Here is a 113993-nt window from a genome sequence, read left to right as displayed (position 1 = left end):
CAAGCCCCGCGGCAAGGACTTCCCGGCCGGCTACACGAACTACCACACCTACGACGAGGCCACGAAGGAGATCGACGCCCTCGTCGCCAAGCACCCGGACATCCTGAGCAAGCAGGTCATCGGCACCTCCCATGAGGGCCGCAACCTCCTCGCCCTCAAACTCAGCAAGAACGTCACCAAGGACGAGCAGGAGCCCGAGGTCCTCTTCACCGCCCACCAGCACGCCCGGGAACACCTCACGGTCGAGATGGCCCTCTACCTGCTCAACGAGTTCACCTCGAAGTACGGCAGCGACTCCCGCATCACCAAGATGCTCGACTCCCGCGAGATCTGGATCATCCCCGACCTGAACCCGGACGGCGGCGAGTACGACATCGCCTCCGGCTCCTTCCGCAGCTGGCGCAAGAACCGCCAGCCCAACGCGGGTTCCCGTGCGGTCGGCACCGACCTCAACCGCAACTGGGACTTCAAGTGGGGCTGCTGCGGCGGCTCCTCGTCCAGCCCCTCCTCCGAGACCTACCGCGGCGCCTCCGCCGCCTCCGCCCCCGAGGTCCAGGTCGTCTCGAAGTTCGTCCACGACCGCAAGGTGGGCGGCAAACAGCAGATCACGGCCGCCATCGACTTCCACACCTACAGCGAACTGGTCCTGTGGCCCTTCGGCTTCACCAACGACGACACCGGCGACGGCATGACCAAGGACGAACACGACACCTTCGCCACCCTCGGCAAAAACATGGCCGCCACCAACGGCTACACCCCCGAGCAGTCCAGCGACCTGTACATCACCGACGGCGCGATCGACGACTGGCTCTGGGGCGACCAGCGCATCTTCGCCTACACCTTTGAGATGTTCCCGTCCTCGTTCGGGTCCGGCGGCTTCTACCCGAAGGATTCGGTGATCCCGAAGGAGACGTCCCGGAACCGGGAGGCGGTGCTGCGGTTCCTGGAGATCGCCGACTGCCCGTACCGGGCGATCGGCAAGGAAGGGCAGTACTGCAAGGGGAGTTGATCGCCCCGCTCCTGCTCCTTCGAGCCCAAGGGCCTGCCGGGAAGCGCGAGGATGCTTCCCGGCAGGCCTCAGGGCCGGCTGATCGTCCGTGCGGCCGGGGCCCGCACTACTGCCCGTTGCTCGTGGAGGTGCATGCCTCGTCGGTGGTCTGGTCCGTGCACTTCACGAGTTCGGGATAGTAGCCCTCGACTCCGCTGACGGCCTGATTGACCGTGCCGGTGCCCTTCCAGCTCTTTCCGATGTCCGTGGTGATCGTCCAGTCGCCGGTCGTCGCCTTGTAGGGCACCTTCCGCGCCAGCCATCCCTTGTACCCGGGAGGCACCACAACCAGGACGCCGTTACCGGACATCTCAGCCTCGGTGACGCTTCCACCCCAGGTGTGGGAGTAGCCAATGGAGAGCTGGGCCGTCACAGGAGTCTTCTGGGTTCCCGAGAATCCAGCGGTAATGCCGACGTTGAAGGTGTTGGACCAGTTGGTTTCCTTCGAGGTGGTCTGCGTCCAGTTCATGGTGCAGGTCAGGTCGCCACTTCCCGCGGGGCCCGGGTTGCTGCAGTACGGGCCCTGCCCCTTCTCACTGCTGGATTGTGAGACGAGCTCGTTCTTCCAGGTCACCTTCTGGGAGGAATCGGTGATGTCGTAGGTCGCCGACTTGATGACGCCGGACCCGTTGTCGAACTGCCTCAGGGCGTACCGGGTCGCCATGGCGTCGAGCGCGGACGACGGCTTGTCCTGCCCGGGAGTCATTCCCGCGACGTTCCATATCTGGCCGCTGCTTTCGGCAATACAGCCGTAGAGTTCCAGCACGGGTTCCGGGCGATTTTCCGGGGAATACGCGCGCCTGGCATCCAGACACTTGTCGGTGGTCACGCTCCGGATGCGGTAGTTGCCTTGGTCGTCTTCCTTTTGCGCGTAGAACTTCTGCACGTCTGCGCCGGAGCAGTCCGCCAGCTGAGGGAAGTGGAGGCTGATGCTCGAATCGGGTTGCACGGTCTCGACACACTTTCCGGTGCCGTTGTTCACCATCTGGAAGCTTCCGTCGTCGTTACCACGAAAGCTCCAGTTGCCGGCGGCGCTGCCCTTTCGCGCGTAGAGCCCACTGCCGTTGGTTGGTGCGTCATCTTGAAACCCCATGTGCAAGTCCGGGTTCATCGGTGCCGGCGAAAGGTCCAGGCACCCGAGGACAGCCGTCTGGTCGCACTGCGGGTCGGCCGCCTGGGCTGTTCCGGCGAGCGGGAATGCCGCCATACCCAAGCCGGCCAGAGCGGTGGCGAGGAACAGAGCAGTGCCCCGTTGGCGTGATCGGTGGGGAATCGGTTCAGCGGTCATCATGACGCGGGCTCCTTCGGCAGGCTTTCTCAGTCGGGCCGACCTCAGCCGGCCGAACGCTGTCCGAAACGTAGGCTTGCGACAGGAGATAGACATCCGTCACCTGACGTAGGGTTCGGCCAGTTCCTGCTCGATCTGCCTTATGGGTGCCGAAAGTGCACCACGGTCTGCCGGACCCGGAATCCGGTGACTACACCACCAGGCTCACCACAGCCGCCACCGCGAACCCCGCCACCGACAGCACCGATTCCAGCACCGTCCAGGACTTCAGGGTGTCCCGTTCGGAGATGCCGAAGTACTTGCTCACCATCCAGAAGCCGCCGTCGTTGACGTGCGAGGCGAAGATCGAGCCTGCCGAGATGGCCATGATGATCAGGGCGAGGTGGGCCTGGGACATGCCCTGGCCCTCGACGAGGGGGACGACGATGCCGGCCGTGGTGACGATGGCGACCGTGGCGGAGCCCTGGGCGACGCGGAGGGCGAGGGAGAGCAGGTAGGCGAGGACGAGGACCGGCAGGCCGACGTGGTGGAAGGTGTCGGAGAGGGCGGTGGCGACGCCGCTGCCCTTGAGGACGGCGCCGAAGATACCGCCGGCGCCCACGACCAGGATGATGTTGCCGACCGGCTTGAGCGAGGCGGTGGAGACCCGCTCCAGGGACGTGCGGGACCAGCCGCGGCGGATGCCCAGCAGGTAGTACGACAGCAGCAGGGCGAGCGTCAGGGCCACGAAGGGGTGCCCGAAGAACTCGATCACCGAGCGGCCGGGCGAGGGCGCCAGGGCGATGGAGGAGAAGGTCGCCAGGAGGATGAGCAGGAGCGGGGTGCCGATGATGGTGAGGACGGTGGTCAGGGCGACCGGCTTCTCGTGGGCGGGAGCGCCGGCGGCGGGCTTTTCGGCGGCGACGGCGGCCTTGGCCTCGTCGGCCGCGTCCACCATGTCCTGCGGGACGGCGACGAAGAGGCGCTTGCCGATCCAGGCCGCGTAACCCCAGGCGGCGAGCACCGCCGGGAGGCCGCAGACGAGGCCCATCAGGATGACCCAGCCCAGGTCGACCTTGAAGAGGCCGGCGGCGGCGACCGGGCCGGGGTGCGGCGGCAGGAACGCGTGCGTCATGGAGAGGCCCGCGAGGAGTGGCATGCAGTAGAGGAGGATCGACTTGCCGGACCTCTTGGCGGCCGCGTAGACGATCGGGGCCAGGACGAAGATGCCGACGTCGAAGAAGACCGGGATGCCGAAGATCAGGCCGGTCAGGCCCATCGCGAGGGGGGCGCGCCGCTCGCCGAAGAGGTGGCGCAGCCGGGCGCTCAACACCTCGGCGCCGCCGGAGACTTCGAGGATCGCGCCGAGCATGGTGCCCAGGCCGATGATGATCGCGACATGCCCGAGGATGCCGCCCATGCCGGTCTCGATCAGCGAGACGGCGTCGGACTTCTGGACCGTGCCGAAGAGTTCGGTGACCGAGAGCCCGGCGGCCAGACCGACCGCGATGGAGACGGTCAGCAGCGCGACGAACGGCTGGAGCCGGACCTTGATGATCAGTACGAGGAGCAGGGCGATGCCCAGGGCGGCGACCGTCAGCAGGCCCGCGGTGCCCGGTATCAGGGCGAGCAGTCCACCGGTGTGGGGTGGTGGTGGCGGGGTGGCCGGGGCGGCGGTCGTGGCAGCGAGGTACATACGAGAACTCCGGTGGCAGTCAGCGGATTTCCAGGCAGGGCGGACCGCGGCAGGGCGCCCCGTCGGTGCGGGATGCCCTGCCGTGCGGCGGATGGTGCGGGCGTACTAACGGCACAGCGGGTGGCTCAGCTCAGGACGGCGAGGGCGTCGATCTCGATGAGGAGCCCCTTGGGCAGACCGACGTAGACGGTGGTGCGGGCGGCGGGGGCCTCCTTGAGGCCCTGCTCCTCGAAGTAGGCGTTGTAGATCTCGTTCATCTCGGCGAAGTGCGCCACATCGGTGAGGTAGACGCGGATCATCATCGCGTCGTCCCAACTGGCGCCGCCCTCTTGGAGGATGGCCTTGACGTTGGCGAGGGTCTGGAGGGTCTGCTCGCGCAGGGTGGGGCCGGCCGGGGTGGGGGCCTGGCCCTCGACGGCGGGGAGGAAGCCCACCTGGCCCGCGACCTGGAGGATATTGCCCTTCCTGACGCCGTGGGAGAACTTCGCGGGCGGGGCGGTGTGGGTGGCCGGGGTGAGCGCGGTCTTCTCGGTCATGGGGTGCGGGCTTCCTCTGCGGGGTCGGTGGCTGATGAGGGGACGGCGGTTCCGGAGTACTCCCGGCTGATGGCGTCGGCGGTGCGGCGGACCAGCGGGAGCAGTCCGAGGAGCTCCCCGGCGCTGACGACGACATTCGGTGCGGAGACCGACATGGCGGCGACCAGACGGCCGTCGGCGCCGCGGACGGGGGCCGCGACGCAGTTGATGGACTCCTCGTGGCCACCGAGGTCGGTGGCCCAGCCCTGTTCGCGGACCGTGGCCAGTTCGGCGAGGAACGCCGTGGCGTCATGGGTCGAACGGGACGTGTAGCGGGGGTAGTCGAGCTTCTCGGCGAGGGCGCGGCGCTCGGGTTCGGGGAGGTCGGCGAGGAGCAGCTTGGCGACCGCGGCGACCGTGATCGCGACGGGTTTGCCGATCCGGGAGTACATCCGGACGGGGTAGCGGCTCTCCACCTTGTCGATGTAAAGGACCTCGTTCTCCTCGTGGACCGCGAGGTGGACGGTGTGTCCGCACTTCTCGTTGAGTGCGACGAGGTGGGGGTGGGCGATCTCGCGTACGTCGAGGTTCTCGACGGCCTGCTGGGCGAGGACGAAGAGCCGGGCGCCGAGGCGGTAGCGCTGGTCGGACTGGCGGTAGACGAAGCCGTGTTCATGGAGGGTGCGCAGCAGCCGGAGGGCGGTGGACTTGTGGACGCCGAGCCGGTCGGCGACCTGGCCCAGGTCGGCGGGCCCCTCGGCGAGCAGCGGCAGGATGCTCAGCGCCCGGTCGACGGTCTGGCTCATACCGGCACCTCGTTCCGCCGGGCCCGCCGGTCGCCCGGGGCGCACCGCTCGATGGCTCTCGCTCGTGGCTCGTTCAATGCGTGGATACCTCCTCGTCGGCCCTGTGGCCGGATGTGGCGGCGTCGGTCCAGCCGGGAGCGAGGTGCAGTCCCGCCCAGGCCGGGTCGTCGAGGGCGGCCAAACGGTCGGCGTACGGCCGGCTCGGCGGGGTGGCGAGATCGCCGGGGACGGTGAGGGCGGCGGCGGCCCACAGATGGCCGTGCCGGAGGCGGGCGCGGTCCGGGAGGCCGCGGAGGGTGGCGGAGAGGAAGCCGGCGGCGAAGGCGTCTCCGGCGCCGGTGGCCGCCACGAGGTCGACGTCCAGAGCGGGGACGAAGGTGGCGGTGCCGGTGGCGTCGTCGCAGCAGCCGCCCGGCTCCCGCGTCCGCCGGAACACGGTGGCTCCGGCCTTGCCCTGCTTGACGACCAGGGTGTGCGGTTCCGGCAGCGCTTCGCGGATGGCCCGGGGACCGTGCAGGCCCCAGGCGTCCCGGGCCTCGTCATCGCCCACGAAGACGAGGTCGGCGCCGCGCGCGAGGTCGAGCAGTACCCGTGCCCGCGCGGTGTCCTGCCACAGCCCGGGCCGGTAGTTGACGTCGAAGGAGAGGAGCGGGCGCCCGGGGCGGCGGGTGGTCAGCTCCGTCAGCAGGCCGAGGCAGTCCGCGGACAGCGCCGCCGTGATGCCGGACAGATGCAGGATCCGGCCGCCGTACAGGGCGGCCGGGTCCAGGTCGGCCGCCGTCATGGCGGAGGCGGCGGAACCGGCGCGGTAGTAGGCGACTTCGTGGGTGCCGGTGGCGCGGTCGCCGGCCGTGCGGAAGTAGACGCCGGTGGGGCGCAGCGGGTCGCGCCGGACGTGCCGGACGTCGACGCCGCAGTCGGCGATGGCGCCCAGCAGATGGTCGCCGAAGCCGTCGGTGCCGACCCGGGAGATCCAGCGGGTGGTGTGGCCGGTGCGGGCGAGGGTGCAGGCGACATTGGATTCGGCACCGCCGATGGCGCGGTCGAAGGAGGGGACATCGGCGAGCCGCCCGGGCAGGCGGGGCAGGAAGGTGACCATGGACTCGCCGAGGCAGACGACATCGATGTCCGGGACGGGTGCGCCGTCCGGGGCTTGACCGTCGCCGGCGTTCGAGGACCTGGTCATGAGCGGATGTGCTCCTTCGCTGTACGGCTCACCCGGGCGCGGCCGGAGCGGCGGTCCGGGTGTCGTCCGGGGCGGTGCACAGGGCCCGTTCCGGCCCGTTCCCCGCCATGCTTCTCACCATTGACCGTGCGATGGCCCGGATGTTAGACAGCGGTACGCGATATGCGCAATGAGTGTTGCAGAGAGTGCAACAGGAACTTGGAGGAGGCCCCATGGCCGGCGAGCGGCTCGCGCAGGGACTCAAGGGACTCGCGGACGAACGGGTCGATCACCGCTTCAAGGCGCTCCCGCCGGACGCCGAAGGGCTCACCGTCGGGGAACTGGCCGCCGAGCGCCGCAACCTCTTCGACGGTGGCTTCACCACCCCCGTCCTCGCCCTCTCCGCCGAGTCGGTCGAGCACAACCTCGCCCTGATGGAGACCTACGCCGACCGGCACGGCCTCGCCTTCGCCCCGCACGGCAAGACCTGTATGGCCCCGCAGCTCTTCGCCCGGCAGCTGGAGCACGGCGCCTGGGGCATCACCGCCGCCGTCCCCCACCAGGTCCGCGTCTACCGCGCGTTCGGCATCCAGAAGATCTTCCTCGCCAACCAGGTCGTGGACCCGGCCGCGCTGCGCTGGCTCGCCGCCGAACTCGCCGACGACCCCGGCTTCCAGCTCATCTGCTACGTCGACTCGCTGCGCGGTATCGAGCTGATGGACCGCACCTTGCGGGAGGCCGGCGCCACCCGCCCGGTGGATGTGGTCGTCGAACTGTGCGCCGGCGAGGGCGCGCGTACCGGCGTGCGCACCGAGACCGAGTGCCTGGAACTCGCCGACGCCATCGCGGGGGTGGACACCCTGCGCCTGGTGGGCGTGGCCGGTTACGAGGGCGAGGTGCCCGAGGCCACCCCGGAGCGGGTGACCGCCTACCTGCGCCGACTGGTCGCGCTGGCCGAGGCGTTCGACAAGGCGGGCCGGTTCGCCGACCTGGACCAGATCGTGGTCAGCGCGGGCGGCAGCGCCTGGTTCGACGCGGTCGCCGAGGTCTTCGCGGACCTCCCCGCGCTGTCGGCGCCGGTCCTCAAGCTGCTGCGCTCGGGCGCGTATGTCTCGCACGATGACGCCCACTACCGCCGGCTCACCCCCTTCAACCGCGTCCCGGACGAGGGCGCCCTGCACCCCGCCTTCCGGCTGTGGGCCCAGGTCGTCTCCCGCCCCACGACCGAGCAGGCGTTCCTCAACGCGGGCAAGCGCGATGCGGCGTACGACCTGGATCTGCCGCAGGCCCAGGTAGTCCGGTCCGGCCGGGACGGCACCGAACGCCCGGCGGACGGCCTCACCGTCCGCAAGCTGTCCGACCAGCACGCCTGGGTCGACACCGAGCGGGCCGGCGATGTGGAGGTCGGCGACTGGGTCGCCCTCGGGCTGTCGCACCCCTGCACCATCTTCGACAAGTGGCAGCTGATCCCCCTCGTCGAACAGGACGGCACGGTCACGGACTTCATCCGGACCTTCTTCTAGGACCTGCCCGGCAGGGCCGCCATGGCCCGGCCGGCTTCCCGGGCCGGAGCTTCGCTCCCGCCCCCCGGACGCCGGCGGTGCGCGCCGATCCCCCGCGGTGCGCGCCGCCGGCCCCGGACCCCGCGACCGTACGTCCCCCGGTCGCCGACGCTCCGGGGCGCCGAGAGAGGCAGGACCGGCCATGGACACCGTGTTCCGCGACGTACGCGTCCTCGACGGGTCCGGCGGTCCGTCCTACCGCGCCGATGTCGCCCTGTCCGGCGGCCGGATCGCCGCGATCCACCGCGAGTCGGACGGTGGCCCGCGGCCGGGCGCCACCCGCGTGGTGGAGGGCCAGGGCCTCGCCCTCTCCCCCGGCTTCATCGATATGCACGCGCACAGCGACCTGGCACTGCTGCGGGACCCCGGGCACGAGGCGAAGGCCGCCCAGGGGGTCACCCTGGAAGTCCTCGGCCAGGACGGTCTGTCGTACGCGCCGGTCGACGACCGGACCCTCGCCGAGGTCCGTGCCCAGATCACCGGCTGGAACGGCGGTGCTCCCGGGGACACTTCCGTCGACTTCAGCTGGCGCACCGTCGGCGGCTACCTCGACCGCCTCGACCACGGCTTCGACGGCCGGGGCATCGCCGTCAACGCCGCCTATCTCGTCCCGCAGGGCACCGTACGGATGCTCGCCGTCGGCTGGGACGACCGCGCGGCCACCGCCGACGAGCTGGACCGGATGCGGCAGCTGGTCGCCGAGGGCCTGGAACAGGGCGCGGTCGGGATGTCCGCCGGCCTGACCTACACCCCCGGCATGTACGCCTCGGACGCCGAACTGACCGAACTGTGCCGGGTGGTGGCCCGCTACGGCGGCTACTACTGCCCGCACCACCGCTCCTACGGCGCCGGTGCCCTCCAGGCGTACGAGGAGATGGTGGCGCTCACCCGCGAGGCCGGCTGTGCGCTGCATCTGGCGCACGCCACCATGAACTTCGGCGTCAACGAGGGCCGCGCGCCCGAGCTGCTCGCGCTCCTGGACGAGGCGCTGGACGCCGGCGCGGACCTCACCCTGGACACCTATCCGTACACGCCCGGCTGTACGACCCTGGTCGCCATGCTGCCGAGCTGGGCGAGCGAGGGCGGTCCGGAGGCGATTCTGGCCCGCCTCCGCAACGAGACGACGGCCGCCCGGATCCGGCACGTCATGGAGGTGGAGGGCGCCGACGGCTGTCACGGGGTGCCCATCGACTGGGACACCATCGAGATCTCCGGGGTGTCGGACCCCGCGCTGGCGGACCACGTCGGCAAGACCCTGGCCCGCAGCGCCGCCGAGCGCGGTGAGGAGCCGTGGCGGACCGCCCGCCGGCTGCTGATCGAGGACCGCCTGGGCCCGACGATCCTGCAACACGTCGGCCACGAGGACAACGTCCGCCGGATCATGCGGCACCGGGTGCACACCGGCGGCAGCGACGGCATCCTCCAGGGCGCCAAGCCGCACCCGCGGGCGTACGGCACCTTCCCCCAGTACCTCGGCAGATACGTCCGCGAGCTGGGGGTGCTGTCGCTGGAGGAGTGTGTCGCGCATCTGACGGGCCGTCCGGCCGCCCGGCTGCGGCTCCCCGACCGCGGCCTGGTCCGCGAGGGCTACCGCGCCGACCTGGTCCTCTTCGACCCGGACACGGTCGCCGCCGGGGCCACCTTCGACGCCCCGCGCACGCTGCCCACCGGCATTCCGCATGTCCTGATCGACGGCCGGTTCGTGATGGAGGACGGGCGGCGGACGGACGTACTGGCGGGCCGGGCGGTACGGCGGACGGCGCCGGGCCGGGGCTGAGGTCAGCCGGGCGGCGGCAGCTCCCCCGCGGCCGCGCGCAGGACCAGCCGCTCGATCTCGGGTCCGCTGCTCGTCAGATGGGCCCGCAACTGCCGGGTCAGGGTGGTCCGTTCCGGGGTGACCCGGCCCGCGTAGAAGACGACCGGGCCGGTGTAGCGGCCCTCCTGCCGCAGCCGCCCGATGTGCTCCAGGCCCTCCCGCGGATTGCCTCCCCGGTCGATATCGGAAACGATCATCGTCGGCCGCTCGACGGCCAGGGCGGCGTCCGCGGCGGCCGAGTCCTCGGCGATCCGGACCACCGCGCCCGCCGCCCGGAAGGCGTTGACCAGCGACTCGTTGTTCCGCGGATGGTCGTCCACCCACAGGATGTGCACACCGTGCAGCATCGCATCCGCGGTGTGGCGCGCCCCGGCCCCGGGCGCCGCTCCGTACGACCCCGCCGGGGACGCGGTCCGGGGCGGGCGCGCCTGGAGGTACGAGGCGGGCTCCGGCTCCACCGGGGCCGGGAGGGCGGCTCCCTCACGCAGCCGCCGCAGCAGCTCCTCGGAGCGCGGCAGCGCCACCAGACCGTCGATCAGCGAGGTGAAGCCCTGGTCGGTCACCATCTCCGGGAAGCCGCTGGGGAGTTGGCGCTCCAGCCGGCTCAGCGTCTCGGTCCCGGTGGCCATGGTCTGTTCCGGCAGGTCGTGTTCGTGGAGGAAGCGGTTGACGCGGGGCAGCTCGGCGTCGGGGACCGGTCCCGGGGCCCGCAGCAGCCGGCGCACCTGCTGGTAGGTGCGGAACTCGGTGATCACATCGCCGGCGCGGGGCCCCCCGCCGCCGGCCACCATCCGGTAGAAGTCGGCGTAGAAGTACTGGAGCAGCAGCGTCCTGACCACCGCCTCGGGCGGGAAGTCCTCCCACATCGGATTGAGCGTCGCCTCCAGCACGAAGCCGTTCACCAGGCGCTTGATGCGGCGCGGATTACGGGCCGAGCGCTCCGCGAGCAGGGTGGTCAGCCGCTCGTCCAGAAGCCGGTCGATCCCGACGGCGCGGGCACACCGGTCGATGTACTCCCGGACGTCCTGCTGGTCGGCGACCGGGATGCGGTAGCTGGTGTGGAAGATCCGCTCCATGAACGCCGAGGCCGCGGGCGACGGGTCACGTAACAGCCCGTTGGGCGCCAGCGCCGAACGGTCGCAGCCGATGACGAACGCCAGCCCCGGCACGTCCAGATAGACCTTCACCGCCTCGCAGACGGCGAGCACCGTGTCCTCGGAGCAGCGGTCGAGGTCGTCGATGAAGACGACCAGGAGGCGGCGCGGCCGGAACTCGGCGGTCTCCGACCACTCCTGGACCAGCGCGCCGATCGCCTCGCGCATCTCGTTGCGGGCCTGGGCGTTGACGGACAGACCGCGCCACAGCTCGTCGACCAGGCCGGCCACCCCGAGCGGCCCGGCGGCGACCGTGGTCACGGCCCGTACGGCCCGCAGCAGCGCGCGCCGCTCGGAGATCCGCTGGAGTCCGCGCCGCAGCACCCGCCGGTCGAACCGCAGCAGTACGGATTTGATCAGCCCTTCCAGCGCGTCGTCGCCGGTCGAGGTCCAGGCGTTGTACCAGACGGTGTGCACCTCGGGGGCGTCCGCCAGCTCCGCGTCGACCAGCCGCATCAGGCTGCTCTTTCCCATGCCCCAGCCGGCGTCGACGGCGAGGGTGAACGGGGTGGCGGCGCGGGAGGCGACCAGGAGTCCGGCGAGTCGGCGGGCGGCGCGGCCGGCGCCGAGCAGATCCGCGCCGGGATCGGCCACCGGCTCGTCGTTGAGCAGCGCGAACGGGCCGCGGGGCGCGGAGACGGCGGGAGCGGGCGAGGCCGGTGCGGCCAGGGGTAACGGTGCCGAGGCGGACATGTGCCGGAGCGTAGCGGCGCGCGCCCCCGCCCGTGGGGGCCTCCGCGGAATCCGCACCCCCGGAATGGTCACCTGGCGTGAGGAACTCCACACCGTCCGGTGATCAACGTGGGGAAAAACACCGGGCGGCCGCCGATACGCGCCCGTAAGGTGGCGGACATGCAGGTGATCCAGTCAACGAAGCTCGCCAACGTCTGCTACGAGATCCGTGGCCCGGTGCTCGAGGAGGCCATGCGGCTGGAGGCGGCGGGTCACCGCATCCTCAAGCTCAACACCGGCAATCCGGCGGCGTTCGGCTTCGAGTGCCCGCCGGAGATCCTGGAGGACATCCTCCGCACGGTCGGCACGGCGCACGGCTACGGGGACGCCAAGGGCCTGCTCTCCGCCCGCCGCGCGGTGATGCAGCACTACCAGACGCAGGGCATCGACCTCTCCGTCGACGACATCTACCTGGGCAACGGCGTCTCCGAGCTGATCCAGATGTCGATGCAGGCGCTGCTGGACGACGGCGACGAGGTGCTGGTCCCGGCCCCGGACTACCCGCTGTGGACGGCGTCCGTCTCGCTCTCCGGCGGCACGGCCGTGCACTACCGCTGCGATGAGCAGGCGGACTGGATGCCGGACCTGGCCGACATCGAGCGCAAGGTCACCGACCGCACCAAGGCCATCGTCGTCATCAACCCCAACAACCCCACGGGTGCCGTGTACGACGACGAGCTGCTGCGCGGTATCGCGGAGATCGCCCGCCGGCACAACCTGATCGTCTGCGCCGACGAGATCTACGACAAGATCCTCTACGACGGCGTCACCCACACCCCCTTCGCCTCGCTCGCCCCCGACCTGCTGACCCTGACCTTCAACGGGCTGTCCAAGTCGTACCGGGTGGCGGGCTACCGCAGCGGCTGGATGGCGGTCTGCGGCCCGAAGGCGCATGCCGCCTCGTACATCGAGGGGCTGACGATCCTCGCCAATATGCGGCTGTGCGCCAATATGCCGGCCCAGCACGCGGTCGCCACCGCCCTCGGCGGCCGGCAGTCGATCAACGAGCTGGTGCTGCCCGGCGGCCGGCTGCTGGAGCAGCGCGACACCGCGTATGAGCTGCTGACCCAGATCCCCGGCGTCAGCTGCGTCAAGCCGAAGGGCGCGCTGTACGCCTTCCCGCGGCTGGATCCCAAGGTCTACAAGGTCAAGGACGACCGGCAGATGGTGCTGGATCTGCTGCGCGCCGAGAAGATCATGATCGTGCACGGCACCGGCTTCAACTGGCCGGAGCCCGATCACTTCCGCCTGGTCACGCTGCCCAGCACGGACGATCTGGCCGATGCCGTCACCCGGATCGGCTCCTTCCTCGACGGTTACGGACAGTACTGACCCGGGGTAATTTTCTGTACGAGTCACAACTTTAGACTGCGTCTAAGCTAGGCTGGTCTCCTGAACGTTTTCAGGAGGCCGTCCCATGTACGAACCGATCCGCACGAAGTCGGTCCACACCATGGCCGCCGCCCCGGAGATCCCGCACCGCTCGCGCGAGCAGGAGCTGGACATCCGGCTCGCCGGACAGCTGACCGCGCTGCTCACCGTCACCGATGAGCTGCATGCGCTGGCGACGCGGACGAACGGCGGTGCGCCGCAGGACGCCGGGCTGGACGGCGCCGAGCTGGCCACCGCCGCCGAGCGCATCGCCGAGCAGGTCGCCCGGCTGAGCGGCGGCCACTATCCGCTGCGCGCCGAGCCCACCGACGGCGGCACCCCGGCCCGGATCGAGGCCCTCCAGCAGCGCGCCCACACCCTCGCCGGGAACGCCCTGGCGGTCGCCACCACCCGTGACGACGCGGCGGCGCGGGAGCTGGCCGCCGAGCGGATGGCGGCGCACGCCGCGCCGCAACGGAATCTCGCCACGGCCTGAGCCGGGGGCCGGGGCCCTCGTCCCGTCCCGCCTCACCCGACCGGCCCAGCAGGTCCGCGCCACATCAGCTCACCCACAGCTACGAGCCGGGGCCCCGCACGTCCTGTGCGGGGCCCCGGCCGGTGTGCGCTACGGGTGATCAGCCGAGCCGCTGGACCAGTGCGCGGTACTCGTCCCACAGCTCCTTCGGCGTGTGGTCACCGAAGGTGTTGAGGTGCTCGGGGATCAGCGCCGCCTCCTCGCGCCACACGTCCTTGTCGACGGTGAGCAGGAAGTCGAGGTCGGCGTCGTCGAGGTCGAGGCCCGCGGTGTCCAGCGACTCCTTGGTGGGCAGCACGCCGATGGGGGTCTCGACGCCCTCGGCCTTGCCGTCCAGCCGCTCGACGATCCACTTGAGCACCCGGCTGTTCTCGCCGAAGCCCGGCCACACGAAGCGGCCCTTGTCGTCCTTGCGGAACCAGTTGACGTAGTAGATCTTCGGCAGCTTGGCCTGGTCCTTGTCGGCACCGACCTTGACCCAGTGGCCCATGTAGTCGCCCATGTTGTAGCCGCAGAACGGCAGCATGGCGAACGGGTCCCGGCGCAGCTCGCCGACCTTGCCCTCGGCCGCGGCGGTCTTCTCGCTGGCGACGTTGGCGCCGAGGAAGACGCCGTGCTGCCAGGTCAGCGACTCGGTCACCAGCGGCACGGCACTGGCGCGGCGGCCACCGAAGAGGATCGCCGAGATCGGCACGCCCTTGGGGTCCTCCCACTCGGGCGCGATGATCGGGCACTGGCCGGCCGGGACGGTGAAGCGGGCGTTGGGATGGGCGGCCGGTGTCCCGGACTCCGGGGTCCAGTCGTTGCCCTTCCAGTCGGTCAGATGGGCGGGCTTCTCCTCGGTCATGCCCTCCCACCACACATCGCCGTCGTCGGTGAGCGCGACATTGGTGAAGACGGAGTTGCCCCACATCGTCTTCATGGCATTGGCGTTGGTGTGCTCGCCGGTGCCGGGCGCGACACCGAAGAAGCCGGCCTCGGGGTTGATCGCGTAGAGGCGGCCGTCCTCACCGAAGCGCATCCAGGCGATGTCGTCGCCGATGGTCTCGACGGTCCAGCCGGAGATCGTGGGCTCCAGCATCGCGAGGTTGGTCTTGCCGCAGGCGCTCGGGAAGGCGGCGGCCACGTACTTGGACTCGCCCTGCGGCGGGGTGAGTTTGAGGATCAGCATGTGCTCGGCGAGCCAGCCCTCGTCGCGCGCCATGACGGAGGCGATGCGCAGCGCGTAGCACTTCTTGCCGAGCAGGGCGTTGCCGCCGTAGCCGGAGCCGTAGGACCAGATCTCCCGGTCCTCGGGGAAGTGCGAGATGTACTTGGTGGAGTTGCACGGCCACGGCACGTCGGCCTCGCCCTCGGCCAGCGGGGCGCCGAGGGTGTGCACCGCCTTGACGAAGAAGCCGTCCGTACCGAGCTCGTCGAGCACCGGCTGCCCCATGCGGGTCATGGTGCGCATCGAGACCGCGACGTAGGCGGAGTCGGTGATCTCCACGCCGATCGCGGAGAGCGGGGAGCCCAGCGGGCCCATGCAGAACGGGACGACGTACATCGTCCGGCCGCGCATCGAACCGCGGAAGATGCCCTGCTCACCTGCGAAGATCTCCCGCATTTCGGCGGGGTTCTTCCAGTGGTTCGTGGGGCCGGCGTCCTCCTCCTTCTCGGAGCAGATGAAGGTGCGGTCCTCGACCCGCGCCACGTCCGAGGGGTCGGAGGCCGCGTAGTACGAGTTGGGGCGCTTGATCGGGTCGAGCTTCTTGAACGTGCCCTTGTCGACGAGCTCCTCGCACAGACGCTCGTACTCCGCCTCCGAGCCGTCACACCAGACGACCCGGTCGGGCTGGGTGATCGCTGCGATCTCGTCGACCCAGGAGATGAGGTCCTGGTGACGGGTCGGATGGGCAGAGGGAGCCGCGTTGTCGCGCGCCACGATCGCTCCTAGATGAGGGTATGGACAGATTTATGCCCGATTTGACCGGGAAAATCCGCTTCTTTAGATGTCTGCCCCTTGGGGGCCGCGACCCGGATGCTTCGTGACCGCTCATCCGGTGCCGACCGCACTCATTTGATCATCCGACCGTTGTGGTGTTCTGTCCAGAGGGCGACTTCGTGACCGTCACCACTCCGCCACCGATCTGTAACTTACGGTCGCGTAGGTAGCATTGCGCCATGACATCCGCGCCCGACGCCGCCGAGAGCCAGCCCCCCTCCGCGCCGCCCGCGATCGCGGCGGTCGCCGCCGCGACCGCGCCCGTCAAGCCCAAACTCCGCGGCTGGCTGCACGCCGGGATGTTCCCCGCCGCCCTCCTCTCCGGCGTCCTGCTCACCGCCCTCGCCGACAGCCCTCGCGGCCGTCTGGCCTGCGCCATTTACACGCTGACCGCCTGCCTGCTCTTCGGGGTCAGCGCCCTGTACCACCGCGGCAATTGGGGCCCGCGGGCCGATGGCGTCCTGCGCCGGCTCGACCACGCCAATATCTTTCTGATCATCGCGGGCACCTACACGCCGCTGACGATGCTGCTGATGCCCGGCTCCCGCGGAGAAGCCCTGCTCTGGGCGGTCTGGGCGGCCGCCCTGGCCGGAATCCTCTTCCGGGTCTTCTGGGTCGGCGCCCCACGCTGGCTCTACACCCCCTGCTACATCGCCATGGGCTGGGCCGCCGTCTTCTTCCTGCCCGACTTCCTGCGCACCGGCGGCGTCGCCGTCCTCGTCCTGGTCATCGTCGGCGGGCTGCTCTACAGCGCCGGCGGCGTGATCTACGGCCTCAAGCGCCCCAACCCCTCACCCCGGTGGTTCGGCTTCCACGAGGTCTTCCACTCCCTCACCCTGGCGGCCTTCGTCGTCCACTACGTCGGCATCTCCCTGGTGGCTTATACGCACACCTGAGGCCCCCGGCCCGGGCGGCCGACCACCCGATATCCCCGCGCCCCCATGGCCGCGGCCTTCCCGGCCGCGGCCATGCGCCGTATCGAGACCTTTAGCGAGCACGCCCCCACCCCCGTTCATCACTCACAGTAACCATTCCCACGCCTCAGCGCGACACACCCCACTGACAGCGCTGACAGGATTGACGGGGCTGGCAGGGCTGCGAGCACGGGAAGCGTTGAGGGCGCCGCGAGCACGGAGACCGCTGGCGCTGGGGCCGCGGAGAGCCCTGACCGCCCTGACCGCCCTGACCGCCGAAGTCGCGCTCCGCGGCGCCGTCCCCCGCACGGGCCGGGGCGTGGCCTCCCGGGCGCCCGATGCCCGACAATGCTGCGCATGGTTTCCGCACGTACCCCTGCCACCGCGCCGCCCGGAACACCGAAGATCGGGCTGCGGGAGCGGAAGAAGATCCAGACCCGGGAGGCGATCCGGCGGGCCGCCTACCGGCTCTTCGAGGCGCAGGGGTACGAGGCGACCCCCATCGACCAGATCGCCGAGGCCGCCGATGTCTCGCCGAGCACGGTCTTCCGCTACTTCCCGACCAAGGAAGACATCGTGCTCACGGACGAGTACGACACCGTGTGGGAGGCCGGGCTGCGGGCCCGTCCCACGGACGAGCCGATGGTCGAATCGATGCGGCGGGTCGCGGTCGAGGCGCTGCGCGAGCTCACCGCCGCGGACCGCGGCGAACTCGTCCAGCGCATCCAGCTGGTCCGCGACGTACCCGCCATCCGGGGCCGTACGGCGGAGAACATCGCCCGGGACACCGCGTTGATCAGCGCGGTGCTGGCGGAGCGCACCGGCCGCCCGGCCGACGATCTGGAGCTGCGGGTGATCAGCGCCGCGATCCTGGCCGCACTCCAGGAGGCGATGCTGAGCTGGGTCGCGGGCGGTCAGCGCGCCGAACTGGAGGCGCTGGTCCACCGGACGATGGATGTGCTGGCGCGGGGCCTCACACTCTGAGGGCGCGCCCGTCCGGGGCCGGCCCGGTCTCCAGCCGGAAGAGCGGGCCGCTGTCCGCCCCGGCACGTCCCGTGCCACCCGTCTCGGCCGGCTCCGTCACCCCGTCCGCCGGTTCGCCCAGGTGTGCCTCCGGTTCGCCCAGGCGTGCCGCGAGCCGTGCCCGCAGGAGCGACAGCCGCGCGATACGGGCGTCCAGGTCCGCGAGCCGGCGCCGGGCCACCGCCTCCGCGGCCGAACAGGCGCCCGAGCTGGGTGCTTGCGGGAGGAGATCCGGCACCCCGTCGGCCGGCACCGTGCGCAGCAGATGGGCGAAGGCCCGCACATCACCGACCGTCAGCCCCGCGTCCCGCAGTTCGCGCACCACCCGCAACCGGCGGATGTCCTCCTCGTCGTACACCCGGTGCCCGGACGGCGTCCTCCGGGCCGTCACCAGCCCCCGCTGCTCGTAGTAGCGCAGCGCCCGCGGTGTCATCCCGGCGGCCGCCGCGGCGTCCCCGATGCGCATCTCCCCTCCTTCGCCACTCTGCTCAGCCCGCCCGCACCGGGCCCGGCCGGCCGTCCTCGCGCCGTCCGCAGCCTCCGTCCCGGCCGCAGCCTCCGTCCCGGCCGCCGCCGTCGTTCCGGCCGCCGCCGTCGTTCCATCCGCCGCCATAGCGACGTCCGCTGCCGCTGTCCTCAATGCTGCCGCCGTCCCGTGCAACCTTCGCCGGCCACGTCCCCGTTCCCTGCGCCCCCGTTGAGTACGTCCTAGGGGGTGTCTTCAAATGATCTCGGGTGGTGGATCATGGTCGGGTGATACGTCGCCATGAACTGTCTGATGCTGAGTGGGAGTTCGTCCGACCGCTGCTGCCTGAATCGTTGCGGGGGCGGAAGCGGTTGGACGACCGCACCGTGCTCAACGGGATCGTGTGGAAGTTCCGGACCGGCACGGCCTGGCGGGACGTGCCCGAGCGATACGGCCCGTGGGCCACGCTGCACACCCGTTTCCGCCGGTGGGCCCTGGACGGCACCTTCGAGCGGATGCTGCAGGCCGCCCAGGCGAGGGCGGACGAGGCGGGGGACATCGACTGGCTCGTTTCCGTCGATTCCACCGTCGTCCGCGCCCACCAGCACGCCGCCGGGGCCCGAAAAGGGGGCTCCAAAGCTCCGGACTCGGACGCTCCCGAGGCGGTCTGACCAGCAAGATTCACCTCGCCTGTGACGCCGTGGGCCGCCCGCTCGCTTTCACCGTCACCGGCGGAAACAACAACGACTGCACCCAGTTCACCGCTGTGATGGAGGCGATACGGGTGCCCCGCATCGGCCCAGGACGCCCGCGGGTCCGGCCCGCCCACGTACTGGGCGACAAGGGCTACAGCTCCAAGGCCATCCGCACCTGGCTGCGGCGACGGGGCATCGGCCACACCATTCCCGAACGGGCCGACCAGATCCGCAACCGGCTTCGCCGCGGCAGCTACGGCGGACGCCCGCCGGCCTTCGACAAGCAGCTCTACAAGCGGCGCAACGTGGTGGAGCGCTGCTTCAACCGTTTGAAACAGTGGCGCGGCATTGCCACCCGGTACGACAAGACTGCCGAGTCCTACCAAGCCGCCGTCACCCTCGCATCCCTGCTGATGTGGGCGTGACATTTGAAGACAACTCCTAGTGCCGCGCCTCCCCGCTGAGTGCCTGCTCGATTCCTGCCGCCCCATGGAGCAGTTCTTCGTCCGTGCCGGATCCGCCGATGAGTTGGAGTCCGAGCGGCAGCCCGTTGGCGGCGCGGCCGGCGGGCAGGCTGACGGACGGCAGCCCGGCGTTGCTCCACGGCAGGCACATGATCGAGGTGCCGGTGGTGGTGAGATCGGCGGGCGCGGGGCCGGTGGCCGACGGGGCGATCCACAGGTCGACACCGGCCGCGGCGCGGTCCGCCGCGAGCCGCGCGCGGAAGGCGCGCCGCCGTATCCGGGCCGCCTCGTAGGCGGCGTCCCCGATCGTCCGGCCCTCCTGGATGGCCGCCGTGGTCTGCCGGCGATAGCGGTCGCCGAAGCGGGCGAACCAGTCCCGGTGCGCACGGGCGACTTCGTAGCGGTTCATCGTGAACAGCTGCTCGACGATCTGCTCGAAGTCGTCCATCACCGGCACCTCGTGGACGGTGTACCCGGCGGACCGCAGCAGTTCCTGCTGCTCCTCGAAGGCGCGCAGCGCCGCGTCGTCGGCGCGCTCCAGATACGGACCGGCCGGCACGCCCAGTACCGGGCGCGGCCCGGACCCCGCCGCGGCCTCCGGTCGCCATCCGTCGACCAGCACCGACGCCGCCAGGGCGACTCCCGCCACGTCCGTGGCGTAGCAGCCGAGCGTGTCGAAGCTCGCGGCGTTGGGGATCACCCCGTCGACCGGTATCCGCCCGTAGCCCGGCTTGAAGCCGACCACTCCGCAGTACGCGGCGGGCCGGATCATCGAGCCGACGGTCTGTGTCCCGATGGCCAGCGGCACCATCCCGGCGGCGACCGCGGCCGCCGAACCACTGCTCGAACCGCCCGGCGTATGCGCCGGGTGGTGCGGATTGCGCGTCGGGCCCGGGGCGGTGACCGCGAACTCCGCGGTCACGGTCTTGCCCGCGATCAGCGCCCCGGCGGCGCACAGCCGGTCGACGACGGTGGCCTGCGGGCCGCCGAGCACCTCGGGCGGCAGCGCCGAGCCCGCGCGGGTGGGCAGCCCGTCGACCCGCACGATGTCCTTGATGCCCACGGGGACGCCATGGAGGACGGGCCGGCCGGCGGGGTCCCCACCGGCTGCGGCCCGCCGCGCCGCCTCCAGGAGCCGCGTACGCCGCCCCTCCTCCGGCACGAAGGCCCGCACCTCCGGATCGACCGCGTCGATGCGGTCGCAGGTGCGGTGGACCGCGTCGACGGGGTCGTCCGTGCCGGCCCGCAGCGCCGCGGCTTCCTGGACGAGGGATCGCTTCCCGAGCAAGTTCGTCACGCTGCGAGGCTACAACCGGCCTCTGACAGTGGCGGGTTGGCGCGGCTCCGCCACGGCGTCCCGGGGCCGTGTCTCACAACTCCACGAGGACGGCGCCCAGATGGCGCCCTTCGGTGAGCTCGCGCAGGGCCCGCGGCGCCTGTTCGATACCGTGCAGCCGGGTGTGCGGGAAGGTGAGGGTGCCGTCGCGCAGCCCCTCGCCGAACCGCTGGTTCCACTCCGGGATCAGGTCCAGGTGGTCGTACAGGGCGACACCGCGCAGGGTGATGCTGCGGCCGAGCAGCGCGAGGGTGTCGATCTCGACCGTGTGGGCCGCACTGTCTTGGGACAGCTGGCTGGACAGCGCCCCTACGAGGGCGAGCCGGGCACCCCGGTTGGCGACGGCGATGGCGGCCCGCAACTGCTCCCCGCCCACATTGTCGAAGAGCGCGTCGATGCCCTCCGGGGCCGCCGCCCGCAGTTGCTCCTCGATGGGGCCGGCGCCGCGGAGCACCACCGCGTCATAGCCGAATTCCTTGATCAGCCGGTCCGCCTTCTCCTGCGATCCGGTGCTGCCGATGACCCGGGTGGCGCCGCGCAGCCGGGCGATCTGGCCGGCCAGGGAACCCACGCCGCCCGCTGCCCCGGTGACGAAGACGGTGTCCCCGGGGCGCACTTCGGCGCCGTGCACCACGCCCATCCAGGCGGTGGGCCCCTGGGAGAGGTAGGCGGCCGGGTCGGGCATCAGGCCGGGGTCGCGCCGTTGTACCCGGTCGGCGTCCAGCAGGGCGTATTCGCGCCAGCCGAGGTGGTGTTCCACCAGGTCACCGGGCGCGAAGCCGGTCCCCGGGGCGGCCACCACCTCGCCGACGGCGGGTCCGTTCAGCGGCTCGCCGATCCCGAAGGGCGGCATCGGCACGACGCTGGTCTCATCCATCAGCGTGCGCATCACGGCGGCGACGCCCATGACGGTGTTGCGTACCAGCACCTGGCCGGGTCCGGGTTCCGGGACCGGCACCTCCACGAGCTCGAAGAGGTCATCGGTGACCGGCCCCTGGGGGCGGGCGGTCAGGCGGACTTCGCGGTGTGTGCGGTGTGTCATGCGGTGAGGCTAGAACTTGACGCGCACGTCAGGGGCAATTCCGTCGCTGGTCCTAGGACCCGGCGGCGGCCCCCTGGGACGGCCGCTGTGCCGTACGTCCCAGGGGGCCGCCGCCGAAGCGCCGGTGAACCGTGCGCCGGGCCGAGCCGTTCACCGGCGGATGCTCACCCCCGGAGGCGCTCCGTCAGCTCCTCCGGGTCGGTGGTCGGCCGCTCGCAGGTGAAGTGGCGGCAGACGTAGGCGGCCGGTTGGCCGTCCACCAGGGGGCGGTCCTGGAGGAGCGGTACCTCGTCGGCCCCGGGGGCGCCCAGCGCGACGACCGCTCCCGGGGCGGTGCCGAGCAGCGCGGCGCGGTGCAGCGCGACGGTGGCCGGGTCGCCCTGCGGGCCGACGACCGCGACCTCGCGCGGGCCGTCCAGTGCGGCCTCGGCGACGGCCAGGCCCCATCCGATGAAGCGCGGGGCCCGCCCGGCGAGCGCGGTGACGATGCCCAGGGCCCGCTCCGCGGCGTCCCGGTGGAGGCCGCTGCCGGTGAGCGCCGCATACGAGAGCAGCGCCCCGGCCGCCGCGGTCCACCCGGAGGGCGTCGCGTTGTCGGTCGGGTCCTGGGGGCGGCGGATCAGCGCCTCGGCGTCGGCCGCGGTGTCGTAGAGCGAACCGTCCTCGGCGGTGAACTGGAGCAGCACGGTGTCCAGGAAGAACCCGGCGAACTCCACCCAGACGCCCTCCCCGGTGACCGAGGCCAGGGTGAGGAAGCCCTCCGCGACATCGGCGTAGTCCTCCAGGACCCCGGAGTTGGCGCCCGGGGTGCCGTCGCGGGAGGTGCGGTGCAGCCGGGCGTGCCAGTCCATGTGGACGCGAACCAGCAGGTCGGCGGCGTCGGTGGCGGCCTGGATGAGGTCCGGCCGGTCGAAGTAGGCACCGGTTTCGGCGAGCGCGGCGATGGCCAGCCCGTTCCAGGAGGCGACGACCTTGTCGTCACGCCCCGGGCGCGGCCGCTCCTCCCGCGCCGCGAGCAGCCGCCGTTTGACGGAGGCCACCCGTTCGGCGTCCACCAGGCCCTCGGTGTCCGGGAGTTGGAGGACCGAGGCGCCCTCCTCGAAGGTGCCCTCCTCGGTGACCCCGAAGCACGTGGCGGCGAACTCCGCGTCCTCGTCGCCCAGTACGGCGCGCAGCTGCCCGGGCGTCCAGACGTAGTAGGCGCCCTCGACGTGCTTTCCGGTGCCGTCGTCGCTGTCCGCGTCCAGTGCGGAGGCGAACCCGCCCTGGTCGGTACGGAGCTCGCGGACCATGAAGTCGGCCGTCTCGACGGCGATCCGGCGGGCCAGGTCCGAGCCGGTGGCCCGCCACAGATGGGCGTAGGTCCGGCACAGCAGGGCGTTGTCGTAGAGCATCTTCTCGAAGTGCGGCACGGTCCAGGTGGCGTCCACCGCATAGCGCGCGAAACCGCCGCCGAGCTGGTCGTAGATGCCACCACGGGCCATCGCCGCGCCGGTCGCCTGCGCCATTTCCAGGGCCCCGGCGGACCCGGTGCGCGCGTAGTGGCGGAGCAGGAATTCCAGCACCATGGACGGCGGGAACTTGGGCGCACCGCCGAATCCGCCGTTCACCGCGTCGAATTCGCGGGTCAGCCCCATCAGGGCGCCGTGCAGCTCCTCGGGCCCCGGCGGCCGCCGGTCCGCGGGCAGCGCCCCGGTCAGCGAACGTCCGGCGAGATCGGCGACGATCCGGCCGGCGACCTCACCGACCTCGTCACGGCGGTCCGCCCAGGCATTGCGCACCCCGTCGAGAATCTGCCCGAAGGACGGCATGCCGTGACGGGGCTCGGGCGGGAAGTACGTACCGAAGTAGAACGGCTCGGCGTCGGGCGTGAGAAAGACGGTCATGGGCCAGCCACCCTGGCCCGTGGCGGCCTGCACGGCCTCCATATAGACGGCGTCGACATCCGGACGCTCCTCGCGGTCCACCTTGACGGCCACGAAGTGCTCGTTGAGCAGCTCAGCGGTGGCCGCGTCCTCGAAGCTCTCGTGCGCCATCACATGACACCAGTGGCACGAGCTGTACCCCACGCTGAGCAGCACCGGCACACCGCGCCGCCGGGCCTCCTCGAACGCGGCGGCGGACCAGGGCCACCAGTCGACCGGGTTGTCGGCGTGCTGGAGCAGATACGGGGAAGTCTCATGGGCCAGGCGGTTCGGCATGGGTCCATCCTCTCCCAACGGGGGCCGGTGAGCCGGGAGCGGAGGGAGTTGTCCACAGCCCTGCCGGAATCAGCGCGGACGCGGAACACTGTGCGTGCGGCGACGATCACCGCTGGAGACTGCTGGAACTGCTGGAGGGGGATGGCATGCCGGGCTCACTGGCTGTGCTGCGCGACGGCCACCGGGCGGAAGCGGAAGCGCTGTTGACCAGGGCGGTCGAGGAAGAGGTGCGGCGCTCGGGCGGACGGCTCGACGGGGACACGCTGCTCAGCAGGGCACGCTCGGCGCTGGAGGAGCTCGCGGGCAGCGCCACCGAGGAGTACTCCGCATATGTGCGGGCGCTGGACGAGGCGGCCGCCGGTCAGCCCTCGCTGGGCCGGCGGCTCTCCCGCAAGGAGCTGGGGACCCCCGCGGTGGCGACGGCCGCGGCGGCGGTGGCGGCCTGCGGCGCGGACCTCGCGTACGGCACGGGCGCGGGCGCGGCGCTGGGCGTAGGGGCGGTCGTGGTGGTGGCGGGGGCGGCGGCCACGGTCCTGAAGCTGACCGCGGGGCACTGGCCGGCGGCCCACCAGGAGGCCGGGAAGCGTGGCCAGCCGGGCGGCGCCCAGCAGCTGCGGCTCCAGTGGCTGACGGCGCTGGAGGTGCGGGGCATCCGTCCGTTCCTGGACCAGCAGCGGATGCTGACGGCTGCGGCCCGCGGCGGCGGCACGGCGTCCCAGCCGGCCGCCTCGGCGTCCACCCGTGGGCCGCAGTTGCGCGGCGCGGACCGCAGCGCGGCGGCCCGCCAGCGGTCCGTACTGGAGCATTCGTTCGCCCAACTACCGCGTCCGGACGGCCCGTTCGCCGGGCGGCGGGCGGAGCTGACGCAGATCGCCCAGTGGGTGCACGCGGCCCGGGCGAGCACGGAAACCAAGCCGACCGTGGTGGTGCTGCACGGCGAGCCGGGGTCGGGCCGGACGGCGCTGGCGGTGCGGGCCACCCACCAGCTGCGCGATCAGTTCCGTGGTGCGTGTGTGGTGGATCTGCGCAGTGACACCCCCGGTGAGGTGCCGCTGCCCACCCGGGACGCGCTGCTGCATCTGCTCAACCGGCTGGGCGCGCCGCGCGAGCAGCTGCTGTTCCGCGAGCGGCCGTCCCAGGAACAGCAGGTCAAGCGGCTCGCCGAGCTGTATCACCACCATCTGACCGGCCTGCCGGTGACGGTGCTGCTGGATGACGCCGCGGATCCGGAGCAGGTGCGCACGCTGGTGCCGGAGCGGTCCGACAGCCTGGTGCTGGTCACCTCCCGTACGCCGCTGGAGCTGCCCGAGGACCTCCAGGCGTGGGTGCATCAGCTGCCGGTGGGACCGCTGGACACCGCGGGCACGGAGGAGCTGCTGCGGGCCACCGCCGCGGGTGGCGGCGAGGCCCCGGACCCGGCCGGCCCGTACGACTCGCGGGCGATCGAGGAGATCTCCGGCCTGTGCGCCGGACTGCCGCTGGCGCTGCGGGTGGCGGGCTCCTCGCTCGGTACGCGCACCCCCGCCGCGCTGGCCACGGATCTCGCGGCCCATGAGGAGCGGTCGCCGGTGGAGCGGGCCCTGTGGCTGCGCTACTCCGACCAGTCGGAGACGGCCCGGCGGCTGCTGCGCCGGCTGGCGCTGGTGGGCCGGGCGAGCCTGGGGGCGGCGGCCTCGGCGGCGCTGCTGGGCGTCGAACAGGCCGAGGCGGCCCGGCAGCTGACGACGCTGGCCCGCGCGGGGCTGATCGAGCACGTCCGCGGCGAGCGCTACCGCCTGCATGCCCTGGTGCACAGCTTCGCGCACGACCGGCTGGTGGACGAGGAGGAACCGGGCGAGCGCAGCGCGGCCCAGGAGCGGCTGATCCGCGGCTATGCGGAGCTGGCCGACTCGGTCATCCGGCTGGTCGACGGCCGTACGTCCACCCGCGCCGACCGCTTCGGATCGCACGGCTTCACCTCCCTGGACGCAGCCCTCCAGTGGCTGGACGACGAGAGCAGCTTCATCACCTCCGCGCTGCGCCATGCCGATCACGGGGTGGACCAGGCGGCGGTCTCGCATCTGCTGGGCGCGCTGGCCGACTACTGCCTGCTGCGCGGCGATCTCTACCGGCTGGGCGAGCTGAGCGAGCTGACCCGGGCCGTCGGGCAGGGGCTGCTGGTCCGCTCGGTGCAGTGGCGTACAGGTGTGGCGGCCCGGCAGCTCGGCGAGCTGGACACGGCGCGGACGACCCTGTCGTCGGTGGTGGATCTGTATTTCGAGGCGCAGCATCCGGCGGGTGCCGCCCGAGCGCTGCGCGATCTGGGCATCACGCTCCAGCAGCAGGGCCATCTCACCGAGGCCTCGGCCAAGCTCCGTGAGGCGCTGGAGCTCCAGTCCGGCGCGGACATGCACGGCGACCGGGCGTGGACGCTGCACGCCCTGGCCGCGGTGGAGCGGGACCGCGCACAGCTCGCCGACGCCGTCGCCATGCTGCGCGAGGCGCTGGAGCTCCACGAGGAGAGCGAGAGCGTGCACGGCCAGGCCTGGGCGCACTTCCAGCTCGGCCAGGTGCATCTGCGCAGGGGCGATGTACCGGCCGCGGAGCATGCCCTCCAGGCGGCGATGGAGCTCTACGGCCGGACGCACGACGAGCGTGGTGAGGCCTGGGCGATGACGCAGCTGGCGCGCGCCCGGCTGGTGGACGGCGATCCGGGGCCCGCGGTGGACCAGCTGCGGCAGGCGCTGCCGCTGCACCACCAGCACGAGGACGCCCGCGGTGAGGCCTGGACGATGTACTACCTGGGCCAGGCGCTGGAGGAGCGCGGTGAACGCGATGCGGCGCTGCGGCAGCTGGAGCGGTCCCGGACGATGTTCAGCCGGATGCAGGACGGCTACGGACTCGCCTGCGCCCGGCATCATTCGGGCCGGGTCACCCGCGATCTGCGGGCCGAGCAGACCGGTTCGCTGCGCAACAGCGGCTTCGCCCGGCAGCTGCTCCAGGACGCCCGTAAGGACTTCCAGCGGATCGGGGTGCCCCACGGGGAGGCATGGTCCTGCCTGGAGTTGCTGATCATCGACGCCGGCAACGGCCGGGCGGCGCAGGCCCTGGAGCTGGCCGACGAGGCGGCGCGGCTCTTCGCCGGCTACGGCGACCGGCGCGGTGAGGACTGGGCGCGGTTCCTGCGCTGCACGCTGCTGCCGCTCGCCTCACCGGGCGGCTCCGTGGTGGGCACGGCCGTCGCCCAGGAGGAGCTGGCGCAGCTGGTCCGGGAGAAGCATGCGACCCGCGACGCCAAGCTGGAGGACTGCGTGGAGGCGTTCGCGCTGCTGCTGGAGCGCGGGGTGGAGCCGGAGTCGGGCTGGCAGGCCTGGCGGCTGGGCATGGTGCCGCACCGCCATGCGCGCGAGGTCATGGGCGTGCTGATCGCCCCGGCCGGCGCGGAGTGACGGCCGGGCGGGCCGGGAGCGATGCCGGGTGCGGGCGGAACGATGCCGGGCTGGCCGGGTGCGCTGCGGGGTACGCCGGGGCGCGCCGCCGCGGCCGTGCGCGGTGATGCTGCGACGGCGTGCGGGCCCGGCTCGCCGGCCGCTCGGACCGACGAGCCGCCGGGCCGGTCAGCCGACCGTGTCCATCGGCCGGCCGTCGACCGCCACCCGGTCTCTGCGGACCACCGGGCTCCACGGAGCGGCCGGTCCGCACGGAGCGGCCGGCCCGTGGGCCGAGTGGTCCTCGCTGTGGGCGGGCCGGCGGGCCCCGCGCTCAGCTGGTCTTCGGCTCGGCCGCCGGCGCGGCGGTGGTGGTGGTGCCTGCCTCGCCGCCCTCCGGCTGCTCCTCGAAGTCCACCTTCTTCATGTGCTTGTTCATGGACTTCATCAGCAGCCACACGGCGCCGCCGATGACCGCGAAGACGATGAAGCCGAGGACGCCGGGCGTCACCTTGTTCTTGTCGAAGCTGTCGGCAAGGGTGACGAAGTGCGTCAGGGCGAGGGTGCTGGTCGCGCTCATCATGGGGTCAATTGTTGCGGATGCCCGCGAAGAGGTCGCCCTCGGGGAGGGAAGTGTCCACGAGCGACTTCGCGAGCTCGTACTCCTCCGTCGGCCAGACCTCGCGCTGGATGTCCATCGGCACCCGGAACCACCCGCCGTCGGGGTCGATCTGGGTGGCGTGGGCGATCAGCGCCTTGTCACGGATCTCGAAGAACTCATCGCACGGAACATAAGTGGTCAGCGTGCGCTCACGCTGCTCGAACTGCTTCCAGCGCTCCAGCCACTCGCCGTAGGGCGAGTCCATCCCGCGCGCCAGCAGCGCCTCGTGCAGCGCGATCGTGCGCGGCTTGTTGAAGCCCTGGTTGTAGTAGAGCTTCTGGGGCTGCCAGGGCTCACCGGCCTCCGGGTACTTCTCCGGGTCGCCGGCCGCCTCGAAGGCCACCATCGTGATCTTGTGGGTCATGATGTGGTCCGGGTGCGGATAGCCGCCGTTCTCGTCGTAGGTCGTGATGACCTGCGGCTTGAACTTCCGGATCAGCCGGACGAGGGGCTCGGCCGCCTCCTCGACGTCCTGCAAGGCGAAGCAGCCGTCGGGCAGCGGCGGCAGCGGGTCGCCCTCGGGCAGCCCGGAGTCGACAAAGCCCAGCCACTCCTGCTTGACGCCCAGGATCTCCCGGGCCTCGTCCATTTCCTTCTTCCGTACCTCGTGGATGTTCTCCTCGATATACGGATCGCCCTGGAGTTTGGGGTTGAGGATGGATCCTCGCTCACCGCCTGTGCAGGTGGCGACCAGCACGTCCACCCCCTCGGACACGTACTTGGCCATGGTGGCCGCACCCTTGCTCGACTCGTCGTCGGGGTGGGCGTGAACCGCCATCAATCGCAGCTGCTCAGTCAAGACTCGATCCTCAATGAAGGGCCGGAGAAGATGCCTCCTATAGTGACCGAAGCGAGGGGCGCTGTATTCCCAGGGGCGGGGACCCCCCGGGGGTTCACGAGTGAGGTCCCTGCATCCAGGAGGAGTTGATCATGACCGCGGTGCGCGACGGGCTCCCCGGCGGACGCTACGGCCCTTCCGCGGATCAGCGCGCGGACCGCAAGCTCAAGATCATCGGCGCGGTGCTCGGCGCCGCGCTGCTGGGCGTGATCGGCTGGTCCGGTATCTCCTACATCACGGGGCAGGACCTCAGCGGCCGCGTGATCGCCTGGGACGCGGTCTCCGACCACGCCGTCAAGGTCCATCTCGAAGTCGTCAAGGACACCGGCGCCAAGGGTGTGTGCACGCTCCGCTCGCAGGCCGAGGACGGCTCCGAGGTCGGCCGTAAGGACGTCACCGTCGACCAGCGCACGGGCCAGGTGGACACCGAGGTCACCCTGCGGACGACCAAGCGGGCCACCAACGCCGTACTCGTCGGCTGCACGGCGTCCGGTACGGGCTGACCCCACCGCCCGACCCACGCACCCCCATCGCCGACCGCCCGGCCCACCCGCCACACGCCCACCGGCCGGGTCAACCGCACCGCCCGCCCCACCCGTACCACCTGGGCCACGGCCGGCACGGGGCGTGTCGTTACCGCCTCTGAGCAGGGATGATGCGCTGCTGTGCGGTCGCTGTGAATTTCCTCTTCCCCGTTTTGTGCCGGAATTGTTAGGCTCGTGGTTTCGCCCACCTGTGAAGGCGCAAACCTTCCTGGTAGGGCGTTTGATTTATCCCCAGTACCGACGAGGAGCACCTGTGACCCAGACCAGCGAGAACGTCACCTGGCTTACCCAGGAGGCGTATGACCAGCTCAAGGCCGAGCTGGAGCACCTGTCTGGTCCCGCACGCGCCGAGATCACCGAAAAGATCGCGGCCGCCCGCGAGGAAGGTGACCTGAAGGAGAACGCCGGGTACCACGCGGCCAAGGAAGAGCAGGGCAAGCAGGAGCTGCGCGTCCGCCAGCTCACCCAGCTGCTCCAGACCGCGAAGGTCGGCGAGGCGCCTGCCGAGACCGGCGTCGTCGCGCCCGGCATGGTCGTCACCATCGCGTTCGACGGGGACCCGGACGACACGCTGTCGTTCCTTCTGGCCTCCCGGGAGTACGCGAGCTCGGACATCGAGACCTACTCCCCCCAGTCACCGCTGGGCACCGGCGTGAACGGCAAGAAGGTCGGCGCCGAGGCGGAGTACGAGCTCCCCAACGGCAAGAAGGCGACCGTGAAGATCCTCGACGCCAAGCCGTACACGGGCTGAGGCCGAGACACCGCAGACATCGAAGCGGCCCGGAGCGTGATGCTCCGGGCCGCTTCGCCGTTCCGTACGCCGTTCCGTACGCCGCTCGGTCCGATGCCGTACGCCGCCGGGCTCCCCTGCGCCCTGAGCCGCAGGGCCCGCCGGGGGCCGTCCCGCCCGCTCAGGCCGCGGCCGATCGGTATTTGCGGACGGCCAGCGTCCGGAAGACCGCGATGATCACCAGGGACCAGATCACCGAGGCGATCACCGGATGTTCCATCGGCCAGGCTCCGGTCACCGACTTCGGCACCCGGTCGATGGTGTTGCCGAACAGCTCCCGGGCGGCGGCCACCGTCGCACTGAACGGATTCCACTCCGCGACATGCTGGAGAAACGCCGGCATGCCGTTGACCGGCACGAACGCATTCGAGATGAAGGTCAGCGGGAAGAGCCAGATCAGCCCGCCGGAGGTGGCCGCCTCGGGCGTGCGCACCGAGAGGCCGATGAGCGCGCCGATCCACGAGAAGGCGTAGCCGAGCAGGAGCAGCAGCGCGAAGCCGGCCAGCACCTCGGCGAGGCTCTCGTGGGTGCGCCAGCCGATCAGCAGCGCGACGACGGCCAGCACCACCAGCGTCAGCGCGGTCTGCACGAGGTCGGCGAGGGTGCGGCCGGTGAGCACCGCGCCCCGGGACATCGGCAGCGACCGGAACCGGTCGATGAGGCCCTTGTGCATGTCATCGGCGATACCCGCGCCGGCGCCCGCCGTGGCGAAGGTGACCGTCTGCGCGAAGATCCCGGCCATCAGGAACTCGCGATACGCCTGGGCGTTGCCCACGGGGGCGCCGGGGATGTTGATGGAACCGCCGAAGACGTACGTGAACAGCACCACGAACATGATCGGCTGGATCAGCCCGAAGATCACCACTTCGGGAATGCGCAGCATCCGTATCAGATTGCGCCTGGCGACCACCAGGGAGTCGCGTACGGACCGGCTGAAGCCGCCGCGGGGCCGTGGGGGCCGGATGGGGGCGGTGTCGGCCGCTTCGGTCACCGTGGTCACTTCACGCCCTCCTTGTCGGTCGTCACGTCCGCGTCCGGGGTGTCGGCCGCCGCTCCGGCCTTCCCGCGCTTCTTCTGCTTCCCGACGGAGCCCCCGTCGCCCGGACCGGCATCCGCGGCGCCCGCGCCGTTGCCGTCGCCGTCCGCGGTCTCGGCGGCGTGGCCGGTCAGCGAGATGAACACATCGTCGAGGGTCGGGCGGCGCAGCCCGATGTCATCTATCTCCACGCCGCGGAGGTCCAGTTCGCGGATGACCTCGGCGAGCAGCTTGGCGCCGCCCGTCACCGGGATCGTGAGCTTGCGGGTGTGCGGTTCGACGGTGCCCTCGCCCTTGCCGAAGCCGCGCAGGACCTCGTCGGCGACGGTGAGGTGCTCGGGGGCGTGCACGACGACCTCGACGCGCTCGCCGCCGGTGCGGGCCTTGAGCTGGTCGGAGGTGCCGCGGGCGATGACCTTGCCGTGGTCGACGACGCAGATGTCGTGGGCGAGGCGGTCGGCCTCCTCCAGATACTGCGTGGTGAGCAGCAGGGTCGTGCCGCCGGCGACCAGTTCCTGGATGACGTCCCACAGACCCTGGCGGTTACGGGGGTCCAGGCCGGTGGTCGGCTCGTCCATGAACATCACGGGCGGGCTGACGACCAATGCGGCCGCGAGGTCGAGCCGGCGGCGCATACCGCCGGAGTAGGTCTTGGCGGTGCGGTCCGCGGCATCGCCGAGATGGAAGCGTTCCAGCAGTTCAGCGGCTCGCCGCTTCGCGTCGCGCCCGCTCATCTGGTAGAGCTGGCCGACCATGATCAGGTTCTCGCGGCCGGTCAAGTACTCGTCGACGGCGGCGAATTGGCCGGACAGACCTATGGAGCGCCGCACTTTATCGGGGTGGGCCAGCACATCGATCCCGGCGACGACCGCCTTGCCCCGGTCGGGCTGGAGCAGGGTCGTCAGGACCCGTACGGCGGTGGTCTTGCCGGCACCGTTGGGGCCGAGCATTCCGAGGACGGTTCCTTCGGGGACGTCGAGGTCGACGCCGTCCAGTGCCCTCACGTCGCCGAAGGTCTTGACCAGACCTTCGGCGTAAATGGCGCCTGGCATAGGGGTACTCCCATGACTTGGGTCAGTTCCAGGTCGAATATTACGGTTGGCGGTCTATGCCTGCTCCGTGGGCATTTGTCCGCAGCGGAACGCCATGACGCACCGGCACCCCGCAGCCGCGATACTACGGTCAGACGCGATACATCGCGATACAGTTTCCAGATTTTCGCGCGCGGCGGCGGAGGCAAGCGGAGGGAAACAGACGTTCGCCGACGCGTGCGGGGCGCCACCGTATACCCGTGACGCCCCCTGGCCCCATCCCTTTTGGCGCATCCGTCGCAGCGGCCTCACTCCGTGACGAAGTACCCCGCCTCGCGCAGCGCCGCCCGCAGTTCGCCGCAGTGCGCCGGCCCCTTGGTCTCCAGATGCAGCTCCACCTCGACCTCGGTCAGACCGAGCCGCGGATCCGTCCGCACATGGCCCACATCGAGGACGTTCGCATCGGCCACCGACAGCACGCCCAGCAGCGTCGCCAGCGCCCCCGGCCGGTCCGTCAGCCGCAGCCGCAGCGAGAGATAGCGGCCGCCGGCGGCCATCCCGTGCCGCAGGATGCGCTGCATCAGCAGCGGGTCGACATTGCCGCCGGACAGCACCGCGACCACCGGCCCCTCGAAGGACTCCGGGTCGGCGAGCAGCGCCGCCACCGGGCTCGCCCCGGCCGGCTCCACCACCAGCTTGGCCCGCTCCAGACACAGCAGCAGCGCACTGGAGAGCTGGTCCTCGGTGACCGTACGGACCTCGTCCACCAGCTCCTCGACCATCCCGAAGGTCACCTCGCCGGGCCGCCCGACCTTGATGCCGTCGGCCATCGTCGACAGCCCCTCGATCGCCACCGGACGCCCGGCCGCCAGCGACGGCGGATAGCAGGCCGCGCCCGCCGCCTGCACCCCGACGACCCGGACATCCGGCCGCAGCGCCTTCACCGCGAGCGCGATCCCGGCCACCAGCCCGCCGCCGCCGACCCCGACGACGATGGTCCGTACCTCCGGGCACTGTTCGAGGATCTCCAGCCCGACCGTGCCCTGCCCGGCGATGATGTCGTGGTGGTCGAAGGGGTGGATGAAGACCGCACCGGTCGCGCGCGCGTGCTCCTGGGCGGCGGCCAGCGTCTCGTCCACCACATGGCCCTGGAGCCGTACCTCCGCCCCGTATTCACGGGTCGCGGCGACCTTCGGCAACGGGGCGCCGACCGGCATGAACACCGTCGAGCGCACCCCCAGCAGGGACGCCGCCAGCGCCACCCCCTGGGCATGGTTGCCGGCGCTCGCGGCCACCACACCGGCCGCCCGCTCCTGCGCCGAGAGCCCGGCGATCCGTACGTACGCGCCACGGATCTTGAAGGAGCCGGTGCGCTGGAGGTTCTCGCACTTCAGGTGCACGGGCGCGCCGACCAGCCCGGTCAGATAGCGGCTGCCCTCCATCGCGGTGGCGCGGGAGACACCGGAGAGCATCTTGTGCGCCGCCCGGATGTCATCGACCGTGATCGCGGCCGCCCGACCCTCCTCGGGGAGCGCGGCGGCGGCGGTCTCAGGCGGCGTACGCGGCGTGTGGTCGGCCATGTCGCCAGTCTCGCAGTTCGCCCACCGGAGGGCCTTTTCTGCCCGAATGGTGATCAGGCACGCGGCGGGCGGGGGCGGGATGGCGTCCCGTACGCCCCCCCCCCGGGGTTACGGGGCGTTATCGGAAGGGGCAGCACAGGTACGCTCCGCGCGGGGTCCGCGTACGCTGTCCTCCCATCCATACGCACTTCCACCGAAGCGAGCTTCCGGCCATGCCCACCTCTTCGGACATGACGACCCACACCGACCCCGCTCTCCTCGACGCGCTACAGCACCAAGTGGCCGTCTTCGCCCGCCGTGCAGAACAGAGCCGGCTCGGCGGCGTCGGACAGGCGCGCAACTCCATGGACCGCGCCGCGTATCTGCTGCTCAACCGCCTGGACCAGGAAGGCCCGATGGGCGTCAAGGCCCTCGCCGCCGGTATGGGCATCGACTCCTCGACGGTCACCCGCCAGGTCGCCCCGCTGGTCGACTCCGGTCTGGTCAGCCGCGCCACCCACCCCGAGGACGGCCGCGCCGTGGTGCTCCAGCTGTCCGAGCGCGGGCACGCCCGGCTGGAAGAGGTGCGCACCTCGCGCCGTGCGCTGATGGCCCTGGTGACGGAGCAGTGGTCCGAGGAGGAGCGCACCGCCTTCACCACACTCCTGACGCGCTTCAACGCCTCCCTCTGCGACATCACCGCGTCCTTGCCGCCGGCGGGCCCGACGTCCTGACGCCCGCGCGCACCGGCTGACCTGACGCGGCCCCGGATCTCGCGCCGCGGGCCCGTCCCGCCTCTTGACCGGCCGACCGTACTGGCGTGCCATAGGAGCCCAGGAGGTCGTGCGTCCGTCATCCGGGAGGCGCGGTGCGAGAGCGGCGGTCGGAGCAGGAGCGCCGCCACGCCCGGGAGTTCGAGCGGTTCGTGGCGGGCGCGGCGGGCCGGCTGCTGCACACCGCCACCCTGCTGACCGGCGAGCCCGCCGCCCGGCCCGCCCCGGCCGCCGAGGAGTTGCTGCTCCGGGCGCTGTCGCGGACGTACGCCGACTGGGACCGGCTGCGCGGCGACGATCCGTACGCGCACACCCGCCAGGAGCTGGCCGCCCGCTTCGCGCACACCGCCCGGCGCCACCGCCGGCCGCGCGGCGGGCTGCTGGACCGGCTGTCCCCGCAGGAGCGGCTGGTCCTCGTGCTGCGGTTCTACGAGGACGTGGCCGAGGAACAGACCGCGGCCCAACTGGGCCTGCCCGCCGAGCGGGTGCACGCGCTGTGCCTGCACGCCCTCGGGGAGCTGCGCAGCCGCCGCCCCGGACCGGCCCCGTCCCCGGCAGCGGACTCAGCCCCCGCACCGGCAACGGGAACCACACCGGACCCCACGGCCCCATGAGTCCCGCCGACCGCAAGGAGACCGAGGTACGGCGGATGCTGGCCGGGCCGCATCCGCGCGTCCCCACCGATCTGGCCGCGCGCGCCACCGCCCGCGGCCGCCGCCTGATGATCCACCGCAGGCGGGCGCGGCGCCTCGGCCGGCTGCTCGCGCTCCTGGTGCTGGCGGCACTGGTCTGGGCGGCCGCGGCCCAGCCGTGGCTGCCCTCGCCGGCCCACACCACCCCTCGCACGGAGGGGTGGTGAACGGCAGAGCCGGCGGGTGTCCCGTCAGCCCAGCGCCTGCGTGAGGTCGGCCAGCAGGTCGTCGACGGACTCGATGCCGACCGAGAGGCGCACGAGGTCGGCGGGGACCTCCAGGAGCGACCCGGCCGTCGAGGCGTGCGTCATCCGCCCCGGGTGCTCGATCAGCGACTCGACGCCGCCCAGCGACTCACCGAGGGTGAACAGCTTGGCCCGGTTGCAGACCTCCACGGCTTCCTGCTCGCCGCCGGCGACCCGGAACGACACCATGCCGCCGTAGGACCGCATCTGCTTGGTGGCCACATCGTGGCCCGGGTGCTCGGCCAGCCCGGGGTAGTAGACCTGGGTCACCTTGTTGTGGCTGCTCAGCAGCTCCGCGATGCGCTCCGCGTTGGCGCTGTGCCGGTCCATACGGACGGCGAGCGTCTTGATGCCGCGCATCACCAGCCAGGCGTCGAACGGGCCGGAGACCGCGCCCATCGCGTTCTGGTGGTAGGCGAGTTCCTCACCGAAGGTGTCGTCGCCGACGACCAGGGCGCCGCCGACGACGTCCGAGTGCCCGCCCATGTACTTGGTCGTGGAGTAGACCACCACATCGGCGCCGAGGGCGAGCGGCTGCTGGAGGTAGGGGCTCGCGAAGGTGTTGTCGACGACGAGCTTGACCCCGGCGTCCCGGGCGACGGCGGCGAGCGCCGCGATGTCGGTGATGCCCAGCAGCGGGTTGCTGGGCGTCTCCACCCAGATCGCCTTCGTACGGGGCCGCAGGGCGGCGCGCACGGCCTGCGGGTCGGAGGTGTCGGCCACCGACCACTCCACGCCCCAGCGCTCGACGACCTTGGAGATGAGACGGAACGTGCCGCCGTAGGCGTCATTGGGGATGACGACATGGTCGCCGGGGACCAGCAGGGTCCGCAGCAGGCAGTCCTCGGCGGCGAGGCCGGAGGCGAAGGCCAGGCCGCGGCGGCCGCCGTCCAGGGCTGCGAGGTTCTCTTCAAGGGCGGTACGGGTCGGGTTGGCGCTGCGGCTGTACTCGTAGCCGCCGCGGAGCCCGCCCACGCCGTCCTGCTTGTACGTGGATACCTGGTAGATGGGAGGTACTACCGCACCGGTCGCCTCGTCAGGCTCCTGACCTGCGTGGATGGCACGGGTTTCGAAATGCTGGTGGCGCTCTTCGCGCTGATCGCTCATGCCTGCCGAGGGTAGTCGTCCGCGCAACCGAACTTTCCGGAACTTTCTGGTTGGCTGGATAGTGGATACATACGAGGATCCGCACAGCGGTTCCCGTCGTCGCCCGCCGCACACCGCCCTTCGCACCCGCCGCCCACGTCTCCGCCGCACCGCAGCTCCCAGGCAGCCGTGACAAGAATTTCAGGTACAGGACACCCCACATGGACGCTCTGCTGGTTCTCTTCGCCGCGCTCGCGCTCGGCGGCCTCGTCTTCCTGCCCTGGATGCGGCGCCGACGGGCCGTGCAGCACACCCGGCAGGGCCTGGTGGTGGCCTCCGACCCGATGGCGGGCTACGGCTTCGTACCGCTGGAGGAGCTCGACGTCCGCCTGCCCGGCCCGGACCAGGAACTGGCCGACGCGCTCGCCGAGATGCGCCGCACGCACGACTGGCGCCCGGCCGCCGAGCTGCTGAAGTCCACCGGCGACGACTGGGAGCGCCGCTGGCAGCGGGTCCAGACGCTGGCCGGTGCCGCGGCCTTCGAGCTGGCCGCGGAGCAGGCGTCGGAGCAGCAGCTGCGCGGTACGGGCCCGGGGTACGGCGACGGCGGCCGGACCGGCGGGATCTGGCTGCGCACCTGGCGCTCGGAGGCCCCCAAGGACGCCGGCGGCGCCCAGACCCACGCCCAGTTCCTCGTCGTCCAGGCGCTGCGCGACCCGGGCTCCCAGGACTTCCGGATGATTCTGGAGGAGGCCCGTACGGTCTGCCGGGAAGCGGCGCTGCTGGCCCCCGGCAGCCCGATCCCGTACATCACCGAGCTCGCGATCGCCCGCGGCCTGCACGACCGCCCCGCCGACTACGAGGAGCTCTGGTCCAAGGTCGCCCAGCGCGCCCCGCAGCACATGGGCGCCCACCTCGCCGCGCTCCCCTACTGGTCGCAGAAGTGGCACGGCTCCCGCGAACAGGCCGAGTCCTTCGCCGAGCGCGCCGCGGCCGCCGCCCCCAAGGGGACCCTCCTCCCGGCCCTCCCGCTCTTCGCGGTCTACGAGCACCTCCCCGAGGCCAACATGGTCCGCAGCCTCTACCAGAGCGCGGTCGTCGAGCGCGCCATCGAGGGCGCCCACTTCGCCCTCCGCGAGGCCCCCGCCGACCACCCCATGGCCCCGCACGTCCGCCACCTGCTCGTCTGGTTCCTGGTACGCGCCGAGCGCTACGCCGAGGCCATGGAACAGCTCCGCCTCGTCGACGGCCACGTAGGCGCCGTCCCCTGGTCCTACGGCCACAGCCCCGCCGCCGAATACGCCGCCTACCGCGCCCTGGCCATCGCCGGCTGGGAACAGCTCGGCGGCACCTCCGCGGGCTTTCCGCCACCCGGGAGCTGAGTCCGGACACCCGGGAACCGAGTCCGGAGGCCGGAATGCCTACTGCCCTGCGGGCGTTCCTCGGAGTGCGGCCTCACCGCACGCCGTACGCCACGGAACACCGACCGCACAGCGTCCCCGCCCGAGCCCCAGCCCCACCCCACCGCCCGCCAGGTCGTCCCTCCCCTCCCTCGCCTCCCTTCCCTCCCTCACCCTCAGGAGCTGATCCCCGTGCTGTTCTCCCGCTTCAAGAACCAGCTCCCCACCCCGGAGGAGGCGCTGGAAGGCCGCCCCGAGCGGGCCTTCACCGTCCCCGACCGGCACACCGTCCTCGGCAACCCGCTGCTCGGCCCGTACCCGGACGGCTTGGAGATCGCCGACTTCGGGCTGGGCTGCTTCTGGGGCGCCGAGCGGAAGTTCTGGCAGACCGAGGGCGTCTGGACCACCCTCGTCGGCTACCAGGGCGGCCACACCCCGAACCCCACCTACGAAGAGGTCTGTAGCGGCCACACCGGCCACACCGAGGCCGTCCGCGTCGTCTACGACCCCAAGGTCGTCCCGTACACGACCCTCCTGAAGCTCTTCTGGGAGTCCCACGACCCCACCCAGGGCTTCCGCCAGGGCAACGACACAGGCACCCAGTACCGCTCCGCCATCTACACCCACTCCCCCACCCAGCAACAAGCCGCCGAATCCTCCCGCGACGCCTACCGCACCGTCCTCCACAACGCCGGCCACAGCGACATCACCACAGAAATCCTCCCCGCCACCGGCCGCCCGTTCTACCCGGCGGAGGGCTATCACCAGCAGTACCTGGACAAGAACCCGACGGGGTACTGCGGGATCGGGGGGACGGGCGTGAGCTGCCCGGTGGGGGTGGCTCCGGCCGGGGACTAACTCGGGAGCATCAGCCCAGGTACGGGCGCTTCCGACACTCCAGAAAGTGCTGGAGACGGAGCTGCTGCGTGTGGTGCATCGGGAGATCGCTCATCTCGTCGGGGTGGATGAACCGCAGATCCGTGGACTCATCCGAGATGGCAAGCTGCCCCCCGACCACCCGCGCCGTGAAGCACACGTTGAACTGCCGCCGCACCTCCCCGTCCGTGTAGGCGATCACGTGACGGGGATCGGTGTACGTCCCGACCAGTCCCGTGATCTCCACATCAAGCCCCGTCTCCTCCTTGACCTCCCGGACCGCGGCACCGGGAAGGGAGTCGGTCATCTCCATGCCGCCGCCGGGCAGGGCCCAGAGGTCGTTGTCCCGGCGCCGCTGGAGCAGGATGCGGCCCTCGTCGTCGGTCACCACAGCTGAAGCAGCAACAACGAGACTGTTGGGCTCGGGGGCATCGGGATCGTCGTAATACTCGGTACGCGACAGGGTTCACTCCTCGGGTACGGGCTTCGCCGTCGTCCAGACCGCGTCGAAGCTCTGGACGTAGGTGTCGAAGACTCCACCGGCCTCGCAGCGGCGAAGGTGCCATACGGGTGCTGCGTAGGCGTTCACGCCCCAGACATGGGCATTGGCCAGGAGCTGATCGTCCGCCCTATAGATGGAGTTGTACAGCGTGGTTCCGTGAGTTCGGATCTCGATTCCCGGTACGCCGAGGAGCGGCCGATAGTGCATGACGGCGAGACGACAACGCGACTCGATGCCGTGCCCGAACCGTTCTTCCTCCCCGCGCTGCCGCACGTTCTCGCTCTCCGCATCGCCCAGCGCGATGCGTACCGAGCACCCTTCGGCAGCGCGCTCACGAAACAGTTCATTCAGACGGGGAAACCCCTCATGCAGGAAGACCGCCGCGTAGACGAGTACGTCAATGGTCTCGCGGGCCTCCGCCAGCATGTCCGTGTACGTGGACACGGGAACGTCCGCCCGCTGGTCGTACAACGCGACCAGCTCAGAGCTCACAGCGCGGGCAGAGCGTGCTTGCCTGAGCGCCGGCCAAAGTGCATGCACGTCTTCTCCTAACGTCTCAGCCGCCAGCAGGGCCGTCGCCCGGCGAGGGGTCCGGCCCAAGTTGACCCACCGCTCAACGGACTTGGGGTCCACCTGAGCCCTGGCTGCGAGGGTGGCATGGGTCCACCCTCCGGCTGCCATGGCGGCTCGAAGCCTCTCGTTCGGCATCCGCAGTCTCTCCCTGGAAGTTGGGACGTTGCTAGGGACGTTCTACCTCCTCTGGGACGTCCCAAAATGGGTTTTGGGCGAGGTTCCTACGTCCTGGGAATCACCGTGATCCTCCTTGCATGAGCGACAAGAACGCCCCTGCGGTGGGCACTTTGACGCTGGACACCAGGAGCGGCCGGGTCGGCCGGGTCATGGACGTCATGTGGTCGCACGTACAACTGCGTCCACCACAAGGCGGGATCGAATGGGGCGCACGTCCGGAGGATCTACGCGCACTCGGCTCCTGTGACGATCTGAGCTCACGAGTGGCACAACTCAACGCTCACAGCAGGAGTGGGCTGTGACCAGGTCCGTCTTTCGCTACCTCAGATGGACGATGGGACCGGAGTCCGCTCCGGAGGCTCCCGAGATGGTGCACGAGTTGGAGTGCATGTCCTGCGACTCCGCGGCAGACCCCTCGGAAGAATTCGAGACGACACGCAACTGGGCCTTCTCTCACACCGGCCAGCACCCGTCGCACCGCGGGTACCGCGAGACCGTCACACGGTTCTGGCGCATGACACCGACGGACGGTGAGTGCCTGTGAGACAGAGATTATTCAGCGTTCTGATCGTGGTCTTCTGGGCGGCGACAGTCATGCCGCTTGTCGTCATCAGCACCCCTGACAACGGCTGACCCAAGACATGTGAGACCGGACCACCCCTCGCCTGGACAGCATCCGGGGTGGTCCGGCCAGGAGCCCTCGCGGACCCCGGTGCCGAGGGTACTGGGGCCGGTGTCATGCCCGTTGACCGGCGGGTGGACATCCCCAGGCAATCAACTACTGCTCCTGGGAGTGACGTTCTGTGCAGCACGATCCGATGGACCCGAACTTCAACGACGAGGCTCTGGAACCGGACGGCTGGATGTGGGTACGCGGCGTGGACTACGTGGCCGGCTGGCGGAGCGCAGTGGACGCTGCGACTGAGCTGAAGGGAGCCATGGATGAGGCGGGCATCGACACAACCGAGGTCATGTCGACGGCATCGACAACAACGGATGGTTCGGGGGTACTCCGGCTGTCGCTTCCCGTGCAGGCTGCGCTAGCTCTGGCCAACGCAGCGCGAGAAGACGCGCTCAGGTGGCGCAAGGCTGGCGCTTAGGGTTCGCGAAGCTGCTGATGCGGCTGTGCACCGCCTTCACAATCGCTGCTTTGTAAGCCTGGTGGTGATCTGCGCGGTGCATGTGCTGGTCAGTAGGCGGGCGGCTAACACCGGCCTCACTATGGGTGCAGGGGCTGTTCAGCACCCTCGTTGACCACGATTGCCCCTCTGTTCTGGCGCGCATCTGGCACGGCTTGGTTAGCTGCCCGCCTGAACCTCAGCCGACGACAGTCAGCCACGACGGAGGATGTGCCGACCGATCAGGCACGCGTATGCCTCGCTGCACCCCCACCAGCCTCAGCCACGCTACTGACCTTTGGCGTCGGCCAGAGCAGCCTGCCAGCCGAACCGTTACAAGAGCACAGAGCCTCCGTGTGCTGCTGAAGCCCTCAGCTTGCGAAGCTGCGGACGTCTGGAGCGAGTTGGGTGCTGACATGGGTGTGTGGCAGCTCTACAACCCCTTCGGGCTCTGCTGCTCACCGTGATTCTCCGCTGCTCCCCGCTCGATCTAGTGCGGTTGTGGTGCAGGGCCTGCCAGCTTGTAGCTCTGGCCGATAGCGCCGTTACGGCCGCTGTCTCCGGCCCTATCTGTGGCATCCTCACCATTCATGACCATTGCGGGCTTCATCCGGCGCCGGCGGCGGGTACGTGTACGGCGCGCGTCTGACAAACGCATATCGGAACTGCGAACGGCATTGGACCGGCTCGGCTACGACTGGTGGCCCGTGCCGCTTTCCCTACGCGCCGCCATACGTCAGATCAGTGGAACGAGTCTTGGCGCGCTCCTCTATGCAGAGGCATTGGCGCTCGGAGCTGGCACGGCTGCCATTTACCTGTACTGGGGCTTCACCACGGAAGCGCAATACGTTCCCTTGCGGGCGGCCATCGAGTTCATTGCGTGGACGTTACTAATCGCTTCAACGGCTGCCGTGACCAGAGACACACACCTAGCTGCCAACCGATGCCGACTAGTGATGCAGTGCATCGAGACCATCAAAGCGTGCGCGGAGGCATACGGCGCGGGGGGTGAACGTCGCACGGGTCGTTTGCGTGCTCTGTCTGGTTCCCTGAGAAGCCTGGAAAGGATTGTCCTGCGGGCGTACCGCACACGCAGAACAGTTCCGCACCTGTCTCCGCGGCGCGCGGAGCTACGTCGGCATGCTGGTCAGGTAGTGGCCAGACTGCGCGCCGCTGAATCCCGCCTGGACGGAAGTGATCAGGCCCAGGCGCTGGAAGAGCTGGCAGGACTGATTGTCACAATCACAGAGAACTACGTTTCCGGCCATGTTGGTGCGTTGCTTTCGCCAGCCACACTGACGACGTTCGAACCAGTCCGCGACCGCGAGTTGCTGCGGATCGGGACCGCGGTCACTCTTATTGCTGGCTCGGCTGTCGTTGTGTCCCTGTTGGGCCTCCCGGACATGCCTGCGGTTGTGATGGTTGCCGCTGTCGGCATCCTGGCGCTGCTGGTGTTGTTCGGGCGTCACTGGCATCGGTACTTGCCGCTGGCCGAGTTTTTCAAGCCCGGCCCGTAGTTTGGCAATCGCTTGCGACTCGGGTCTGATGCCTTCTGGCGAGGCCCTCATTGTCCAAAAGTAAGTTGGACGGGTGCAGGCATAACCCTTCCAGTGTCGCAGATCAACTCCGGCTGCCCAGGCCAGAGCGGGGTGGGGGGTGGCCACCCGTGGGCGGCGTCTGTCGACGTTGGTCGGCCTCGGACGGCCCAGGGACGGCCCAGGCCGGGCGCTTAGAAGATGCGGGCAAGCCGCGGTGGGGCAGTCCGATGACACTGCATCTGAGCCATTCTGGGTTCCCGAGTGCCGCCGCCGTCCGCGGTCGTTGCCGTCAGCGCTGCCGTCACTGCCGTGGGCGACAGAGCCACGTGAACACCGCAGCACCGAAGGGACCGGCCACAGCGGCTGTCAGGAAAGACCGGAACATGCACCCCAGCTCCGTAACGGCAAGCGCCCCACAATTGACAGTTTCAATTGGCGGCGTCTGGCGACCTAAAACAGGATCGTTCCTGGGGACGCGCCGCTCCGGAGTCTAATTTATGAGCTGCTGCATAGTCTTTTGCATCCTGCCGCTTGACGAGTGATCCAAACCGTATTCATCGGTGAGCCGTTGCGCCGAGCCGGGATCAGGTGTTTGGGACCCCTCGCCTTCTGGGGCGATACTGGCCACTAGGTAGGGGCCATTCCAGGACTTGCTTGGCTCTTCGAGAACCCACCAAACGGACACCTCTCTATTGCTTCGCGTATATTCGAGAACGGCACTGCTGTGGATGATCCTTGACTTGTACCGGAATGCTTCGGTTTTTCCCTTTGCCACCCAGGCTGGTGCCGTAAGATTCTCGGCGTGACTCTTGTCTTTATGCCATGAGCTTCGCCCGGACTGGCGGTATTCGTCACTGGTGAGTACCGCCCTGTCTGCCCGCAGGAACACCACATCACTCGTGGCATCAAGTACATCATAGGAATTGCTGACCGGGAATTGCACAATGGTATCTGACGTAGCCTCTGATCCTGGCTCGAGCTTGCGCCCTTGGCGTACGAACAGGCCTTCTGCCAGGAGGTTATACTTATGACCTTTTTCATTCCCGTATCGAAGTAGAGAAGATTGGCCATCGTTAAGATCCTGGAGCCATTCTTTGTCTGAGCGGGCGACTTGGCTATAGATAGGCCCTCTGGCGGAAACCTGATATAGCGAGCCGAGCACGAATACGCCAACCTGACCGATATTCTTGGTCTTCAGGTGGATTGGCACGGTTACCGTTCCGTCTTTAACTTTTGCTCGCCCCAGATCAATCGTCGTGACCACTAGGGCGGGGGTCGTGTACGGTTGATACACCTGCGTGTATGCGAAGGTGCCAACTCCGATCAAAGTGGTGATAACCGCACCGAGGGTGAATGTTTTATATTTTGGCGTTTTGAGCGCCTCGCTCTTATGTTGGCGGTAAAGCCTGAAAAGGCATGCAGATGCTGCCGCTGTGAGGCCCATCCAAAGCAGGATGAAGCCGGTGAGGCTCGGGATGAATTCAGTGAGGCTAATGCTCTCAATTTGTAGGATGAGTAGCCCCAGGTTGACGATAAAAGAAAGAAATACTCCAATCGCCACCCAGTAGCCAGAGTACTTGTGTTTTCTGGCGTTTAGTGGGTTCTTGTGGTCCAGCAGTGCTAGGGCGGCGACGATTACAACGGCCGCCGACAGGAGCAAGAGAGCGCCATCTAGGCGTCCGGCGTAGCTTAGGGCGCCATTGAAGTCTGCTGATCCTAGCCACGCAAATTCTGCGGCGGCGAGAATCAACACTCCCCAGATCAGCAGTAGCCATCTTCTCGACAATTTGTCATCGGGTTGTGCTTGCCCAATCACAGGCAGGGTCGTCATGTTTCCACGATGGCGCGAAGGAGGCTTCACGCACGTCAGGTTGCGCCTTCAGAGTGACGCCCCTCCCACTCGCGACCATGACCTGGTTTCGGGGCAAGCCTCACGAACGGTCGGCGGAGCGGCTTTGGGCTGGAGCTGCTTTGGGGCGAGTGATCATGGCCCCGTAAGCTTCCGGCGCGTCGGGCAGTCTGTGGACCTGCCTTCGCTCCGCCGGGGTGCCCCCGCGTCCCGTTCGGCATCAGCGTTCCACCAGATCCGTCATGAGCTGTCCGTCGCGCAGCCCTCGCGGCAGGGAGCGGCGACCGGAAATTGATTGCACGAGACGTATCGTCTCGTTTAGTGTGGCGGCATGACGAGCCCGGAACACCCCAAGCATGCTCATATCGCCATGTTCTCCATCGCCGCCCACGGGCACGTGAACCCGAGTCTTGAAGTGATTCGGGAGCTTGTTGCCCGGGGGCACCGGGTTACGTATGCGATTCCGGAGGTTTTTGCGGAGAAGGTTGCCGAGACCGGGGCGGAGCCCGTGCTGTATCGGACGACGTTGCCGTCGCCGGATGACGATCCGTCGGCGTGGGGGAGCACGCTCCTCGACAATGTCGAGCCGTTTCTGGATGACGCGATTCAGGTGCTGCCGCAGCTCATCGAGGCTTATCGCGGGGATGAGCCGGATCTTGTGCTGCATGACATCACCTCGTACCCGGCGCGTGTGCTTGCCCATCGCTGGGGGGTGCCGGCGGTCTCGCTCTCGCCGAACCTCGTGGCGTGGGAGGGGTATGAGGAGGAGGTCGCCGAGCCGATGTGGGCGGAGCCGAGGGAGACCGAGCGGGGGCGTGCGTACTACGAGAAGTTCAGCAACTGGCTTTCGGAGAACGGGATTTCGCAGCATCCCGACCCGTTCGTCGGGCGGCCCGGGCGTTCGATCGTGCTCATCCCGAAGGCGCTACAGCCGCATGCCGAGCGGGTGGATGGGAAGGTCCACTCGTTTGTTGGCGCCTGCCAGGGGGAGCGGGCGGCGCAGGGGGACTGGGAGCGGCCCGTGGGTGCCGAGCGTGTGCTGCTGGTTTCGCTTGGCTCGTCCTTCACCAAGCAGCCCGGTTTTTACCGCGAGTGCGTCAAGGCGTTCGGTGATCTGCCGGGCTGGCATGTCGTGCTTCAGGTGGGCAAGCATGTCGCGGCCGAGGAGCTGGGGGAGGTTCCTGGGAACGTGGAAGTGCGGGAGTGGGTGCCGCAGTTGGCGATCCTGAGGAAGGCCGATGCGTTCATTACGCATGCCGGGGCGGGGGGCAGCCAGGAGGGTCTGGCCACCGGCACGCCCATGGTGGCCGTTCCGCAGGCCGTCGACCAGTTCGGTAACGCGGACATGCTTCAGGGGCTCGGGGTGGCACGCCATGTGCCGATGGATGAGGCGGATGCCGACACCCTGCGCGAGGCGGTGCTCTCGCTCGTCGACGACCCGGAGGTGGCGCGGCGCCTTGCAGCCATCCAGCGGGAGATGGCCGGTGAGGGCGGCACCCAGCGGGCGGCCGACCTCATCGAGGCCGAGCTGCCCGTGGAGTGCGGAAACCCGCCCGTGGAGTGAGTCACCGGCTGGCGGGGCAGGCCGAACGGTCGGCGGCGAAGCGGCATCGGCCAACCGCGTCAGTTGACGGGGCCCGCACGGTGACGTTCCGGGCATGTCGAGGGCGCGCGAAGGCTTAGCATCCCCGGAGACCGCGTGTGGGGAGCATCGTCGTGAACGAGACTGAACTGCGGCACCTGCGCCGCTGTGTGGAGCTGGCAACCGAGGCGCTGGAGGCGGGCGACGAACCGTTCGGCTCCGTGCTCGTCGGCGGGGACGGGAGCGTGCTCGCCGAGGAGCGCAACCGGGTGGCCTCGGGCGACCGGACCCGCCACCCGGAATTCGAGCTGGCGCGCTGGGCCGCGGCGAACATGTCACCCGAGGAACGGGCGGCGGCGACCGTCTACACCTCCGGTGAGCACTGCCCGATGTGCGCCGCCGCGCACGGCTGGGCCGGGCTGGGGCGCATCGTGTACGTGAGCTCCTCCGAGCAACTGACGGCCTGGCGCATTGAGTTGGAGGTTCCGGCTCCTCCCGTGCGCGCCCTCCCGATCCGTGACGTCGTTCCCGGCCTCGTGGTGGAGGGCCCGGTTCCCGGCCTGGCGGAGCAGGTGCGGGAACTGCATCGCCGCTTTCACCGCGCGTCCTGACACGTCACGGTCTCAAGTCCCCGGTAGCGACTGCCCGGGTGCCGTCGCCGCATCCACGTAGACCACCAGTGTCTGGTCCGGTTGTTCGGCCAGGTGGAAGGCGGTGTAGGCGTATGCGACCGGGCCGTGTTGGGGGTGGTGCAGGCGTTTGTGGCCGCTGTGGCGGGGCTGGACCTCGTAGTGGGGCCACCAGGCGCGTGCTTCGGGGCTGTGGGTGGTCAGCTCGTCGATGAGGCGGGGGTAGCGCGGGTCGGCGGGGTGGCGTTCGGACTGGGTGCGGAGGCGGGCGAGCAGGGCGCGGGCTTCCGCTTCCCAGTCGAGCACGATGTCGCGGGCCACCGGTTCGAGGAACGTCCAGCGGAGGAAGTTGGGCGGGCGCTGTGCCGTGTGGTCGATGAGGCGGGGGAAGAGCGCTTCGGCCGCCTGGTTGTGGCTGAGGACGTCGTAGGTGCCGTCGATGAGGTACGCGGGGTGCGGCTGGAGCAGGAGCGGTACGGCCGCGGCCTCGGGGGTGAGTGGTTCGCGGTCGTCGGGTGCGTCCGCGGGAGCGTGGCCGGCCAGCTGGAGAAGGTGGGCGTGCTCGTGGCGGTCGAGCCGTAGTGCGGTGGCCAGGGCGGTCAGCACCTGTTCGGAGGCGCGGATCTCGCGTCCTTGCTCCAGGTACGTGTACCAGGTGGCGCTGATGCCGGCGAGCAGCGCCAACTCCTCCCGGCGCAGGCCCGGCGTGCGGCGACGGGCGGTCTGCGGCAGGCCGACCTCGGCCGGAGTGAGGCGTTCCCGGCGGCTGCGCAGGAACGCACTCAGCTGGTGGCGTCGGTCCGATGGCGGTGGCATAGCAGCCTCAGTTCCAGAATAAGTACGTTCTGGATACCAGGCTAAGGGTGGTGGAGAGTGGTGGGCGAGGGCGGGACGCCGAAAGGGCCGGACGCCGAAAGGCGGCGCGGCACGGCTCCGGCGGCTGGCCGGGGCGTGCGAGGGCCCGGCGGTCGGCCGGTGTGCGACGGCTACGACGCCCCCTCCAGGGACTCCCCCGCCGAGAAGGAAGGAAATTCCTCATGTCTGGAATCGCAGGAATTGCTGGAATTGAAGGAAAAGTGGTGGCTGTTACGGGAGCCGGCAGCGGTATCGGGGCGGCGACCGCGTTGTTGCTCGCCGAGCGGGGTGCGCGGCTGGTTCTCGGTGCGCGGCGGTCCGAGCGGCTGGCGGAGGTGGTGGAGCGGATCGAGCGGGCGGGTGGCGCGGCCGTGCAGCTCCGTACCGATGTGACCCGGCGGGAGGATCTTCATGCCCTGGTCGCGCTGGCCGGTGAGCGTTTCGGACGGCTCGATGTCCTGGTCAGCAATGCCGGGGTGGGCACGATCTCGCCGCTCGACGATCTGCGCGTCGAGGAGTGGGACCGGATGGTCGACGTCAATGTGAAGGGCGTGCTGCACGGCATCGCCGCCGCGCTGCCGGTCTTCCGCGCGCAGGGCAGCGGGCACTTCGTCACCATCGCCTCCACGGCGGCCTTTCGTGTCGTGCCCGCCATGGCGGTCTACGCCGGTACCAAGTTCGCGGTCCGGGCGATCTGCGAAGGGCTGCGTCAGGAGGCCGGCGACGCGCTGCGGGTGACCACCGTCTCGCCGGGGGTGACCGCTACCGACTTCGCCGAAGCGTCCAGCAACGGCCGGGTCCGGGCGGAGATCACGAAGATGCGGGACGACATCGCCATACCGCCCGACGCGATCGCCCGCGCCATCGCGTTCGCCATCGAGCAGCCCGCCACGGTCGATGTGAACGAGGTCGTCGTCCGGCCGGTCGCGCAGGGCTGACGGTCGGCCGAATTCCCGTACGGCGTGCGGTGTGTGGGAGGAGGGGTGATTGGATGGCGCCAGGAGTGAGGAGAGGTTGCCGTGCCCCGTACAGGCTCAGCCGGCCGTGGTGCCGGTGTGGATCCCGAGCGGCTCTGGTCGCAGGCCGAACGCCCGCGGCGGGGGCGGCCGCCCGCCCACAGCCGCGCCGCGATCACCACCGCGGCCATTGCCCTCGCCGATACCGAGGGGCTCGCCGCGGTCACCATGCGGGCGGTCGCGGCCCGGATCGGGGCCGGCACGATGTCGCTCTACAGCTACGTCCCCACCAAGGAGACGCTGCTGGAGCTGATGATCGACCAGGTGAGCGGCGAGCATGCGCTGCCGGCTGCGCCGTCCGGCAACTGGCGGGCCGACCTGCGGCAGTTCGCACAGGAGCAGCGCACGATCATGCGGCGCCATCCATGGCTCCCCGGGGCGCTCTCGGCCCGGCAGACGCTCGGCCCGAACGCGCTCGCCGCCCTGGAGTACGCCCTCGCCGTCCTCGCCCCCGTTGGGCTGGAGGCGCCGGCCCGGCTGGAGACGTTCAGCCTGCTCACCGGCTTCGTGGCCAGTCACGTTTCCTATGAACTCGCCCAGGAGCGGGCGGTCGAAGCCGGTGGGCCCGCCTCCGGCGAACTCCTGGACGCGCAGGACCGCTACCTCCGGTCCGTTGCCGCTGAGGGCCGCTATCCCCACCTCGCGCAGGCGTTGGCGGTGCCGGGTCAGGACTCGGCACCGCAGGCCGTGTTCGAACGCCTTCTCGACCGCATGATCGATGGGCTGACGGCTGGGGTGTGAGGGGTGGGGAGGTGCGGCCGTCCACCGCACTCGCCCTGGCCCCGACGGGCCGCGGGCCGTTTTACAGGTCGAGTTCGGCGACGACGGCAGCGTGGTCGGAAGCCTGGTTGCCGGGTCCGGTCACGGTGTCGAACGGGGTGCCGAACTCGAAGATCCCGCGCCGCTCCACCTCGACCGTGTCCACCTTGGCGAACAGCTGCGGCGAGAACATCAGGTAGTCGATCTTGTCGTTGTGGCTCGTGCACTTCCCGTGGGTGCCGGGCGGTCCCTCGTAACTGGCGTGGGTCATCGCGTCCTTCAGGCTGGTGGCCTCCAGGAACGTGAGCGGCGGGCTGCCCGGGGTGTCGTTGAGGTCCCCGGCGACCACGACATGGGCCGAGCGCTCGAGTGCGGCCCGGTAGAGCTGGGCGACGCGCTCGCCCTGGAGCTTGCGCTTGTCGGCGCCGCCGCCGAGCTTGCTCTTGAAGTGGTTCCCGAGGAGCCAGAGCGGTTCGCCATCGATGTCGATCTCGAATTCCGGGCAGTCGCGGCTGAAGATTTCCCGGGAATCCTTCTTGTCGAAGATGTGCGAGCGTATGGAGGTGATCGGGTGGCGGCTGAACAGCCCCACGTCGATGCCGCGAATGTCATTGCCGTCGATCAGCATGTTGAACGGATATGGTTCCGCGTCGAATTGGCCCGCCAGCACCTGTCGGTTGAAGCGGTGCAGGGTGAGCCGGTCCTCGACTTCGACCGTCAGCAGTATGTCGGCGTTCACTTCGGCGATCACCCTGGCGGTGTTCTTGACGGCGTCCCAGCTGAGGTCGCCCTTGGCCAGTTCGGCCCAGCCGACCCAGGCGGACCGTCCCGTGACCTCGGCCCTGACCTCGATGTTCCGGCCCTCGCCCTTGAGCAGCCGGGCTTGTCCGCGTGGCTCGTTCACCAGGATCGTCTGGGTGGAGATTTCCTGGGAGACATCGACGCTGTGCTTCTTGAGAAGCTCGATGATCTTTGTCTTGTCGTCGGCCGTATACGTGTGGTGATCGAGGATTTCGACGAGTTTTCTGAAGTCCTCCAGCACGGCGTTGTGCACCGGGTCGTTCCCGGCGCTGAACACGATGGGCCTCCGGAAGAGATTTTCGCAGTTGAAAGTGGCTATGCGGATACTCATGGCCCCTCCTCACACCTCCAATTCTCCGGCGGTGTGCCATGGCTGTCGAACGGAGCAGGGCCGCTCCCGAGGAGGGAGCGGCCCTGGGCATCAGGCGCGGAGCGGGCCCTCGCGGCGGTGGTCCGCCGACCCTGCGGTCAGTGCCCCGACCGCCCCGGCGTCCCTCCCTTCGCCTCTTCCTTCGTCTCTCCCGGACGGGGGCCGAAGGCGGTCAGGAAGCGGTCGCGGAAGGTGTCCATCCGCCAAACCGGGGTCTTCGGGCCGGGCTTCAGGCCGTTCTGCCAGTTCCAGCCGGAGATCCGGTCCAGCACGGCGGGGTCGTGGGCGACGAGGGCGACCGGCACGTCCCGGCTGGCGTTCTCGCCGGTGACGGTCGGGACGGGCTGGTGATCGCCGAGGAAGACGAGCACGGTGTTCTTGTTGCCGTACTTCTCCATGTACGAGATGAGGCTGTGCAGCGAGTACTGGATCGCGCGGCGGTACTCGTTCCGTACCTGTGCGGGGTCCTTCCACACCTCCTTGGGGTCCTTGCCCGCCTTCTTGATGGCGTCGTAGACGGAACCGTCGCCGAGTTCGTCCCAGCCGATCATCTTGGGGATGGGCGCCCAGGGGTTGTGGCTGGAGACGAGGATGATCTCCGACATCAGCGGCTTGTCGTGGCGCTTGCCGTGTTCCAGGCGTTCAAAGGCCGACAGGCTGTATTGGTCGGGCACCCGCGACCAGCTGAACTGCGGGCCCTTGTAGCCGAGATGGTGGGTGTCGTAGACGTGGTCGAGGCCGTAGAACTTGCCCTCCGGCCAGGAGCGGGTGACGCCCGGCATGATGCCGGCGGTGCGCCAGGCGCCGGAGCGCTTGAAGGCGTCGGTGAGAGGCATGCGGTCGCTGGAGGTGACGGTGCGGTAGCGCTGCTGATTCTTGATCCACAGGCCGGACATGAAGGTGGAGTGGGCCAGCCAGCTGCCGCCGCCCGCCGTCGGTGAGGTGAGCCAGGCGCTCCGGGAGGCGAATCCGGCCTTGCGCAGGCGCTTGGTCCCGTCCTTGAGCACCGCGTCGACCTGCGACGCCATCGCCGGGTCCGCGATCGCGCTGCGGCCGTAGCTCTCGATGAAGGTGAAGATGACGTCCTTGCCGCGCAGTCCGGTCAGCAGTTGGTCGGGCGGGGTGTCGCGGAAGGCGTCGACGTGCGCCTCCTTGGCGAACACCTGCTGGTCGGCCAGGCTCGCGCGCAGCCGCTCCGCGCTGTCCTGGACGAGGTCGGCGGTGTTGGCGGCGGCGACCGGGACACCGGCGAGCTGTACGCCGAGCGCCGCGCAGGTGATCCAGGCGGTTCCGAGGACGAGGGTGGTACGGGTCGCCACGGCGCTGTGCCGCACCAGGAGGCGGGTGAGCCGGACGACCGCCAGCGTCATGAGGACGAGCAGGGCGAGCACGAGGAGCACGACGCCGAGCACGGCACCGATCGCGCCCGCCTGACCTATCGAGTCCTTGAGGAAGGACTCGGCGTCGTCGAACAGGATCCAGTCGAGCACCGGGTCGAAGGGCCGGGCGAGCACCGAATAGAAGCCCATGTCCAGGCAGTTCAGGAGGGTCCGCAGGCCGAGGCCGACGCCGGCCACCACGGCCGCCACCCGCCGCGCCTTCGGCGGCAGGAGCAGTAGCAGGGCCGCACCGAAGATGCCCTCCACCGGGATGCGCAGGAACTCGCCGGGGGTGAGGCGGGTGAGCTGATTCGGCAGCAGGAGCGCGGAGAGCACCAGTACGGCGGCCAGCGCGGTGACGGTCCGTCCCACGGCCCGCGCCACGGCCGGATTCCGGTCCCGCCAGCCGCCGACCGCGTCGCCGCCGGTCGAGCCGCTGGTCTCGGACGCGGTGTCGGCAGCGGCCTCGTCGACAGCGCACTCGTCGACAGGGGCCCCGTCCGGCACCTGCTCCGGAGGGCCGTCCGGCGGCGGGGCCGCCGTCGTGGTTGCCTTCTTCGTGTTCGGCGGCTGGCTGAGGCGCGTGGAGTGCGGCAACCCGAAGGTCCTTCCGTGCGAGGCCGGTGGTGGCACGGCGGACCGGAACCGGGGATTCGGCCGCCGTTATCTGTACGGACGGCCGGCGGCTTCGGTTCAATCCTGATCCCTCATCGGGGTCCGCGAAGCGGATGTGCCCGGGTTGTCCCCGAGCACATCCGCTTCGCATTCGGCGCAGGAATATCGCGGGGCGCCCCTCAGACCGCGGCCGTCTGCTCGTCCTTCCCGGCCGGTTCCGCGGGCGAAAGGTGAATACGGCGGCGCTTGGCCACCAGCACCGCGGTGCGGGTGAGCACCATGGCAAGGGACATGAAGACAAAGGCATTGGAGTAGACGTCCGGACCGCTGAGCTCATTTTCGATGCTGAAGCGGATCAGGCCCTCGGCGAACCAGTGCTCGGCGCCATAGGCGAAAAGGACGCGGGCGCTGGAAAGGACAATCCAGACCAGGGCGTAGCCGAATCCGCCGATGGTGTAGATCTGCCCGTCGGCGCCGCGGTGGGCCGGGAGCAGGGCACCGGCGACCAGGCCGCAGATCACGCCCACGCCGACGCCGATGAGCTGGAAGGACGGGGCGTTCCCGGAGGTCGGGAAGGAGTGCACGAAGATCGCGATGATGACCGCGACCGCGAGCACGGAGCGCAGCATCCGCATATTGGTGACCCGGCGGCGGCCCAGGTCGGTCGCCAGGATGATGGTGAGAATGGAGACGCTGGCAATCAGCGCGATAACGAACTGACTCAGGTGGTTCATGGAAATCCGGGGCCTTTCCGCAATGCTGCGAGGTCTGTTGCTCCGGCGGTTTCTGCGCTGTCCGCCGGCCGCCGTCAACGACGTTATGGCGACGCCTTGTTATGGGGGTACGACCGGCCGGTGGATTCAGCTGTCCACCGGTCGGTGGACAGTGCGGCCGAGGCGGAAGCCGGGTGATAGGACTGGGGGCCGCGGTGGCACGATGGCGCCCGCGCCCCGGTGCGGGGCCGTTCGGATGCAGGGGGATGGACACGGTGACGCGTGAGGCGCGGCGCGCGCCCGACGCACGGGTGCGTTGGTTCGGGCTGTGGGACAGCTACTTCGTGATCTGCTATCTGGTCACCACGGGGCTGGTGTTCACCTCCGCCGTACCGCAGACCGGGCGGTTGATCGCCATCGGTGCGCTGACGCTGGTCGTGCCCTGGTACGCGGGGATCGGGCGGCCGTTGATGCTGCGTCATGAGCGGGACCGTCGGAACACGGTCTTCGCCGGCGGGCTCTTCGGGCTGTTCGGGCTCGCCACCGCGGTGGATCTGACGAGTGCGTTCGCGCTGTTCGCGCTGGTCCCGATGCTGATGATGAGCCTGGACACCCGGCCGGCCGTGGTGGCCGGTGTGGTCGGCAATCTCGTCCCCGTCACGATGCTGTGGCTCCGGGGCGGCGCCACCGCCCCGCTGATGCTGTTCGTGCTCCTGGCGTCGCTGCTCGGGATCGCCCTGTCCGTGCTCCTCGGGCTGTGGATCAAGCGGGTGGTACGGCAGAACAAGGAGCACGCCGAACTCATCGAGGAGCTGCGGCGGAACCGCGAGCAGGTGGCCCGGCTGTCGCACCAGGCCGGGATCTCCGCCGAGCGCGAGCGGCTCGCGCGGGAGATCCACGACACCCTGGCGCAGAGCCTGACCAGCATCATCAGCCTGGTGGAGGCCGCCGATGCGGAGGTGGAGGACGCCCCCGCCGTCGCCCGGAAACACCTCGCGCTGGTCGGACGGATGGCCAAGGAGAGCCTGGCGGAGGCCCGTTCCTTCGTCGCCGACCGGACGCCCGCTTCGCTGCGGGAGAGTTCGCTGGCGCAGGCGCTGCGGCGGCAGGCGGACGGGCTGGCCGCGCAGACCGGGCTCGTGGCGCAGTTCGCCGTCGAGGGCGACGAGCGGCCGCTGCCGATGGCGGTCAATGTCGTCCTGCTGCGGGCCGCGCAGGAGGCCGGCACCAATGTGCGCAAGCATGCCGAGGCCCGTGCGGTCGACCTGGTGCTGCGGTACGACGACGGGCGCGTCGGGCTCCACGTCACCGATGACGGCCGTGGGTTCGACGCGGCGGAGGCGAAGGCGGACGGCGGGGCGGCGGAGGACGGCCAGGACGGGCCCGGCGGCGGGGACGAGGACAGCGGGTTCGGGCTGCGGGGCATGGCGGCCCGGCTGGCGGAGATCGGTGGGGCGATGAGCGTGGTGAGCGCGCCGGGAGCGGGCACCGTCGTCGAGGTGACGGTGCCCTTGGACGGGGCGGCGGGACGGCCGGACGGGCCGTCGGCACCGCCGTCCGAAGTGGTGGAACGGCGGACGGAGGCGGCACATGAAGGGCGTTGAGGACCCGGCCGTGGTGCGGGTGCTGCTCGCGGACGATCATCCCGTCGTCCGCGAGGGCCTGTGCGCCATGCTCGAATCCGACCCGGCCATCGAGGTCGTGGGACAGGCGGGCTCCGGCGAGGAGGCCGTGACGCTGGCGGAGCGGCTGGTCCCAGACCTCGTGTTGCTGGATCTGCGGATGGGCGCGATGGACGGGGTCGCCGCCACCGGCCACATCCGGCGGCGGTCGCCGCGCACCAAGGTGGTCATCGTCACCACCTACGAGGACGACGCCGACATCCTGCGCGCCGTGGAGGCGGGCGCGGCCGGCTATCTCCTCAAGGGCAGTTCCCGGGCGGAGCTGATCGACGCGGTGCACGGTGCGGCGCGCGGGGCGACCGTGCTGACGCCTTCGCTTGCCCCGAAGCTGTTCCGGGCGCGGGCGGTGGAGGCGCCGCTGCTGTCCGGCCGGGAGTGCGAGGTGCTGCGGCTGGTGAGTCAGGGGCTGACCAATGGCGAGATCGGCCGGCAGCTGTTCATCGGGGAGGCGACGGTCAAGACCCATCTGCTGCGGGCGTTCAAGAAGTTGGAGGTGTCGGACCGGACCGCGGCCGTGATCACGGCCCTGGAGCGCGGGTTGCTGGGGTAGGGCCGGTCCGGCCCTGGTCGGTCGGACCGGCCCTGGCTCCGGCCCGTCCCGCCGCCCGCCGCCCGCCGCCCGCCGCCTGCCGCCCGCTCACGGACGGACGGCGCGGAAGCGGAAGTTGTCGTTACTGAGGCTGATGTCGGGGGTGGCGAAACCGGCGGCGCACAGCCGGTCCGGGAGGGTCCGGGGCGACACCGGGACATAGGTGTCCCAGAGGTGGATGAGGCGGAAGCCCCGGCCGGCCCGGCCGTCGCAGCCCGCGAAGACGCCGCCCGGCCGCAGCACCCGGAACGCCTCCGCGAAGAGCTGGTCCTGCTGCCGCGGCGACGGCACATGATGCAGCATCGTGAAGCAGAGGACCGCGTCGAAGCGGCCGTCCGGCAACGGCATCGCGCAGCCGTCGCCGTGCACGACCTCGACCCGGTCGCCGTACTCCGCACGCAGTCGCTCCGCCGCTCCCCCGTCGACTTCGAGGACGCTCAGTCGGCCGCCGGTCCGACGGGCCAGCACCCGGGTCGTGGCACCGTAACCGGGCCCGATCTCCAGGGTGTCAGCGCCGAGTTGGACGTCTTCGAGCGCCCAGGGCAGCAGATCCTTCTCCACCGCGCGAGCCCACATCCGGGAGTTGCACAACCACTGGTGATAGCGATTCATGGAGGTCATGCGGCGAGCGTAGGGAGCGGCCGCGGTGACCACCACGCGACAGGGGGACATGTTGTATCGCAGGACGGACAGCGGTGAACAGCCGGACGGGAGCGCGGGGTTGGGCAGGGTGGCGCAGCCGGCCGGGCGCGAGGCGGCGGACGGTCAGGTGGCGCCGCCGGGGCCGCCCGCGGGGGCGGCGGTCGTCGTCGGGAGCTTCACGATGGACCGGGGGCAGTGGTTCGCCCGCCATCGCCATGAGCACCACCAACTGGCCTGGGCGCGGCGGGGAGTTCTGGCCGTACGGGCCACCGGCAACACCTGGGTGCTGCCGCCGTCCGTAGCGCTGTGGATTCCCGCCGGAACCCCGCACGCCACCGGCGCCGCGGGCCAGGCGCTCTTCCGGAGCCTGTACTTCCTGCCGGACCGCTGCCCGGTCGGCTGGTCCGCGCCCACCGTCGTCGGCGTCTCACCGCTGCTGCGCGAGCTGATCTCGTATCTGTCGGACGGGACGCTGGACCCGGCGCCGCGCGAACGGGCCGAGGCCGTGGTCCTCGATCAGCTGCGGCCGGTGTCGGTGGCCACGGTGCAGGCGCCGATGCCGCGCGATCCCCGGGCGCGCCGGGTCGCGGAGGCGCTGCGCGCCGACCCGTCGGACGGGCGGACGCTGGCGGAGTGGGGCCCCCGGGTGGGCGCGAGCGGCCGGACGCTGGCGCGGGCGTTCGTGGCGGACACCGGTATGCCGTACGGGCAGTGGCGCACCCGGATCCGGCTCCAGGCGGCGATGCCGCTGCTGGCCGGGGGCGCGACGGTGGCGGCGGTGGCGGCGCGGGTGGGCTATGCCTCCCCGAGTGCCTTCGTCGCGGCCTTCCGGCGGGCGGTCGGGGTGCCGCCGGGCGCGTACTTCGCCCCGTGACGGCGGACGGCGCGGAGCGTGCCCGCTGCCGTGCCCGCCGTCGCCCGTGAGGTCACCCCTCCCCCAGCCTGGCCCGGTCGGCCGCCGCTCTGCCCTGGTGCCAGCCGTCGGCGTCGCGGACGCCGCGGAGGCGGACCGGGGCGGTGTCGGGGAAGAGGGCGCCGGTGGTCTCCTCGACGGCGAGGGCGCGGGCGGCGAGGACCGGGAGGAGGTCGGGGGCCGTGGGGGCGGACTCGGCGGTGGCGGCGGCCGTGGCGTCGGCGGTGGCCACCGCGAGCCGGTCGCGGATGCGGTCGGCGTAGGCGACGAGGAAGGTCTGGCGGAAGTCCCGGGTGCGGCGGGAGCGGCCGCGGGCGTGGACGGCGTCGCCCGCGCGGTTCATCGCGGCGGTGGCCTGGAGCAGCAGCGAGGTGTAGAGCATCTCGGCCGCCTCCAGGTCGGGTGCGAAGCCGATGAGGGTGGAGAAGCCGACGTCGGCGGCCCAGACGGCCTGGCAGCGGTTGGCGGCCGCGACCGCGTCGAGCAGCAGCGCCTTGGCCTGTTCGTAGGGGCCCTCGATGCCGATACGGACCGCTGACGGGCCGTCGGTCCGGCCGCCCGGGGAGCCGTCCGCGCGGTCGAGGAGCGCCTCGTCGATGCTGTGCCGGGCCATCAGCTCCTGTGCCTTGGCGGACAGCGCCTCGGCCTCCTCGGCGTAGTCGGTCGCCTCCGCCTTGGCGAGCAGACCGCGGATCCGCCCGAGGGCCCGTGCCGCGGCGTCACCGGCGGGCCCGCTCCTGGTGCCGGGCTGCGGCGGGGCCGGCAGCGGGGTGATCCGGGGCAGCCGGGCGAGGAGGCGCAGCGCGGCCAGCACGTCGTAGGCGGTCTCGAAGCGGGAGGCGCGGCGGCGGGTGGCCAGCGCGTCGAGGTAGCCGGTGTCGGCGGGCCACCAGACCTCGGCGCCGAGGTGCCGCAGCTGCTCGGCCCAGCGCGGGTCCGGAGCCGGGCGGGCGGCCGCCCGGGCCGCCTCGGCCGCGATGGCGTCCACGACCAGCGCCACGAGTGCGGTGTCAAAGGCCTCCCGCCGTACGATCCGTGCCAGGTCGGCGGGGTGCCAGCCGCCCGCCCAGCACTGCCGTACGCCCGCCACGGCGGCCTCGACCACCGCCGCGCTCACCGCCGCCCAGCCGGCCTCGGCCGCCGCCAGCATCGAGGCGCCCGCCTCGATGGCGTCCTCGGCCCGCTCGCCGTCCGGCGCGTAACGGACGCTGCCGAGCACCTGCCCGACCAGTTCACCGGCCGACGGCGACGGCCCGCCGCGCCCATTTCCTCCGCGCTCACTCACCCGTTCACTGTACGGAGGGCCCGTCGGCGCCCTGCCGGGAGGCGGGCGCGCCGGGCCCCGGCGTCAGAGCCGCACTTGGTAGTAGCCGAGATTCCGCTCCGCGCGGTAGCCGAGGGCGGCGTTGACCGCCCGCATCGGGGTGTTCTCGTCCGCGACCGTCGTCTCGATCTCTCGTACGCCCGGCCGCTGCGCGCGCAGGTACTCCAGCATCCGCAGCTTCACGGCCCGGCCGAGGCCACGGCCGCGGTGTGCGGGGACGACGACGGTGTCGTACTGCAGGGCCTGGACGGAGTCCGGGGTGGGCAGCACGAGTTCGGTGTAGCCGGCCACCGCACCGTCGGCCTCCGCGAGGACCGCCACGGTCAGCAGCACCCCGCCACGGTCCAGGACGACCCGGGCCGCGGCCCGTATCCGCTCGGCGTCCCAGGGGTCGTGCTGTTCGTCCAGGTCGCCGGACGGGGCGTCCTCCATGGCGTCATGGGCGCGGGCGTGGGCGGCGGCGTGGGCGTCCGGGACGACGCCGCTCCAGGCGGCGAAGCGGTAGCCGGCGGGCAGCGGGACGCCGGTGGCCGGGGTGGAGGCGGTCCGGACGTCCTGTACGTAGGCCACCATCGGCAGCGCGCACTCCGCGCCCCGGGCGACGGCGAACCGCTCGCCCGCACCGCCCCGCTCCACCAGGGTGCTCACCGAGGTACGCCCCTCGGCGGCGAGCCGGGTGCGCACCTTCTCCCACAGGGCCCGGCCCGCCCCGCGGCCGCGGCGGGCGGGGTGGACCGTCAGGGTGTCGAGGAAGGCGTTGCCGGCGTTCTCCTCGGTGTCGTGGAGGCGGAGCAGGGCGACGCCCGCGTAGCCGGTGGCGCCTTCGGGCGCGGGCAGCGTGACGGGGACGGCCCGGCTGCGCAGGGCGGGGATCCGCAGCCGGCCGGTCTCGGCGGCCCGTTCGAGGGCGGGGCCGTCCGGCCGGTCGTGGGCACGGGCGGCGGCGAGCACGGCGAACCAGGCGTCGGTGTCGATGTTCATACGCGGACCGTACGCAGCGACGATGCCCGGCGCGCCGTATTTTCGGCGCCGCCGGGCATCGGTCACATCGGGCGGAGACGGGTCGGGTCACCCGCGCGCCGAGGGCGCCGGGCACCGCCGTCTCATCGGGGCGTCACTGCACCGCGCTGCCGGCCACCCACTGCGACCAGTCCATGTTCCAGCCGTTCAGGCCGTTGTCCGGCTTGACGCTCTTGTCGGGGGAGTTGACGACATCGACCACGTCACCGGTCTGCGAGTGGTCGAAGAACCAGGCGCCGTCCGTCTTGGAGTCCTTGGCGCCCTTGGCGTCCTCCAGGCCGATGCAGCCGTGGCTGGTGTTGGCCTTGCCGAAGATGCCCTTGCCCCAGTAGTTGCCGTGGATGAAGGTGCCGGAGCTGGTCAGGCGCATGGCGTGCGGCACATCGGGGATGTCGTACTCGCCCTTGCCGTTGTGCTTCTTGAAGCCGACCGTCGAACCGTTCATCCGGGTCTGCTTGAACCGTTCGGAGATGACCATCTTGCCGTTGTAGGTGGCGTGCTCGTCGCTGCCGGCCGAGATCGGAATGGTCTTGAGGGTCCGGCCGTCCCGCACCACGGTCATCTCGTGCGCCTTGGTGTCGACGGTGCTGATCTGCGAGTGGCCGACGTGGAAGCTGACGGTCTTGTTCTGGATGCCCTTGACGCCCGGTGACGCCTCGACGCCGTCCAGGCCGAGCTCCATGGTGACCTCGGAGTTCGCCTGCCAGTACTTCTGGGGGCGGAAGTCCAGCCGCTTGTCGTTGAACCAGTGGCCGACGACCTTCTGGTTGCTGCTCGACGCGATCTTGATCGCGGACTCCACGTCCGCCTTGTTCTTGACCGGCTTGTCGAAGTTGAGCGACACCGGCATGCCGACACCGACGGTCGAGCCGTCCTCCGGCGTGAAGTTTCCGATGAAGCTGTCCGTCGGGGCGACCGTGGTGAAGCTGGAGTTCTCCACCGCCTTGCGCCCCTGGGTGTCGACCGCATGCGCGGTGACCTTGTACTTCGTGGAGCGGCTGAGCGGCTGGTCCGGCTTCCAGGAGCTGCCGTCGGCGGACAGTGCGCCCTCGACCGGCTGCTTGGTCTCGACCGAGGTCATGGTGACATCGGTGAGCTTTCCGTCACTGACCGCGACACTCGCGTCGTTGAGACCCGTGTCGGTGGCGCCGTCCCCCGGGAGGATCGTGATCTTGGCGTCGGCGGCGTCCTTGGCCGCCGCCTCGTCCACCTGGCGGCTGTTCTCGTGCCGGGTGGCCTCAGCGCCACCGTCATGACCTCGGTCAGCCGCACTGCTGCCACCACACGCCGCAAGCGTGAGTACGCCCCCGAGCAGCGTGGCGCTGGCTATGAGGCCCTTCCGGCGCTTGCTGTCCGTCATCACACGCATCTCCATTGCTACTGATTTCGCACGTTTCCCCGAGCGAGCAGCCAACTGAACGCCGGCTCATATGGACGGCGGCATTCCGGCCGACGCCATTTGAACGCCTTTTCCGTTTCGCCCGTTCCATGCCTCCACAAAGTGTGGGGAAGGCCACTTATGGCCTGGACCGGTCAAACGGGGCTCATCCGGCACGGGCGCACCAGCCACGTAGTCGGCCCCCGTACGGCGGGGAGCCGTACGGGGGCCGTGGCCATCGGGGGCGCCGGTCAGCCCTCCCCGTCCGCGTCATCCGCCAGATCCCACTCCGCCGCGTCCCACTCGGCGTCCGGGTCGTAGTCGGTCAGTTCCTCGCTGCTCCAGGAGGCCTGTGCGAGTTCGGCGCCCGGCACCTTGGTGACGAGGTCGAACGGGTCGATCAGATGGGCCAGCGCCTCCGCCGGGTCCTCCCGGACCGTCTCCAGCGACTGTCTGCGCTCCTCGCCGGGCAGCGAGGGGTCCGCGTCGATGTGGTCGACGGCGGCGCCGGTCAGCCGGCCCGCGTCGGTGACCTCCATGATCAATTCGACATGAAGGCGCACAAACCGTGATGTCTCACCATTGCTCATAGCACGGAGGTTAGGCATGGACGACTCCCGACTTCCGCGCGACCCGCGGCGGTCATTAACATCTGAGGTCAACGGCCAATTTGCCGAACCCACAAGGGGGATCGCTTCCGTGACCGCACGACGACCGCTGTTGACCGCCACGGCCGCGGGATCGGTGCTGTTCGCCCTGTGGTTCGTACCCTCCGCCAATGCCACGGCGGACGATGACGGTGCGTCGGGTTCCGCACTGCGGGTGGCCTCCGCACCGGACGGTCCCGGCCTGGCCGACCGCGCGGTCAGCGAAGCGCAGGAGACCGTCAGCGGGTCCACGACGGCCACCTCGGACGACAGCAGTGCGGGCAGCGGAACCGGCGGTGGCCGGACCGCCGGCCGCCCGCACTTCCTCGCCGACACCGGCAGCCCGGACACCACGCCGTATGTGATCGGCGGCGCCGCCTGTCTCGCGCTCGGCGCCGGCCTGGTCAGCTACTCCGTCCGCCGCACCCACGGCGAGACCGGCTGAGAGACGGGGCCGGCGACGGCCCGCCGGCCCCCGGCCGCCGTCAGGCCAGCTCGCCGGTGACCGACTCCACGGCCGCCACCAGCTTCCCGCCCCGGACGAACGCATACGCGCTCTCCAGGTCCGGCGCCAGGAAGCGGTCCCCGCCCGGCCCCTGGACGCCCGCTCCGCGCACCGCGTCCAGTACGGCGCGGGTGGCGGGGGCCGGCGTCAGGCCCTCCCGCATCTCGATGGCACGGGTCGCCGCATAGAGCTCGACGGCGATGATCCGGGTCAGGTTGTCGACCGCGGTGCGCAGCTTGCGCGCCGCCGACCAGCCCATCGAGACATGGTCCTCCTGCATCGCGGAGGACGGGATGGAGTCCACCGAAGCGGGCGCGGCCAGCCGCTTGAGCTCGCTGACCAGCGCGGCCTGGGTGTACTGGGCGATCATCAGCCCGGAGTCGACACCCGGGTCACCGGCCAGGAAGGCGGGCAGCCCGTGCGAACGGTTCTTGTCCAGGAGGCGGTCGGTGCGGCGCTCGGCGATCGAGCCGAGGTCGGCGGCGGCGATGGCCAGGAAGTCGAGAACGTAGGCGACCGGGGCGCCGTGGAAGTTGCCGTTGGACTCGACCCGGCCGTCCGGGAGGACCACGGGGTTGTCGACGGCGGCGGCCAGCTCCCGGTCGGCGACCAGACGGGCGTGGTCGAGGGTGTCCCGGCCGGCGCCGGCGACCTGCGGGGCGCAGCGGATGGAGTAGGCGTCCTGGACGCGCGGGGCGTCGTCCTGATGGTGACCGGTGAACTCCGAACCGGCCAGCACCTTGGCCATGTTGGCGGCCGCGGCGGCCTGCCCGGGGTGCGGACGGATGGCGTGCAGCTCGGGCGCGAGGACCTTGTCCGTGCCGAGCAGCGCCTCCAGGGAGAGCGCCGCGGTGATGTCCGCCGAGGTGAACAGCCGGGCGAGATCGGCGCAGGCCATCACGAGCATGCCGAGCATGCCGTCGGTGCCGTTGAGGAGGGCCAGGCCCTCCTTCTCGCGCAGTTCGACGGGCTCGATGCCGTGCACGGCGAGCAGCTCGGCGGCCGGCCGTACGACGCCGTCGGGGCCTTCCGCGTCACCCTCGCCCATCAGCGCCAGCGCACAGTGCGAGAGCGGCGCCAGGTCGCCGGAGCAGCCGAGCGAGCCGTATTCGTGGACGACGGGCGTGATGCCGGCGTTCAGGAGCGCGGCCATCGTCTCGACGACCAGCGGGCGGACGCCGGTGTGCCCGGAGGCGAGCGTCTTGAGCCGCAGGAACATCAGCGCGCGGACGACCTCCCGCTCGACCCGCGGGCCCATCCCGGCCGCGTGGGAACGCACGATGTTGCGCTGGAGCTGGACCCGCAGCTCGGGGCTGATGTGGCGGACGGCGAGGGCACCGAAGCCGGTGGAGACGCCGTAGACGGGGTCGGGCTTGGCGGCGAGTTCGTCGATGAAGGCGCGGGAGGTGGCGACGGCCGTGAGGGCTTCCTCGGACAGCTCGATCCGGGCCGCGCCGCGGGCCACCGCGATGACGTCCTGTGCGGTCGTGCCGGACGTCCCCAGCACCACAGTGTGCATATCCATATTCAGGCACCCTAGAGACTGAATCGCCGGATGTCACCACCGGATTTCGGGATCACCCCTTACCGATCTCCGCGACGGACCGGTGGCCCCGCGCGGGCAGACCTCCTCACCTCCGGAAGCGCCGGCGCTCCGGCCCCGTCCGCCGGTCCGGGGCGTCCGCGAGCCGGACGACCGGGTCGTCCTTGCCCCCGTGCCGCCCGGCGATCACCGGCTCGCCGGACCGCGCCGCCTTGGCCTTGTACTGCGCGGCGTCCGCGAGCCGGAAGAGCCGGCGGGCGCTGCGCACCGGGCCGATCGGGTCCCCGGTCGAGGCGACCCCGACCGCGACCCCCTCCCCGAGGTCCAACTCCCCCGCGCGGTCGCACAGTTCACCGGCCACCTTGACCACCTCGTCGGCCGGCGGCCCCACCGCGAGCAGACAGAACTCGTCGCCGCCGAGCCGGGCGACGAGAGTGCCCGGCAGCATCGCGCCGCACAACGACAGCACCGAGCCGAAGCGCTCCAGCAGACGGTCGCCGACCGCATGGCCGCGGGAGTCGTTCACCCGCTTCAGCCCGTTGAGATCGCACACCACCAGGCTGACCACCACCTCGTCCCGGCGGTGCAGCTCCAGCGCCTCGTCCAGCCGCATATCGACGGCACGGCGGTTGGCCAGGCCGGTCAGCGCGTCGGTGAAGGCCAGCCGGCGGGCCTCCGCCAGCCGCTCGGTCTGCGCGATCCCGGCGGCCGTCACCGCGGCCAGCACACTCGCGAAGTCGGCGTCCGCCCGGCCGAAGACCGGCTCCCCCGTTCGCCGCGCGACATACAGCTCGCCCCAGGCCCGCCCGTGCAGCACGATCGGCGCCACCACACAGCAGCCCCGGCCGCGGCGGCGCAGCGCGGCCATCCGCTGGCGGTTGCCGCCACCGCCCCCGGCCGGCCCCTCCTCCGGCACCCGCGGCGCCGGGGCGTGCACCCCCTCGGCGGTCTCCACCCAGGCGCTGGGCTCGCCGCCGCCCGCCCACTGCTCGTGCAGAAAGCCGACGATCTCCGGGAATTCATGGACGGGGTAGCTCTCGTCGTCCGGGAACTCCTCCTCACCCTCGGCGAGTTCGCCGGTATTGACCAGCACCCGCAGCTTCCCCAGCTCGCGCTCCCATTTCGAGATCGCCGCGAAGGAGCCGCCCAGGGCCTGGCGCACCCCCAGCGCCGCGGCGTGCGCCGATTCGCGCGGCGTGTGCGCGGCCGCCATCGCCTGCGCCAGCTCCACCACTGCCCGCAGCCTCGCATCGCCCTCGCCCGCCACCGGATCCTCGCATTCCGTCACCGTGAGCACGCTCTGTACTACAGCGTAGGAATGTTTAACCCCTTTCGCCCCTTTCCGTGCGCGATCGACACCCGGGCGTTATGCGCGTCGTTCCTGGTCGGAGGTCAGGGAGGCGCGCGGGAGGGGCGCAAGCGACTCCATTACGGTGAGTAACTACGCGCAAACCTTCCGGAAGGCCCGGCACTCGCACGACGGCCACCCCTCGCCCGCCTCACTCCCCGGGCCACTCCGGATCCCGCTTCTCATTGAAGGCCGCCACGCCCTCCGCCCGGTCCCCGGAGAAGGCCACACTGCGCCAGGCGCCGTCCTCCAGGTCCAGGCCGGCCCGCAGATCCAGCCCGTGCCCCAGCCGCATGGCGCGCTTGGCGGCCCGCAGCCCGACCGGCGAATTGCGGGCGATCCGGGCCGCCAGCTCCAGCGCCTCGGCCCGGTCCTGCCCGTCCGCCGCCAGCTGGTCGACCAGGCCCAGCTCCACGGCCTCGGGCGCCGGCACCCGCCGCGCGGTGAACACCAGCTCGGCCGCCCGCGCCGCGCCCACCCGGCGCGGCAGCAGCTGGGTCCCCCCGCCGCCCGGGATGACGCCCACCGACACCTCCGGCAGCCCGACCACGGCCGTTCCGTCGGCGACGATCAGATCGCAGGCCAGCGCCAGCTCGAAGCCGCCACCGAGCGCGAAGCCGTGCACTGCGGCGATGGTCGGCACCGGCAGTTCCAGTACGCCCGTGTAGGCGGCCCGGGTGTGCGGGCGCTGGCGCATCAGGTCGGCGTCCGTGAAGGAGTTGCGCTCCTTGAGGTCGGCGCCCACGCAGAACGCCCGCTCATGGGTGGAGGTGAGGACCACCGCCCGTACGGAGCGGTCCGCGGCCAGCTCGGCGCAGGCCTGCGCCAGGCTGTCGGCCATGGCCGTCGAGACGGCGTTCATGGCCTTGGGGCGGTCCATGACCAGCTCCGCCACGAAGCCGTGCCGCTCGACGGCGACCCAGCCCTCCGCACCGAACAGCTGCCGTTCCCGTTGCATACAGCCCTCCCTGTTAACGGTCGTTGACCTGACAGGGGGATCATGTCAGCCGACGGCCCGGAGGAACAGGACAGGCTTTCGTCTGTGGATAACCGGGCTGTGGACAACCGCGGCGCGGCACCGTCACCGGACCGGCGACCGGCCGCATGACGCGGTCCCGGCCCGGGGCCCGGTGACCGGGCGCCAGGTCAGTCGCGGCGGTTCAGCAGCCAGGGCTCGACGACGCCCAGGCCGCGCACCGGGCGCTGCCACATCGGCTGGAGGGCGAAGCGGTAGGTCGGGGGCGGGGCGCCGGTGCCCTCCTCCGCCGCCTTCTCCGCCGCCGCGGCATCGGCCTCGGAGACCGGGGCGTCACCGATCCGGCCCAGCTCCTCGGCGAACGCCTGGTCCACCAGGACGGTGTCCTTCGGCGCTATCGACGTGAGGCGGCTGGCGAGATTGACGGTCGTCCCGAACACATCGCCCATCCGGGTCGTGACCGTGCCGAACGCGATACCGACCCGCAGCTCCGGCATCGTCTCGTCGTGGGCCATCGTCTCGATCAGCCGCAGCCCGATCTCGGCGGCGATACCGGCGTCATCGGCGGCGAAGAGGACCTCGTCGCCGAGGGTCTTGATGAGCCGGCCGCCGTGCGCGGCCACCAGGTCGGAGCAGGTGGTCTCGAACGCCTCCACCAGCTCGCCCAGTTCCTCGTCCTCCAGGCGGCGGGTCAGCCGGGTGAAGCCCACCAGGTCGGCGAACCCGACGGCCAGACGGCGGTCGACCATCTCGGCGTCGTCCTGGGCCCGTACGACCCGGCCGGTGGCGGCGGCGAGCTGGCGCCGCCAGACGTAGACGAGGAACTCCTCCAGCTCGGGGAGCAGCAGCTCGACCAGCGGATAGGTGATCTCCGTACGGGTCAGGCCGGAGTCCTGGGGCTCGGTGAGGCCCTCCAGGAAGGAGTCGATCTGCCAGTCGGCCAGTCGGGCGGTGGTCTGGCCCGTGGACCGGGCGACCTGGATGGCCATGGCCTCACTGAGCAGTCCGGCCTCGACCAGACCAGCGAGGCGGCGCAGGGCCAGCACATCGGCCTCGGTCAGGGCCTTGACCTGGCCGATGTCGGCGAAGCCCATGGCGCGCCAGAAGCGGGCCGCGAGGTCCATCGAGACGCCGGCGCCGCGGGCCGCCTGGAACGGCGTGTAGCGGCGGTCGGCGCCGAGGATGAGTTGTTCGAGGCGGACGGCGATGTTGTTCTCGTCGCCCTCGTCCCCGGCCCCTGGGGGGTCGTCGACGGGGATGTTGCTCACTGCCTCGTCCTCGGTGTCCGTGTCGCGCGAGGCGGCGCCCGAGTCGTCGGCGGTCACCGGCCGCTCCCTGTCCGATCCCTGCGCACTGCCCTTCCGATCACTGCTCGCCGGTGGCCCGCTCCCTGGCGGACCGCCTCAACGATACGGCAGGTGTGCTCTGGCTCACTCTCACATGTCGGCTCTGACCAAGGAAGAGGCGGGCCCGCGTCGGCGCGGCGGGTGGCGTGATACAGGGGCCCGAGCCGGGGGCGCGGGCCTCGTCCGGGCTCACGGTTCCGGGGAGTCGTCGCCTCCGGGCGGCCCGGACGCCGTGGCGCGCAGATGGATGATGTCGCCGGCGCCCACCGGGTGCCGTACGCCGTTCGCGGTGGCCAGGACCAGGCGGCCGTCGGCGTCGATGGCCACGGCCTCGCCGGTGAGGGCGGTGTCACCGGGGAGTTCGGCGCGTACGGAGCGGCCCAGGGTGGCGCAGCCCGCCGCGTAGGTCTCCTGGAGGCGGCTGGCGCCGGGGTCACCTACGGCGGACTGCCAGGTGGCGTACCACTCCTCCAGCGAGCGGAGCACGGCGCGCAGCAGCGGGTCGCGGTCGGTGGTGCGGGCGCCCGCCAGGGCCAGGGAGCCGGCGGTGGGCACCGGGAGTTCGCCGGCGGTGAGGGAGACGTTCAGGCCGATGCCGATGACGACGCCGGAGCCGGCCCGCTCGGCGAGGATGCCGCCCACCTTGCGCTCGCCGGTGCCGGGGGTCCCGTCCGGGCCCGCGGCGTCGGCGTCCCCGGGGCAGCTGACCAGGATGTCGTTGGGCCACTTGAGGGCCGTGTCGATACCGGCCGTCCGGGACAGGGCGGTCGCGGTGGCGACTCCGGTGAGCAGCGGGAGCCAGCCCCAGCGCTGCACGGGGACCCGGGGCGTGAGGTAGACGGAGAAGAAGAGGCCGGAGCGCGGGGGCGCCGACCAGCTGCGGTTGAGCCGGCCGCGGCCGGCGGACTGTTCCTCGGCCACCAGGACGGCGCCCTCCTCCACCTCTCCCTTGGCCGCGCGGGCCGCCAGGTCGGTGTTGGTGGAGCCGGTCGCGGGGACGACGTCCAGGGCGGTCCAGAGCGCACCGGGGCGTACCAGGGCGCGGCGCAACGCCGTGGCGTTCAGCGGCGGGCGGCCCAGATCGCTCCAGCGGCCGGCATCTTTGTCCTGGTTTTCCGGTGGTTGAGGCGTCATGGGGACAGCCTAGGTGTGGTCAACGACGCAGTGCCGCTGAGCAGTCCCGCCGATACGCTACGGATCGGTAGCCAAACCCGTACCACCCTCAGTACGAGCACCAGTCCAGGACGAGCAGGAGCCGCATCCCGATGTCCGAGCCGGAAGCAAACATCCACACCACCGCGGGCAAGTTGGCGGATCTGCAACGGCGGATCGAAGAAGCCACCCATGCCGGTTCCGCCCGTGCCGTGGAGAAGCAGCACGCGAAGGGCAAGTTGACGGCGCGTGAGCGCATCGATCTGCTGCTGGACGAGGGCTCGTTCGTCGAGCTGGACGAGTTCGCGCGGCACCGGTCGACGAATTTCGGGCTGGACCGGACCCGCCCGTACGGCGACGGTGTGGTGTCCGGCTACGGCACGGTCGACGGCCGTCCGGTGGCCGTCTTCTCCCAGGACTTCACGGTCTTCGGCGGGGCGCTGGGCGAGGTCTTCGGCGAGAAGATCGTCAAGGTGATGGACTTCGCGCTCAAGACCGGTTGCCCGGTCATCGGCATCAACGACTCCGGTGGCGCGCGCATCCAGGAGGGCGTGGCCTCGCTGGGCATGTACGGCGAGATCTTCCGCCGCAACACCCATGCCTCGGGCGTGATCCCGCAGATCAGCCTGATCGTCGGCCCGTGTGCGGGCGGTGCGGTCTACTCCCCCGCCATCACCGACTTCACGGTCATGGTGGACCAGACCTCGCACATGTTCATCACCGGTCCCGATGTCATCAAGACGGTGACCGGCGAGGACGTCGGCTTCGAGGAGCTGGGCGGCGCCCGTACGCACAACACCACCTCGGGCGTGGCGCACCACATGGCGGGTGACGAGAAGGACGCCATCGAGTACGTCAAGGGGCTGCTGTCCTACCTGCCGTCCAACAACCTCTCCGAGGCGCCCGCCTTCCCGGAGGAGGCGGACCTGGAGACCTCGGACACCGACCGCGAGCTGGACGCGCTGATCCCGGATTCGGCCAATCAGCCGTACGACATGCATGTCGCGATCGAGCATGTCCTGGACGACCACGAATTCCTGGAGACCCAGGCACTGTTCGCGCCGAACATCCTGACCGGCTTCGGGCGGGTCGAGGGGCATGCGGTCGGTGTGGTCGCCAACCAGCCGATGCAGTTCGCGGGCATCCTGGACATCAAGGCCTCGGAGAAGGCCGCGCGGTTCGTGCGGACCTGCGACGCGTTCAACGTCCCGGTGATCACCTTCGTGGACGTGCCCGGCTTCCTGCCCGGCACCGACCAGGAGTACGACGGGATCATCCGGCGCGGCGCCAAGCTGATCTACGCGTACGCGGAGGCCACGGTCCCGCTGATCACGGTCATCACCCGCAAGGCGTTCGGTGGCGCGTACGACGTCATGGGCTCCAAGCACCTGGGTGCGGACCTCAACCTGGCCTGGCCGACCGCGCAGATCGCCGTCATGGGCGCACAGGGCGCGGTCAACATCCTGCACCGCCGCACGCTGGCCGCGATCGAGGACCCGGCCGCGCAGGACGAGCGGCGCCAGGAGCTGATCCAGGAGTACGAGGACACCCTGCTCAACCCGTATGTCGCGGCCGAGCGCGGGTACGTCGACGCGGTGATCATGCCGTCCGAGACGCGCCGGCACATCGTCCGCGGGCTGCGCACCCTGCGGAACAAGCGCGAGGCGCTGCCGCCGAAGAAGCACGGCAACATCCCGCTCTGACCGGCAGAACCAGCGGAACCAGCGGAACCAGCCGAACCAGCGGAACCGGCGAAGGGAGCCGTTCTCGATGATCAAGGTCGTACGGGGCAATCCGACCCCTGAGGAGCTGGCCGCCGCACTGGCGGTGGTTCAGGCCCGCGCGGCGGCCGCCGCTGCCGTCGCGCCCGGAACGACGGACCGCGGCACCGAGTGGTCGGACCCCGCGTCCACGGTTCCGGCGCGGGCCCGTATGCCGCATCCGGGGCCGCGGGCCTGGCGGACGAGTTACTGGCCGCATTGACCGGCTGACACCGGGTGGCCATCGGGCCGCCAGGTCGGTGCATAGTGCATTGACTAGTCCCTTTACCCCGTGGCGCCTGAGTACGCGTACTCAGGCGCCACGTGCGTCATGGGCACAGGATCGATACATGCTGTGGTCAGATCCGCCCGATGAGCCTCCTGAGGAGCTGCGCGATGTGCAGGCCAAGCTCCGACGGATGGGCATCGTGCTGGCTGTGGTCGCGGTGGTGCTGATGGTCCTGCTCACGGGGTGGTAGCCGCCCCCGTACGCGGGGCACCTCGCTGTTCCCGCTACCGGAGAGGCGACGCTCACAGCTCCCTTCTGCAACCGCTTCCCCCGATTTCCCTTCTTTCTCTCTTGACAGCGCAATTCGGGCGTCCGGCCGCCCGGGCGGCAGCCGGACGGAAGTGGGAGAGCGATGAACAGGCCGCTGAGGCATATAGCCGTCTTCTGCGGGGTGCTGGTGCTGGCCCTGCTGGCGCGTGCGACATGGGTCCAGTTCGTCCAGGCCGACGAGCTCGCCAACGACCCGCACAACCGCCGCGTCAAGATCGAGGCGTTCTCCTACCCGCGCGGCAACATCATCGTCGGCGGCAAGCCGATCACCGGGTCGGTGGCGACCTCCGGTGACTTCAAGTACAAGCGGACGTACAAGGACGGCCCGATGTACGCGCCGGTCACCGGCTTCGCCTCCCAGGCCCAGGGAACGACCTTCCTGGAAGGCATCTACAACAAGGTGCTCAGTGGCAAGGACGACCGGCTCGCCCTCAAGAACGCCAAGGACATCCTCACCGGCGAGAAGCCGCGCGGCGGCGATGTGATCACCACCATCGACCCCAAGGCGCAGAAGGCCGCGTACAAGGGCCTGACCGACCTCAACGCCAAGGGCGCGGTGGTCGCGCTCGACCCGCGCAACGGCAGGGTCCTCGCGCTCGCCTCCACCCCCTCCTACGACCCGTCGGTCTTCACCGGCATCTCCAACGCCGAGGGCGCGAAGTTCAAGGCGCTGGACGCCAAGAAGTCCAAGCCGCTGAACAACCGGGCGCTGCGCGAGACCTACCCGCCCGGCTCCACCTTCAAGATCCTCACCGCGGCGGCGGCCCTGGAGCACGGTGTGGTCTCCGACATCAACGCGTCGTCGGGAGCACCCGCCCCGTACCAGCTGCCGCAGAGCACCACGAAGGTCGGGAACGATGTCGCGGGCGCACCCTGCGACAAGGCCTCGCTCAAGACCGGTATGCAGTGGTCCTGCAACAACGTCTTCCTCGACGCCGCGCTCAAGGTCGGCAAGGACAAGATGCGCGAGACCGCCCAGAAGTTCGGCTTCAACGAGAACGTCTACGACGAGGACCTCGGCGACCTGCTGGCCACCAAGAGCCTCTACCCGGAGAAGCTCGACAAGCCGCAGACCGCGCTGACCGGTATGGGCCAGGGCAGCCTCACCAGCACCCCGATGCAGATGGCGATGGTGGCCGCCGGTCTCGCCAACGACGGCAAGGTGATGATGCCGCACCTGGTCGACGAGGTGCGCGGCTCCGACCTGTCGACGCTGGAGAAGGCCGAGCCGAAGCTGATGTCCCAGGCCGTCTCCGCCGACACCGCGAAGAAGGTGCAGGAGATGATGGAGTACACCGTCGACAAGGGCACCGCCGAGAAGGCCGCGATCGACGGGGTGACCGTCGGCGGCAAGACCGGCACCGCCCAGCACGGCGCGAACGTCAACGACGAGCGCCCCTACGCCTGGTTCGTCTCCTACGCCAAGCAGAGCGACGGCAGCTCCCCGGTCGCGGTCGCCGTCTTCGTCGACCCCTCGGAGATGGACATCCCCCGGTCGGAGATCGCCGGCGGCAAGCTGGGCGGGCCGATCGCGAAGTCGGTCATGCAGGCGGTGCTCAACAAGTAGTCCGGGGGCCCGCGGGGCGGCGGGGGCTCCGTACGATGGCGGGCATGACCGAAGAGTCCCGCCCCCGCCGTCTTGTCCTCGCCTCCCAGTCCCCCGCCCGGCTGGCCCTGCTGCGCCAGGCCGGGCTGGCCCCCGAGGTCATCGTCAGCGGCGTCGATGAGGACGCGCTCACCGCGCCCACGCCCGGTGAGCTGGCCCGCGTCCTGGCCGAGGCCAAGGCCGAGGCGGTGGCCGGCCGCCCGGAGGCCGCCGGCGCGCTGGTCGTCGGCTGCGACTCGGTGCTGGAGCTGGACGGGCGGGCGCTCGGCAAGCCCGTCGACGCCGAGGACGCCACCGCCCGCTGGAAGTCCATGCGCGGCCGCTCCGGCATCCTCCAGACCGGCCACTGCGTGATCGACACCGCGACCGGCCGCCGGGTGGCCGCCACCGCCTCGACCACGGTCCGTTTCGGCGAGCCGACCGACGAGGAGATCGCCGCGTACGTGGAAAGCGGCGAACCGCTGTTCGTCGCCGGCGCCTTCACCCTCGACGGCCGCTCCGCCCCCTTCATCGACGGCATCGACGGCGACCCCGGCAATGTCATCGGCCTCTCCCTGCCGCTGCTGCGCCGGCTGCTCGCCGACCTGGACGTCGCGATCACGGATCTGTGGACCTGAGCCTCCCGCTTCCGCCGGCCGTCCGGCCGAGGGTCGAGAAACGGCCAGAGACGGCAAAGGCGAGCACGGGCAGGCTCCCGGTACCTACGCTGCCCGTATGGCAACCGTTGTCGAACTGATCAGCTACCCCGTCAAGGGCTGCGCCGGTGTCCCGGCGACCGAGGCGGAGCTCACCCCGGCCGGCCTCGCCCACGACCGCAGCTTCCTGGTCGTCGGGCCCGAAGGCGTCTTCCGCAGCCAGCGCACCGACCCCCGGCTGGCGGTGATCCGGCCGGCGGTCGAGGCCGGCGGGGCGCACCTCACCCTGCACGCGCCGGACTGCGACCCCCTCCACCTGGACGTCGACACCGGCACCGGCTCGGCGGCGCGGTCCGAGGTCGAGATGTTCGGAACGCCGTACCGCGCGGTCGACCAGGGGGACCGGGTGGCGGGCTGGCTGTCCGAAGTCCTGGGCGCGGAGAGCCGGCTGGTGCGCGTACCGCCGGAGCACGACCGGGTGACCGACGGACTCACCCCCGGCACCTCCGGCTTCGCCGACAGCAGCGCCGTGCATGTCCTCTCCCGGGCCACCCTCGACGACCTCAACCGCCGGATCGCCGCCGCCGGCCGCACCCCGGTCCCGATGGACCGTTTCCGGCCCAACCTCGTGGTGGACGGCTGGGAAGCGCCGCAGACCGAGGACCGGGCGCGCCAGGTCACCGTCGGCGGCGGGATGCTGGGCTTCACCAAACTGGCCATCCGCTGCGCGGTCACCCTCGTCAACCAGCAGACGGGCGGCAAGGCCGGGCCCGAACCGCTGCGCACGCTCGCCGCGTACCGGCGGGTGCCCGAGGGCGGGGTGGCGTTCGGATCGAAGTTCGCGGTGGTGGGGACCGGAAAGGTGACGGTGGGCGACGCATTCGAGGTCACCGAGTGGGGAACCGATTGACCCGAAACGACTCGATCGCCCCGGTCGGGTCCGTCATGAGGAGTCCGCACCATGCCGAAGATCCTGCTCATCGCCGGTGACGCCACCGAGGACCTGGAGTTCTTCTACCCCTACCAGCGGCTGCTGGAGGAGGGCTACGAGCCCCGGATCGCGGCCCTCACCCGCAAGAAGCTCCAGTTCGTCGTCCATGACTTCGTCGACAACTTCGACACCTACGTCGAACGCGAGGGCCACTCCTGGCCGGCCGACCTCGCGCTGTCCGAAGTCGATCCGGCCGACTACGCGGCACTGGTGCTCCCCGGCGGCCGGGCACCCGAATACCTCCGCAACGACCCCGACTACCGCCGCGTCGTCACCCACTTCTTCGACGCCGACAAGCCCGTCGCCCACATCTGCCACGCGGCCCTCTCGCTGGCCCCGCTCGGCGTCCTCAAGGGCCGCCGCACCTCCGCCTACCCGGCCTGCGCACCGGACGTGGAGATGGGCGGCGGCACCTTCGTCGACGGCGCCGCGGTGGTCGACGGCAAGGTCGTCTCGGCCCGCGCCTGGCCCGACCACCCCGAGTGGATGCGGGCGTTCCTGGAGGTGCTGCGGGAGCATGCGCCGGTGAAGTAGCGGCCGGGCCGATCCGCCCCGGGACAGGGGGAGTTCGCGCCTGGCCGGGGCGCTCGGCCGCGCCGCCGGACGGGAAGCCAGGGGATCAGGCGGAGGTGGGGGCCACCGGCGGTCCGCCGTTCGGGGTGTTTTCCGCGTTTCCGCGCGCGTCCCCCGAAAAGCCCTCGCCATACGCCATCAGCGTCAGCACCAGCAGCGCCAGCACGGCCATCATCGCGAGGAAGGCGACCCAGCCGACCAGACCGACGGCGAAGGCGCCCAGCATGCCGTGCACCACCGCACAGCTGATGAGGGCGATCCGGGTGAAGCCGCCGGGGGCGCGGTCGCGCAGGGCGCAGCGGAGCAGAACCACGGCACAGAACAGCAGGTAGAGACCGAAGAGAATGCCCCCTACCCAGGAGCCGGTGGACATCGCGCGGGGCTGGAGCCCGGCCAGCGACATCTGCTGGCGGTCCACGACGATGCTCAGAATCCAGTTCAGCAGCACGATCCCGAACGCCTCCAGGATCAGTACCACCGCCGCGGCCAAGGCCACCGGCCGTCGTGCCACCCGCACCCCGTCCACCCACTTCCACCGTTCGCCCCGCCCGATGCGCCATGTGGGCGCCTGTTGCCGCCGTTACTCCGGTTACCCATGGGTACCGGAAGACATCGGGCACGCTACTGGGGGTCCCCCCTGCTCGTGAAGAGCTTGGGGGAGGGTAATAGCTGGGGCAAGGGTTGTGCACGGGTCGGTGTGGACGACTGCGGGCAAGAGGGCGACGGCGCGCCGACGGGCGGAGTCGACCGCAAAGTTTCCTTCGCCCATTCGTAGGGACTCCACAAAGAATTGACGATCCGCTGGACGCCCGAAGTTCGAGACCTAAGCCACACCAGGACCCGAGCCGGAGCCCAGGAATCCGGGCCTACCCTGGGATACCAGGGGACTTAGGTTCCTCACTGGCGCCCCGAGCACACTCCGTGTGGGCAAGCTCACCCCAGGGAACGGGTCGGCACGCGGTGTCGCCAGTCCCTAAAATCGCGGCATCCAATAGATGCGGCGAAGCGCCAAGGAAGGACCCATCGTGCGCAAGGTGCTCATCGCCAACCGTGGCGAAATCGCTGTTCGCGTTGCCCGTGCTTGCCGGGACGCGGGGATCGGCAGCGTAGCCGTCTACGCCGACCCCGACCGGGACGCACTGCACGTACGCGCGGCAGACGAGGCGTACGCCTTGGGCGGTGACACTCCTGCCACCAGTTACCTGGACATCGCCAAGGTCCTGGCTGCCGCCGCCGATTCGGGCGCGGACGCCATCCACCCCGGGTACGGCTTCCTGTCGGAGAACGCCGAGTTCGCCCAGGCCGTCCTGGACGCCGGGCTGACGTGGATCGGCCCGCCCCCGCAGGCCATCCGTGACCTCGGCGACAAGGTCGCCGCCCGGCACATCGCCCAGCGCGCCGGTGCGCCGCTGGTCGCCGGCACGCCCGACCCGGTCTCCGGCTCGGAGGAGGTCGTGGCCTTCGCCAAGGAGCACGGCCTGCCCATCGCCATCAAGGCGGCCTTCGGTGGCGGCGGCCGCGGTCTGAAGGTGGCCCGGACGCTCGAAGAGGTTCCGGAGCTGTATGACTCCGCGGTGCGCGAGGCGGTGGCCGCGTTCGGCCGCGGCGAGTGCTTCGTCGAGCGTTACCTGGACCGTCCGCGGCATGTCGAGACCCAGTGCCTGGCCGACAAGCACGGCAATGTGGTCGTGGTCTCGACCCGTGACTGCTCGCTCCAGCGCCGCCACCAGAAGCTGGTGGAGGAGGCCCCGGCCCCGTTCCTGACGGAGGAGCAGAACGCCGAGCTGTACCGCGCGTCCAAGGCCATCCTCAAGGAGGCCGCCTACGAGGGCGCCGGTACCTGCGAATTCCTCGTCGGCCAGGACGGCACGATCTCCTTCCTGGAGGTCAACACCCGGCTCCAGGTCGAGCACCCGGTCACCGAGGAGGTCACCGGCCTGGACCTGGTCCGGGAGATGTTCCGGATCGCCGACGGCGAGAAGCTCGGCTACGACGACCCGGCGGTCCGCGGCCACTCCTTCGAGTTCCGGATCAACGGCGAGGACCCGGGCCGCAACTTCCTCCCGGCCCCCGGCTCGGTCACGAGGTTCGACGCGCCGTCCGGCCCCGGTGTCCGTCTGGACGCGGGCGTGGAGTCCGGCAGCGTCATCGGCCCGGCCTGGGACTCGCTGCTGGCCAAGCTGATCGTCACCGGCGCCACGCGTCAGCAGGCCCTCCAGCGCGCCGCGCGGGCGCTGGCGGAGTTCACCGTCGAGGGCATGGCCACCGCCATCCCCTTCCACCGCACGGTCGTCCAGGACCCGGCGTTCGCCCCCGAACTCACCGGCTCCAGCGACCCGTTCACGGTCCACACCCGCTGGATCGAGACCGAGTTCGTCAACGAGATCCCCCCGTTCGCCGCACCCGGCGCGGACGAGGGTGAGGCCGACAGCCGCGAGACGGTCGTCGTCGAGGTCGGCGGCAAGCGCCTGGAGGTCTCGCTGCCGTCCTCGCTGGGCATGCCGCTGGCCCGGGCCGCGGTCGCCGGCGGTGCCAAGCCGAAGCGGAAGGCCGCCAAGAAGTCCGGCAGCGCCGCCTCCGGCGATGCGCTCGCCTCCCCGATGCAGGGCACCATCGTCAAGGTCGCCGTCGAGGAGGGCCAGCAGGTCACCGAGGGTGAGCTGGTCGTCGTGCTGGAGGCCATGAAGATGGAGCAGCCGCTCAACGCGCACCGCTCCGGCACCATCAAGGGCCTGACCGCCGAGGTCGGCGCCGCGCTCACATCCGGCGCGGTGATCTGCGAGATCAAGGACTGACCCGACGGCGTTCCGCCAGACGGACGAGGGGCTCCCGGCAACTGCCGCCGGGAGCCCCTCGGGTCCGTTCCGGAGCGCTACGAGTTCCCCACCACGTCCTCCGGGAACGTCAGCGACCGGTCCATCCAGCTCAGCGCCTCGGGCAGTTCGCGCCGCCAGGTGGCGAAGTTGTGGCTGCCGTGCGGGAGGACGACGGATGTCGCCGTCATCGGCGGCTTGACCGCGGCGAGGAACGCCTGGGCCGCCGGGTAGTTCTTCTCGCCGCTGCGGCTGGTGCCCACCAGAACGTCCACCCGGGGCACGGGCAGATGCCGCAGCCGCCACATCAGATCGTGCTCCTGGCGGCGCCGCACCCGGTCCCGCCCCTCGCCGAAGAGGTTGCCGGTCGTGGGGTCGTTGCTGACCTTGTAGTCGGGCGACAGGGCGGCCGCCGCGGAGTACGTACGGTCGTGCCGCATGGCGAGCTGGAGGGCGCAGCTGCCGCCCGAGGAGTAGCCCAGCAGGCCCCAGGCGCCGGGGTCGTGGCCGACGCGGTAGTGCGAGCGGAGCGCGTCCGGCACATCGCGCGCGAAGAACGTCTCGGCCTGCGGTCCGCCCGGCACATCGACGCACTGGGTGTCGCGGGGCGGGGCGATGGTGGGCCGCAGCATCACGATGACCGTCGGCTTCATCTGACCGGCCCGGATCAGCCGCCCGGCGGTCTGCGGCAGCCGCAGATGCTGGCCGAGCAGGAAGGTGCCGCCGGGGTAGCCGCTGAGCGCGACGACGACGGGGAACCGCTGACGGTCGTACTGCGGCTGGAAATACTGCGGCGGCAGATAGACATACGCCGGGTTCACCACCCGGGTCCGCTTCCCGACGATCCGTACGGTCTCGACCTTCCCCGCCTGCTCCGGCGCCCCCTTCGGCAGACCGTGCACCTTCTCCAGCCCCTCCGGCCCCGAGGGCTGCACCAAGCCCTTCGACGGGTCACCGACGGGCCCGGCCGCCCCCTGGTCGCCCCATTTGCCGACGGCGGCCGGGGCGTCGTCGTAGAGGCCGAGCAGCTCGTGCCACGAGCCGTAGAACTGGAAGTTGGCGTTCACCACGAGGCCGAGCGCCGCCACGATGGCCAGCTGGGTCGCGAAGATCGAGCCGAGCCGCCCCAGCAGCGCCCGCGGCCCGCGCCCGGCGAACCGCGGCCACAGCCAGAGCGTGAGGCCCACACAGACCACGGCGACCGCGGCCACGGCGTACAACAGCGATCGGCTGGTCAGTCCCATGACGTCTTCCCCAGATGTCCCGCGCCGCGCCCGCTTCCCCGGCGGCCCCGCACGGCGTCCTCCCCGGTCCTCCGGAAGACCCCGGAAGACCTCATTGCGCCTGGTTTGATGGCGCTTGCCGACCCGGCGTTGCGGGGCCGCAGAGGAGTTCGGCCGCGCGCCCACCGGGAGATGCCGGGACTTCATCCCCGGTCTGCCGTACGGCCACCGGACGGGGGCCGCGGAGACGTTCCGCCCATACGGAGGGGCGGTCCGGTAACCCTTGCCCACCGCACCGGGACAGCGGCCGACGACGCAATGGCATCCTGGACCCACCGGGCCGCACATGGCCGGGTCGAGGGAGGACGGCGATGGCGACCGAGACGGCAGGGCAGCCGCAGACGACGGGCCCGGCGGCGACCGCACCGGCGCGGACGCCTGAGGTACGCCCCATGCGGGCCGATGCCCGCCGCAATTACGAGCGGCTGCTGACCGAGGCCCGTACGGCCTTCACCGAGCACGGCACGGACACCTCACTGGAGGACATCGCCCGCCGCGCCGGCGTCGGCATCGGCACCCTCTACCGCCACTTCCCCAACCGGACCGCCCTGATGGGTGCGGTCTTCCAGGGCGAGGTGGACGCCCTGCTGACGCACGCCAGAGAACTGGCCGACGCGCCGCAGCCGTGCGCCGCGCTGGTCGAATGGCTGCGTGCGATCATCACCCACGCCACCACCTACCGCGGGCTGTCCCGCGCGCTGATGACGGCATCGGCCGACGACAGCTCGGGCATGGCCCGGTGCAGCGTGCCGATGCGGGAGGCCGGCGGTGCGCTGCTGACCCGGGCCCAGCAGGCCGGGGCCGTACGCCCGGATGTGAGCATCAGCGATCTGATGCAGCTGACCAACGGCATCGCGCTGGCCGTCGAGGAATCCCCGGACGACCCCAAGCTCGCCGACCGGCTGCTGACGCTCACACTGCGCGGGCTGAAGGGGGACCACCACTGAGCAGCGATCCCCGGCGCCGGGCCGGCGCGCCACGGTGACGCGCCCCCGACACTGCGCTCAGCGCCGCCGTGGTGCCAGATCGGCGACCCGGCCGCCGGAGGTCTCACCCAGCGACGGGGCCGAGCGGAGCTGTGGCCCCCCGGCCCCGCCGCCCGGCGCATGGCTGCGCCGCTGGCCCGGGAGCGGGACGTCCCGCCGGGGCCCTCTGCGGTCCCCCGGCGCACCGTCCCGCCCCGGCTGCCCCGGACCGTGGCCCACGCCCGAACCGTTGGCGACGGCGATCTGGACGCCCTGATCGGCCAGCGCCTGGAGTTCCGTGGCGGCGCGGTCGTCATGGCCCGGCGGCTCGTCCGTGACCAGCCGCGTGATCACATCCGTGGGCACGGTCTGGAACATGGTGTCGGAGCCGAGCTTGGTGTGGTCGGCGAGCACCACCACCTCCCCCGCCGCCTGCACCAGCGCCCGGTCGACGCTGGCGGAGAGCATGTTGGACGTGGACAGACCGCGCTCGGCGGTCAGTCCGCTGCCCGACAGGAAGGCGCGGGAGACCCGCAGGCCCTGGAGGGACTGCTCGGCACCGCTGCCGACCAGCGCGTAGTTGGAGCCGCGCAGGGTGCCGCCGGTCATCACGACCTCGACGCGGTTGGCATGGGCCAACGCCTGGGCGACCAGCAGGGAGTTGGTGACGACGGTCAGGCCGGGGACCCGCGCGAGCCGGCGGGCCAGCTCCTGCGTGGTCGTTCCCGCGCCGACGACGATGGCCTCGCCCTCTTCGACGAAGCCGGCCGCGAGATCGGCGATGGCCGTCTTCTCCGCGGTCGCTAGATGGGATTTCTGTGGGAATCCTGATTCGCGGGTAAAGCCTCCCGGCAGGACCGCACCGCCGTGCCGGCGGTCGAGCAGTCCTTCTGCCTCCAGCGCCCGCACGTCCCGCCGTACGGTTACTTCGGAGGTCTGGACGACGCGGGCGAGCTCCCGGAGCGATACGGCTCCATTGGCGCGCACCATTTCAAGGATCAATTGGCGACGTTCTGCAGCGAACACGAAACTGACAGTAACGCCAACGACCGTCTGTTTTCAGCAGGTTGCACCAATTAACGGAAGTTGTACGCACTGCGGAGCGTGACGTGGTATGCGGTATGCATATGTCGTGCGGATGTCGAACTACCGGGCGGGACGGGCCGCTTGGCCCCTGGTCAGTCGCCTTGCCGCGGCCCGCGGCGGCCGGGACCGGAGCGGTCCGGTCCCGGTCCGATGCAGGGACGTTTCATCCCCAGTACGCACGGTGGGCACAAACTTTTGAATCGGCCGCCGCCCGCCCGGCACCCCCGGTTACTCGCTGGCGGCCTTGCGCGAGTGCAGCTGGCGGGCGACCTCGGCGATCGATCCGGACAGCGACGGGTAGACCGTGAAGGCGTTGGCGATCTGCTCGACGGTCAGATTGTTGTCGACCGCGATCGAGATGGGATGGATCAGCTCACTGGCGCGCGGGGAGACGACCACACCGCCGACGACGATGCCGGTGCCGGGGCGGCAGAACAGCTTCACGAAGCCGTCGCGGATGCCCTGCATCTTGGCGCGCGGGTTGCGCAGCAGCGGGAGCTTGACGACCCGGGCGTCGATCCGGCCGCTGTCGACGTCGGCCTGGGAGTAACCGACAGTGGCGATCTCCGGGTCGGTGAAGACGTTGGCGGAGACCGTCTTGAGGTTCAGCGGGGTGACCGCGTCGCCGAGGAAGTGGTACATCGCGATCCGGCCCTGCATCGCGGCGACGGACGCCAGCGCGAAGACACCGGTGCAGTCACCGGCCGCGTACACGCCCTGGGCGCTGGTGCGGGAGACCTTGTCGGTCCAGATGTGGCCGGAGTCGGTGAGCTTGACGCCGGCCGCTTCCAGGCCGATGCCGTCGGTGTTGGGGATGGAGCCGACGGCCATCAGGCAGTGCGTACCGGAGATCATGCGGCCGTCGGCCAGGGTGACCTCGACGCGGTCGCCGACCCGTTTGGCGGACTGGGCACGGGAGCGCGACATGACGTTCATGCCGCGGCGGCGGAAGACGTCCTCCAGGACGGCGGCGGCGTCCGGGTCCTCGCCCGGCAGCACGCGGTCCCGGGAGGAGACGAGGGTGACGCGGGAGCCGAGCGCCTGGTAGGCACCGGCGAACTCGGCGCCGGTGACACCGGAGCCGACCACGATCAGCTCTTCGGGCAGCTCGTCGAGGTCGTAGACCTGCGTCCAGTTCAGGATCCGCTCGCCGTCGGGGAGCGCGTCCGGGATCTCGCGGGGGTGCGCGCCGGTGGCGATCAGCACCGCGTCCGCGATCAGGCCCTCCGAGGTGCCGTCGGCGGCGGTGACCGTCACCTTGCGGGAACCGTCCGGCGCCTGGCCCGGCTCCAGCCGGCCGCGGCCGCGCATGACCCGGCCGCCGGCGCGGGTCACGGACGCGGTGATGTCATGCGACTGGGCGAGTGCGAGGCGCTTGACCCGCCGGTTGACCTTGCCGAGGTCGACGCCGACGACCCGGGCGGGCCGGTCCACGTGCGGAGTGTCGTCCTCGACGATGATGCCGAGCTCCTCGTAGGAGGAGTCGAAGGTGGTCATCACCTCGGCCGTGGCGATCAGAGTCTTCGACGGCACGCAGTCGGTCAGCACCGACGCCCCGCCCAGACCGTCGCAGTCGACGACGGTCACCTCCGCGCCGAGAGAAGCCGCCACCAGGGCTGCTTCGTATCCGCCGGGTCCGCCACCGATGATCACGATCCGAGTCACGTACTCCATTGTCCCGCACGCCCGTACGTCACTCTCGCCCGGGGGCGTCCTCCGCCTCTGACGAGCACCGGAGCGCGCCGCACCGGGTCTCCCGTCCGGACCTCGGGTACCACGAGCCCGACGGGCAACCTCCCGTACCCTCGGAACCATGTCGCTCTACGCCGCGTACGCCGGCAACCTCGACGCGCGGCTGATGTCCCGCCGCGCACCGCACTCGCCGCTGCGCGGCACCGGCTGGCTCAGCGGCTGGCGGCTCACCTTCGGCGGCGAGCAGATGGGCTGGGAGGGCGCGCTGGCGACGGTCGTCGAATCCCCCGGCTCCCAGCTCTTCGTCGCGCTCTACGACATCGCGCCCATGGACGAGGAGTCCATGGACCGCTGGGAGGGCGTCGGCATGGACATCTACCGCCGGATGCGGGTGCGGGCGCACACCCTCGAAGGCGACGAGGCGGCATGGATCTATGTCCTCAACGGCTATGAGGGCGGTCTGCCGTCGGCCCGCTATCTGGGCGAGATCGCGGATGCCGCGGAGTCGGCGGGCGCGCCGCACGACTATGTGATGGAGCTGCGCAAGCGCCCCTGCTGACGGGCGGCGCCGCGCCGGCCGGGGCGGGCACGCCGCCGTACGGTGCCGCGACGCGCCCGGGAGCCTGCTTTTGGCAGATGCCACAACGATCCGATCCCAGCACCGTGAGCAGCGACATCTACGCGCGTAGGGCATTACCGGCTACCCTCGTCCGCGTGAACGCATCTGTTACTCCGGACATCGCGCGCGACCCCCAGGGTGCCGCCGCCGACGCCGCCGCCCGTCTGCGTGAGCTGACCGGCGCCGAGACCCATGACGTCGCCCTGGTGATGGGCTCCGGCTGGGCCCCGGCCGCCGAGGCCCTGGGCGCGCCCGAGCACGAATTCCCCGTCACCGAGCTGCCCGGCTTCCCGGCGCCGGCCGTCGCCGGACACGGCGGCAAGATCCGCTCGTACCAGGTCGGCGCGAAGCGGGCGCTGGTCTTCCTGGGCCGTACCCACTACTACGAAGGCCGCGGGGTCGCCGCGGTCGCGCACGGCGTCCGCACCGCCGCCGCGGCCGGCTGCAAGACCATCGTGCTCACCAACGGGTGCGGCGGTCTGCGCGAGGGCATGCGCCCCGGCCAGCCGGTCCTCATCAGCGACCACCTCAACCTGACCGCCACCTCCCCGATCGTCGGCGCGAACTTCGTCGACCTGACGGACCTGTACTCGCCGCGGCTGCGCGCGCTGTGCAAGGAGGTCGACCCGAGCCTGGAGGAGGGCGTCTACGCCCAGTTCCCCGGCCCGCACTACGAGACCCCGGCCGAGATCAAGATGATCCGGACCCTGGGCGCCGACCTGGTCGGGATGTCCACCGTCCTGGAGGCCATCGCGGCGCGCGAGGCCGGCGCCGAGGTGCTCGGGCTGTCGCTGGTGACGAACCTCGCCGCCGGCATGACGGGCGAGCCGCTCAACCACGAAGAGGTGCTGCAGGCCGGCCGCGACTCCGCGACCCGGATGGGCAGCCTGCTCGCCCAGGTGCTCGGCAAGCTCTGAGCCACCGCGGCGCCACGGCGCCGCACCGGACGACGACGGCTGACGGCCACGGCGGGTGCCCCACCCGCCGGGCCGCCCCGTCCGCACCGGGCCCGCCGCCTGCCCGCCGGTCCACCCCACCGCGCGGCGCGGCCCTCCCCCGCGCGCTGCCATCCAGCGGCATTGGCCGGTTTCGCGGCTCCCCGTACCCGCGTACCGGGTATGCGTGACGAGCCGAGAGGGCCCTGCCTCCTCAGCCGTCCTCAGCGCGCCCCCACCCGCATCCACCGTCAGGAGCATCACGTGGCTACCGATCCCGCGGAGCTGACCCACCGGGCCCAGGCATGGCTGGCCGAGGACCCCGACCCGGAGACCCGGGACGAGCTCGCCAAGCTCATCGCAGCCGAGGACACCGACGAGCTGACCGCCCGGTTCGCCGGCACCCTCCAGTTCGGCACCGCCGGGCTGCGCGGTGAACTGGGCGCGGGCCCGATGCGGATGAACCGCTCCGTGGTCATCCGGGCCGCGGCCGGCCTCGCCGCGTACCTCAAGGCGCAGGGCGACGGCTCGGGCCTGGTGGTCATCGGCTACGACGCCCGCCACAAGAGCGCCGACTTCGCCCGTGACACGGCGGCCGTGATGGTCGGCGCGGGCCTGCGCGCCGCGGTGCTGCCGCGCCCGCTGCCCACCCCGGTCCTGGCCTTCGCGATAAGGCACCTGGGTGCGGTGGCCGGGGTCGAGGTCACCGCCAGCCACAACCCGCCGCGCGACAACGGCTACAAGGTCTACCTGGGCGACGGCTCCCAGATCGTGCCGCCCGCGGACGGCGAGATCGCCGCCGAGATCGACGCGGTCCGGTCGCTCGCCGACGTCCCGCGCCCGGAGGCCGGCTGGGAAACCCTCGACGAGGCGGTCCTGGACGCCTATCTGGCGCGTACGGACGCGGTCCTGACGCCCGGCTCCCCCCGGGACACGAAGGTCGTCTACACGCCCATGCACGGCGTCGGCCGGGACACCCTCGTCGCCGCCTTCGCACGCGCCGGATTCCCGGCGCCGACGGTCGTCGCGGAACAGGCCGAGCCGGACCCGGACTTCCCGACGGTCGCCTTCCCCAACCCGGAGGAGCCGGGCGCGATGGACCTCGCGTTCGCCACCGCCCGGGACACCGCGGGCGTCGACATCGTGATCGCCAACGACCCCGACGCGGACCGCTGCGCCGTCGCCGTCCCCGCCCCCGGCACGCCGGACGGCTGGCGGATGCTGCGCGGCGACGAGGTCGGCGCGCTGCTCGCCGCCCACCTGGTGCGCAAGCGGGCGGCCGGCATCTTCGCGACGACCATCGTCTCCTCCCAGCTGATGTCCCGTATCGCGGCCGCCGCCTCGCTCCCGTACGAGGAGACGCTGACCGGCTTCAAGTGGCTGGCCCGGGTGGACGGTCTGCGGTACGCCTTCGAGGAGGCGCTCGGCTACTGCGTCGATCCGGCGGGCGTCCGCGACAAGGACGGCATCACCGCGGCCCTGCTGATCACCGAGCTGGCCGCGGAACTGAAGCAGTCCGGGCGCACCCTCGGCGACCTGCTCGACGACCTCGCGCGGGAACACGGGCTGCACGCCACCGACCAGCTCTCGGTCCGTGTCGAGGACCTGTCGCTGATCGCCGACGCCATGCGCAGGCTGCGCGAGCAGCCGCCGACCGCGCTGGCGGGCCTGACCGTGACCCGCGCCGACGACCTGGCCCGGGGCACGGAGACGCTGCCGCCGACCGACGGGCTGCGCTACTACCTGTCCGGTTCGCCGGCGGCCGGGATCGAGGCCGCCCGCGTGGTGGTCCGCCCCAGCGGCACCGAGCCCAAGCTCAAGTGCTACCTGGAGGTCGTGGTCCCGGTGTCCGCACCCCAGGCCCTGCCCGAGGCCCGCACGAAGGCCGCCACGGCGCTGGAGTCGATCAAGCGGGACCTGGCGGAGGCGGCGGGGATCTGAGGGGGCGGGGGCAGCCTCCGGACCGCCCTTCCCCCGTACCCGCCACCCACAGCGGGCTTGGCCCCGTCCCGTACCCGCCACCCCCAGCGGGCTTGAACCACCCCTCCCGTACCCGCCCACCCCCCCCGAAGGGGGGTGGGCGGCGGGGAAACAACCCTGGGGCGCGCCCCTAGGCCCGAGGCAGCTCACCCCTGGGCCCAGAGCAGTCACAGCCTCACCACTACGGCCAGGCCCGAGGCAACTACACCGCCACCATCACCGCCAGCCCCACCGCGCCCACCACCAGCGGCGCGAGGACCGCGTACGACCAGCGCACCGCCGGTTCTCCCTGAGCGCTCTCGCGGTGGGTGGCGCGCTCCTTGATCTCGCGCAGCTCGTCGAGGGTCTGGTCGGCCATGGCGCGCGGCACCGGGCCGGCGTCGGCGTCGAGCCCGAACCGGGGGCGGGGCGCGGAGCCCCGGGCCGCCTGGCGGCTGACCTTCTTGCGCTGCCGCAGCGAGACCGGGATGGCCCATAGCTGGTATTTGCCCCCGCTGGTGAACACCTCGGCGGAGAACGCCGCCCGCAGGTCCTCCACCGCGCCCCACGGCAGCGTGACCGTACGGAACGGGTTACGCACCGTCAGCCGGTCCTCGCCCGCCCTGACCAGCGGCCGCAGGGTGAAGGCGACCACCAGCGGCACCCCGAGGAGCAGCGCGAACAGCGCCGTCAGCTTGGTGCGCACGTCGCCCCGCAGCAGGGCGTCGCCGCCGAGCCAGAGTCCGAGCAGGAGGAGCAGCGCGCCGCCGACGAGGGCCGCGGGCGAGCGGTAGCTGCGCTCCGCGTACTGCTGTGGGGGCGGGGAGGTCCGGTCCTGGCTCGTCATGGGGCCGATTCTGCCCGACCGTCCGGATGCCGGACATTGCGTTACGGCATCATTCGGGGGCGGGGTGCGGCCGCGTCCGGGCCCCGGTGGGGGCCTCCTCCGGCGCCCGCCACCGGGCACGTTGCCGGAATCGGCGCGGCCCGCCCGGCCGGATTTCGGACGGCTGAGGGGGATGACATGGTGCTACGCGCGTAGATATGCTCCCCTCGTGACCATGCCCATCACTGTTCCCGCATACGGCAAGGAAGCCGCGGGGCGTCTGGCGTCAATGGCGGACGTGACCGCCGACGACGGTGCGCTGCGCCGCTTCCTCCACGGCCTCCCCGGCGTCGACGCGGTCGGCCTCGAGGCCCGCGCCGCCACCCTCGGCACCCGCTCGATCAAGACGACGGCGAAGGCGTACGCCATCGATCTCGCCATCTCCATGATCGACCTGACGACCCTCGAAGGCGCGGACACCCCGGGCAAGGTCCGGGCGCTGTGCGCCAAGGGCGTCCACCCCGACCCCACCGACCGCACCAGCCCCAAGGTCGCGGCGATCTGCGTCTACCCGGACATGGTCGCGACGGCCAAGGAGGCGCTCGGCGACTCCGGCATCCATGTCGCGTCCGTCGCCACCGCCTTCCCCGCGGGCCGCGCCGCGCTGCCGGTCAAGCTGGCGGACACCCGGGACGCGGTCGCGGCCGGCGCCGACGAGATCGACATGGTGATCGACCGGGGCGCCTTCCTCTCCGGCCGCTACATGGACGTCTTCGAGGAGATCAAGGCCGTCAAGGAGGCGTGTGCCCGCCCCGACGGAAGCGCCGCGCACCTCAAGGTCATCTTCGAGACCGGTGAGCTCCAGACGTACGACAACGTGCGCCGGGTCTCCTGGCTGGCGATGCTCGCAGGCGCCGACTTCATCAAGACCTCGACCGGCAAGGTCGCCGTCAACGCCACCCCGCCGGTCACCCTCCTGATGCTGGAGGCGGTCCGGGACTTCCACGCCACGACCGGCGTGCAGGTCGGGGTGAAGCCGGCCGGCGGCATCCGGACGACCAAGGACGCGATCAAGTACCTGGTCATGGTCAACGAGACGCTCGGCGAGCCCTGGCTGACCGCCGACTGGTTCCGCTTCGGCGCCTCCAGCCTCCTGAACGACCTGCTGATGCAGCGCCAGAAGCTCAGCACCGGCCGCTACTCCGGCCCCGACTACGTCACGGTGGACTGAGGCTCCCATGACCTTCGATTACGCACCCGCACCCGAGTCCCGCTCCGTCGTCGACATCGCGCCGTCCTACGGCCTGTTCATCGACGGCGAGTTCGCCCCGGCCTCCGACGGCAAGGTCTTCAAGACCGTCTCCCCGTCGTCCGAGGAGGTCCTCTCCGAGGTCGCCCAGGCCACCGGCGACGACGTCGACCGCGCCGTGACGGCCGCCCGTAAGGCCTTCGAGAAGTGGTCCGCGCTGCCCGGCGCCGAGCGCGCCAAGTACCTCTTCCGGATCGCCCGGATCATCCAGGAGCGCTCGCGCGAGCTGGCCGTGCTGGAGTCGCTGGACAACGGCAAGCCGATCCGGGAGTCCCGGGACGCCGATCTGCCGCTGGTCGCCGCGCACTTCTTCTACTACGCGGGCTGGGCCGACAAGCTCGACCACGCCGGCTACGGCGCGAACCCCCGCCCGCTGGGCGTCGCCGGCCAGGTCATCCCGTGGAACTTCCCGCTGCTCATGCTCGCGTGGAAGATCGCCCCGGCGCTGGCGACCGGCAACACGGTCGTCCTCAAGCCCGCCGAGACGACCCCGCTGTCCGCGCTGTTCTTCGCGGACATCTGCCGCCAGGCGGGCCTGCCCAAGGGTGTCGTCAACATCCTGACGGGAGACGGTTCCACGGGCGCCGCGCTGGTCGCGCACCCGGACGTCAACAAGGTCGCCTTCACCGGCTCCACCGACGTCGGCAAGGCCATCGCCCGTACGGTCGCCGGCACCGACAAGAAGGTGACCCTGGAGCTGGGCGGCAAGGCGGCGAACATCGTCTTCGACGACGCGCCGCTGGACCAGGCCGTCGAGGGCATCGTCAACGGCATCTTCTTCAACCAGGGCCACGTCTGCTGCGCGGGCTCCCGTCTGCTGGTCCAGGAGTCCGTCCAGGACGAGCTGCTGGACGCTCTCAAGCGCCGGATGCAGACCCTGCGCGTCGGCGACCCGCTCGACAAGAACACCGACATCGGCGCCATCAACTCCGCCGAGCAGCTGGCCCGGATCACCGCGCTGGCCGACGCGGGCGAGGCCGAGGGCGCCGAGCGCTGGTCGCCGTCCTGCGAACTCCCCTCCGCCGGCTACTGGTTCGCCCCGACGCTGTTCACCGGCGTCACCCAGGCGCACCGCATCGCCCGCGAGGAGATCTTCGGCCCGGTGCTGTCCGTGCTGACCTTCCGCACCCCGGCCGAGGCCGTGGAGAAGGCCAACAACACCCCCTACGGGCTCTCGGCCGGCATCTGGACGGAGAAGGGCTCGCGGATGCTGTGGATGGCGAACAAGCTCCGCGCGGGCGTCATCTGGTCCAACACGTTCAACAAGTTCGACCCGGCGTCGCCCTTCGGCGGCTACCAGGAGTCGGGCTACGGCCGCGAGGGCGGCCGGCACGGTCTGGAGGCGTACCTCAATGTCTGAGCTGACTGGCCGACTCTCCGTCTTCAAGACCTACAAGCTGTACGTCGGGGGCAAGTTCCCCCGGTCCGAGAGCGGGCGGGTGTACGAGGTGACCGACTCCAAGGGCACATGGCTCGCCAACGCGCCCCTGGCCTCCCGTAAGGACGCCCGGGACGCGGTGGTCGCCGCCCGTAAGGCGTTCGGCGGCTGGTCCGGCGCCACGGCCTACAACCGCGGCCAGATCCTCTACCGCATCGCCGAGATGCTGGAGGGCCGCCGCGACCAGTTCACCGCCGAGGTCGCCGCGGCCGAGGGGCTGTCGAAGGCGAAGGCCACGGCGCAGGTGGACGCGGCGATCGACCGCTGGGTCTGGTACGCGGGCTGGTCCGACAAGGTCGCCCAGATCGCCGGCGGCACCAACCCGGTGGCCGGCCCGTACTTCAACGTCTCCGCCCCCGAGCCGACCGGTGTGGTCGCGGTCCTGGCCCCGCAGGAGTCGTCGTTCCTCGGCCTGGTCTCGGTGATCGCCCCGGCGATCGTCACCGGCAACACGGTGGTTGTGGCGGCCGCCGAGAACGCCCCGCTGCCCGCTCTCTCCCTGGCCGAGGTGCTCGCCACCTCCGACCTCCCGGGCGGCGTGGTCAACATCCTCTCCGGCCGCACCGCGGAGCTGTCCGCCCCGCTCGCCGCCCACCAGGACGTCAACGCCCTCGACCTCGCGGGCGCGGACGGCGAGCTGGCGAAGGACCTGGAGACGGCCGCGGCCGACAACCTCAAGCGCGTCCTGCGCCCGGCCCCGGTCAACTGGACCGCCGACCCCGGCACCGGCCGCCTGCTGGCCTTCCTGGAGACGAAGACGGTCTGGCACCCCATGGGGGTTTAGGGCTGCTGCGGCGCCCGGACGGCGTCCGCGGAACGACAGTGCGGGGCCTCGCCTATGTGGCGGGGCCCCGCACTGTTGTGGTGTACCGGACAGGGAAGATGAGGGCGTGAAACCTGATCACGTCACGCCCTGCCGCCAGTTCCTCCACCCCGGTGAGGTGTTGTGGGAGGCGAGGGAGTACACCGAGTACCCGGACCTGCCACTTGTGCCCGCCCCTCTGCGGGCGCCCCGGAAGCGGTCGGCGCGCAAGAAGGGGATCTTGGGGGCGCTGGGCGAGGTGCTCGACCGGGCGTCGCGGCCGCCCAGCGGTACGGGCGAGAGCCGGCCCGGCGGCCGGCTGCTCGACAACCGGCTGGTCAACAGTCGGGGGACGCGGGCGGTCGGCACGGTCGCGGAGAACCTCAACGAGGCCCAGGGGCACTGATCCCGGGCCTGCCGCGGCCCGCCCGACGGCCGGGGCGGCTGCGGCGGGCGCGAGCGGTCCGGGCAGGGGGAGCCGCCGGGGCGGCGCCCGCCGCGCCGGACCGCGGCCCGGCCCCGGCCGTTCACCCCGGCAGCACCCTCGTCACCGTCCCCACCAGCGGCAGGTCCTTGAGCGCGGCGCCGTTCGAGAGAGCGCCGGTCAGCAGCGTGGTGCCCACCGGCTTGAAGTCGGCGATCTGGGTGCTCACCGCATTGGCGAGCGGGTCGACGGAGGTGTTGGCCAGCGGGTCCAGCTTCAGGTTCTTGACCGGGCCGAGGCCGCCGGCCGCGGAGTGCAGCAGTGCGCCGGTCAGTCCCGAGGCCGCGGCGCCGGTGTCGGTGGCGAGGTCCGACGCGGCGGGCGCCGCGTTCGCCGTCGCCGCACCGCCCGCCGCGAGCGCCGCACCGGCGGCGGAAATCACCAGTCCCGCCCGCAGCAGAGCGCGCGGAACACGACTGGGCTTGGGACGCGCGTGGGAGGGCATGTGCCACCTGCCTGTGGATCGAAGGGGTTCGAAGTGCTGTGCGAGACAGCACATCTGGGTAATCAATTGACTGCGTAGCGTAGTTGAGGGGCGGGAGTCGATCCACCTCGCGCGCCAGGGGTACCCCACACGGCGCAATACGCGACAATGGGTGCCCGTGAGCTCCCACACCGCCACCCGGCCGCCCGCCGCCCGGCCCCCTGCCGCCCGGGTCGTCCTGCTGACCGGCCCCTCGGGTTCCGGCAAGACGTCCCTGGCCGCCCGCAGCGGCCTCCCCGTCCTCAACCTCGACGACTTCTACAAGGAGGGGACGGACCCGACACTGCCGCAACTGCCCGACGGCGGCGGCGCCGACTGGGACGCGCCGCTGTCCTGGGACGCCGGCGCCGCGCTCGCGGCGATCGACGCACTGTGCCGTACGGGGCGTGCCGACGTTCCGGTGTACGACATCGCGACCAGCGCCCGGGTCGGCGCGTCGGGGCTCGACCTCGGCGGCGCCCCGCTGTTCATCGCGGAGGGCATCTTCGCGGCCGAGGCCATCGCGGACTGCCGGGCCGCGGGGCTGCTGGCCGACGCGCTGTGTCTGCGCGGCCGCCCCACCACCACCTTCCGCCGGCGGCTGGCGCGGGATCTGCGCGAGGGCCGCAAGTCCGCCCCGTATCTCGTCCGTCGCGGCCTGCGGCTGCTGCGCGCCGAGCGGTCGGTCGTCGCCCGGCACACGGCCCTGGGCGCGCACCCCTGCGCCAAGCCGGAGGCGCTGGCCCGTATATCGGCCGCGGGCGCGCCAAACGCGGTCGGCGCGGCCGTCCCTTCCTGACGGGACCGGGGCAGGGCGAGGCGGGGCAGCGACGGCACCCGCACAGCACGACGAGCAGACACGAAGAAGCGGGTTCGGACAGACCCCCCGGCCGTCCGAACCCGCCTTTCCTTCCCCCTGCTCCCCCTTGCTTCCCCGTATCCCCCGATACGCCCGGCCTCCGTGGATCACTCCGCTTCGGCCGGCTCCCCCGTATCCCCGTTTCCCCCTCGGGCGTTCCCCCTGCCCCCGGGCTTCCCCCCGTCCTCAGGCCACCAGCTCGCCGAAGGACTCCTCCTCGTCACGGCCGAAGCTGAGGACCTCGTCCTCACGCAGCCGGCGCAGGGCGCGCCAGATGCTCGACTTCACCGTGCCGACACTGATGTTGAGAATGTCCGCGATCTCCGGGTCCGTGCGGCCCTCGTAGTAGCGCAGCACCAGCATCGTGCGCTGCGTCTCGGGCAGCCGGACCAGCGCCTGCCACAGCACGGCGCGCAATTCGGTGCCGCGCATCGCGTCCGCGTCGGCCGCCGTCTCCGGCAGCTCCTCGGTCGGGTACTCGTTGAGCTTGCGCCGGCGCCAGGCGCTGATGTGCAGATTGGTCATGGTGCGGCGCAGATAGCCGCCGAGCGCCGCCTTGTCACTGATCCGGTCCCACGCCCGGAAGGTCGAGAACAGCGCGCTCTGGAGCAGGTCCTCGGCCTCGAAGCGGTCGCCGGTCAGGTGGTAGGCGGTGGCGTACAGGGAGGCGCGGCGCTCCTGGACGTAGGCGGTGAAGGCCGCTTCGGCCTCGGCCGCCTCCGACGCGGAACGCCGTTCCCCCGTGGCCTCCCCGTACTCCGCTCCCCCGGTGTTTCCCCCGTTGTCTCCCCTGTGGGCGGCCTTGCCCCCGTGCCCCGGGTCGATTTCCACCGTCATCGCGTCGATGGCCACCATGAAGGGCGGCCGCTGACGCCCGGTGCTGCGGGTGCAGCCCCGTACGGCACCGGACTTCTCGCCGGACCGGACGACATCGTGGAGTCGCGTGATAACTGCGCTGGAAGTGCTGCCGTGCAGTGTGTTCATCTCGCGCCCCCCGTCGTAGAGCCAGCTCGTTCGGTGTGTTCCGGGTTGTTGATCTCTCCCGGTGCCCAAAAGACTGCCAAGCCAGTTTCATCGCGTTGTCCGTCGACTGTCACAGGCCTGTCACAGGCCTCTGGGCGGCGCGTCGCGGAGGCCTCACGCGCTGGGCCTTGTGTACGAGAGCGCCATGTGTCGATGTCCCGGCGTCCCATGGGCCAGAATGGCCGGGTGCCTTTCCTGTTGCTGATCGAGGACGACGACGCCATCCGCACGGCCCTCGAACTCTCGCTGTCGCGCCAGGGTCACCGTGTGGTGACCGCGGCGACGGGCGAGGACGGCCTGAAGCTGCTGCGTGAGCAGCGCCCGGACCTGATCGTGCTGGATGTGATGCTGCCGGGCATCGACGGCTTCGAGGTGTGCCGGCGGATCAGGCGTACGGACCAGCTGCCCATCATCCTGCTCACCGCGCGTAACGACGATATCGACGTCGTGGTGGGGCTGGAGTCCGGCGCCGACGACTATGTCGTCAAACCGGTCCAGGGGCGGGTGCTGGACGCCCGGATCCGGGCCGTGCTGCGCCGCGGCGAGCGGGAGTCCAGTGATTCGGCGACGTTCGGCTCGCTGGTGATCGACCGGTCGGCGATGACGGTCACCAAGAACGGCGAGGATCTGCAACTGACACCGACCGAACTGCGGTTGCTGCTGGAGCTGAGCCGCCGCCCCGGTCAGGCACTGTCCCGCCAGCAGCTGCTGCGGCTGGTGTGGGAGCACGACTACCTGGGCGACTCGCGCCTGGTGGACGCGTGTGTGCAGCGGCTGCGGGCGAAGGTGGAGGACGTACCGTCCTCGCCGACCCTGATCCGTACGGTCCGTGGCGTCGGCTACCGGCTGGATTCGCCGCAGTGAGGGAACGTTCCGCGGGCGATACGACGGACGACAGCGCGGACGCCGGAGCCGGGAACGCGTCCGGGCCCGCGGCGGGACAGCGGGTACTGCGGGGGCTGCGCCGGGCGTCGGGGCTGCTGCGCTGGACCAGTCTGCGGCTGCGGCTGGTCGTGGTCTTCGGGCTGGTGGCGCTGACCGCGGCGGTCTCGGCGTCGGGCATCGCGTACTGGCTCAACCGCAACACCGTTCTGGAGCGCACCCAGAACGCCGTCCTCAACGACTTCCGCAAGTCGCTGGAGGACAGCACACGGTCGCTGCCGCTGCGGCCGCGGTGTGCCGAACTCCAGGACGCGGCACGGCAGATGGCGGCCGGGCCACAGGACTACGCGGTGCTGCTGATCGGGGCCGACCGCGAGGGCAAGGCCTGCGCGGCCACCACGAACAAGAACCTGCTGACACTCGACAGCGTGCCCCTGTCGCTGCGTACCGCGGTCGACGAGGTGCGCCCGGTCGACGAGTCCAACCGCTACGCGCACCATCTGTACTGGCAGCGCAAGGAAGTCGGGGACGCCCCCTACCTCGTCGCCGGGGCGAAGGTGATCGGCGGCGGGCCCACCGGCTACATGATCAAGTCGCTGGCCGCCGAGCGGCAGGACCTCAACTCGCTGGCCTGGTCGCTGGGGATCGCGACCGCGCTCGCGCTGGTCGGCTCGGCGCTGCTGGCGCAGGCCGCGGCGACGACCGTGCTGCGGCCCGTACAGCGGCTGGGGCATGCCGCGCGGCAGCTGGGCGAGGGGCGGCTGGACACCCGGCTGCGGGTGACCGGCACGGACGAACTGGCCGATCTGTCCCGGACGTTCAACCGTACGGCGGAGCGTCTGGAGCACCGGGTCGAGGAGCTGAGCGGGCGCGAGGCGGCGTCCCGGCGGTTCGTCGCCGATATGTCGCACGAGCTGCGGACGCCGCTGACCGCGATCACCGCGGTCTCCGAGGTGCTGGAGGAGGAGGCGGACTCCCTCGACCCGATGATCGCTCCCGCCGTGCAGCTGGTGGTCAGCGAGACCCGGCGGCTGAACGATCTCGTGGAGAACCTGATGGAGGTCACCCGCTTCGACGCGGGGACGGCCCGGCTGGTGCTGGACGACGTCGATGTCGCGGACCAGGTGACCGCCTGTGTCGACGCCCGGGCCTGGCTGGACGCCGTCGAGCTGGACGCGGACCGCGGCATCGTGGCCCGTCTGGACCCGCGGCGGCTCGATGTGATCCTGGCGAATCTGATCGGCAACGCCCTCAAGCACGGCGGCTCGCCGGTGCGGGTCTCGGTGCACACCGAGGAGGTGCCGGGTGACGGTGCGGGTGGCCGGGCGGGCAGCACGGCGGTCACCGGCGGTCCGGCCGCGCCCCATGCGTCCGGCGGCCCGGAAGCCGGTGCGGAGCAGGAGGGTCCGGAGCGGTCCGGGCAGGAGCCGGACGCGGGACCCGGGGGCGGCGAGCTGGTGATCCGCGTACGGGATCACGGCCCCGGCATCCCGGAGGAAGTCCTTCCGCATGTCTTCGACCGCTTCTACAAGGCGAGCGCCTCCCGGCCGCGGTCGGAAGGCAGCGGTCTGGGCCTGTCGATCGCGCTGGAGAACGCACATATCCACGGCGGGGAGATCACCGCGGCCAACCTCCCCGAGGGCGGCGCGGTCTTCACCCTGCGGCTGCCGATGGACGCCACACCGCTGACGGACGGCGACCGCAGGGACCGCGGCACGGCCCGCGCGGCCGACGAGGGCACGGAGGACGGGCGATGACGCCGATCAGGCGGACGGGGCGGCGCGCCGCCGCCGTGGCGGCGCTCACGCTCGCCGCCGCGGGCTGCGGCATCCGGGGCACGTCGGTGCCGGTCGACGCGGGTGGCGCGCCCTCGCGGGTGAGCTGCAAGGCCCCGGCCGGCGAGCCGGCGCCGAACCCGCCCGGCGGGTCCCAGGCCACCGTCTATCTGGTGTGCGGTTCGGCGCTGGCCCAGGTGGAGCGGGCGGTGTCGCTGCCCAAGGGCTCGGCGGACACCGATCCGCGGCTGCCGGCCGCCCGTGCACTGCTGAAGGAGCTCCAGCGGCGACCGTCGGCCGACGAGGACCAGGCCGGCTTCAGCACCGCGCTCCCCCAGGACCTGAAGGTCACGGCGCCGCGCGCGGGCGATGCCGCGGACACCCTGCGGCTGAGCATCCGGCCGGAGGATCTGCCGTCGTTCGCACTGGCGCAGCTGGTGTGCACCTACGGCGCGAGCCCGGCGCTGGGCAAGCAGCACGCGGCCGTGCTCGGCGGACCGGGCGACGCCACCGCGCACCGCTACGACTGCTCGGCGGATGTGCTGGCCCATCCCGACATAGCGGAGAACGCCGGGTGGGGCGACCCGTTGGCGGACGAGGACTGACCCGGCGGACCAAGGCGGGCGCAATTGGGCGGAACCGCGGCCACCGCCCGTCGCGTCCTGGCCTGTGTGCAGCGTCATGGCCCCGGCACCACCGCCGTTCCCCGTATGCGCGTCACCGGACTTCTCCTCCTTGTGGCGCATCTGTCGATCGTCGCCTGGCTGACGTTGCGTCCCCGCACGGTGCCCTGGGTGTCCGCGACGAATCTCGAACCGCTGGCGACGATCCGGGCCGAGCTGGCGCACGGCCTGTCGTGGGAGGTCGTACAGCATCTGGGCGGCTCGGTGCTGCTGCTGGCGCCGCTGGGCGTGCTGCTGCCGCTCTCGGCCGGCCGGCTGAACGTTTCGCCGCTGGTGTCGCTGACCCGCACGGTGTTCGCCGGGGCGATGATCTCGCTGGCCATCGAGCTGCTTCAGTCAGGGGTACCCGGCCGGGTCCCGGACATCGATTCGGTGCTGCTCGCCTCCCTCGGTGTGGCCCTGGCGCACCTGGCGGTCGTCCCCGGGGCGCGGCGCCGGCTGCGTCGCCGGTACGGGGATCTCGGGGAGGTAACCCCGAGGATCCCCAGGGTTGAACTGGCCCCGCAGGCTGATGTTCTCTCCGGCAGCCGGACCTATCTTTGAGACATCGGGCAAACGCCCCACCGAGTCGTAAAGGAGCCGCCGTCATGGCCGCCGCACTGGTCCGCCCCAGCAACAACCGAATGATCGCCGGAGTGTGCGCGGGCCTGGCCCGTCGCTTCGGAATGACGCCGACGACGATGCGTGTGCTGTTCGTGGTGTCCTGTCTGCTGCCCGGCCCGCAGTTCCTGGTCTACCTGGCACTGTGGATACTCCTCCCCTCGGAGGACAAGGCCGCCACCGGCGCCGCCGCCTGGTGACCCGGCCGGCCGTCTGACCGGCCGCCCGGCTGGGCCGGCCCGGCGCCCCGCCGCCCGGTTCCCGGACGGCACATGACGATGCCCCGGCCGTACGCACGAGGGCGTTCGGCCGGGGCACGGCGCAGAGGGTGTCCCTAGGGGACGAGCCGCGTGGCGGGATCAGCCACCCAGCGGGAGCGTCTTGGTGACGGCGCTGGTCGGCAGGCCGCCCAGCAGCTTGTTGCCCTGGGAGTTGAGCTTGGTCTTGACGTCGTTGCCGGCCGGCTTGGCCTTGGTGAGCCCGGAGACGGTCTTGGCGGCGTCCTTCACCGGCAGGCTCTTCAGCACCCCGGCAGCGTCGACCGACGGGGCCGCGCTGGCGACGCCCGCGGCGGTGACGACAAAAGCGGCACCGAGCGCGACGGTACCGAGAGTCTTGATGGTTCCCTGCTTCATCGAATTACGTCCTCGTGATGGGGGCTTGACCGGCAAATCAACCTACTGAGGCGGCAACCGGCGCCGCAAACAGCCACGACGAGAGAAAAAACGGCCGGTGGACATTCCACCGGCCGTTGCGCTATAGGCTCGCAGGAACCCTTACGCAGGGTCAGAAGCGCTGTTCACAGGGGTCGTTGTGGCCACCGGACGGAACAGCCATTCGGCCCGGAGTTCCGCGTAACCGGGCTTGATGACGTCATTGATCATGGCCAGACGTTCATCGAAAGGAATGAACGCTGATTTCATCGCATTGACTGTAAACCACTGCATGTCATCGAGCGTGTATCGAAATGTCTTGACCAGGTGATCGAATTCCTCGGACATGCTGGTGTGGCTCATCAGCCGGTTGTCGGTGTTGACCGTGAGCCGGAACTGAAGGCGGCGCAGCAGGCCGATGGGGTGCTCGGCGTAGGAGGGGGCGGCGCCGGTCTGGAGGTTGGAGGTCGGGCACATCTCCAGCGGGATGCGCTTGTCCCGTACGTACGAGGCGAGCCGGCCGAGCTTGACCGAGCCGTCGTCGGCGACCTCGATGTCGTCGATGATCCGGACCCCGTGGCCGAGGCGGTCGGCGCCGCACCACTGGAGGGCCTGCCAGATCGACGGCAGGCCGAAGGCCTCACCGGCGTGGATGGTGAAGTGGTTGTTCTCCCGCTTGAGGTACTCGAACGCGTCGAGGTGGCGGGTGGGCGGGTAGCCGGCTTCGGCGCCCGCGATGTCGAAGCCGACGACGCCGGTGTCCCGGTAGCGGTTGGCGAGTTCGGCGATCTCCAGGGCGCGGGCGGCGTGCCGCATGGCGGTCAGCAGCGCGCCGACGCGGATGCGGTGGCCGTTCTCGCGGGCCCGCCGCTCGCCCTCGCGGAAGCCCTCGTTGACCGCCTCGACGACCTCTTCGAGGGTCAGGCCCTGTTCCAGGTGCTGCTCGGGCGCGTACCTGACCTCGGCGTAGACCACACCGTCGGCGGCCAGGTCCTCGGCGCATTCGGCGGCCACCCGGGCCAGTGCGTCGCGGGTCTGCATGACGGCGCAGGTGTGGGCGAAGGTCTCCAGGTAGCGCTCCAGCGAGCCGGAGTCCGACGCCTCGCGGAACCAGACCCCGAGCTTTTCCGGGTCGGTCTCGGGCAGTCCCTCGTAGCCGTTCTCGCGGGCCAGATCGACGATGGTGGCCGGGCGCAGGCCGCCGTCGAGGTGATCGTGGAGCAGCACCTTGGGGGCGCGGCGGATCTGTTCACTGGTCGGCAGGGTGGTGGTCTCGCTCGTCATTTCGGCACTCTAGCCCCTACGCGCGTAGATATCATCGAACGATACATAACAGTGACCCGTCCGCGGGGTGGCTGGCAGGCCTCCTTCTGCCATCGTTCTGCTCATGGCTCAGCAAGCACTGCCGGTGCGTGAGGCCCGGCTGGGAAAACCGCTGGGAACGGCCGGCAAGGAAGGGGCGCGCGAAGCGCTCCGGTGGAAGGGCGGCAGGCGGGGCACCGGCCGCGAGGTGAGCGGGGTCGCGCTTTTACTGCCCGGCGGCGGACCGACCGGGGTACGGCGCCCGTCGCCGGTGGCGGCGCTGGCGGTGCGCCCGCTGGCGGTCCGGCTGGCGAAGGCGGGGCGCCCTGAGGGCCTGACGGCCCATGTCGTGCGCTATCGCTGTCACGGCTGGAACGGGGCCGCGGCCCATCCGGCGCGGGACGCGGAATGGGCGCTGGAAGAGGTGGTCCGGCGCTACGGCGATGTCCCGGTCTGCCTCGTCGGTACGGGCATGGGCGCCCGCGCCGCCCTGCACGCCGCGGGCCATCCGGCCGTCAACTCCGTGCTGGCGATCGCCCCTTGGCTGCCCGACGCGCACCGGGACAGCGAGCACCCCGAGCCGGTGAAACAGCTCATCGGCCGCCAGGTCCTGCTCGTCCACGGCACCAACGACGAACGCACCGACCCCGATCTCTCCTACCGCTACGCCGAGCGCGCCAAGAAGGTCAACCGCGACATCTGCCGCTTCGAGGTGCACTCCGACGGCCACTCGCTGCATCAGCACCGTGCCGAAGTGCTGGCCCTGGCAACGGACTTCATGCTCGGCTCGCTGTTCGCCCGGGGTTACGCCCGCCCGGTGAAGGACGCGCTGGCCGCGCCGCCGCCACTGGGCCTGCGGATGCCGCTGGCGGCGGGGTTCGGGGCGTCGTTGCGGCAGTGAGGGCCGGGGCCCCGGCTGGTGCGCCCGACATCCGATATCCGGCACCCGGCACCCGGGCCCGGCGGTGGCTGGTCGGGGCGCCGCCGCCGGGGCCGCGGAGGCAACTGGCGGACGCGCCCCTCACCTGGGCAGCAACCGCCCCCGTCGGCTCAGCAGGAACTTCTTGAACGCGGCCACCGGTGGGGTGTCCGGGTGGCCGTCGAGCCAGGCGACGCCGATCTCACGGACCGCGCGCGGTGCCGTCACGGTGAGCTCGGCGACGCCGGGGCGGGGGACGGCCGGCGGCGGGAGCAGGGCCACGCCCAGCCCGGCCGCGACCAGGCCGCGCAGCGTCTCGGCCTCCTCCCCCTCGAACGCGACCCGCGGCGTGAAGCCCGCCTCGGCGCACAGCGCGTCGGTGATCCGGCGCAGCCCGTAGCCCGGTTCGAGGGTCACGAACAGCTCGCCGGCGGCCTCCGCGAGCCGGATCCGCTTACGGGCGGCCAGCGGATGGTCGTCCGGCACGACCAGGCGCAGCTTCTGCTCGTCGAGCCGGCGGGCGACCAGGTCCGGGTAGTCGGGCACCGGCGAGGTCAGACACAGGTCGAGGTCGCCGGCGCGCAGCCGCTCGATCATGGCCTCGCCGTAGTTCTGCACGAGCTGGAAGCGGACGCGCGGATGGTCGGCGCGGAAGCTGCGGATCAGGCCGGGCACGGTCTCCGACCCGAGGGTGTGCAGAAAGCCGAACGCCACCTTCCCGGCCGCGGGATCGACATCGGCCCGTACGGACTCCGTCGCCCGCTCCAGGTCCGTCAACGCCCGCTCGGTGGCGGCGAGAAAGGCGCGGCCGGCCGGGGTGAGGGAGAGGGTGCGGCCGTGCCGGGCGAAGAGGGCGACGCCGAGGTCCGCTTCCAGCCGGACGATGGCCCGGCTGAGCGTCGGCTGCGGCATGCCGAGCTCCTGCGCGGCGCGGGTGACGTGTTCGTGCCGGGCGACGGCGGTGAACTGGGCGAGCCGCGGAGCGAGGGTCACCGCCCAGGAGTCGGCGCCGAGCTCGGCCACCTCGCCCGCGTCCACCCCGGCGCGACCCGAATCAGCGGTGTCTTTTCTGTTGCGACCTTGCAACAGAGGCCCTTGCGACCTGGGATCATGTGCCACGGCATCGATTATGCCGTTTCCATGCATTGGACGCATGAAACACAGAGGCCTACTTTCGAAACATGCCTCCCGCTGATACCGGGGCGTCCGTCACCGACCGTGCGGCCGCCTCTCCCCAGTCGTCCCCTGACTCCTCTCCCGCCGCCGCGCCCGACCCCGAAGCGGGCAAGCTGCGGCCGGGCGGCCCCGGCTACCGCCGGATGAGCTTCGCCCTCTTCGCCGCCGGAGTGGCGACCTTCGCCCTCCTCTACTCCACGCAGGCACTGCTGCCCGCGATCTCCGCCGACCTCGGGGTGAGCCCGGACCAGGCGAGCTGGACCGTGTCCGCGGCGACCTTCGGCCTGGCACTCGGCGTGATCCCGCTGAGCGCGGTCTCCGAGCGCTTCGGCCGGCGCACGCTGATGATGTGGTCCCTCGCGGTGGCCGCGCTGCTCGCGATGCTGGTGCCGTTCGCCCCGTCGCTCGGTGCGCTGATCGCGCTGCGCGGCCTTCAGGGCGTCGCCCTGGCCGGGCTGCCGGCCTCGGCGATGGCGTTCCTGGCGGAGGAGGTACGCGCCAAGGCGCTGGTGGCGGCCATCGGACTGTTCGTGGCGGGCAACAGCATCGGCGGGATGTCCGGCCGGATCGTGACCGGCTGGGTCGCCCAGGCGTGGGGCTGGCGGGCGGCACTCGCCGCGGTGGGTGTGCTGGCCGTGGTGTGCGCGGTGGTCTTCCGGCTGCTGGTGCCCAAGGCCCGGCACTTCGTGTCCCGCTCGGTGGGCCCGCGGGCGCTGGCCCGTACCCTCGGCAGCCACCTCGCCGACCCGCTGCTGCGCCGTCTCTACGCCATCGGCGGGCTGTTCATGACGGTCTTCGGCGCGGTCTACACGGTCATCGGCTACCGCCTGGTCTCCGAGCCGTTCAACCTCCCGCAGGGCATCGTCGGTTCGATCTTCGTGGTCTACCTGGTCGGTACGGTCTCCTCGGCCGCGGCCGGCAAGCTGGTCGCCCGGGTGGGCCGCCGCGGCGCCCTGTACCTGGCCGTCGGCACGACCTCGACGGGTCTGCTGCTGACGCTCTCCGATTCGGTGGGCGCGGTGCTGGCGGGCCTGATCCTGATCACCGCCGGTTTCTTCGCGGGCCATGCGGTGGCCTCGTCCTCGGTCAGCCGCACCGCCAAGACGGCGCGCGCCCAGGCGTCGGCGCTGTACCAGTGCGCGTACTACGTCGGCAGCAGCCTGGGCGGCGCGCTCGGCGCCGCCGCCTTCCACGCCGTCGGCTGGGAGGGCACCGTCCTCCTCGGCCTCGCGGCGATGCTCGGCGCCGCCTCGATCACCCTCTACGCCACCCGCAAGGCCGTCGCCGAACGCCGCCTCCTCCACCTGGAGAAGGCCGCGTAACGCCCCCGGTCCGAAGGGCCCGCACCACCACCTGTCCTGGTGGGGCGGGCCCTTCGTCGTTCCGGGAGACCTTCACCGCTGGTCACGGCGGCACGGCGACGCCCCGGCCAGGAGGGCTGAGGAGTGGGTGTCAGTCAGCCCCGGCCTTCGAGAGGCGCCGTCCGGGGGCCTGCCGACCGGCTGCCGGCAGGACCTGGGCCGGCACTCAGCAGGTGGTGCTGAGGACCTCGCCGCCGTTCGGCCACAGCCCGGTGGTCTGGAAGCAGTGGCTCGAGGTGGATTCGAGGTTGTGCTCGTACTTCTTGTCGCCCCCCATGCCCATGGCGAAGGTCACGGTCACCGAGGCGCCCGTCGCCTCGGCGGGGTAGTACGCCTTCCAGGTCTGTCCGACCGGCTTGGACGTGTGGCAGTAGTTCTTGCTCTCGATGCCGTCCGGGCCCTCCCACGTGTAGCAGGTGTCGACCAGAAAGCCCGAGTTGTTGCTGAACTGGATGTAGTTGCCCTCGCTGGCGGAGGCGGTCGGTGCCGCGGCGACCGTGCCGAGCAGGGCCAGGCCCACGGCGGCGGCACCGTGAGTCAGCTTCTTGATACCACGCACGCTGACGTTTCCTTTCTCGTCCCGGAGCGGGACTAGCAGCTCTTCTCGGTGATGGACGGTCCCCACGTATAACCGCTCAGCTCGTAGCAGTAATTGCGGTTCAGGTCGGTGATCTGCGGCGCGTCGATATCGCCTATCTGCTGTCCGTGGACAAGCACCGAGAGCTTTACGCCGGTCGCGTCGGCCGGAATGTCCACTCCCCAGTCCTGGCCGATGGCCTTGTTGTCGTCGCAGCTGTCCGGGGTGGCGGAACCCTGCCACTTGTAGCAGGTCTTGGCGAGGAACCAGCCCTTGTTCGAGAACGCGATGTGGCCCGAGGACTGAGCCGAGGCGGGCGTCGCCGACAGGGCCGTGCCGCCGAGGGCGAGCAGCAGCGTGGCGGCGCTGCACGCAAGGGAGCGCTTTTTCGTTCGCATGGGGGGTGACCTTTCTCAGAGAGGGGAACTCAGCGTCCGTTCAGCAACTGCTGGCCGCACGGGACAATGTCCTGGCTCACACGCTTTGTTCCTACCGGTGTCTCCGTACGGAGACCGGTGATCTGCGCGCCGCCGAACTTTCCGCCCTGAATCGACACGTTGGAGACCTTGCGGTCCATGTCGTATCCCAGCTTGAGCATTCCCTTTTGGCCCGGCTTCACGGTGATGGCGATAGCACCCGTGGTGGCGTTGGTGGTGGACTGGGTGAAGCCCGCGCTGGCCCCCACTCCCAACTTGTCCTTGACCAGGGTCACGTCGACACTGGCGCCGACGTTCCACCCCCAGGAAAAGGTGTGGCTCTTGGTGAGGGTTTCGGTGATGTCGCTTGTTGCGTCCGGGTCGCAGTTGTCGATCGGCCCGGCGTCCAGAACGTCGTTGTCCGCGTCGTACCACTTGGTGACCTGGCCGGCGTCCTCGGTTGTCGTGGAGGCACACGACACGCCCAGTGAGCTGCACTGCTGGAGTGCCTCCAGGACGTCCGACTGCCGGGTCAGCGTGGTGCCGTTGTCATAGGTGACGGAAGCGCTTCCCGCGTTCAGCCAGTTGTCGGTATAGCCGTTGACGTCTTGCGGAAGCGATGCCGCGGATGCCATCGGCATGGCCATCGCCATCGCCATCACCGACGTGGCGGCGACGATTCCTGCACGGTAAGGGAGGGGCATGGACATTCTCGCTTTCTTGGCAACAGGAGCCTGCCGGGCTTCGGAGTTGCGTGATGTTCCGGTGCCCACCGGATTCAGCAGCCGGTTTCCAGGAGCTTCGCGTTGAGGGCGGTACCGCTCACCTCGACACAACGGTCCTTGTTGGGGTCCAGTGCGATGCTGTCCGCCGGGCTCGCCCAGGGGAATACCTTCAGGTCGATCACGACCTGTGTGGTGTTCGCCGGGATTCCCACCGTGAGTTGGTCGTTCACGGGGCGGGAGTAGTTGCAGTAGTTCTTGTCCTCCGCGCCCACGAATGTGTAGCAGGTGGTGGCGGCGATTGCGGCGTGCTGGCTGATCTTGACATTCGTGCCCGTTGCCGCAGCTGCCGAGGTGGCGAACACCCCGGTCGACAGGCATGCGCCCACTGCTGCCATCAGGCCGAGCACGGCCTTGCGGTGCCTTTTCATGACGACTCGATCCCCTCTCGAAATTTCCACGGAAGGCGACGCCGTTCTTTTGCCAACCCAGGCCGGCACGCCTTTCGTTCGGTGTAAGTAAAGCCAGGCAATGACGCCCACCGGAATAGGTCGCCGTAAAGGCTTCGGTCGGGACGGGAACACGGTGCCGAACCCACGGGAAATCTGCGGACCACCCACAGGTTCGGGAGCGCACACCCCTGAGGACCGGCCTTTCGGACCGCAACTGTCGTGCTCGCGGGTCCCGTTGTTCCACGCAAAGAGCCCCACCCGGCATGGGTGGGGCTCGGGGGGTCCTCAGTCGGTGCCGGGGATGGCACCCCTACCTGGGCTTTCCTTCTGCATTGCGGCGGCGCCGGTCACCTGCGGCGGGACGTCCCGGGTCCGCTCACTCGTCCCCGGTGCCCGACGCCGCGATGGCAGCGGCCAGTTCGTTGCGCCGAGCGATCCCCAGCTTGCGGTAGGCGCCGGTCAGGTGGGTTTCCACGGTCCGCACGGAGACGAAGAGCTGCTCGGCGATCTCCTTGTTGCTGTGGCCCTTTGCGGCCAGCGCGCTGACGCGTTCCTCGCCGGGTGTGAGCATCCCCGCAACGTTGGCGGCTCGCCCGCCGGTGTCGTGCAGCCGTTGCCGCAGGCGCTTCGCGAGCCCGGTGGCGCCGCACTCGGTCGCCAGCGTCAAGCCCGTCCGCAGCGCGCTACGGGCGCCGGCCAGGTCCCCGCGGTCCGTCGAGGCCACCCCCAAGTCATGGAGCGTAAGGGAGAGTTCGAGGCGCGCCGGCGTCGCGGCGAGCACATCCACCGCTTCGCTCAGCAGCTCCATCCGCCGCCCGCCGGACGCCAGCTTCCCCGCCATGCGCAAGGCCACACCGACGGCTCGCGGGATCTGGCAGCGCCGCGCGAGGTCGAGTTCCTCCGCGACCAGCTCCTGGGCGGCGCCGGTTTCGCCGAGTACCAGGTGCGCGGCGGCGGCCCGGGACCGCCATGGACAGACGGCCGGGCTGACTGCCCCGGCGGCGTCGACGTGATGACCGCACTCGTACAGCAGGGACAGTCCCGCACGGGTGTCGCCCTGGGCGGTGCGCAGCGCCGCCAAACTCATCAGGAACATCGGTGGTTCCCAGTCTTCTTGAGTCGGCCCCTCGGCGGCGCGGCCGATCGCCACCTGTTTCGCTGCCTCGACCCTGCCCTGTGCCAGAAGCGCGTCGATCCTGATGGAGTCGAGAAGGGCCGCGTACGGCGGTCGCCCGGTCGCGCGGCCGATGCCCACGGCTCTCTCGGCCGTGTCCAGCGCCTCCGCGACGTCCCCTCGGCGGAGGGCCAGCGCCGCCTGATACGCCGTCACCGAACGGTCCAGCAGTGCCATCCCCTTTCCCTCGATCCCCTTGACCAGTTGCGCCCTCAACTGGTCGGCCTTGTCGAGTTCATCGAGGTGGAGGAGGGTGTGCGCCACGAAGTAGTACAGCGGAAAGGTCTTGTGCGACAGCACCGGAAGGATTGCCGTGGCCCGGTCGAGGAGGGCACCGATGGAGGGCGCAGACTGCCCTGCCCAGAGGGCGGCGAACGCCTGAAGGGCGAGGAGCTGGCGTTCACCCGGCGTGCGGCCGAGCAGGTGATCGTCGCCGGGCTGCAGCGTCGATATGCAGGCGGTGGGCCGTTCGCACTGCGCCCACGTGCGCAGCACCCGTAGGCGCAGATCGAGTTCCCGGTCTGTGCGGCCGCCGTCGCCCCGTTCGCTCCCGCCGGTGAACAGGCGATCCACGTCAGAGAGCGCCATACCCGATCCAGGGGCGAGCAGCAGGCAGGAGGTCAGCAGGCTCAGGGCCTCTCGGCGTTCGGCCGTACCGGACAGCACCTCCAGCGCGTCGGTCGCATACGACACGGCCTGGACTGCGTTGGAGGAGCTGGTGGCGACGGCGAGTTGCAGGAGAACGGGGCCGCTTTCCGCGGCCTGAGCGGGCTGGCGCAGGGCGCAGCGCAGATAGCCTGCGGCCTGCTCCGGCGCTCCGCGGCGCAGCGCCTCATCGGCCGCCCTGCGCAGGACCGGCACGGCCCACGTGCCCGGCACCGGATCGGCGGCCAGCAGATGGGCGGCGATCTCCTCGTCGGGCCGGCCGCCGAGGTACGACACATGCGCGGCACGGGCATGCCGCTGCCCGAGTTCCTCGGGGGACATCGTCTCCAGGATGGTGTCGCGCACCACCTCGTGGACGAAACTGAGGTCGCCGTCCGCCCGTAGCAGGCCGAGCCCCCGCAGGTCCGAGGCCGCCGCCCGCACCACTGCTTCCCCCCTTCCGCAGTGCGCGGCCAGCAGGTGGCGCGGCCTGCCGTCACCCATGACGGCCAGCGCCTGTGCCAGGTCGACCGCCTCCGGGGGCCCCTGGGACAGGCACTGGAGGATCTCCCGCCGGAGGGTGGGCAGGGAGACGGTACGGATGCGGTCCTGGAACTCGGCGGTGGGCCGCAGACCACTGAGCTGAGCGTGCTGGAGCAGCGCGCGCACGTACAGCGGGTGACCACCCGTGGTGGTGTGGCACGTGACGCAGAACGACGGATCGGGGTCCGCTCCCTCCCACACCGCCTGCGCCAGTCGTTGCACGTCCGGGACACCGAGCGGCCCCAGGCTGATCGTGTGGCAATGCGACGGGTGGAGGAGCTCGGCGAACAGCGGATCGGGCCTGTCCTGCTCGGCGGTAGGGGTGACGACCACCATCAGGACCGGGCGGGTGCAGCCACTCCTGAGGAAGCGGACCAGCCAGCCGAGTGATTGCGGGTCGATCCAATGCAGGCGATCGACGACCAGCAGGAGGGGCTGCTGGTCGGTAAGACGCTGGGCGAACCTGTCGAGGCCGGCCAGCAGGGCCTCCCTGGCACCGGATCCGCTCGGCGCCGGATCCAGTGACACACCACCGCCGGCCAGGAGCTGCTGCACGGCTGTCCCGCCGGCCAGGAGAGCCTCCCGTACTCCTTCGCCGTCCGAGGCGACCAGGGGCTGGAACAACTGCCGGACCGCACCGAAGGCACACTGCCCCGCCAGCGGATGGCAGCGGGTCCGTAGCACCCGAAACCTGTCGTCACCCCGGCACCAGGCATTCAGCAGAGCCGATTTGCCGATTCCGGCAGGGCCTTCCAGCCGCACCACACGGGGCCGGCCCCTCACCACGTCATCGGCCACGGCGTCCAGCGAAGCCCACTCGGCGTCCCGGCCGACCAGCGGCCAGTGCCCCTCACTCGGGCGGTGTTGCTGTCCCGCGGTCACGCCGTCAGCCTCCGGGCTTGCTCGGGTCGGGGCTGGGTGGATCGGCCTCGGGGCGGGCGGACCCATGCCCCGGAGTTGCGGACTCGGGTCCATGAAGCAGCATCAAGCGCCTCATGGCATACACCTTTACGGCCATTCCATGATGATTCCCCCATGGCCGTACGAGGAGAACGTAACAGCCTTCGCTGTGCGGGCGATGTGAGGGTGGCCTGATGGCCCCGGCTGCCGTCTCGCTGTCGCGTTGTCCCACTGCCCCGCTGACCGCATGGCGGCCGGCCCCAACTCGATGAGTGGGGCGCCTTGTAGGCAGGTCGGCTTTCTCATCGAGGTGTGAAATCGCCCTCGATGCCGCCCCGTTGCCGCCCGCCGGCCGTGTCAGCGGTGGCGGGGGCCAGTGCCGCCGGCACGGAGTCCCGGCGCCGGCCGCAGCGCCGGTCCCAGCATGCCGAACGGGATCGGTGAAGATCCATCCACCGATCCCGTTCGCTTCATACGAGCCGCATCATCAGCGGCCGCCGACCCCAGGCGCAGGTCAGGCAATGCGCTCCAGCACCACCGGGTTGGTGGCGAAGGCCGCGTCCTCGGGGCCGACGAGGACGCCGCCGTCGAGGGCCTCCAGGGCGTAGGCGAACTTCTCCGGGGTGTCGGTGTGCAGGGTCAGCAGGGGCTGGCCCGCGGTGACGGTGTCGCCGGGCTTGGCGTGGAGTTCGACGCCCGCGCCGGCCTGGACCGGGTCCTCCCTGCGCGCGCGGCCGGCGCCCAGACGCCAGGCGGCGAGGCCGACGGCGTAGGCGTCGAGGGTGGTGAGGGTGCCGGAGGAGGCGGCCGTGACGACATGCTGTTCGCGGGCCACGGGGAGGGCCGCGTCGGGGTCGCCGCCCTGGGCCGCGATCATGCGGCGCCAGTGGTCCATGGCCGAGCCGTCGGCCAGCGCCTTCGCCGGGTCGGCATCCTTGAGACCGGCCGCGTCGAGCATCTCGCGGGCCAGCGCCAGGGTCAGCTCGACGACGTCCTGCGGGCCGCCGCCGGCCAGCACCTCGACGGATTCACGGACTTCCAGGGCGTTGCCGGCGGTGAGGCCCAGCGGGGTGGCCATGTCGGTGAGCAGGGCAACCGTCCGCACTCCGTGGTCGGTACCCAACTCGACCATGGTGGAGGCCAGTTCGCGCGCGTTGTCGAGGTCCTTCATGAAGGCGCCGGAGCCGACCTTGACGTCCAGCACGAGGGAGCCGGTGCCCTCGGCGATCTTCTTGGACATGATCGAGGAGGCGATGAGCGGGATGGACTCGACGGTGCCGGTGACATCGCGGAGCGCGTAGAGCTTCTTGTCGGCGGGCGCGAGGCCGTCACCCGCGGCACAGATGACGGAGCCGACGTCGCGGAGGACGTTCAGCATCTCGTCGTTGGAGAGCGTCGCGCGCCAGCCGGGGATGGCTTCGAGCTTGTCGAGGGTGCCGCCGGTGTGACCGAGGCCCCGGCCGGAGAGCTGCGGTACGGCGGCACCGCAGGCGGCCACGAGCGGGGCGAGCGGCAGCGTGATCTTGTCACCGACACCGCCGGTGGAGTGCTTGTCGGCGGTGGGCCGGGGCAGGGAGGAGAAGTCCATCCGCTCGCCGGAGGCGATCATGGCAGCGGTCCAGCGGGCGATCTCCGTACGGTTCATACCGTTGAGGAAAATGGCCATCGCCAGCGACGACATCTGCTCATGAGCGACCTCACCGCGGGTGTAGGCATCGATGACCCAGTCGATCTGCTCGGGGGTCAGCTCACCGCGGTCGCGCTTGGTGCGGATGACGGAGATGGCGTCCATGGACAGTTCCTTTCGAACGGGTAGGTCCGTTCTACACGCATAGACGGCGGGGTGGCCAGGGGCGGCGGGTGGAGTGGGTGCGCAGGGGGTGGGGCGGTCCGGTGCCGCCCCGTGTCCGGTCGAAGGTGGCGGCTACAGCGTCCAGCGGTGGATGTGGCCGTCCGGTGCCGCGTAGGTCACGGTCTGCTCGGCGGGGGTGACCGCGATGCCGAACCACTCGCGTCGCGGCCGGTGGAGTCGCCGCCAAAGCCGGTGGGCTTTTTCCACCGCTGTCCACAGGTCGCGCGGTCCGGTGGAGGCCACCAGCGGCGACGACTCAGGCAGGTCCTCAATCCGCGTGACCGAGCCGTCCGCCGGGTCGTACAGCGTCGTGACGTGCAGTCCGGCGTCGCTCAGCCCGTACATGCGGACGAGATCGCGCGGCAGGTGCAGCTGGGCGAAGAAGGAGAACGTCCAGTCATCCAGCACCCGCCCGGAGAGCGCGGCTTTGCGAGAGGGGCTGTTGGGGATCCCGGGGACCGGCGCCTCCACTTCGGTGCCGGTCTTGAGCGGCATGAAGGCGGCGGGTGTGTGCAGAATCCGGCCGGCTGCCGTGCCGTCCGGCAGCTTGGTGAGCCGGGCGATCATTCCGCCGGCGAGCGTGCCCTTGAGGGGGACGACCAGGATGCCGCCACTACGGCATCGCTCCAGCCACCGGGGCGGGACCCGCCGCACCGAGGCCGTGGCGATGATGCGGTCGTACGTCGCGTCGGGCGGTACATCCCGGGCACCGTCTCCGTGGATCACGCGCGGGTCGAAGCCGATGCCGTTGAGCCGTTCGCGGGCCAGGGCCGTGAGGGTGCCGGAGCGGTCCACGGTGGTGACGTGTTTGTCACCGGCGAGGTGGCAGAGCATCGCGGCGTTGTAGCCGCTGCCCGCGCCCGCCTCGTAGACCTCGTCCCCCTCGTTCACGTCGAGGGCGTCGAGCATGTCCGCCATGAGACTCGGCGCGGTCGAGGAGGACGTGGGGATGCCGGTCACTCCGGCGCGGGCGGCGTGCTCAGCGTGTACGCCGTCGACTTCAGTGATGAGGGAGTCGTCCGTGTACACGGCGTCGAGCCATGCCGCCGCGTCGCCGTCGGTGATCCGCCAGGGGATGAACCGTTCGCCCTCACGCCGGAAGAAGACGGGGACGAACGGATGCCGGGGGACGTTGAGAAACGCTCCCGCCAGCGGTGACGACAGCACCACGCTCCCCCGGTCGATCTGCTGGGTGAGCGAGACGCGTGCCCGGATCACCTGCTGTTCGTCGTCGAGGATGTTCGTCACTGGCCGGCCCCTTCCAAGTAGTCACAGATCGCGGCCGTGATCCGTAGTCCGGTCGCCTGCTCGATGAATCCGTACTGCCCGCTCGGGTTGACCTCCAGAAATCGCCATTGCCCCTCCGGCGTCACCACGAAGTCGAACGCGCCGTACGGCAGGCCGAGCCGGTCCAGCATCCGCTGCACCCCGGTGGCCACCTCGGGCGGCGGGTCACAGACCCGGTAGGTATGGCTGTCGTAGTCGCTGCGCCAGTCGATGCGGCCGGCGTCCGAGTCGGCGTGGATCTCGGCCGCGAAGATCTGGCCGTCGACGGCGGTCAACCGCACCTCGTACGCCTTGGGTACCCACTCCTGGAACATATGGGCGGTGCTGGCGATGTCCGCGTGCGGCAGGTCGCCGGGGTCGATGATGCTCGCGTACACGGCAGCAGTCTGACCGCGTACGGTGCCGCGCACGGGAAAGAACGGCTTGTAGATGACGGGTCCGCCGTCGAGCGATTCAGCGAAGTCCTTTGCCGCGTATGGGTCGTTGGTGATGAGGGTGCGGGGAACGCTCAGTCCCACGTCGGCCGCGACGCGTAGTTGCCGCGGCTTGTACTCGGCATCCGCCGCCCTTCCCGGTGGGGGCAGCCACCGGCACGGTAAAGCCGTGAGCAGTCCCCCGAAACCCCACCGCGCTTCCCTCTCGGCGACCGTGCGGGCTTCGGCGGCCATCTGCTCGGGAAACTTCGGGTGGGTCGGGCGACGGTAGTAGACGGAGCGGACCGAGGCGAGGTCGAGCGTACGGCGGTCGTTGGCCAGCGTGCCGTGCCACCGGCTCCCGCTGAGGCTCGCGGCAAGCGTGAGCCTCAGCGGGAACTCGGCCATATCTGCCCGGAAGACGGGCACGGCGCGCCGGTTCAGCTCCTCAACCACCAGATCGCAGGTCGGGTCGAAGCGACCCGCCAGGATGAGAACGTGTCCGGCGCCCGTCATCAGTCGTCGCTCGGTCCGGGGTCGTCCGGCGCGTCCATCTGGCCCGTGGGTGCCGTCGGCCCATAGGTCTTCGGCGGGTTCTTGGTCATGTAGACGCCCGGCGGCAGATCCTCGTAGACGCCGGTCTGGGACTCCTCGTCGTACTCGACCTCACTGGGCAGAATGCCGCCCGTGGCCGGGACGGGCGTGAGGAACCGGAACGCGAAGGGAGCCGGCCCCTCGTGGTCCGACAGCTCCGGCATGATTGCGGCTCCGTCGGTGCTCAACGGGAGCCGCAGCTCCGGCGCGTCCAGTAATGGCTTGGCAAGCCGACGCTCTTCAACGGTGATGGGCATTGCCTTCCCTTCTCTCATTTTCTCTCGGTGGGTGGATTTCGGCTGGTGGGTGGGGTGGGCGGACGTGAGTGGATGAACTCCGGTGCGCCGCCGTGACGACATGCCCGCACACCGCGCCCGGCTCATCCGAACGCCTCCGCCGGAAGCCGTAGCCTGCTGCCCTCGCCGTCGATGTCCTGGCCACTTGGGGCTTCATCGGCTTCGGGCCCGTCATCGGCCTCGGACCCGTCATCGTCCGGCACCGGCAGGCGCGCGCCCCTGCTCTCCGCGACCCGGCGTAGGTTGGCGAGGGAGGCGGCCAATTCCAGTGCCAGCAGGTGGATTTCACCGGGCGTCCACGCCCGGCCCGCCAGGATGCGGTGCGCCTCTTCGCCGAGTTCAGCCGCGGAGTCGAGCTGCGCCTCCTCCATCTCGTCGGCGAGCCGGGACACGTAGCCGGTCCCGTCACCTACGAGAAAGCACGGCTTCCCGTCGGGGCTCGACCAGGGCAGGAGGCGAGGGGTGTCGGCTGGACTCATCGGCCTGCCGCCTCCAGGCCGTTCAGCCGGCGCGGAGCGGCTTTGATGCTGTACGCCGCGGGCAACGAGCCGCCCGACCGATGGCTTCTTCGCGAGGGCAGCAGCAGCCGCAACAGCGACACGACCGCTCTCGCGATGGTTCGGGGCATGTCGTCAACCTCCCAGGAGTTGGTGGCCACGACCCCGACGTACGCCGTTCCTGCGGCGTCGCGGGGTTTGTGCTCGCCCCCACACTTCCGCGCCTGGTGGTGCGTTCCTACTCCGCTCCACGACCGTTAGACACGGAGAAGACCTACCGTGTGAAGCGTGTCTAACGTCCCAAGGGGTACTCGTGAACGAAGCACTACGCCGCGCCCTGCTACGGGCACACCTGACTGATCGCCAATTAGCCGAGAGGTGTGGCGTCGACATCAAGACCGTAGGCCGATGGATCACCGAGGCCGGACGGGTTCCCCATGCCCGACACCGGTGGTCCGTCTGTGAGGCGCTCGGGGAGGACGAGGCGGTGTTGTGGCCTACAGCCGCAAAGAAAGCGATAAAGGTTGGCCCGGACCGCGAGGTCGTTTCTGTCTATCCGTACCGATCCGGTTGCCCCGCCTCTTTGTGGCGCTCACTGATCACCAAGGCGGAGCGTGAACTGACCTTCGCGGGTTACACCGATTACTTCCTGTGGCTCGAACAAGCAAGGTTCGGTGCAGCACTACAGCGGAAGGCTGCCCGGGGATGCCGGGTTCGGTTTCTTCTCGGCGATCCTGACAGCAGCCTCACACGCTCGCGCGAGCGCGATGAAGATGTCGCACTCACCTTGTCCACGCGTATCCGCGTGACCCTCGCTGAGCTGGAGAAGATCAAAAAGCAGCCAGGAATTGATGCGAGGTTCAGCGAGGGGCACGCACATCTCTCCGTGTTCCGCTTCGATGACGACATGATCGTTACGCCGTTGCTGACGCATAGCGTCGGGCACGATGCACCGACCCTGCATCTGCGGCGTCGCCAGGACGACGGCATGTTTGACCGCTTCGCCTCGCACGTAGAAGAACTGTGGAGCAGGGGCTCTCCGGTGTGGGAAGGCGGCGGCGATGAGTAGGCGCGATTACGAGAACGACCCTCATGCCCCTGCCGCGAACAGCTTGGTTCCGGCGGCATCTGCGATTGTGGTCGACGACTCCGGGCGCGTCCTGCTTCAGCGTCGGCGCGACAACGACATGTGGGCACTTCCCGGTGGCGTCATGAATATTGGCGAGTCACTGCCGGACTGCGCAGTTCGGGAGACCCGCGAAGAGACCGGGTTCCATGTCGAAGTCGTAGGCATCGTGGGCACCTACACCAACCCCCACCAC

Annotated in this window: 107 protein-coding genes and 1 pseudogene (2 of these 108 running past the window's edge); 54 read left to right on the top strand and 54 right to left on the bottom strand. The window is 70.8% G+C overall.

All coding sequences use genetic code 11. The annotated features are described in order from the left end of the window. On the top strand, positions 1-1009 hold the 3' portion of the coding sequence (locus tag CP981_RS24935) for a M14 family metallopeptidase (protein WP_085926765.1). The gene continues 341 nt to the left of window position 1, outside the view; the window shows 1009 of its 1350 coding nt (coding positions 342-1350); its start codon lies off the left edge, out of view; it ends in the stop codon at positions 1007-1009. A gap of 106 nt (positions 1010-1115) precedes the next feature. On the opposite strand, the gene CP981_RS24930 is transcribed toward CP981_RS24935, so the two are convergent. The 5 genes from CP981_RS24930 to CP981_RS24910 all read right to left on the bottom strand — a co-directional run bounded on the left by CP981_RS24930 (position 1116) and on the right by CP981_RS24910 (position 6518). Next, positions 1116-2339 (bottom strand): RICIN domain-containing protein, encoded by a 1224-nt coding sequence (locus CP981_RS24930; protein ID WP_158092676.1) that lies wholly within the window; start codon positions 2337-2339, stop codon positions 1116-1118. 187 nt (positions 2340-2526) lie between these two features. Further along, the gene (locus CP981_RS24925; RefSeq protein WP_085926767.1) at positions 2527-4011 is read right to left on the bottom strand and encodes a GntP family permease; all 1485 of its coding nucleotides are present in this window, start codon (positions 4009-4011) and stop codon (positions 2527-2529) included. Positions 4012-4136: 125 nt separating this feature from the next. Then, a complete protein-coding gene (locus CP981_RS24920) occupies positions 4137-4547 on the bottom strand; it encodes a RidA family protein (protein ID WP_085926768.1) in 411 nt (136 codons plus the stop codon). Continuing rightward, a complete protein-coding gene (locus tag CP981_RS24915) occupies positions 4544-5332 on the bottom strand; it encodes an IclR family transcriptional regulator (RefSeq protein ID WP_085926769.1) in 789 nt (262 codons plus the stop codon). The genes CP981_RS24920 and CP981_RS24915 overlap by 4 nt, the downstream gene beginning before the upstream one ends. A gap of 73 nt (positions 5333-5405) precedes the next feature. After that, on the bottom strand, positions 5406-6518 hold the full coding sequence (locus CP981_RS24910) for a sugar kinase (RefSeq protein WP_085926770.1): 1113 nt from the start codon (positions 6516-6518) through the stop codon (positions 5406-5408). 212 nt (positions 6519-6730) lie between these two features. Between CP981_RS24910 and CP981_RS24905 the strand changes: the two genes are divergently transcribed. After that, on the top strand, positions 6731-8020 hold the full coding sequence (locus tag CP981_RS24905; RefSeq protein WP_085926771.1) for an amino acid deaminase: 1290 nt from the start codon (positions 6731-6733) through the stop codon (positions 8018-8020). A gap of 181 nt (positions 8021-8201) precedes the next feature. Further along, positions 8202-9836, top strand: a complete 1635-nt coding sequence (locus CP981_RS24900; RefSeq protein ID WP_085926772.1) for an N-acyl-D-amino-acid deacylase family protein — start codon at positions 8202-8204, stop codon at positions 9834-9836. A gap of 2 nt (positions 9837-9838) precedes the next feature. Here the strand turns inward: CP981_RS24900 and CP981_RS39235 are convergent, their stop codons facing one another. Next, entirely contained in the window at positions 9839-11722 is a 1884-nt protein-coding gene (locus CP981_RS39235; RefSeq protein WP_085926773.1) for a KAP family P-loop NTPase fold protein, read from the bottom strand. Between the two features lie 159 nt (positions 11723-11881). Here CP981_RS39235 and CP981_RS24890 point away from each other — a divergent pair, with 159 nt between their 5' ends. Together CP981_RS24890 and CP981_RS24885 are read left to right on the top strand one after the other, a co-directional pair. After that, positions 11882-13093, top strand: a complete 1212-nt coding sequence (locus tag CP981_RS24890) for a pyridoxal phosphate-dependent aminotransferase (protein WP_085926781.1) — start codon at positions 11882-11884, stop codon at positions 13091-13093. An 85-nt stretch (positions 13094-13178) separates the two neighbouring features. Further along, the gene (locus CP981_RS24885; protein WP_085926774.1) at positions 13179-13628 is read left to right on the top strand and encodes an SCO4983 family protein; all 450 of its coding nucleotides are present in this window, start codon (positions 13179-13181) and stop codon (positions 13626-13628) included. A 139-nt stretch (positions 13629-13767) separates the two neighbouring features. On the opposite strand, the gene CP981_RS24880 is transcribed toward CP981_RS24885, so the two are convergent. Then, positions 13768-15591: a phosphoenolpyruvate carboxykinase (GTP) gene (locus CP981_RS24880; RefSeq protein ID WP_085926775.1), complete on the bottom strand. Its 1824-nt coding sequence runs from the start codon at positions 15589-15591 to the stop codon at positions 13768-13770. 239 nt (positions 15592-15830) lie between these two features. Between CP981_RS24880 and trhA the strand changes: the two genes are divergently transcribed. Both trhA and CP981_RS24870 read left to right on the top strand, forming a co-directional pair. Continuing rightward, a complete protein-coding gene (trhA, locus tag CP981_RS24875) occupies positions 15831-16547 on the top strand; it encodes a PAQR family membrane homeostasis protein TrhA (protein WP_107429565.1) in 717 nt (238 codons plus the stop codon). Positions 16548-16922: 375 nt separating this feature from the next. After that, complete coding sequence (locus tag CP981_RS24870; protein ID WP_483028329.1) at positions 16923-17549, top strand: TetR/AcrR family transcriptional regulator; 627 nt, start codon at positions 16923-16925, stop codon at positions 17547-17549. Here the strand turns inward: CP981_RS24870 and CP981_RS24865 are convergent. Then, the gene (locus tag CP981_RS24865) at positions 17539-18054 is read right to left on the bottom strand and encodes a MerR family transcriptional regulator (RefSeq protein WP_085926777.1); all 516 of its coding nucleotides are present in this window, start codon (positions 18052-18054) and stop codon (positions 17539-17541) included. The genes CP981_RS24870 and CP981_RS24865 overlap by 11 nt on opposite strands. Before the next feature lie 290 nt (positions 18055-18344). On the opposite strand from CP981_RS24865, the pseudogene CP981_RS24860 reads away from it, so the two are divergent. Further along, a pseudogene (locus CP981_RS24860) lies at positions 18345-19174 on the top strand (IS5 family transposase). Between the two features lie 16 nt (positions 19175-19190). Here CP981_RS24860 and CP981_RS24855 read toward each other — a convergent pair. From CP981_RS24855 to CP981_RS24845, 3 genes are all read right to left on the bottom strand, one after another. Then, the gene (locus CP981_RS24855) at positions 19191-20510 is read right to left on the bottom strand and encodes an amidase (protein ID WP_107429530.1); all 1320 of its coding nucleotides are present in this window, start codon (positions 20508-20510) and stop codon (positions 19191-19193) included. A gap of 73 nt (positions 20511-20583) precedes the next feature. Then, entirely contained in the window at positions 20584-21591 is a 1008-nt protein-coding gene (locus tag CP981_RS24850; protein ID WP_085924691.1) for an MDR family NADP-dependent oxidoreductase, read from the bottom strand. A gap of 164 nt (positions 21592-21755) precedes the next feature. Further along, complete coding sequence (locus CP981_RS24845) at positions 21756-23792, bottom strand: thioredoxin domain-containing protein (RefSeq protein ID WP_085924692.1); 2037 nt, start codon at positions 23790-23792, stop codon at positions 21756-21758. A gap of 146 nt (positions 23793-23938) precedes the next feature. Between CP981_RS24845 and CP981_RS24840 the strand changes: the two genes are divergently transcribed. Further along, entirely contained in the window at positions 23939-27220 is a 3282-nt protein-coding gene (locus CP981_RS24840) for a tetratricopeptide repeat protein (RefSeq protein ID WP_085924693.1), read from the top strand. A 313-nt stretch (positions 27221-27533) separates the two neighbouring features. Here the strand turns inward: CP981_RS24840 and CP981_RS24835 are convergent, their stop codons facing one another. Then, complete coding sequence (locus CP981_RS24835; protein WP_085924694.1) at positions 27534-27782, bottom strand: RAMP4 family protein; 249 nt, start codon at positions 27780-27782, stop codon at positions 27534-27536. 4 nt (positions 27783-27786) lie between these two features. After that, positions 27787-28659: a mycothiol conjugate amidase Mca gene (gene mca / locus CP981_RS24830; protein ID WP_085924695.1), complete on the bottom strand. Its 873-nt coding sequence runs from the start codon at positions 28657-28659 to the stop codon at positions 27787-27789. 131 nt (positions 28660-28790) lie between these two features. On the opposite strand from mca, the gene CP981_RS24825 reads away from it, so the two are divergent. Both CP981_RS24825 and greA read left to right on the top strand, forming a co-directional pair. After that, on the top strand, positions 28791-29201 hold the full coding sequence (locus tag CP981_RS24825) for a DUF4307 domain-containing protein (RefSeq protein WP_085924696.1): 411 nt from the start codon (positions 28791-28793) through the stop codon (positions 29199-29201). 295 nt (positions 29202-29496) lie between these two features. Then, positions 29497-29994: a transcription elongation factor GreA gene (greA, locus tag CP981_RS24820; protein ID WP_042147922.1), complete on the top strand. Its 498-nt coding sequence runs from the start codon at positions 29497-29499 to the stop codon at positions 29992-29994. Positions 29995-30154: 160 nt separating this feature from the next. On the opposite strand, the gene CP981_RS24815 is transcribed toward greA, so the two are convergent. The 3 genes from CP981_RS24815 to ilvA form a co-directional block, all read right to left on the bottom strand. After that, positions 30155-31033, bottom strand: coding sequence for an ABC transporter permease (locus CP981_RS24815; RefSeq protein ID WP_244329780.1), 879 nt, complete (start codon positions 31031-31033; stop codon positions 30155-30157). Then, positions 31030-32121: an ATP-binding cassette domain-containing protein gene (locus CP981_RS24810; RefSeq protein WP_085924697.1), complete on the bottom strand. Its 1092-nt coding sequence runs from the start codon at positions 32119-32121 to the stop codon at positions 31030-31032. The genes CP981_RS24815 and CP981_RS24810 overlap by 4 nt, the downstream gene beginning before the upstream one ends. A 287-nt stretch (positions 32122-32408) precedes the next feature. Beyond that, positions 32409-33680 (bottom strand): threonine ammonia-lyase, encoded by a 1272-nt coding sequence (gene ilvA / locus CP981_RS24805; protein WP_085924698.1) that lies wholly within the window; start codon positions 33678-33680, stop codon positions 32409-32411. 212 nt (positions 33681-33892) lie between these two features. Between ilvA and CP981_RS24800 the strand changes: the two genes are divergently transcribed. From CP981_RS24800 to CP981_RS24790, 3 genes are all read left to right on the top strand, one after another. Further along, entirely contained in the window at positions 33893-34393 is a 501-nt protein-coding gene (locus tag CP981_RS24800) for a MarR family winged helix-turn-helix transcriptional regulator (protein ID WP_085924699.1), read from the top strand. Between the two features lie 134 nt (positions 34394-34527). Then, positions 34528-35046 carry a sigma factor-like helix-turn-helix DNA-binding protein gene (locus CP981_RS24795; protein ID WP_085924700.1) on the top strand — a complete coding sequence of 173 codons (519 nt, stop codon included), beginning with the start codon at positions 34528-34530 and terminating at the stop codon, positions 35044-35046. Continuing rightward, entirely contained in the window at positions 35043-35291 is a 249-nt protein-coding gene (locus tag CP981_RS24790) for a hypothetical protein (protein ID WP_085924701.1), read from the top strand. The genes CP981_RS24795 and CP981_RS24790 overlap by 4 nt, the downstream gene beginning before the upstream one ends. A 24-nt stretch (positions 35292-35315) precedes the next feature. Here the strand turns inward: CP981_RS24790 and CP981_RS24785 are convergent, their stop codons facing one another. Next, complete coding sequence (locus tag CP981_RS24785; RefSeq protein WP_085924702.1) at positions 35316-36476, bottom strand: cystathionine gamma-synthase; 1161 nt, start codon at positions 36474-36476, stop codon at positions 35316-35318. A gap of 200 nt (positions 36477-36676) precedes the next feature. On the opposite strand from CP981_RS24785, the gene CP981_RS24780 reads away from it, so the two are divergent. Continuing rightward, positions 36677-37837, top strand: a complete 1161-nt coding sequence (locus tag CP981_RS24780) for a hypothetical protein (protein ID WP_085924703.1) — start codon at positions 36677-36679, stop codon at positions 37835-37837. A 210-nt stretch (positions 37838-38047) separates the two neighbouring features. Continuing rightward, positions 38048-38713 carry a peptide-methionine (S)-S-oxide reductase MsrA gene (msrA, locus tag CP981_RS24775; protein WP_085924704.1) on the top strand — a complete coding sequence of 222 codons (666 nt, stop codon included), beginning with the start codon at positions 38048-38050 and terminating at the stop codon, positions 38711-38713. Positions 38714-38723: 10 nt separating this feature from the next. Here the strand turns inward: msrA and CP981_RS24770 are convergent, their stop codons facing one another. Then, positions 38724-39194, bottom strand: a complete 471-nt coding sequence (locus tag CP981_RS24770) for an NUDIX domain-containing protein (RefSeq protein ID WP_085924705.1) — start codon at positions 39192-39194, stop codon at positions 38724-38726. A gap of 3 nt (positions 39195-39197) precedes the next feature. Continuing rightward, positions 39198-39941: a helix-turn-helix domain-containing protein gene (locus CP981_RS24765; RefSeq protein WP_085924706.1), complete on the bottom strand. Its 744-nt coding sequence runs from the start codon at positions 39939-39941 to the stop codon at positions 39198-39200. A gap of 119 nt (positions 39942-40060) precedes the next feature. On the opposite strand from CP981_RS24765, the gene CP981_RS24760 reads away from it, so the two are divergent. The 4 genes from CP981_RS24760 (at position 40061) to CP981_RS38790 (ending at position 42618) form a co-directional block, all read left to right on the top strand. Next, positions 40061-40285, top strand: coding sequence for a hypothetical protein (locus CP981_RS24760; RefSeq protein ID WP_085924707.1), 225 nt, complete (start codon positions 40061-40063; stop codon positions 40283-40285). After that, positions 40282-40527 carry a DUF7848 domain-containing protein gene (locus CP981_RS39690; protein ID WP_085924708.1) on the top strand — a complete coding sequence of 82 codons (246 nt, stop codon included), beginning with the start codon at positions 40282-40284 and terminating at the stop codon, positions 40525-40527. The genes CP981_RS24760 and CP981_RS39690 overlap by 4 nt, the downstream gene beginning before the upstream one ends. A 259-nt stretch (positions 40528-40786) precedes the next feature. Further along, entirely contained in the window at positions 40787-41083 is a 297-nt protein-coding gene (locus tag CP981_RS24750) for a hypothetical protein (RefSeq protein WP_085924709.1), read from the top strand. A gap of 608 nt (positions 41084-41691) precedes the next feature. Beyond that, positions 41692-42618 (top strand): hypothetical protein, encoded by a 927-nt coding sequence (locus CP981_RS38790; protein WP_244329779.1) that lies wholly within the window; start codon positions 41692-41694, stop codon positions 42616-42618. 511 nt (positions 42619-43129) lie between these two features. Here CP981_RS38790 and CP981_RS24740 read toward each other — a convergent pair. After that, positions 43130-44470: a hypothetical protein gene (locus tag CP981_RS24740; protein WP_143658871.1), complete on the bottom strand. Its 1341-nt coding sequence runs from the start codon at positions 44468-44470 to the stop codon at positions 43130-43132. Positions 44471-44819: 349 nt separating this feature from the next. Here CP981_RS24740 and mgt point away from each other — a divergent pair, with 349 nt between their 5' ends. Together mgt and CP981_RS24730 are read left to right on the top strand one after the other, a co-directional pair. Beyond that, positions 44820-46052 carry a macrolide-inactivating glycosyltransferase gene (gene mgt, locus CP981_RS24735; protein ID WP_085924710.1) on the top strand — a complete coding sequence of 411 codons (1233 nt, stop codon included), beginning with the start codon at positions 44820-44822 and terminating at the stop codon, positions 46050-46052. 146 nt (positions 46053-46198) lie between these two features. Further along, positions 46199-46681: a nucleoside deaminase gene (locus CP981_RS24730; RefSeq protein WP_208853077.1), complete on the top strand. Its 483-nt coding sequence runs from the start codon at positions 46199-46201 to the stop codon at positions 46679-46681. Positions 46682-46693: 12 nt separating this feature from the next. On the opposite strand, the gene CP981_RS24725 is transcribed toward CP981_RS24730, so the two are convergent. Further along, the gene (locus CP981_RS24725; protein WP_085924711.1) at positions 46694-47515 is read right to left on the bottom strand and encodes a helix-turn-helix transcriptional regulator; all 822 of its coding nucleotides are present in this window, start codon (positions 47513-47515) and stop codon (positions 46694-46696) included. A 239-nt stretch (positions 47516-47754) separates the two neighbouring features. On the opposite strand from CP981_RS24725, the gene CP981_RS24720 reads away from it, so the two are divergent. Both CP981_RS24720 and CP981_RS24715 read left to right on the top strand, forming a co-directional pair. Continuing rightward, positions 47755-48492 carry an SDR family oxidoreductase gene (locus CP981_RS24720; RefSeq protein ID WP_085924792.1) on the top strand — a complete coding sequence of 246 codons (738 nt, stop codon included), beginning with the start codon at positions 47755-47757 and terminating at the stop codon, positions 48490-48492. A gap of 117 nt (positions 48493-48609) precedes the next feature. Then, the gene (locus CP981_RS24715; protein WP_085924793.1) at positions 48610-49311 is read left to right on the top strand and encodes a TetR/AcrR family transcriptional regulator; all 702 of its coding nucleotides are present in this window, start codon (positions 48610-48612) and stop codon (positions 49309-49311) included. Positions 49312-49372: 61 nt separating this feature from the next. On the opposite strand, the gene CP981_RS24710 is transcribed toward CP981_RS24715, so the two are convergent. The 3 genes from CP981_RS24710 to CP981_RS24700 form a co-directional block, all read right to left on the bottom strand. Further along, positions 49373-50461: an endonuclease/exonuclease/phosphatase family protein gene (locus tag CP981_RS24710; protein WP_085924712.1), complete on the bottom strand. Its 1089-nt coding sequence runs from the start codon at positions 50459-50461 to the stop codon at positions 49373-49375. Positions 50462-50598: 137 nt separating this feature from the next. Beyond that, positions 50599-52476, bottom strand: coding sequence for an alkaline phosphatase family protein (locus tag CP981_RS24705; protein ID WP_085924713.1), 1878 nt, complete (start codon positions 52474-52476; stop codon positions 50599-50601). A gap of 197 nt (positions 52477-52673) precedes the next feature. Then, positions 52674-53228, bottom strand: a complete 555-nt coding sequence (locus tag CP981_RS24700) for a hypothetical protein (RefSeq protein ID WP_085924714.1) — start codon at positions 53226-53228, stop codon at positions 52674-52676. A gap of 245 nt (positions 53229-53473) precedes the next feature. Between CP981_RS24700 and CP981_RS24695 the strand changes: the two genes are divergently transcribed. Continuing rightward, complete coding sequence (locus CP981_RS24695) at positions 53474-54811, top strand: sensor histidine kinase (protein ID WP_167536150.1); 1338 nt, start codon at positions 53474-53476, stop codon at positions 54809-54811. Continuing rightward, positions 54798-55439 carry a response regulator gene (locus CP981_RS24690; protein WP_085924715.1) on the top strand — a complete coding sequence of 214 codons (642 nt, stop codon included), beginning with the start codon at positions 54798-54800 and terminating at the stop codon, positions 55437-55439. Before CP981_RS24695 ends, CP981_RS24690 begins: the two co-directional genes overlap by 14 nt. A gap of 87 nt (positions 55440-55526) precedes the next feature. On the opposite strand, the gene CP981_RS24685 is transcribed toward CP981_RS24690, so the two are convergent. Next, entirely contained in the window at positions 55527-56099 is a 573-nt protein-coding gene (locus CP981_RS24685) for a class I SAM-dependent methyltransferase (protein WP_208852977.1), read from the bottom strand. A gap of 25 nt (positions 56100-56124) precedes the next feature. On the opposite strand from CP981_RS24685, the gene CP981_RS24680 reads away from it, so the two are divergent. Then, the gene (locus CP981_RS24680; RefSeq protein WP_280116798.1) at positions 56125-56994 is read left to right on the top strand and encodes an AraC family transcriptional regulator; all 870 of its coding nucleotides are present in this window, start codon (positions 56125-56127) and stop codon (positions 56992-56994) included. 52 nt (positions 56995-57046) lie between these two features. On the opposite strand, the gene CP981_RS24675 is transcribed toward CP981_RS24680, so the two are convergent. The 4 genes from CP981_RS24675 to CP981_RS24660 form a co-directional block, all read right to left on the bottom strand. Further along, the gene (locus tag CP981_RS24675) at positions 57047-58252 is read right to left on the bottom strand and encodes a DUF2786 domain-containing protein (protein WP_085924717.1); all 1206 of its coding nucleotides are present in this window, start codon (positions 58250-58252) and stop codon (positions 57047-57049) included. Between the two features lie 129 nt (positions 58253-58381). Beyond that, on the bottom strand, positions 58382-59338 hold the full coding sequence (locus tag CP981_RS24670; RefSeq protein WP_085924718.1) for a GNAT family N-acetyltransferase: 957 nt from the start codon (positions 59336-59338) through the stop codon (positions 58382-58384). A gap of 133 nt (positions 59339-59471) precedes the next feature. Further along, positions 59472-60737, bottom strand: coding sequence for a L,D-transpeptidase (locus CP981_RS24665; protein WP_085924796.1), 1266 nt, complete (start codon positions 60735-60737; stop codon positions 59472-59474). A 269-nt stretch (positions 60738-61006) separates the two neighbouring features. Next, positions 61007-61345: a hypothetical protein gene (locus CP981_RS24660; RefSeq protein ID WP_235468339.1), complete on the bottom strand. Its 339-nt coding sequence runs from the start codon at positions 61343-61345 to the stop codon at positions 61007-61009. 109 nt (positions 61346-61454) lie between these two features. Here CP981_RS24660 and CP981_RS24655 point away from each other — a divergent pair, with 109 nt between their 5' ends. After that, positions 61455-61847, top strand: a complete 393-nt coding sequence (locus CP981_RS24655; protein ID WP_085924719.1) for a hypothetical protein — start codon at positions 61455-61457, stop codon at positions 61845-61847. 40 nt (positions 61848-61887) lie between these two features. On the opposite strand, the gene hutH is transcribed toward CP981_RS24655, so the two are convergent. The 5 genes from hutH to CP981_RS24630 all read right to left on the bottom strand — a co-directional run bounded on the left by hutH (position 61888) and on the right by CP981_RS24630 (position 68254). Next, entirely contained in the window at positions 61888-63432 is a 1545-nt protein-coding gene (gene hutH, locus CP981_RS24650; protein ID WP_085924720.1) for a histidine ammonia-lyase, read from the bottom strand. 106 nt (positions 63433-63538) lie between these two features. Continuing rightward, entirely contained in the window at positions 63539-64663 is a 1125-nt protein-coding gene (locus CP981_RS24645; protein WP_085924798.1) for a GGDEF domain-containing protein, read from the bottom strand. 286 nt (positions 64664-64949) lie between these two features. Next, positions 64950-65756 (bottom strand): enoyl-CoA hydratase/isomerase family protein, encoded by an 807-nt coding sequence (locus CP981_RS24640; RefSeq protein WP_085924721.1) that lies wholly within the window; start codon positions 65754-65756, stop codon positions 64950-64952. Between the two features lie 188 nt (positions 65757-65944). Next, positions 65945-67042 carry an adenylate/guanylate cyclase domain-containing protein gene (locus CP981_RS24635; protein WP_085924799.1) on the bottom strand — a complete coding sequence of 366 codons (1098 nt, stop codon included), beginning with the start codon at positions 67040-67042 and terminating at the stop codon, positions 65945-65947. A gap of 267 nt (positions 67043-67309) precedes the next feature. After that, positions 67310-68254, bottom strand: a complete 945-nt coding sequence (locus tag CP981_RS24630; protein WP_085924722.1) for a biotin--[acetyl-CoA-carboxylase] ligase — start codon at positions 68252-68254, stop codon at positions 67310-67312. Positions 68255-68385: 131 nt separating this feature from the next. Here CP981_RS24630 and CP981_RS24625 point away from each other — a divergent pair, with 131 nt between their 5' ends. The 7 genes from CP981_RS24625 (at position 68386) to CP981_RS24600 (ending at position 74357) form a co-directional block, all read left to right on the top strand. Beyond that, positions 68386-69975, top strand: a complete 1590-nt coding sequence (locus tag CP981_RS24625) for an acyl-CoA carboxylase subunit beta (protein WP_085924723.1) — start codon at positions 68386-68388, stop codon at positions 69973-69975. Between the two features lie 67 nt (positions 69976-70042). Further along, on the top strand, positions 70043-70255 hold the full coding sequence (locus CP981_RS24620; protein WP_085924724.1) for an acyl-CoA carboxylase epsilon subunit: 213 nt from the start codon (positions 70043-70045) through the stop codon (positions 70253-70255). A 127-nt stretch (positions 70256-70382) separates the two neighbouring features. After that, positions 70383-70511 carry a morphogenic membrane protein MmpB gene (gene mmpB, locus CP981_RS39230; RefSeq protein ID WP_280116791.1) on the top strand — a complete coding sequence of 43 codons (129 nt, stop codon included), beginning with the start codon at positions 70383-70385 and terminating at the stop codon, positions 70509-70511. 162 nt (positions 70512-70673) lie between these two features. After that, positions 70674-72158, top strand: a complete 1485-nt coding sequence (locus CP981_RS24615; RefSeq protein ID WP_085924725.1) for a peptidoglycan D,D-transpeptidase FtsI family protein — start codon at positions 70674-70676, stop codon at positions 72156-72158. 44 nt (positions 72159-72202) lie between these two features. Next, positions 72203-72814, top strand: a complete 612-nt coding sequence (locus CP981_RS24610) for a nucleoside triphosphate pyrophosphatase (protein WP_085924726.1) — start codon at positions 72203-72205, stop codon at positions 72812-72814. Positions 72815-72911: 97 nt separating this feature from the next. Then, the gene (locus tag CP981_RS24605; protein ID WP_085924727.1) at positions 72912-73742 is read left to right on the top strand and encodes an MOSC domain-containing protein; all 831 of its coding nucleotides are present in this window, start codon (positions 72912-72914) and stop codon (positions 73740-73742) included. Positions 73743-73793: 51 nt separating this feature from the next. After that, positions 73794-74357, top strand: a complete 564-nt coding sequence (locus CP981_RS24600) for a DJ-1/PfpI family protein (protein ID WP_085924728.1) — start codon at positions 73794-73796, stop codon at positions 74355-74357. Between the two features lie 85 nt (positions 74358-74442). Here the strand turns inward: CP981_RS24600 and CP981_RS24595 are convergent, their stop codons facing one another. After that, positions 74443-74907, bottom strand: a complete 465-nt coding sequence (locus CP981_RS24595; RefSeq protein ID WP_167536148.1) for a hypothetical protein — start codon at positions 74905-74907, stop codon at positions 74443-74445. A 514-nt stretch (positions 74908-75421) separates the two neighbouring features. On the opposite strand from CP981_RS24595, the gene CP981_RS24590 reads away from it, so the two are divergent. Further along, entirely contained in the window at positions 75422-77191 is a 1770-nt protein-coding gene (locus tag CP981_RS24590; protein ID WP_085924729.1) for an acetyl/propionyl/methylcrotonyl-CoA carboxylase subunit alpha, read from the top strand. Positions 77192-77268: 77 nt separating this feature from the next. On the opposite strand, the gene CP981_RS24585 is transcribed toward CP981_RS24590, so the two are convergent. Next, positions 77269-78453: an alpha/beta hydrolase gene (locus CP981_RS24585; RefSeq protein WP_085924730.1), complete on the bottom strand. Its 1185-nt coding sequence runs from the start codon at positions 78451-78453 to the stop codon at positions 77269-77271. A gap of 350 nt (positions 78454-78803) precedes the next feature. Here CP981_RS24585 and CP981_RS24580 point away from each other — a divergent pair, with 350 nt between their 5' ends. Beyond that, positions 78804-79439 carry a TetR/AcrR family transcriptional regulator gene (locus CP981_RS24580; RefSeq protein WP_371873981.1) on the top strand — a complete coding sequence of 212 codons (636 nt, stop codon included), beginning with the start codon at positions 78804-78806 and terminating at the stop codon, positions 79437-79439. A 57-nt stretch (positions 79440-79496) separates the two neighbouring features. Here the strand turns inward: CP981_RS24580 and CP981_RS24575 are convergent, their stop codons facing one another. Both CP981_RS24575 and CP981_RS24570 read right to left on the bottom strand, forming a co-directional pair. After that, positions 79497-80483 carry a DeoR/GlpR family DNA-binding transcription regulator gene (locus CP981_RS24575; protein ID WP_085924732.1) on the bottom strand — a complete coding sequence of 329 codons (987 nt, stop codon included), beginning with the start codon at positions 80481-80483 and terminating at the stop codon, positions 79497-79499. A gap of 288 nt (positions 80484-80771) precedes the next feature. Further along, positions 80772-82358: an NAD(P)H-quinone dehydrogenase gene (locus CP981_RS24570; RefSeq protein ID WP_280116786.1), complete on the bottom strand. Its 1587-nt coding sequence runs from the start codon at positions 82356-82358 to the stop codon at positions 80772-80774. On the opposite strand from CP981_RS24570, the gene CP981_RS24565 reads away from it, so the two are divergent. From CP981_RS24565 to CP981_RS24555, 3 genes are all read left to right on the top strand, one after another. Further along, positions 82357-82794: a gamma-glutamylcyclotransferase family protein gene (locus CP981_RS24565; RefSeq protein ID WP_085924734.1), complete on the top strand. Its 438-nt coding sequence runs from the start codon at positions 82357-82359 to the stop codon at positions 82792-82794. The genes CP981_RS24570 and CP981_RS24565 overlap by 2 nt on opposite strands. A gap of 155 nt (positions 82795-82949) precedes the next feature. After that, positions 82950-83771: a purine-nucleoside phosphorylase gene (locus CP981_RS24560; protein WP_042147790.1), complete on the top strand. Its 822-nt coding sequence runs from the start codon at positions 82950-82952 to the stop codon at positions 83769-83771. 282 nt (positions 83772-84053) lie between these two features. Beyond that, positions 84054-85730 carry a phospho-sugar mutase gene (locus CP981_RS24555; RefSeq protein WP_244329778.1) on the top strand — a complete coding sequence of 559 codons (1677 nt, stop codon included), beginning with the start codon at positions 84054-84056 and terminating at the stop codon, positions 85728-85730. A 241-nt stretch (positions 85731-85971) separates the two neighbouring features. On the opposite strand, the gene CP981_RS24550 is transcribed toward CP981_RS24555, so the two are convergent. Beyond that, complete coding sequence (locus CP981_RS24550; protein WP_085924736.1) at positions 85972-86595, bottom strand: PH domain-containing protein; 624 nt, start codon at positions 86593-86595, stop codon at positions 85972-85974. Positions 86596-86809: 214 nt separating this feature from the next. Here CP981_RS24550 and deoC point away from each other — a divergent pair, with 214 nt between their 5' ends. The 4 genes from deoC to CP981_RS24530 all read left to right on the top strand — a co-directional run bounded on the left by deoC (position 86810) and on the right by CP981_RS24530 (position 90529). Then, positions 86810-87805, top strand: coding sequence for a deoxyribose-phosphate aldolase (gene deoC / locus CP981_RS24545; protein WP_181018537.1), 996 nt, complete (start codon positions 86810-86812; stop codon positions 87803-87805). A gap of 7 nt (positions 87806-87812) precedes the next feature. Beyond that, on the top strand, positions 87813-89243 hold the full coding sequence (locus CP981_RS24540) for an aldehyde dehydrogenase family protein (RefSeq protein WP_085924737.1): 1431 nt from the start codon (positions 87813-87815) through the stop codon (positions 89241-89243). Next, the gene (locus CP981_RS24535) at positions 89236-90105 is read left to right on the top strand and encodes an aldehyde dehydrogenase family protein (RefSeq protein ID WP_208852976.1); all 870 of its coding nucleotides are present in this window, start codon (positions 89236-89238) and stop codon (positions 90103-90105) included. The genes CP981_RS24540 and CP981_RS24535 overlap by 8 nt, the downstream gene beginning before the upstream one ends. A gap of 106 nt (positions 90106-90211) precedes the next feature. After that, positions 90212-90529: a hypothetical protein gene (locus CP981_RS24530; protein WP_085924738.1), complete on the top strand. Its 318-nt coding sequence runs from the start codon at positions 90212-90214 to the stop codon at positions 90527-90529. A 121-nt stretch (positions 90530-90650) separates the two neighbouring features. Here CP981_RS24530 and CP981_RS24525 read toward each other — a convergent pair whose 3' ends face one another. Continuing rightward, a complete protein-coding gene (locus CP981_RS24525) occupies positions 90651-91052 on the bottom strand; it encodes a hypothetical protein (protein ID WP_085924739.1) in 402 nt (133 codons plus the stop codon). 157 nt (positions 91053-91209) lie between these two features. Between CP981_RS24525 and CP981_RS24520 the strand changes: the two genes are divergently transcribed. Further along, the gene (locus CP981_RS24520) at positions 91210-91869 is read left to right on the top strand and encodes a nucleoside/nucleotide kinase family protein (RefSeq protein WP_085924740.1); all 660 of its coding nucleotides are present in this window, start codon (positions 91210-91212) and stop codon (positions 91867-91869) included. Between the two features lie 246 nt (positions 91870-92115). Here the strand turns inward: CP981_RS24520 and CP981_RS24515 are convergent, their stop codons facing one another. After that, complete coding sequence (locus CP981_RS24515) at positions 92116-92913, bottom strand: SigE family RNA polymerase sigma factor (protein WP_085924741.1); 798 nt, start codon at positions 92911-92913, stop codon at positions 92116-92118. Positions 92914-93138: 225 nt separating this feature from the next. On the opposite strand from CP981_RS24515, the gene afsQ1 reads away from it, so the two are divergent. From afsQ1 to CP981_RS24490, 5 genes are all read left to right on the top strand, one after another. Further along, complete coding sequence (gene afsQ1, locus CP981_RS24510) at positions 93139-93816, top strand: two-component system response regulator AfsQ1 (protein ID WP_026169550.1); 678 nt, start codon at positions 93139-93141, stop codon at positions 93814-93816. Beyond that, the gene (locus CP981_RS24505) at positions 93813-95591 is read left to right on the top strand and encodes a sensor histidine kinase (RefSeq protein WP_085924743.1); all 1779 of its coding nucleotides are present in this window, start codon (positions 93813-93815) and stop codon (positions 95589-95591) included. Before afsQ1 ends, CP981_RS24505 begins: the two co-directional genes overlap by 4 nt. Then, entirely contained in the window at positions 95588-96214 is a 627-nt protein-coding gene (locus tag CP981_RS24500) for a hypothetical protein (RefSeq protein ID WP_167536147.1), read from the top strand. The genes CP981_RS24505 and CP981_RS24500 overlap by 4 nt, the downstream gene beginning before the upstream one ends. 66 nt (positions 96215-96280) lie before the next feature. After that, positions 96281-96835, top strand: a complete 555-nt coding sequence (locus tag CP981_RS24495; RefSeq protein ID WP_244330071.1) for a VanZ family protein — start codon at positions 96281-96283, stop codon at positions 96833-96835. Between the two features lie 44 nt (positions 96836-96879). Next, a complete protein-coding gene (locus CP981_RS24490) occupies positions 96880-97092 on the top strand; it encodes a PspC domain-containing protein (RefSeq protein WP_085924744.1) in 213 nt (70 codons plus the stop codon). 159 nt (positions 97093-97251) lie between these two features. Here CP981_RS24490 and CP981_RS24485 read toward each other — a convergent pair whose 3' ends face one another. Together CP981_RS24485 and CP981_RS24480 are read right to left on the bottom strand one after the other, a co-directional pair. Further along, positions 97252-97527, bottom strand: a complete 276-nt coding sequence (locus CP981_RS24485) for a hypothetical protein (protein ID WP_085924745.1) — start codon at positions 97525-97527, stop codon at positions 97252-97254. Positions 97528-97668: 141 nt separating this feature from the next. Continuing rightward, on the bottom strand, positions 97669-98829 hold the full coding sequence (locus tag CP981_RS24480) for an adenosine deaminase (protein ID WP_085924746.1): 1161 nt from the start codon (positions 98827-98829) through the stop codon (positions 97669-97671). Positions 98830-98932: 103 nt separating this feature from the next. On the opposite strand from CP981_RS24480, the gene CP981_RS24475 reads away from it, so the two are divergent. Next, positions 98933-99748 carry an alpha/beta hydrolase gene (locus CP981_RS24475; protein WP_085924747.1) on the top strand — a complete coding sequence of 272 codons (816 nt, stop codon included), beginning with the start codon at positions 98933-98935 and terminating at the stop codon, positions 99746-99748. A gap of 120 nt (positions 99749-99868) precedes the next feature. On the opposite strand, the gene CP981_RS24470 is transcribed toward CP981_RS24475, so the two are convergent. Beyond that, the gene (locus CP981_RS24470) at positions 99869-100852 is read right to left on the bottom strand and encodes a LysR family transcriptional regulator (protein WP_244329777.1); all 984 of its coding nucleotides are present in this window, start codon (positions 100850-100852) and stop codon (positions 99869-99871) included. A 95-nt stretch (positions 100853-100947) separates the two neighbouring features. Between CP981_RS24470 and CP981_RS24465 the strand changes: the two genes are divergently transcribed. Beyond that, on the top strand, positions 100948-102264 hold the full coding sequence (locus tag CP981_RS24465; protein WP_085924749.1) for an MFS transporter: 1317 nt from the start codon (positions 100948-100950) through the stop codon (positions 102262-102264). Positions 102265-102469: 205 nt separating this feature from the next. Here the strand turns inward: CP981_RS24465 and CP981_RS24460 are convergent, their stop codons facing one another. From CP981_RS24460 to CP981_RS24415, 10 genes are all read right to left on the bottom strand, one after another. Beyond that, positions 102470-102862: a hypothetical protein gene (locus CP981_RS24460; RefSeq protein WP_085924750.1), complete on the bottom strand. Its 393-nt coding sequence runs from the start codon at positions 102860-102862 to the stop codon at positions 102470-102472. Positions 102863-102894: 32 nt separating this feature from the next. Further along, the gene (locus CP981_RS24455; protein ID WP_085924751.1) at positions 102895-103278 is read right to left on the bottom strand and encodes a hypothetical protein; all 384 of its coding nucleotides are present in this window, start codon (positions 103276-103278) and stop codon (positions 102895-102897) included. 29 nt (positions 103279-103307) lie between these two features. Further along, complete coding sequence (locus CP981_RS24450; protein WP_143658872.1) at positions 103308-104006, bottom strand: hypothetical protein; 699 nt, start codon at positions 104004-104006, stop codon at positions 103308-103310. A gap of 68 nt (positions 104007-104074) precedes the next feature. Beyond that, on the bottom strand, positions 104075-104449 hold the full coding sequence (locus tag CP981_RS24445) for a hypothetical protein (protein ID WP_143658873.1): 375 nt from the start codon (positions 104447-104449) through the stop codon (positions 104075-104077). A gap of 397 nt (positions 104450-104846) precedes the next feature. Beyond that, positions 104847-107714 (bottom strand): ATP-binding protein, encoded by a 2868-nt coding sequence (locus CP981_RS24440; RefSeq protein ID WP_244329776.1) that lies wholly within the window; start codon positions 107712-107714, stop codon positions 104847-104849. Between the two features lie 532 nt (positions 107715-108246). Further along, entirely contained in the window at positions 108247-109524 is a 1278-nt protein-coding gene (locus CP981_RS24435; RefSeq protein ID WP_085924754.1) for a thymidine phosphorylase, read from the bottom strand. A 132-nt stretch (positions 109525-109656) separates the two neighbouring features. Further along, complete coding sequence (locus tag CP981_RS24430; protein WP_244329775.1) at positions 109657-110832, bottom strand: methyltransferase domain-containing protein; 1176 nt, start codon at positions 110830-110832, stop codon at positions 109657-109659. Then, positions 110829-111800 carry an ATP-grasp ribosomal peptide maturase gene (tgmB, locus tag CP981_RS24425; protein WP_085924755.1) on the bottom strand — a complete coding sequence of 324 codons (972 nt, stop codon included), beginning with the start codon at positions 111798-111800 and terminating at the stop codon, positions 110829-110831. The genes CP981_RS24430 and tgmB overlap by 4 nt, the downstream gene beginning before the upstream one ends. Continuing rightward, positions 111800-112042, bottom strand: coding sequence for a putative ATP-grasp-modified RiPP (gene tgmA / locus CP981_RS24420; RefSeq protein ID WP_244329774.1), 243 nt, complete (start codon positions 112040-112042; stop codon positions 111800-111802). The genes tgmB and tgmA overlap by 1 nt, the downstream gene beginning before the upstream one ends. Positions 112043-112257: 215 nt before the next feature. Beyond that, positions 112258-112653 (bottom strand): hypothetical protein, encoded by a 396-nt coding sequence (locus CP981_RS24415; RefSeq protein ID WP_085924756.1) that lies wholly within the window; start codon positions 112651-112653, stop codon positions 112258-112260. Between the two features lie 331 nt (positions 112654-112984). Here CP981_RS24415 and CP981_RS24410 point away from each other — a divergent pair, with 331 nt between their 5' ends. Next, a complete protein-coding gene (locus tag CP981_RS24410) occupies positions 112985-113740 on the top strand; it encodes a DUF5919 domain-containing protein (protein ID WP_085924757.1) in 756 nt (251 codons plus the stop codon). Then, positions 113733-113993: the 5' portion of an NUDIX hydrolase gene (locus CP981_RS24405; RefSeq protein WP_085924758.1), read on the top strand. Its footprint extends 207 nt past the window's final position; the window shows 261 of its 468 coding nt (coding positions 1-261); it begins with the start codon at positions 113733-113735; the stop codon falls past the right edge of the window. The genes CP981_RS24410 and CP981_RS24405 overlap by 8 nt, the downstream gene beginning before the upstream one ends.

The organism is Streptomyces platensis (assembly GCF_008704855.1).
Lineage (GTDB): Bacteria > Actinomycetota > Actinomycetes > Streptomycetales > Streptomycetaceae > Streptomyces > Streptomyces platensis.
This window is presented reverse-complemented; position numbering and strand designations above follow the sequence as displayed.

What these genes read in the sequence shown, in the direction of transcription:
- CP981_RS24930 (WP_158092676.1), bottom strand. Translation starts at nt 2,339, where the DNA reads ATGATGACCGCTGAACCGATTCCCCACCGATCACGCCAACGGGGCACT.
- CP981_RS24925 (WP_085926767.1), bottom strand. Translation starts at nt 4,011, where the DNA reads ATGTACCTCGCTGCCACGACCGCCGCCCCGGCCACCCCGCCACCACCA.
- CP981_RS24920 (WP_085926768.1), bottom strand. Translation starts at nt 4,547, where the DNA reads ATGACCGAGAAGACCGCGCTCACCCCGGCCACCCACACCGCCCCGCCC.
- CP981_RS24915 (WP_085926769.1), bottom strand. Translation starts at nt 5,332, where the DNA reads ATGAGCCAGACCGTCGACCGGGCGCTGAGCATCCTGCCGCTGCTCGCC.
- CP981_RS24910 (WP_085926770.1), bottom strand. Translation starts at nt 6,518, where the DNA reads ATGACCAGGTCCTCGAACGCCGGCGACGGTCAAGCCCCGGACGGCGCA.
- CP981_RS24905 (WP_085926771.1), top strand. Translation starts at nt 6,731, where the DNA reads ATGGCCGGCGAGCGGCTCGCGCAGGGACTCAAGGGACTCGCGGACGAA.
- CP981_RS24900 (WP_085926772.1), top strand. Translation starts at nt 8,202, where the DNA reads ATGGACACCGTGTTCCGCGACGTACGCGTCCTCGACGGGTCCGGCGGT.
- CP981_RS39235 (WP_085926773.1), bottom strand. Translation starts at nt 11,722, where the DNA reads ATGTCCGCCTCGGCACCGTTACCCCTGGCCGCACCGGCCTCGCCCGCT.
- CP981_RS24890 (WP_085926781.1), top strand. Translation starts at nt 11,882, where the DNA reads ATGCAGGTGATCCAGTCAACGAAGCTCGCCAACGTCTGCTACGAGATC.
- CP981_RS24885 (WP_085926774.1), top strand. Translation starts at nt 13,179, where the DNA reads ATGTACGAACCGATCCGCACGAAGTCGGTCCACACCATGGCCGCCGCC.
- trhA (WP_107429565.1), top strand. Translation starts at nt 15,831, where the DNA reads ATGACATCCGCGCCCGACGCCGCCGAGAGCCAGCCCCCCTCCGCGCCG.
- CP981_RS24870 (WP_483028329.1), top strand. Translation starts at nt 16,923, where the DNA reads ATGGTTTCCGCACGTACCCCTGCCACCGCGCCGCCCGGAACACCGAAG.
- CP981_RS24865 (WP_085926777.1), bottom strand. Translation starts at nt 18,054, where the DNA reads ATGCGCATCGGGGACGCCGCGGCGGCCGCCGGGATGACACCGCGGGCG.
- CP981_RS24850 (WP_085924691.1), bottom strand. Translation starts at nt 21,591, where the DNA reads ATGACACACCGCACACACCGCGAAGTCCGCCTGACCGCCCGCCCCCAG.
- CP981_RS24845 (WP_085924692.1), bottom strand. Translation starts at nt 23,792, where the DNA reads ATGCCGAACCGCCTGGCCCATGAGACTTCCCCGTATCTGCTCCAGCAC.
- CP981_RS24840 (WP_085924693.1), top strand. Translation starts at nt 23,939, where the DNA reads ATGCCGGGCTCACTGGCTGTGCTGCGCGACGGCCACCGGGCGGAAGCG.
- CP981_RS24835 (WP_085924694.1), bottom strand. Translation starts at nt 27,782, where the DNA reads ATGATGAGCGCGACCAGCACCCTCGCCCTGACGCACTTCGTCACCCTT.
- CP981_RS24825 (WP_085924696.1), top strand. Translation starts at nt 28,791, where the DNA reads ATGACCGCGGTGCGCGACGGGCTCCCCGGCGGACGCTACGGCCCTTCC.
- CP981_RS24810 (WP_085924697.1), bottom strand. Translation starts at nt 32,121, where the DNA reads ATGCCAGGCGCCATTTACGCCGAAGGTCTGGTCAAGACCTTCGGCGAC.
- ilvA (WP_085924698.1), bottom strand. Translation starts at nt 33,680, where the DNA reads ATGGCCGACCACACGCCGCGTACGCCGCCTGAGACCGCCGCCGCCGCG.
- CP981_RS24800 (WP_085924699.1), top strand. Translation starts at nt 33,893, where the DNA reads ATGCCCACCTCTTCGGACATGACGACCCACACCGACCCCGCTCTCCTC.
- CP981_RS24790 (WP_085924701.1), top strand. Translation starts at nt 35,043, where the DNA reads ATGAGTCCCGCCGACCGCAAGGAGACCGAGGTACGGCGGATGCTGGCC.
- CP981_RS24785 (WP_085924702.1), bottom strand. Translation starts at nt 36,476, where the DNA reads ATGAGCGATCAGCGCGAAGAGCGCCACCAGCATTTCGAAACCCGTGCC.
- CP981_RS24780 (WP_085924703.1), top strand. Translation starts at nt 36,677, where the DNA reads ATGGACGCTCTGCTGGTTCTCTTCGCCGCGCTCGCGCTCGGCGGCCTC.
- CP981_RS24765 (WP_085924706.1), bottom strand. Translation starts at nt 39,941, where the DNA reads ATGCCGAACGAGAGGCTTCGAGCCGCCATGGCAGCCGGAGGGTGGACC.
- CP981_RS24760 (WP_085924707.1), top strand. Translation starts at nt 40,061, where the DNA reads ATGAGCGACAAGAACGCCCCTGCGGTGGGCACTTTGACGCTGGACACC.
- CP981_RS38790 (WP_244329779.1), top strand. Translation starts at nt 41,692, where the DNA reads ATGACCATTGCGGGCTTCATCCGGCGCCGGCGGCGGGTACGTGTACGG.
- CP981_RS24740 (WP_143658871.1), bottom strand. Translation starts at nt 44,470, where the DNA reads ATGACGACCCTGCCTGTGATTGGGCAAGCACAACCCGATGACAAATTG.
- mgt (WP_085924710.1), top strand. Translation starts at nt 44,820, where the DNA reads ATGACGAGCCCGGAACACCCCAAGCATGCTCATATCGCCATGTTCTCC.
- CP981_RS24725 (WP_085924711.1), bottom strand. Translation starts at nt 47,515, where the DNA reads ATGCCACCGCCATCGGACCGACGCCACCAGCTGAGTGCGTTCCTGCGC.
- CP981_RS24710 (WP_085924712.1), bottom strand. Translation starts at nt 50,461, where the DNA reads ATGAGTATCCGCATAGCCACTTTCAACTGCGAAAATCTCTTCCGGAGG.
- CP981_RS24700 (WP_085924714.1), bottom strand. Translation starts at nt 53,228, where the DNA reads ATGAACCACCTGAGTCAGTTCGTTATCGCGCTGATTGCCAGCGTCTCC.
- CP981_RS24695 (WP_167536150.1), top strand. Translation starts at nt 53,474, where the DNA reads ATGGACACGGTGACGCGTGAGGCGCGGCGCGCGCCCGACGCACGGGTG.
- CP981_RS24690 (WP_085924715.1), top strand. Translation starts at nt 54,798, where the DNA reads ATGAAGGGCGTTGAGGACCCGGCCGTGGTGCGGGTGCTGCTCGCGGAC.
- CP981_RS24685 (WP_208852977.1), bottom strand. Translation starts at nt 56,099, where the DNA reads ATGACCTCCATGAATCGCTATCACCAGTGGTTGTGCAACTCCCGGATG.
- CP981_RS24670 (WP_085924718.1), bottom strand. Translation starts at nt 59,338, where the DNA reads ATGAACATCGACACCGACGCCTGGTTCGCCGTGCTCGCCGCCGCCCGT.
- CP981_RS24665 (WP_085924796.1), bottom strand. Translation starts at nt 60,737, where the DNA reads ATGACGGACAGCAAGCGCCGGAAGGGCCTCATAGCCAGCGCCACGCTG.
- CP981_RS24660 (WP_235468339.1), bottom strand. Translation starts at nt 61,345, where the DNA reads ATGAGCAATGGTGAGACATCACGGTTTGTGCGCCTTCATGTCGAATTG.
- hutH (WP_085924720.1), bottom strand. Translation starts at nt 63,432, where the DNA reads ATGGATATGCACACTGTGGTGCTGGGGACGTCCGGCACGACCGCACAG.
- CP981_RS24645 (WP_085924798.1), bottom strand. Translation starts at nt 64,663, where the DNA reads ATGGCGGCCGCGCACACGCCGCGCGAATCGGCGCACGCCGCGGCGCTG.
- CP981_RS24640 (WP_085924721.1), bottom strand. Translation starts at nt 65,756, where the DNA reads ATGCAACGGGAACGGCAGCTGTTCGGTGCGGAGGGCTGGGTCGCCGTC.
- CP981_RS24630 (WP_085924722.1), bottom strand. Translation starts at nt 68,254, where the DNA reads ATGACGCCTCAACCACCGGAAAACCAGGACAAAGATGCCGGCCGCTGG.
- CP981_RS24625 (WP_085924723.1), top strand. Translation starts at nt 68,386, where the DNA reads ATGTCCGAGCCGGAAGCAAACATCCACACCACCGCGGGCAAGTTGGCG.
- CP981_RS24620 (WP_085924724.1), top strand. Translation starts at nt 70,043, where the DNA reads ATGATCAAGGTCGTACGGGGCAATCCGACCCCTGAGGAGCTGGCCGCC.
- mmpB (WP_280116791.1), top strand. Translation starts at nt 70,383, where the DNA reads ATGCTGTGGTCAGATCCGCCCGATGAGCCTCCTGAGGAGCTGCGCGAT.
- CP981_RS24615 (WP_085924725.1), top strand. Translation starts at nt 70,674, where the DNA reads ATGAACAGGCCGCTGAGGCATATAGCCGTCTTCTGCGGGGTGCTGGTG.
- CP981_RS24610 (WP_085924726.1), top strand. Translation starts at nt 72,203, where the DNA reads ATGACCGAAGAGTCCCGCCCCCGCCGTCTTGTCCTCGCCTCCCAGTCC.
- CP981_RS24605 (WP_085924727.1), top strand. Translation starts at nt 72,912, where the DNA reads ATGGCAACCGTTGTCGAACTGATCAGCTACCCCGTCAAGGGCTGCGCC.
- CP981_RS24600 (WP_085924728.1), top strand. Translation starts at nt 73,794, where the DNA reads ATGCCGAAGATCCTGCTCATCGCCGGTGACGCCACCGAGGACCTGGAG.
- CP981_RS24585 (WP_085924730.1), bottom strand. Translation starts at nt 78,453, where the DNA reads ATGGGACTGACCAGCCGATCGCTGTTGTACGCCGTGGCCGCGGTCGCC.
- CP981_RS24580 (WP_371873981.1), top strand. Translation starts at nt 78,804, where the DNA reads ATGGCGACCGAGACGGCAGGGCAGCCGCAGACGACGGGCCCGGCGGCG.
- CP981_RS24565 (WP_085924734.1), top strand. Translation starts at nt 82,357, where the DNA reads ATGTCGCTCTACGCCGCGTACGCCGGCAACCTCGACGCGCGGCTGATG.
- CP981_RS24570 (WP_280116786.1), bottom strand. Translation starts at nt 82,358, where the DNA reads ATGGTTCCGAGGGTACGGGAGGTTGCCCGTCGGGCTCGTGGTACCCGA.
- CP981_RS24550 (WP_085924736.1), bottom strand. Translation starts at nt 86,595, where the DNA reads ATGACGAGCCAGGACCGGACCTCCCCGCCCCCACAGCAGTACGCGGAG.
- deoC (WP_181018537.1), top strand. Translation starts at nt 86,810, where the DNA reads ATGCCCATCACTGTTCCCGCATACGGCAAGGAAGCCGCGGGGCGTCTG.
- CP981_RS24540 (WP_085924737.1), top strand. Translation starts at nt 87,813, where the DNA reads ATGACCTTCGATTACGCACCCGCACCCGAGTCCCGCTCCGTCGTCGAC.
- CP981_RS24535 (WP_208852976.1), top strand. Translation starts at nt 89,236, where the DNA reads ATGTCTGAGCTGACTGGCCGACTCTCCGTCTTCAAGACCTACAAGCTG.
- CP981_RS24525 (WP_085924739.1), bottom strand. Translation starts at nt 91,052, where the DNA reads ATGCCCTCCCACGCGCGTCCCAAGCCCAGTCGTGTTCCGCGCGCTCTG.
- CP981_RS24515 (WP_085924741.1), bottom strand. Translation starts at nt 92,913, where the DNA reads ATGAACACACTGCACGGCAGCACTTCCAGCGCAGTTATCACGCGACTC.
- CP981_RS24500 (WP_167536147.1), top strand. Translation starts at nt 95,588, where the DNA reads ATGACGCCGATCAGGCGGACGGGGCGGCGCGCCGCCGCCGTGGCGGCG.
- CP981_RS24490 (WP_085924744.1), top strand. Translation starts at nt 96,880, where the DNA reads ATGGCCGCCGCACTGGTCCGCCCCAGCAACAACCGAATGATCGCCGGA.
- CP981_RS24485 (WP_085924745.1), bottom strand. Translation starts at nt 97,527, where the DNA reads ATGAAGCAGGGAACCATCAAGACTCTCGGTACCGTCGCGCTCGGTGCC.
- CP981_RS24480 (WP_085924746.1), bottom strand. Translation starts at nt 98,829, where the DNA reads ATGACGAGCGAGACCACCACCCTGCCGACCAGTGAACAGATCCGCCGC.
- CP981_RS24475 (WP_085924747.1), top strand. Translation starts at nt 98,933, where the DNA reads ATGGCTCAGCAAGCACTGCCGGTGCGTGAGGCCCGGCTGGGAAAACCG.
- CP981_RS24465 (WP_085924749.1), top strand. Translation starts at nt 100,948, where the DNA reads ATGCCTCCCGCTGATACCGGGGCGTCCGTCACCGACCGTGCGGCCGCC.
- CP981_RS24455 (WP_085924751.1), bottom strand. Translation starts at nt 103,278, where the DNA reads ATGCGAACGAAAAAGCGCTCCCTTGCGTGCAGCGCCGCCACGCTGCTG.
- CP981_RS24450 (WP_143658872.1), bottom strand. Translation starts at nt 104,006, where the DNA reads ATGTCCATGCCCCTCCCTTACCGTGCAGGAATCGTCGCCGCCACGTCG.
- CP981_RS24445 (WP_143658873.1), bottom strand. Translation starts at nt 104,449, where the DNA reads ATGAAAAGGCACCGCAAGGCCGTGCTCGGCCTGATGGCAGCAGTGGGC.
- CP981_RS24435 (WP_085924754.1), bottom strand. Translation starts at nt 109,524, where the DNA reads ATGGACGCCATCTCCGTCATCCGCACCAAGCGCGACCGCGGTGAGCTG.
- tgmB (WP_085924755.1), bottom strand. Translation starts at nt 111,800, where the DNA reads ATGACGGGCGCCGGACACGTTCTCATCCTGGCGGGTCGCTTCGACCCG.
- tgmA (WP_244329774.1), bottom strand. Translation starts at nt 112,042, where the DNA reads ATGCCGGAGCTGTCGGACCACGAGGGGCCGGCTCCCTTCGCGTTCCGG.
- CP981_RS24415 (WP_085924756.1), bottom strand. Translation starts at nt 112,653, where the DNA reads ATGAGTCCAGCCGACACCCCTCGCCTCCTGCCCTGGTCGAGCCCCGAC.